Origin of the sequence: Pseudohaliea sp. (assembly GCF_040217025.1) — a bacterium.
Lineage (GTDB): Bacteria > Pseudomonadota > Gammaproteobacteria > Pseudomonadales > Halieaceae > Pseudohaliea.
In genome coordinates, this window is the sequence record NZ_JAVJOA010000008.1 from 1,197,155 (window position 1) to 1,312,497 (window position 115,343).

The 115,343-nt window shown below is 62.5% G+C and carries 96 protein-coding genes and 2 pseudogenes (2 of these 98 running past the window's edge); 38 read left to right on the forward strand and 60 right to left on the reverse strand.

Features of this window, described 5'->3' with window-relative positions; all coding sequences use genetic code 11:
- On the forward strand, positions 1 to 128 hold the final stretch of the coding sequence (locus RKE50_RS09635; protein ID WP_350036175.1) for an endonuclease/exonuclease/phosphatase family protein. 1,069 nt of this gene lie to the left of the window's left edge; the window shows 128 of its 1,197 coding nt (coding positions 1,070–1,197); its start codon lies beyond the left edge, outside the window; its stop codon occupies positions 126 to 128.
- 9 nt (positions 129 to 137) lie between these two features.
- On the opposite strand, the gene RKE50_RS09640 is transcribed toward RKE50_RS09635, so the two are convergent.
- Positions 138 to 1,223: a GGDEF domain-containing protein gene (locus RKE50_RS09640; protein ID WP_350036176.1), complete on the reverse strand. Its 1,086-nt coding sequence runs from the start codon at positions 1,221 to 1,223 to the stop codon at positions 138 to 140.
- 191 nt (positions 1,224 to 1,414) lie between these two features.
- Here RKE50_RS09640 and RKE50_RS09645 point away from each other — a divergent pair, with 191 nt between their 5' ends.
- From RKE50_RS09645 to RKE50_RS09670, 6 genes are all read left to right on the forward strand, one after another.
- A complete protein-coding gene (locus RKE50_RS09645; protein WP_350036177.1) occupies positions 1,415 to 4,429 on the forward strand; it encodes a TonB-dependent receptor in 3,015 nt (1,004 codons plus the stop codon).
- A gap of 163 nt (positions 4,430 to 4,592) precedes the next feature.
- A complete protein-coding gene (locus RKE50_RS09650) occupies positions 4,593 to 5,177 on the forward strand; it encodes an NnrU family protein (protein ID WP_350036179.1) in 585 nt (194 codons plus the stop codon).
- 6 nt (positions 5,178 to 5,183) lie between these two features.
- Positions 5,184 to 5,975, forward strand: coding sequence for a crotonase/enoyl-CoA hydratase family protein (locus RKE50_RS09655; protein ID WP_350036180.1), 792 nt, complete (start codon positions 5,184 to 5,186; stop codon positions 5,973 to 5,975).
- Positions 5,962 to 7,944, forward strand: a complete 1,983-nt coding sequence (locus tag RKE50_RS09660; RefSeq protein ID WP_350036181.1) for a putative bifunctional diguanylate cyclase/phosphodiesterase — start codon at positions 5,962 to 5,964, stop codon at positions 7,942 to 7,944. Before RKE50_RS09655 ends, RKE50_RS09660 begins: the two co-directional genes overlap by 14 nt.
- Positions 7,945 to 8,034: 90 nt before the next feature.
- Entirely contained in the window at positions 8,035 to 8,784 is a 750-nt protein-coding gene (locus tag RKE50_RS09665; RefSeq protein WP_350036182.1) for a transporter substrate-binding domain-containing protein, read from the forward strand.
- Complete coding sequence (locus RKE50_RS09670) at positions 8,781 to 10,523, forward strand: diguanylate cyclase domain-containing protein (protein ID WP_350036183.1); 1,743 nt, start codon at positions 8,781 to 8,783, stop codon at positions 10,521 to 10,523. The genes RKE50_RS09665 and RKE50_RS09670 overlap by 4 nt, the downstream gene beginning before the upstream one ends.
- A 19-nt stretch (positions 10,524 to 10,542) precedes the next feature.
- On the opposite strand, the gene folD (RKE50_RS09675) is transcribed toward RKE50_RS09670, so the two are convergent.
- The 6 genes from folD (RKE50_RS09675) to purU (RKE50_RS09700) are packed head-to-tail and all read right to left on the reverse strand — an operon-like array spanning position 10,543 to position 17,349.
- A complete protein-coding gene (folD, locus tag RKE50_RS09675) occupies positions 10,543 to 11,433 on the reverse strand; it encodes a bifunctional methylenetetrahydrofolate dehydrogenase/methenyltetrahydrofolate cyclohydrolase FolD (protein WP_350036185.1) in 891 nt (296 codons plus the stop codon).
- 48 nt (positions 11,434 to 11,481) lie between these two features.
- On the reverse strand, positions 11,482 to 12,033 hold the full coding sequence (locus RKE50_RS09680; RefSeq protein WP_350036186.1) for a sarcosine oxidase subunit gamma: 552 nt from the start codon (positions 12,031 to 12,033) through the stop codon (positions 11,482 to 11,484).
- The gene (locus RKE50_RS09685) at positions 12,026 to 14,893 is read right to left on the reverse strand and encodes a 2Fe-2S iron-sulfur cluster-binding protein (protein ID WP_350036188.1); all 2,868 of its coding nucleotides are present in this window, start codon (positions 14,891 to 14,893) and stop codon (positions 12,026 to 12,028) included. Before RKE50_RS09685 ends, RKE50_RS09680 begins: the two co-directional genes overlap by 8 nt.
- Positions 14,890 to 15,183, reverse strand: coding sequence for a sarcosine oxidase subunit delta (locus RKE50_RS09690; RefSeq protein WP_350036189.1), 294 nt, complete (start codon positions 15,181 to 15,183; stop codon positions 14,890 to 14,892). The genes RKE50_RS09685 and RKE50_RS09690 overlap by 4 nt, the downstream gene beginning before the upstream one ends.
- A 39-nt stretch (positions 15,184 to 15,222) precedes the next feature.
- The gene (locus RKE50_RS09695) at positions 15,223 to 16,473 is read right to left on the reverse strand and encodes a sarcosine oxidase subunit beta family protein (protein ID WP_350036190.1); all 1,251 of its coding nucleotides are present in this window, start codon (positions 16,471 to 16,473) and stop codon (positions 15,223 to 15,225) included.
- Complete coding sequence (purU, locus tag RKE50_RS09700; protein ID WP_350036192.1) at positions 16,474 to 17,349, reverse strand: formyltetrahydrofolate deformylase; 876 nt, start codon at positions 17,347 to 17,349, stop codon at positions 16,474 to 16,476.
- 228 nt (positions 17,350 to 17,577) lie between these two features.
- On the opposite strand from purU (RKE50_RS09700), the gene RKE50_RS09705 reads away from it, so the two are divergent.
- The 3 genes from RKE50_RS09705 (at position 17,578) to RKE50_RS09715 (ending at position 19,893) form a co-directional block, all read left to right on the forward strand.
- Complete coding sequence (locus tag RKE50_RS09705; RefSeq protein WP_350036194.1) at positions 17,578 to 18,357, forward strand: crotonase/enoyl-CoA hydratase family protein; 780 nt, start codon at positions 17,578 to 17,580, stop codon at positions 18,355 to 18,357.
- Positions 18,358 to 18,419: 62 nt separating this feature from the next.
- Complete coding sequence (locus RKE50_RS09710; RefSeq protein WP_350036195.1) at positions 18,420 to 19,415, forward strand: Ldh family oxidoreductase; 996 nt, start codon at positions 18,420 to 18,422, stop codon at positions 19,413 to 19,415.
- A 10-nt stretch (positions 19,416 to 19,425) separates the two neighbouring features.
- Positions 19,426 to 19,893 carry an EVE domain-containing protein gene (locus RKE50_RS09715; protein WP_350036197.1) on the forward strand — a complete coding sequence of 156 codons (468 nt, stop codon included), beginning with the start codon at positions 19,426 to 19,428 and terminating at the stop codon, positions 19,891 to 19,893.
- Here RKE50_RS09715 and RKE50_RS09720 read toward each other — a convergent pair.
- The 7 genes from RKE50_RS09720 to RKE50_RS09750 form a co-directional block, all read right to left on the reverse strand.
- A complete protein-coding gene (locus RKE50_RS09720; protein ID WP_350036198.1) occupies positions 19,890 to 21,062 on the reverse strand; it encodes a dipeptidase in 1,173 nt (390 codons plus the stop codon). The two genes, RKE50_RS09715 and RKE50_RS09720, sit on opposite strands and share 4 nt — an antisense overlap.
- A 60-nt stretch (positions 21,063 to 21,122) precedes the next feature.
- Complete coding sequence (locus tag RKE50_RS09725; RefSeq protein ID WP_350036200.1) at positions 21,123 to 21,896, reverse strand: amidohydrolase; 774 nt, start codon at positions 21,894 to 21,896, stop codon at positions 21,123 to 21,125.
- Positions 21,884 to 23,044, reverse strand: coding sequence for a methionine aminotransferase (locus RKE50_RS09730; protein WP_350036202.1), 1,161 nt, complete (start codon positions 23,042 to 23,044; stop codon positions 21,884 to 21,886). The genes RKE50_RS09725 and RKE50_RS09730 overlap by 13 nt, the downstream gene beginning before the upstream one ends.
- 88 nt (positions 23,045 to 23,132) lie before the next feature.
- Positions 23,133 to 23,786: a transglutaminase-like domain-containing protein gene (locus RKE50_RS09735; protein WP_350036204.1), complete on the reverse strand. Its 654-nt coding sequence runs from the start codon at positions 23,784 to 23,786 to the stop codon at positions 23,133 to 23,135.
- Positions 23,787 to 23,865: 79 nt separating this feature from the next.
- Entirely contained in the window at positions 23,866 to 24,504 is a 639-nt protein-coding gene (maiA, locus tag RKE50_RS09740) for a maleylacetoacetate isomerase (protein WP_350036205.1), read from the reverse strand.
- Positions 24,505 to 24,775: 271 nt separating this feature from the next.
- Positions 24,776 to 25,762, reverse strand: a complete 987-nt coding sequence (locus RKE50_RS09745; RefSeq protein ID WP_350036207.1) for a fumarylacetoacetate hydrolase family protein — start codon at positions 25,760 to 25,762, stop codon at positions 24,776 to 24,778.
- Positions 25,759 to 26,934, reverse strand: a complete 1,176-nt coding sequence (locus RKE50_RS09750) for a homogentisate 1,2-dioxygenase (protein WP_350036209.1) — start codon at positions 26,932 to 26,934, stop codon at positions 25,759 to 25,761. The genes RKE50_RS09745 and RKE50_RS09750 overlap by 4 nt, the downstream gene beginning before the upstream one ends.
- Positions 26,935 to 27,063: 129 nt before the next feature.
- Here RKE50_RS09750 and RKE50_RS09755 point away from each other — a divergent pair, with 129 nt between their 5' ends.
- The 6 genes from RKE50_RS09755 (at position 27,064) to RKE50_RS09780 (ending at position 32,337) form a co-directional block, all read left to right on the forward strand.
- Positions 27,064 to 27,522, forward strand: coding sequence for a MarR family winged helix-turn-helix transcriptional regulator (locus tag RKE50_RS09755; RefSeq protein WP_350036210.1), 459 nt, complete (start codon positions 27,064 to 27,066; stop codon positions 27,520 to 27,522).
- The gene (locus RKE50_RS09760) at positions 27,519 to 27,977 is read left to right on the forward strand and encodes an Lrp/AsnC family transcriptional regulator (protein WP_350036212.1); all 459 of its coding nucleotides are present in this window, start codon (positions 27,519 to 27,521) and stop codon (positions 27,975 to 27,977) included. The genes RKE50_RS09755 and RKE50_RS09760 overlap by 4 nt, the downstream gene beginning before the upstream one ends.
- 147 nt (positions 27,978 to 28,124) lie before the next feature.
- Complete coding sequence (gene hppD / locus RKE50_RS09765; RefSeq protein ID WP_350036213.1) at positions 28,125 to 29,183, forward strand: 4-hydroxyphenylpyruvate dioxygenase; 1,059 nt, start codon at positions 28,125 to 28,127, stop codon at positions 29,181 to 29,183.
- 40 nt (positions 29,184 to 29,223) lie between these two features.
- Complete coding sequence (locus RKE50_RS09770) at positions 29,224 to 30,963, forward strand: aromatic amino acid hydroxylase (protein WP_350036215.1); 1,740 nt, start codon at positions 29,224 to 29,226, stop codon at positions 30,961 to 30,963.
- Between the two features lie 38 nt (positions 30,964 to 31,001).
- Positions 31,002 to 31,559, forward strand: coding sequence for a CDP-alcohol phosphatidyltransferase family protein (locus RKE50_RS09775; RefSeq protein WP_350036216.1), 558 nt, complete (start codon positions 31,002 to 31,004; stop codon positions 31,557 to 31,559).
- Positions 31,560 to 31,563: 4 nt separating this feature from the next.
- Positions 31,564 to 32,337 carry an endonuclease/exonuclease/phosphatase family protein gene (locus RKE50_RS09780; RefSeq protein WP_350036217.1) on the forward strand — a complete coding sequence of 258 codons (774 nt, stop codon included), beginning with the start codon at positions 31,564 to 31,566 and terminating at the stop codon, positions 32,335 to 32,337.
- Positions 32,338 to 32,341: 4 nt separating this feature from the next.
- Here RKE50_RS09780 and putA read toward each other — a convergent pair whose 3' ends face one another.
- Complete coding sequence (gene putA, locus RKE50_RS09785; protein WP_350036218.1) at positions 32,342 to 35,470, reverse strand: bifunctional proline dehydrogenase/L-glutamate gamma-semialdehyde dehydrogenase PutA; 3,129 nt, start codon at positions 35,468 to 35,470, stop codon at positions 32,342 to 32,344.
- Positions 35,471 to 35,617: 147 nt separating this feature from the next.
- On the opposite strand from putA, the gene RKE50_RS09790 reads away from it, so the two are divergent.
- Positions 35,618 to 36,103: an Lrp/AsnC ligand binding domain-containing protein gene (locus tag RKE50_RS09790; RefSeq protein WP_350036219.1), complete on the forward strand. Its 486-nt coding sequence runs from the start codon at positions 35,618 to 35,620 to the stop codon at positions 36,101 to 36,103.
- Here the strand turns inward: RKE50_RS09790 and RKE50_RS09795 are convergent.
- Positions 36,060 to 36,698 (reverse strand): uracil-DNA glycosylase family protein, encoded by a 639-nt coding sequence (locus tag RKE50_RS09795; protein ID WP_350036220.1) that lies wholly within the window; start codon positions 36,696 to 36,698, stop codon positions 36,060 to 36,062. The genes RKE50_RS09790 and RKE50_RS09795 overlap by 44 nt on opposite strands.
- Before the next feature lie 107 nt (positions 36,699 to 36,805).
- On the opposite strand from RKE50_RS09795, the gene RKE50_RS09800 reads away from it, so the two are divergent.
- The 5 genes from RKE50_RS09800 (at position 36,806) to RKE50_RS09820 (ending at position 45,206) form a co-directional block, all read left to right on the forward strand.
- The gene (locus RKE50_RS09800) at positions 36,806 to 37,696 is read left to right on the forward strand and encodes an alpha/beta fold hydrolase (protein ID WP_350036221.1); all 891 of its coding nucleotides are present in this window, start codon (positions 36,806 to 36,808) and stop codon (positions 37,694 to 37,696) included.
- 17 nt (positions 37,697 to 37,713) lie between these two features.
- Positions 37,714 to 40,266: an EAL domain-containing protein gene (locus RKE50_RS09805; protein WP_350036222.1), complete on the forward strand. Its 2,553-nt coding sequence runs from the start codon at positions 37,714 to 37,716 to the stop codon at positions 40,264 to 40,266.
- A 343-nt stretch (positions 40,267 to 40,609) separates the two neighbouring features.
- Positions 40,610 to 42,217: a phosphoenolpyruvate carboxykinase (ATP) gene (gene pckA / locus RKE50_RS09810; RefSeq protein ID WP_350036223.1), complete on the forward strand. Its 1,608-nt coding sequence runs from the start codon at positions 40,610 to 40,612 to the stop codon at positions 42,215 to 42,217.
- Between the two features lie 29 nt (positions 42,218 to 42,246).
- Entirely contained in the window at positions 42,247 to 43,551 is a 1,305-nt protein-coding gene (locus RKE50_RS09815; RefSeq protein WP_350036224.1) for a TAXI family TRAP transporter solute-binding subunit, read from the forward strand.
- A gap of 194 nt (positions 43,552 to 43,745) precedes the next feature.
- Complete coding sequence (locus tag RKE50_RS09820; protein ID WP_350036225.1) at positions 43,746 to 45,206, forward strand: dynamin family protein; 1,461 nt, start codon at positions 43,746 to 43,748, stop codon at positions 45,204 to 45,206.
- Between the two features lie 124 nt (positions 45,207 to 45,330).
- Here the strand turns inward: RKE50_RS09820 and RKE50_RS09825 are convergent, their stop codons facing one another.
- The 5 genes from RKE50_RS09825 to RKE50_RS09845 form a co-directional block, all read right to left on the reverse strand.
- Positions 45,331 to 45,729, reverse strand: a complete 399-nt coding sequence (locus tag RKE50_RS09825) for a DUF4149 domain-containing protein (RefSeq protein WP_350036226.1) — start codon at positions 45,727 to 45,729, stop codon at positions 45,331 to 45,333.
- Positions 45,726 to 46,442, reverse strand: a complete 717-nt coding sequence (locus RKE50_RS09830; RefSeq protein ID WP_350036227.1) for an HAD family hydrolase — start codon at positions 46,440 to 46,442, stop codon at positions 45,726 to 45,728. Before RKE50_RS09830 ends, RKE50_RS09825 begins: the two co-directional genes overlap by 4 nt.
- A gap of 33 nt (positions 46,443 to 46,475) precedes the next feature.
- The gene (locus RKE50_RS09835; RefSeq protein WP_350036228.1) at positions 46,476 to 46,796 is read right to left on the reverse strand and encodes a high-potential iron-sulfur protein; all 321 of its coding nucleotides are present in this window, start codon (positions 46,794 to 46,796) and stop codon (positions 46,476 to 46,478) included.
- A 209-nt stretch (positions 46,797 to 47,005) separates the two neighbouring features.
- Positions 47,006 to 47,746: an ion transporter gene (locus RKE50_RS09840; protein WP_350036229.1), complete on the reverse strand. Its 741-nt coding sequence runs from the start codon at positions 47,744 to 47,746 to the stop codon at positions 47,006 to 47,008.
- Between the two features lie 35 nt (positions 47,747 to 47,781).
- Positions 47,782 to 49,401, reverse strand: coding sequence for a hypothetical protein (locus RKE50_RS09845; protein WP_350036230.1), 1,620 nt, complete (start codon positions 49,399 to 49,401; stop codon positions 47,782 to 47,784).
- A gap of 320 nt (positions 49,402 to 49,721) precedes the next feature.
- Between RKE50_RS09845 and RKE50_RS09850 the strand changes: the two genes are divergently transcribed.
- The 3 genes from RKE50_RS09850 (at position 49,722) to RKE50_RS09860 (ending at position 51,389) form a co-directional block, all read left to right on the forward strand.
- The gene (locus RKE50_RS09850; RefSeq protein WP_350036231.1) at positions 49,722 to 50,111 is read left to right on the forward strand and encodes a hypothetical protein; all 390 of its coding nucleotides are present in this window, start codon (positions 49,722 to 49,724) and stop codon (positions 50,109 to 50,111) included.
- A 118-nt stretch (positions 50,112 to 50,229) separates the two neighbouring features.
- On the forward strand, positions 50,230 to 50,691 hold the full coding sequence (locus RKE50_RS09855) for a helix-turn-helix domain-containing protein (RefSeq protein WP_350036232.1): 462 nt from the start codon (positions 50,230 to 50,232) through the stop codon (positions 50,689 to 50,691).
- Complete coding sequence (locus RKE50_RS09860) at positions 50,628 to 51,389, forward strand: integrase core domain-containing protein (protein WP_350036499.1); 762 nt, start codon at positions 50,628 to 50,630, stop codon at positions 51,387 to 51,389. Before RKE50_RS09855 ends, RKE50_RS09860 begins: the two co-directional genes overlap by 64 nt.
- A gap of 275 nt (positions 51,390 to 51,664) precedes the next feature.
- Here RKE50_RS09860 and RKE50_RS09865 read toward each other — a convergent pair whose 3' ends face one another.
- Positions 51,665 to 51,958, reverse strand: a complete 294-nt coding sequence (locus RKE50_RS09865) for a helix-turn-helix domain-containing protein (RefSeq protein WP_350036233.1) — start codon at positions 51,956 to 51,958, stop codon at positions 51,665 to 51,667.
- Between the two features lie 2 nt (positions 51,959 to 51,960).
- Positions 51,961 to 52,137 (reverse strand): hypothetical protein, encoded by a 177-nt coding sequence (locus tag RKE50_RS09870; protein WP_350036234.1) that lies wholly within the window; start codon positions 52,135 to 52,137, stop codon positions 51,961 to 51,963.
- A gap of 258 nt (positions 52,138 to 52,395) precedes the next feature.
- Between RKE50_RS09870 and RKE50_RS09875 the strand changes: the two genes are divergently transcribed.
- Together RKE50_RS09875 and RKE50_RS09880 are read left to right on the forward strand one after the other, a co-directional pair.
- Positions 52,396 to 52,881, forward strand: a complete 486-nt coding sequence (locus RKE50_RS09875; protein ID WP_350036235.1) for an NUDIX domain-containing protein — start codon at positions 52,396 to 52,398, stop codon at positions 52,879 to 52,881.
- Between the two features lie 8 nt (positions 52,882 to 52,889).
- Positions 52,890 to 55,544, forward strand: a complete 2,655-nt coding sequence (locus RKE50_RS09880) for a DEAD/DEAH box helicase family protein (RefSeq protein ID WP_350036236.1) — start codon at positions 52,890 to 52,892, stop codon at positions 55,542 to 55,544.
- A 172-nt stretch (positions 55,545 to 55,716) separates the two neighbouring features.
- Here the strand turns inward: RKE50_RS09880 and RKE50_RS09885 are convergent, their stop codons facing one another.
- Positions 55,717 to 57,105: a GntP family permease gene (locus tag RKE50_RS09885; protein ID WP_350036237.1), complete on the reverse strand. Its 1,389-nt coding sequence runs from the start codon at positions 57,103 to 57,105 to the stop codon at positions 55,717 to 55,719.
- 219 nt (positions 57,106 to 57,324) lie between these two features.
- Between RKE50_RS09885 and RKE50_RS09890 the strand changes: the two genes are divergently transcribed.
- Entirely contained in the window at positions 57,325 to 58,521 is a 1,197-nt protein-coding gene (locus tag RKE50_RS09890) for an alpha-hydroxy acid oxidase (protein ID WP_350036238.1), read from the forward strand.
- Between the two features lie 170 nt (positions 58,522 to 58,691).
- On the opposite strand, the gene RKE50_RS09895 is transcribed toward RKE50_RS09890, so the two are convergent.
- From RKE50_RS09895 to RKE50_RS09940, 10 genes are all read right to left on the reverse strand, one after another.
- Positions 58,692 to 59,450, reverse strand: coding sequence for an enoyl-CoA hydratase/isomerase family protein (locus RKE50_RS09895; protein ID WP_350036239.1), 759 nt, complete (start codon positions 59,448 to 59,450; stop codon positions 58,692 to 58,694).
- 316 nt (positions 59,451 to 59,766) lie between these two features.
- Entirely contained in the window at positions 59,767 to 61,629 is a 1,863-nt protein-coding gene (gene ilvB / locus RKE50_RS09900; RefSeq protein ID WP_350036240.1) for a biosynthetic-type acetolactate synthase large subunit, read from the reverse strand.
- 185 nt (positions 61,630 to 61,814) lie between these two features.
- The gene (locus RKE50_RS09905) at positions 61,815 to 63,578 is read right to left on the reverse strand and encodes a DUF885 domain-containing protein (protein ID WP_350036241.1); all 1,764 of its coding nucleotides are present in this window, start codon (positions 63,576 to 63,578) and stop codon (positions 61,815 to 61,817) included.
- Entirely contained in the window at positions 63,575 to 64,486 is a 912-nt protein-coding gene (locus tag RKE50_RS09910) for an alpha/beta fold hydrolase (protein WP_350036242.1), read from the reverse strand. Before RKE50_RS09910 ends, RKE50_RS09905 begins: the two co-directional genes overlap by 4 nt.
- Positions 64,487 to 64,494: 8 nt before the next feature.
- Positions 64,495 to 66,216, reverse strand: coding sequence for a gamma-glutamyltransferase (locus RKE50_RS09915; RefSeq protein WP_350036243.1), 1,722 nt, complete (start codon positions 66,214 to 66,216; stop codon positions 64,495 to 64,497).
- A gap of 15 nt (positions 66,217 to 66,231) precedes the next feature.
- Positions 66,232 to 68,664 (reverse strand): S9 family peptidase, encoded by a 2,433-nt coding sequence (locus RKE50_RS09920; RefSeq protein ID WP_350036244.1) that lies wholly within the window; start codon positions 68,662 to 68,664, stop codon positions 66,232 to 66,234.
- A gap of 17 nt (positions 68,665 to 68,681) precedes the next feature.
- Positions 68,682 to 70,550 carry a gamma-glutamyltransferase gene (locus tag RKE50_RS09925; RefSeq protein ID WP_350036245.1) on the reverse strand — a complete coding sequence of 623 codons (1,869 nt, stop codon included), beginning with the start codon at positions 70,548 to 70,550 and terminating at the stop codon, positions 68,682 to 68,684.
- Positions 70,551 to 70,632: 82 nt separating this feature from the next.
- Positions 70,633 to 72,933, reverse strand: coding sequence for a TonB-dependent receptor (locus RKE50_RS09930; RefSeq protein ID WP_350036246.1), 2,301 nt, complete (start codon positions 72,931 to 72,933; stop codon positions 70,633 to 70,635).
- Positions 72,934 to 73,093: 160 nt separating this feature from the next.
- Entirely contained in the window at positions 73,094 to 74,155 is a 1,062-nt protein-coding gene (locus RKE50_RS09935) for a helix-turn-helix domain-containing protein (RefSeq protein ID WP_350036247.1), read from the reverse strand.
- A gap of 199 nt (positions 74,156 to 74,354) precedes the next feature.
- Positions 74,355 to 74,822 (reverse strand): Lrp/AsnC family transcriptional regulator, encoded by a 468-nt coding sequence (locus RKE50_RS09940; protein WP_350036248.1) that lies wholly within the window; start codon positions 74,820 to 74,822, stop codon positions 74,355 to 74,357.
- Positions 74,823 to 74,956: 134 nt separating this feature from the next.
- Here RKE50_RS09940 and RKE50_RS09945 point away from each other — a divergent pair, with 134 nt between their 5' ends.
- Complete coding sequence (locus RKE50_RS09945; RefSeq protein ID WP_350036249.1) at positions 74,957 to 76,150, forward strand: cytochrome P450; 1,194 nt, start codon at positions 74,957 to 74,959, stop codon at positions 76,148 to 76,150.
- Positions 76,151 to 76,322: 172 nt separating this feature from the next.
- Here RKE50_RS09945 and RKE50_RS09950 read toward each other — a convergent pair whose 3' ends face one another.
- The 9 genes and pseudogenes from RKE50_RS09950 to RKE50_RS09990 form a co-directional block, all read right to left on the reverse strand.
- Positions 76,323 to 77,129, reverse strand: coding sequence for a DUF2817 domain-containing protein (locus tag RKE50_RS09950; RefSeq protein ID WP_350036250.1), 807 nt, complete (start codon positions 77,127 to 77,129; stop codon positions 76,323 to 76,325).
- Between the two features lie 70 nt (positions 77,130 to 77,199).
- Positions 77,200 to 77,403: a gamma-glutamyltransferase gene (locus tag RKE50_RS09955; RefSeq protein WP_350036251.1), complete on the reverse strand. Its 204-nt coding sequence runs from the start codon at positions 77,401 to 77,403 to the stop codon at positions 77,200 to 77,202.
- An 8-nt stretch (positions 77,404 to 77,411) separates the two neighbouring features.
- On the reverse strand, positions 77,412 to 79,763 hold the full coding sequence (locus RKE50_RS09960; RefSeq protein WP_350036252.1) for a TonB-dependent receptor: 2,352 nt from the start codon (positions 79,761 to 79,763) through the stop codon (positions 77,412 to 77,414).
- A 151-nt stretch (positions 79,764 to 79,914) separates the two neighbouring features.
- The gene (locus RKE50_RS09965) at positions 79,915 to 80,043 is read right to left on the reverse strand and encodes an AraC family transcriptional regulator (protein WP_350036500.1); all 129 of its coding nucleotides are present in this window, start codon (positions 80,041 to 80,043) and stop codon (positions 79,915 to 79,917) included.
- A 599-nt stretch (positions 80,044 to 80,642) separates the two neighbouring features.
- Entirely contained in the window at positions 80,643 to 80,807 is a 165-nt protein-coding gene (locus tag RKE50_RS09970; RefSeq protein WP_350036253.1) for an FAD-linked oxidase C-terminal domain-containing protein, read from the reverse strand.
- A 516-nt stretch (positions 80,808 to 81,323) separates the two neighbouring features.
- Complete coding sequence (locus RKE50_RS09975) at positions 81,324 to 83,582, reverse strand: TonB-dependent receptor (RefSeq protein ID WP_350036254.1); 2,259 nt, start codon at positions 83,580 to 83,582, stop codon at positions 81,324 to 81,326.
- A gap of 232 nt (positions 83,583 to 83,814) precedes the next feature.
- On the reverse strand, positions 83,815 to 84,915 hold the full coding sequence (locus tag RKE50_RS09980) for a helix-turn-helix domain-containing protein (protein WP_350036255.1): 1,101 nt from the start codon (positions 84,913 to 84,915) through the stop codon (positions 83,815 to 83,817).
- A gap of 228 nt (positions 84,916 to 85,143) precedes the next feature.
- Positions 85,144 to 85,227, reverse strand: coding sequence for a hypothetical protein (locus RKE50_RS09985; RefSeq protein WP_350036501.1), 84 nt, complete (start codon positions 85,225 to 85,227; stop codon positions 85,144 to 85,146).
- Positions 85,228 to 85,298: 71 nt separating this feature from the next.
- A pseudogene (locus tag RKE50_RS09990) lies at positions 85,299 to 86,207 on the reverse strand (IS481 family transposase); the annotation flags it as partial.
- 74 nt (positions 86,208 to 86,281) lie between these two features.
- Between RKE50_RS09990 and RKE50_RS09995 the strand changes: the two are divergent.
- Both RKE50_RS09995 and RKE50_RS10000 read left to right on the forward strand, forming a co-directional pair.
- Positions 86,282 to 87,040: pseudogene (locus tag RKE50_RS09995) on the forward strand (alpha-hydroxy acid oxidase); the annotation flags it as partial.
- Between the two features lie 226 nt (positions 87,041 to 87,266).
- Positions 87,267 to 88,826 carry an AMP-binding protein gene (locus RKE50_RS10000; protein WP_350036256.1) on the forward strand — a complete coding sequence of 520 codons (1,560 nt, stop codon included), beginning with the start codon at positions 87,267 to 87,269 and terminating at the stop codon, positions 88,824 to 88,826.
- Positions 88,827 to 88,901: 75 nt separating this feature from the next.
- Here the strand turns inward: RKE50_RS10000 and RKE50_RS10005 are convergent, their stop codons facing one another.
- The 9 genes from RKE50_RS10005 to RKE50_RS10045 all read right to left on the reverse strand — a co-directional run bounded on the left by RKE50_RS10005 (position 88,902) and on the right by RKE50_RS10045 (position 99,278).
- Positions 88,902 to 90,263: a sodium-dependent transporter gene (locus tag RKE50_RS10005; RefSeq protein WP_350036257.1), complete on the reverse strand. Its 1,362-nt coding sequence runs from the start codon at positions 90,261 to 90,263 to the stop codon at positions 88,902 to 88,904.
- 130 nt (positions 90,264 to 90,393) lie between these two features.
- The gene (locus tag RKE50_RS10010) at positions 90,394 to 91,674 is read right to left on the reverse strand and encodes a metal-dependent hydrolase family protein (RefSeq protein ID WP_350036258.1); all 1,281 of its coding nucleotides are present in this window, start codon (positions 91,672 to 91,674) and stop codon (positions 90,394 to 90,396) included.
- Between the two features lie 133 nt (positions 91,675 to 91,807).
- Positions 91,808 to 92,698, reverse strand: coding sequence for a bifunctional methylenetetrahydrofolate dehydrogenase/methenyltetrahydrofolate cyclohydrolase FolD (gene folD / locus RKE50_RS10015; RefSeq protein ID WP_350036259.1), 891 nt, complete (start codon positions 92,696 to 92,698; stop codon positions 91,808 to 91,810).
- Positions 92,688 to 93,245 (reverse strand): sarcosine oxidase subunit gamma, encoded by a 558-nt coding sequence (locus tag RKE50_RS10020; protein ID WP_350036260.1) that lies wholly within the window; start codon positions 93,243 to 93,245, stop codon positions 92,688 to 92,690. The genes folD (RKE50_RS10015) and RKE50_RS10020 overlap by 11 nt, the downstream gene beginning before the upstream one ends.
- Positions 93,238 to 96,105 carry a 2Fe-2S iron-sulfur cluster-binding protein gene (locus RKE50_RS10025; RefSeq protein ID WP_350036261.1) on the reverse strand — a complete coding sequence of 956 codons (2,868 nt, stop codon included), beginning with the start codon at positions 96,103 to 96,105 and terminating at the stop codon, positions 93,238 to 93,240. Before RKE50_RS10025 ends, RKE50_RS10020 begins: the two co-directional genes overlap by 8 nt.
- Positions 96,102 to 96,392 (reverse strand): sarcosine oxidase subunit delta, encoded by a 291-nt coding sequence (locus RKE50_RS10030; protein ID WP_350036262.1) that lies wholly within the window; start codon positions 96,390 to 96,392, stop codon positions 96,102 to 96,104. Before RKE50_RS10030 ends, RKE50_RS10025 begins: the two co-directional genes overlap by 4 nt.
- A gap of 11 nt (positions 96,393 to 96,403) precedes the next feature.
- Entirely contained in the window at positions 96,404 to 97,678 is a 1,275-nt protein-coding gene (locus tag RKE50_RS10035) for a sarcosine oxidase subunit beta family protein (protein WP_502937881.1), read from the reverse strand.
- 4 nt (positions 97,679 to 97,682) lie between these two features.
- On the reverse strand, positions 97,683 to 98,549 hold the full coding sequence (gene purU, locus RKE50_RS10040; RefSeq protein WP_350036263.1) for a formyltetrahydrofolate deformylase: 867 nt from the start codon (positions 98,547 to 98,549) through the stop codon (positions 97,683 to 97,685).
- Positions 98,550 to 98,630: 81 nt separating this feature from the next.
- Positions 98,631 to 99,278 carry a TetR/AcrR family transcriptional regulator gene (locus RKE50_RS10045; RefSeq protein WP_350036264.1) on the reverse strand — a complete coding sequence of 216 codons (648 nt, stop codon included), beginning with the start codon at positions 99,276 to 99,278 and terminating at the stop codon, positions 98,631 to 98,633.
- A 1,037-nt stretch (positions 99,279 to 100,315) separates the two neighbouring features.
- On the opposite strand from RKE50_RS10045, the gene RKE50_RS10050 reads away from it, so the two are divergent.
- The 5 genes from RKE50_RS10050 (at position 100,316) to RKE50_RS10070 (ending at position 102,528) form a co-directional block, all read left to right on the forward strand.
- Positions 100,316 to 100,519 (forward strand): helix-turn-helix domain-containing protein, encoded by a 204-nt coding sequence (locus tag RKE50_RS10050; RefSeq protein WP_350036265.1) that lies wholly within the window; start codon positions 100,316 to 100,318, stop codon positions 100,517 to 100,519.
- 350 nt (positions 100,520 to 100,869) lie between these two features.
- A complete protein-coding gene (locus RKE50_RS10055) occupies positions 100,870 to 101,070 on the forward strand; it encodes a hypothetical protein (RefSeq protein WP_350036266.1) in 201 nt (66 codons plus the stop codon).
- Between the two features lie 9 nt (positions 101,071 to 101,079).
- Complete coding sequence (locus RKE50_RS10060) at positions 101,080 to 101,355, forward strand: DUF5334 family protein (RefSeq protein ID WP_350036267.1); 276 nt, start codon at positions 101,080 to 101,082, stop codon at positions 101,353 to 101,355.
- Positions 101,356 to 101,508: 153 nt separating this feature from the next.
- Positions 101,509 to 101,823: a transposase family protein gene (locus RKE50_RS10065; protein WP_350036268.1), complete on the forward strand. Its 315-nt coding sequence runs from the start codon at positions 101,509 to 101,511 to the stop codon at positions 101,821 to 101,823.
- 132 nt (positions 101,824 to 101,955) lie between these two features.
- Entirely contained in the window at positions 101,956 to 102,528 is a 573-nt protein-coding gene (locus RKE50_RS10070) for a transposase (protein WP_350036269.1), read from the forward strand.
- On the opposite strand, the gene RKE50_RS10075 is transcribed toward RKE50_RS10070, so the two are convergent.
- The 8 genes from RKE50_RS10075 to RKE50_RS10110 all read right to left on the reverse strand — a co-directional run bounded on the left by RKE50_RS10075 (position 102,480) and on the right by RKE50_RS10110 (position 113,591).
- The gene (locus RKE50_RS10075; protein ID WP_350036270.1) at positions 102,480 to 104,093 is read right to left on the reverse strand and encodes an AMP-binding protein; all 1,614 of its coding nucleotides are present in this window, start codon (positions 104,091 to 104,093) and stop codon (positions 102,480 to 102,482) included. The genes RKE50_RS10070 and RKE50_RS10075 overlap by 49 nt on opposite strands.
- On the reverse strand, positions 104,090 to 105,568 hold the full coding sequence (locus RKE50_RS10080) for a TLP1 C-terminal extension domain-containing protein (RefSeq protein WP_350036271.1): 1,479 nt from the start codon (positions 105,566 to 105,568) through the stop codon (positions 104,090 to 104,092). The genes RKE50_RS10075 and RKE50_RS10080 overlap by 4 nt, the downstream gene beginning before the upstream one ends.
- A gap of 74 nt (positions 105,569 to 105,642) precedes the next feature.
- On the reverse strand, positions 105,643 to 106,980 hold the full coding sequence (locus tag RKE50_RS10085; RefSeq protein WP_350036272.1) for an aldehyde dehydrogenase family protein: 1,338 nt from the start codon (positions 106,978 to 106,980) through the stop codon (positions 105,643 to 105,645).
- Between the two features lie 15 nt (positions 106,981 to 106,995).
- Positions 106,996 to 109,104, reverse strand: coding sequence for a TonB-dependent receptor (locus RKE50_RS10090; RefSeq protein ID WP_350036273.1), 2,109 nt, complete (start codon positions 109,102 to 109,104; stop codon positions 106,996 to 106,998).
- Positions 109,105 to 109,336: 232 nt separating this feature from the next.
- Positions 109,337 to 110,278 carry an Lrp/AsnC family transcriptional regulator gene (locus tag RKE50_RS10095; RefSeq protein WP_350036274.1) on the reverse strand — a complete coding sequence of 314 codons (942 nt, stop codon included), beginning with the start codon at positions 110,276 to 110,278 and terminating at the stop codon, positions 109,337 to 109,339.
- An 82-nt stretch (positions 110,279 to 110,360) separates the two neighbouring features.
- Positions 110,361 to 111,935 carry an AMP-binding protein gene (locus tag RKE50_RS10100; protein WP_350036275.1) on the reverse strand — a complete coding sequence of 525 codons (1,575 nt, stop codon included), beginning with the start codon at positions 111,933 to 111,935 and terminating at the stop codon, positions 110,361 to 110,363.
- Positions 111,936 to 111,940: 5 nt separating this feature from the next.
- Complete coding sequence (locus RKE50_RS10105) at positions 111,941 to 112,786, reverse strand: enoyl-CoA hydratase (RefSeq protein ID WP_350036276.1); 846 nt, start codon at positions 112,784 to 112,786, stop codon at positions 111,941 to 111,943.
- Positions 112,787 to 112,799: 13 nt separating this feature from the next.
- Positions 112,800 to 113,591, reverse strand: coding sequence for an enoyl-CoA hydratase/isomerase family protein (locus tag RKE50_RS10110; protein ID WP_350036277.1), 792 nt, complete (start codon positions 113,589 to 113,591; stop codon positions 112,800 to 112,802).
- A 206-nt stretch (positions 113,592 to 113,797) separates the two neighbouring features.
- On the opposite strand from RKE50_RS10110, the gene RKE50_RS10115 reads away from it, so the two are divergent.
- Together RKE50_RS10115 and RKE50_RS10120 are read left to right on the forward strand one after the other, a co-directional pair.
- Positions 113,798 to 115,336: a class I adenylate-forming enzyme family protein gene (locus tag RKE50_RS10115; protein WP_350036278.1), complete on the forward strand. Its 1,539-nt coding sequence runs from the start codon at positions 113,798 to 113,800 to the stop codon at positions 115,334 to 115,336.
- Positions 115,333 to 115,343 carry the start of a molybdopterin-containing oxidoreductase family protein gene (locus RKE50_RS10120; protein ID WP_350036279.1) on the forward strand. It continues 2,113 nt past the right edge of the window, so 11 of the gene's 2,124 nt are visible here — the first part of the coding sequence; its start codon is at positions 115,333 to 115,335; its stop codon lies off the right edge, out of view. The genes RKE50_RS10115 and RKE50_RS10120 overlap by 4 nt, the downstream gene beginning before the upstream one ends.

Genomic DNA, 115,343 nt, shown 5'->3' on the forward strand with positions numbered 1-115,343 from the left:
GGAAGGTGATAGGCGGCGGGGTATTCTGGCCTGCGCCGGGCGAGCCCGGCGCCGCGCTGGTCGCGGACCGGGCCGCATCGTCGGATCATCGCCTGGTCTGGCTGGATCTGGAACTGCAAGACCGGTAGCGGCATCGCTCAGGGGTCCTGGACCTGCGGCGCGAGCTGCACCCGGTTCCTCCCCGCCGCCTTTGCCGCGTAGAGCGCCCTGTCGGCGCGGGAAACCAATGCCTCCGGCGTCGCAATGCCGCACCCGGTCACGGCGATACCGATGCTTGCCGTCACCGCGAGACCGCCCGGATAGGCCCCGGCCTCGATAGCGGCCCTGATTTTCTCCCCGACAGCCTGTGCCCCCGCTTCTGCCGTATCCGGCAGCATGACCAGGAACTCTTCGCCGCCCCAGCGGCCGGCGCGGTCCGTGCCGCGCACGACCTCACCCAGGATGCGGGCCACGATGACCAGCACCTCGTCACCGGTCGGGTGGCCATGCAGGTCGTTGACCGCCTTGAAATGGTCGAGGTCGAGCAGGGCAATCGCCAGCGGCCGGCCGCTGCGCCCCGCGAGCCCGAACCCCTGGCGCAGATCCGCATCGAGCTGCTCCCGGTTGAGCAGGCCGGTGAGCCCGTCGACCCGGGCATAGGCACCGAGCTGAGCGTACGCCGCCTCACGGCAGCGCTCGGTGAAGCGGAAGATCAGCCAGTGCGCAAGGAGGACCTCGGTGAGGTTGAGAAACGCGGGGAGGTCGAAAGGCCGCATTTCCAGGTCCGGGTAGGCAAACACGAGGTAGACGACTACCACGAGGGAAAACGCCGCGGAAACCAGGCCACCGGCCCGGCTGCCCAGGAGGAAGAATGCCAGCGGCGGCAGCACCGTCACCCATACCAGGGAATAGGCGGCGCCCCGGGCGAGGACGGTATAGGAAAGCAGCAGTGCGGCAAGGACGCCGATGGCGAGCCAGCTGGCTCGCCGGAGCTGGCGGGTCAGGCGAAGGTAGATCCAGCCCGCGCCGGACAGCCCCATGGCCGCGAGGTCCAGCACCGCCAGCCCCGGGGAAGACAGCAGAAACAGGTTCAGCAGGCCGATCGCGGCGCCGTAGACCGCCATGAGGGCCAGCGCGACGCGCAGCAGGCGGGTCTGCTGGTCGCGGCGGATTTTCGCTGCGACCGCATTGTCTTCGGGTACGGAGCGCTGCAGGGACGAAGGCATGGCGGCGGAGTCTAGCATCGGCGCGTGCCGGCGACTGCGATCCCGGTCACAAGTCCGGCTTCATGGCAGCGCATGACTGCCGGAAAGGTTCCCGCGGGATTTGGGTGATATTACCCAAAATCCCGTGAGCAGCAGGCCGAGTAATGAAACTGACACAAAGCTCGCCTAGCCTTCTGCGGGTCCCCAACCCCACCAGGAGAAGGCATCTCATGCATCCGTCCATCTCGAAAATCTTTGCCCGCAAGGCGCTCGTCCGCGCCATTGCCGGCGCGTCCGTCGTCGGCAGTTTCGGCCTGACCGCGCCGGTCTACGCCCAGGAAACCACTGCCGCGGTCCGCGGTGTCGTCACCTCGGGCGGCCAGCCCGTGGCCGGCGCGACGGTCACCGCCAGGAGCCTCGCCACCGGCCTGTCCCGCTCCGCGACCACCGACGCCGCCGGTAACTACTTCATCCGCCAGCTGCCCGCCGGCGTGGATTACAGCGTCCGCGTGACCTCGCCCCAGGGCAGCGCCAGCACCGAGCGCCTGAACCTCGCGGTGGGGCAGCAGGCGCAGATGGACTACGCGCTCTCTGCCATCGAGGAAGTCGTGGTCATGGGCTCGGCGGTGGAAGTCGCCGACACGGCGATCGGTCCCACTGCCGTCTTCAGTATCAGCGACCTGCAGGACTCCCCGGCCATCAACCGGAACATCAACGACGTGATCGGCCAGGACCCGCGGATCTACATCGACCAGTCCTCGCCCGAGGACTCGATCCAGTGCAACGGCGCCAATCCGCGTTTTAATAGCCTGACCGTGGACGGCATCCGCCTGAACGACGGTTTTGGCCTGAACTCCAACGGCTACCCGACGCAGCGCATGCCCTTCCCCTTCGACGCGGTATCCAGCGTCGCGGTCGAGATGGCGCCGATGAGTGTCATCTACGGCGGCTTCTCCGCCTGTAACATCAACGCCGTCACCAAGTCCGGCAGCAACGAGCTGTTCGGCTCCGTCTTCATGGACTACACCGACGACAACCTGCAGGGCGACAAGCTCGAGGGCGACGACATCCTGGTCACCGACTACGACGAGACGCGCTACGGCTTCGAACTCGGTGGCGCCCTGATCAAGGACAAGCTGTTCTTCTACGGCGCCTACGAGAAATATGAAGGCGTCGACTTCAACGACCGCGGCGCCATCGGCAGCGGCGCCGTCAACGAGGTGCTGGTCACCCAGGCAGAACTGGACGAGATTGCCCAGATCGCCCGCGACGTTTACCAGTTCGACCCGGGCACCAGCACGCCGGGCACCATCGATTTCGAGGACGAGAAGTACATCGGCAAGCTGGACTGGTACGTCACCGACCGGCAGCGTCTCGCGCTGACCTACATGTACAACGACTCCACCAACGCCACGCCCTCCGACGGCGAGAACATCGAGTTCGAGTTCTCGGACCACTTCTACGATCGCGGCGCCGAACTGAACTCCTATATCGCCAGCCTCTACTCCGACTGGACGGACAACTTCTCCACGGAGGTGCGTATCGCCCGCACCGAGGTTGACTTCGTGCAGGTTCCCCGCGCGGGCGACGCCTTCGGCGAGATCCGCGTTGAGCTCGACGACGTGGACGTCTACCTCGGCGGCGACGACAGCCGGCACGCCAACGAGCTCGAGTACACCATCGACCAGTTCGTGGCCCGCGGCCGCTACCAGCTAGGTTCGCACACGATCACCGGCGGCTACGAGCGCGAGGCCTACGACATCTTCAACCTGTTCTACCAGCACGTGGATACGGAGATCCGCTTCGACGGCATCGACAACTTCCGCGCCGGCCTGGCGGACCGCGTCTACTATGGCAACGCGATCAGCAACAACGAGGCTGACATTGCCGAGGCCTTCGAATACGCGATCAACTACGTCTACCTGCAGGACGAGTGGCAGGTGAACGACCGGCTGACCGTGACCTACGGCCTGCGCTACGACTACTACGAGACCGACGACGAGCCGAACCTGAACCCGGCCTTCCTGGCCAGCTACGGCTTCGGCAATAACGACACCCTGGACGGGCGCGACCTGCTCCAGCCCCGCTTCGGCGCCACCTACGACTTCTCTGACGAGCTGTCCTTCCGCGGCGGCATCGGCCTGTTCTCCGGTGGCAACCCGAACGTCTGGCTGTCCAACACCTACAGCAACACCAACACGACTGCGGTGCAGGCCCGGATCGACGGCATGGACCTGTTTGCGCAGAACTACGTGAACTGTGAAGACGGTGTTCCGGTCTGCGGCCCGGGCTACGGCGTCCCGCAGGACATCGCCGACGTGGTTGCCGCCGGTGACGGCTCCAACTTCGAGATCGTCTACCTCGACCCGAACTTCGACATCCCGAGCGAGTGGAAGTACACGGCGGGCCTGACTTGGTACGCCCCCATGGACGTCACGGTCACGGCCGACCTGCAGGTCAGCCGCGGCGAGGATACGGCGGTGTACAAGCGCGGCGACCTCGAGCGCGTGGGTACCAACGACCTCGGCTACCCGATCTACGAGAGCGTGCGCGAGCCCTCCTTCGTGCTCACCAACTCGAGCAAGGGCACCGAGTCCGAGTCCATTGCCTTCAGCGCCTTCAAGAGTTGGGACAACGGCTTCGATCTGCGCCTGGGCTACGCCTACACCGAGGCCGAAGACCCGAACCCCATGACATCCTCCGTCGCCTTCTCCAACTACATCAACAGAGCCTTCGTTGATCCGCAGGCGGACGTGCTCGCACCGTCCAACTGGGCGATCGAGCATCGCTTCACGGCCGTGCTCAACTACGGCGTGGACTTTTTCGGCGGTTACGAAACCCGCATCTCGCTGTTCGGCCAGTACAACTCCGGTATCCCCTACAGCATCACGCTCAGCGGCAGCGAGGGCACGGCCGACGCCTACGGGTTCCAGCCGTTCCTCGACTTCGAGCAGAACGTGCTGCCGATCGGCGGCAGCCGCAACAGCCAGGAAGGTGACTCCTTCAGCAAGATCGACATGCGCATCTCTCAGGAGATTCCGGGGTTCGCGCCGGGCCACCGCGGCAGCGCGTTCATCATCATCGACAACCTGACCAACCTGCTGAACGACGACTGGGGCGTGATGAACCAGCCGTCCTTCCCCTACGGCGTGACTGCCGAGCAGGAAGCCAACGGCCAGGCACAGCAGCGGATCGGCGAAACCTCCCTGTGGAGCATGCGCGTCGGCCTCAACTACCGCTTCTGACCGAACGGGCCGCCCCGGCGGCCCGGGCGCTCTCCTCTGGCGACCATGGGCAAGTTCCATGGTCGCTTTTTTTTGCGCAATGCCCTGGTCCGGATTCCCCCGCGTTCCTGTCCCAGGGGGGCTGCGTTACACTCTCACCCACCAAACACTTCGGAAACCTGCTATGACCTCAATGATTCTCGGCCTGGTGCTCTTCCTCGGCACCCACTCGCTGCGCATCTACGCCAACGACTGGCGCAGCGCCCGCGTCGCGGCCATGGGCGAGAAGCCCTTCAAGGCGGTCTACGGCCTGGTCTCCATCGCCGGCCTAGCCCTGGCGATCTGGGGCTACGGGGCCATGCGCCAGGACCCGACCATGCTCTGGAACCCGCCCGTCGGGCTCTATCACGCCGTATCCCTGTTCACGCTGCCCGCCTTCATCCTGCTGGTGGCGGCCTACGTGCCCGGCAACCACCTGAAGGCACGGCTCGGCCACCCGATGGTCATGGCCGTCAAGTTCTGGGCCTTCGGCCACCTGCTGGCGAACGGACGCGTCGGCGACGTGGTCTTCTTCGGGGCCTTCTTTGTCTGGGCGGTCGTGCTGTACATCCGCTCCCGGAAGCTGGACCGCGCGGCCGGCGTCACCTACCCGCCCGGGCGCATGCCCGCCACCGTGGCCACCGTGCTCATCGGCGCCGTGGCCTGGTTCCTCTTCGCCCGCTACGGCCACATGGCCGTCGCCGGCGTGCCCGCTCTGCCGGGAGGCTAAGCGGCCATGGGCAGCGAGGGGTGCGTCCTCACGCGCACCGAGGGGCCCGTCCGGACCATTACCCTCAACCGGCCGGCGGCACGCAACGCCGTCGACCGCCCGACTGCCGAAGCGCTGCTTGCGGCCTTTCGCGACGTCGAGGCCGATGACGGCGTCGCAGTCGCAGTGCTCACCGGCGCCGGGGGGAACTTCTGCGCCGGGGCGGACCTGAAGGCCCTGGGCGACCCGGAGCGGCGCAACCAGGTGGAGCCGAGCGGCCGCGGCGAGGGCCCCATGGGCCCGTCACGCATGGCGCTCGGCAAACCCGTGATCGCCGCCGTACCCGGCTATGCCGTCGCCGGCGGTCTCGAGCTCGCGCTGCTCTGTGACCTTCGTATCGCCGAGGCGTCGACGGTCTTCGGCGTGTTCTGCCGGCGCTGGGGCGTTCCGCTCATCGATGGCGGCACCGTGCGCCTGCCCCGCATCGTCGGGCACGGCCGCGCCATGGACATGATCCTCACCGGCCGGCCGGTACACGCGGAGGAGGCGCTCGCCATGGGCCTCGCCAACCGGGTTGTCGCAGACGGCGAGAGCCTCGCCGCCGCCCGGGCCCTGGCCGAGGAAATCGCCGCGTTCCCGCAGCAGTGCCTGCGCGCCGACCGGGCTTCCGCGATCGCACAGTGGGACTATCCCCTCGCCGAAGCGCTGAGCCGCGAAGGGGCCGGCGGCTACCCGGTGCTGGAAGCCGAAGCCGTCGGCGGCGCCGAACGCTTTGCCGCCGGCGCGGGGCGCCATGGCCGCTTCCATGAGCCGGGCTGAGCCGGCGCTCTCCATAGACGACGAGTCCGCGCCGCGGGCCGAGGCGACGCGCCTGGCGGCCTATGTCTACGACGAACGCCTGGCCCTCTACTATCGTTTTCTGCGCCAGTCCCTCCTTGCCGTACTGCTCAACAGCCTGGTGCTCTGGTGGCTGCTGCGCGAGAGCATTGCGCCGCTGGCTCTCCACGGCTGGCTGGCCGCGACCCTCGCCGTTTCCGCCTATCGTCTGTGGACGGCCGGGGGGTTTGCCAGGGCGACGCCCCCAGAACGCCGGGAGGCCCGCTGGTACCGCCACGCGATCACCGGGGCCCTGCTGTCGGGGCTGACCTGGGGTTCGGCGGGATTCGTCCTGTTCACGGCGGAGAGCAGTTACGGCCTGTCGCTGCTGGCCTTCATCATTGCCGGGATGTGCGCGGGCGCCGTGGTGAGCCTGGCGGCATTCATCGAGGCCAGCCTGCCCTTCCTCGCGCTGTGCATCCTTCCCTTCGCCGTGCGGCTCTTCACCGAGGGCAGCCTGCCGGCGATCCAGCTCGGGACCATCGCGCTGCTCTACCTGGGCTTCATGGCGCTGGTCACCCGCCGCGTGCACGAGACGCTGACCCGTGGCTTCGAGATGACCCACCTGCGCCAGCGCGCCGAGGAAACCGTTGAGCGACAGGCGCTGTATGACGACCTCACCGGCCTGCCCAACCGCCGGCTGCTCACGGACCGGCTGCGGCAGGCCCGCGCCCAGGCCCTCCGCCACGGCAACCGGGCAGCCCTGCTCTTCCTCGACCTTGACCACTTCAAGCGCATCAACGATTCCCTGGGCCACGGCGCCGGCGACGCGGTGCTGCAGGCCGTCGCCGCGCGCCTGCGCGATGAACTGCGCGAGACCGACACGGCCTCGCGCCTGGGCGGCGACGAGTTCGTGGTCCTGCTCACCGAGCTCGACGGCACGATGGAGCACGTTATCCAGCACACGCACAACACGGCGGAGCGGATTCGCGCCGCGATCGCGGAACCGGTCACGATCGAGGGTACCCAGCTCCACCTGAGCGCCAGCATTGGCGTCAGCCTGCTGCCCTCGGACAGCGATGACATCGAGGACCTGCTGCGCCACGCGGACACGGCCATGTACCAGGCCAAGGACGAGGGCCGCAACGCGGTGCGCTTCTTCGTGCGCGAGATGCAGCAGACCATCGAGGCGCGACTCTCCCTCGAGCAGCAGCTGCGCGAGGCGCTGGCGCGCGATGAGCTCGAGCTGCACCTGCAGCCCCAGTGCGATGCACGCGGTGCCATCTTCGGCGCCGAGGCCCTGCTGCGCTGGCAGCGGGACGGGAAGTGGATCCCGCCCTCTGCGTTCATTCCGGTCGCCGAGGAGACAGGGCTTATCTATAACCTGGGGGACTGGGTCGTAAACGAGGCCTGCCGCCTGCTCGCCGGCTTCCGCGAGCTGCCGGGCTGCGGAGACCTGGTCATGGCCGTCAACGTGAGCACGCGCCAGTTCACTCGCATGGGGTTCTCGGACGCCGTGCTCGCGGCCCTCGAGCAGCACCGGGTCCCCGCCGGGCAGCTGGAGCTGGAGGTGACCGAGAGCCTGTTCATCGACGAGCTGGGAACGACCCAGGACTGCATGGCAAAGCTGCACGAAGCGGGGCTGCGCTTCGCCATCGACGACTTCGGCACGGGCTACTCGTCCCTGCGCTACCTGCAGACGCTCGCCGTGGACTCGCTGAAGATCGACCAGTCCTTCGTACGCGGCGTCATCGATAACCACGGCGACGCGAGTATCGTGCGCGCCACCCTCTCCATGGCCCAGGCTTTGAAACTCACGGTGCTGGCCGAGGGCGTGGAAAGCGAGAACATCCGCGAGTTCCTCGTCCTGCTCGGCTGCCAGCGCTTCCAGGGCTACCTGTTCGGCCGCCCGGTCCCCGCGCAGGCCTTCCGCCAGCAGCTGCTCTCCGGCGAGGTCGCGCCACCGCCCTAGCCCGAAGGCGGGCCGTATTGGTCTTGCCGGGGAAGGGTGTTAGTGTCCTGTCCGGCTAATGTCCGCCTGTCGCGTCCCCGGGGAACCGCCATGATACTCCGCCATGCACTTGCCGCGCTCCTTCTAGTTCTCTGCCCCCTGCTCGCCGCGGAGCCCCTGCGTGTAGGGCTGTCGCCGGACTACCCGCCCATCGCCTGGCGCAGCGAGGACCGCATCGTCGGCCTCGAGGCGGACAACGCCCGCGCCGTGGGGGAGATTCTCTCCCGCGAAGTGACCCTGGTGCCCCTGCCCTTCGAGGAGTTGATCCCCGCACTGCTCGCCGGTGACATCGACGTGATCATGTCCGGCCTCAGCGTGACCGCGGAGCGCAGCCGCATCGTTCGCTTCGCCGATCCCTACCTTCGCGTCGGCCAGATGGCAATCCTGCACCGGGACAAGGTGCTGCGCTTCGGACAGCCCTGGGCGATCTACCAGCCGGGGGTGCGCATCGGCGTGGAGCCCGGCACCACCGGCGCCGCCTTTGCGGAGCGCGAGCTCCCGGACGCAGCAGTCGCCTTCTTCCCGAACCCGGACAGCGCCTTCGACGCGCTTCGCAACGATCGCATCGACCTCTACATCCACGACGCGCCGACCAGCTGGGGCCTCGCCACCAGCAGCGACAACGGCGACATGATCAGCCTGTACCGCCCGCTCACGGAGGAGCAGCTGGCCTGGGCCGTGGCGCCGGGCAACGGCGAGCTCCTCGAGGACCTCGACCGCGCGCTGTCCCTGATGCGCGGCGCCGGGACCCTGGGCTACATCATCAACCGCTGGATTCCCGTCGAGGTCACGGTGCAGTGAAGCGTGAGTGCCGGTGGCACACGGGCCGGGCCAGGGGCCTGCTCGCGCTGCTGACGCTGCTGCCACTGCTGGCCTTCGCAGACAGGCCACCGGTCTTCCTGGACCCCGGCCCCTCCGGCCAGCCGCTCACGGGCGCCGTTGCCGTCACCGGTGATGCAGCCCTCGCCGCCGTGCTCGGCGGCTCGGTCAGCTGGACCTACCCGGACCGGGCGCCGCGCACCGGGCGCGGCGAGCCGCTCTGGCTCCGCGTGCAGTTCCGGGTCACGGAGCCGGGGCGTTTCCTGCTCCTGGAACTGCCCACCACTGCGCTGCGGACGGTGGACTTCTACGGCCCCTTCACGGCGGGCGGCGAGGCGCTGCAGGCGCCGGTGCACAGCGGCCTGCGCGCGCCCTACGCGAGCCGCCCCCTCGGCAGCGAGCGCGCCGTGATGCCCCTCGGCGATCTCGACCCCGGGGACTACCGAGCCTATGCGCGCCTGCAGGCAGACCTCACGCACACGGTAACGCCGATCGCCTGGGACCTGCGCGACTACCAGCATGAGCGAGCACACAAGCGGCTCTTCGACGGCATCTGCTACGGCGTGCTGCTGACCCTGCTCGTCTACAACCTCGCCCTCACCGCCGTCTTCCGCGACCGCTCCTACGGCTACTACGTGTTCGCCTGCGCCTTCGCCCTGCTGACGCTGGCCACCTTCAACGGGCACGCGGCGCACTACCTCTGGCCCGGGAACCCCTGGCTCATAGAGCACAGCTACCAGGTTGCCCCGGCGCTTTGGCTGGCCTTCAGCGGCCTGTTCGCGCGCGCCTTCCTCGCCATCCCCGGGCGGCTCCCCAGGGTCGACGCGATCCTCAAGCTCGCCATCGCCGCCGCCATCGTCAATGCACTGCTGGGTGCGGCGGGCTTTACCAGCCTCTCCCACCGCAGCACGGAGCTGGTCGCCCTCACCGGGTCGCTGCTGATGATCGGGGTCAGCTTCCGTCGCTGGCGTGAAGGCTACGCGCCGGCGTTGTGGTACATGCTCGCCATCTGTGCGCTCTTCATTACCATCGGCCTCACGGTGATCGTCTCCTGGGGCCTGGGCAACTCGGCATTCCTGCTCGGTAACGCCCTGCAGATGGGTATCCTCGCGGAAATGGTCGGGTTGGCCATGGCCCTGTCGGCGCGCATCCGGGTCATGCAGGCCGAGAAGCTCGCGCTGACCCTGCGTTCGAGGGTCCTGGCCGAGGCGGCAGCAACGGACCCGCTCACCGGTGTCGCCAATCGCAACGGTCTCGAGGAAGGTGCCCGGGAAATCCTCGGGCAGTCGGGCGAGCACGCGCTCATGCTCCTGGATCTCGACCGCTTCAAGCGCATCAACGACAGCTGGGGACACGCCGCCGGGGATGCGCTGCTGACCACCGTGGCCGAGCGGTTGCGAGAGGAGCTGCGGGCGTCGGACCTCATCGCCCGCTCCGGCGGTGACGAGTTCGTGGTACTGCTGGGGGCAAGCCCCGGCCGCGAGCAGCTCGAGGCCATGGCCCGGCGCCTGGGCGAGCGGCTCTCGGCGCCGGTGCCCTGGGAGGGGGAGGAGCTCACCATCTCGGCGAGTATCGGCGTGGCGCTCTGGCCAAAGGACGGCCACAGCCTCGAGGCCCTGATGCTCGCCGCCGACCGCGCGATGTACCACAGCAAGCGCCGGCGGGGGACCTACGCGTTCTTCGATTCCCTCGCCGGCGGAGCCTCGGGCGAGGCTTCCTAGTGCCGCGGCAGCCTGGCTCCTAGCCCAGCTGGCAGGCTACGCCGGCCTGGCGGCAGGCGGCCACCACCGTATTGCGCAGCAGGCAGGCGATCGTCATCGGCCCCACACCGCCGGGCACCGGGGTGATCGCCCCCGCCACCTCCCGCGCCTCGGCGAAGGCCACGTCGCCGACCAGGCGGGCCTTCTCTCCTTCCCCGGGAAGCCGGTTGATGCCGACATCGATGACCACGGCCCCCGGCTTCAGCCAGTCACCGCGCACCATCTCGGGCCGGCCCACGGCGGCAATGACGATGTCCGCATGGCGGCACAGCGCCGGCAGGTCGCGCGTGCGGGAATGGGCGATCGTCACCGTGCAGCTTTCCTGCAGCAGCAGCTGCGCCACCGGCTTGCCGACGATGTTGCTGCGCCCGATGACCAGCGCATCCTGCCCGGCGAGATCGTTGTCGAACTGCTCGCGGAGCAGGAGCAGGCAACCGACGGGGGTACAGGGCACGAGCGCATCGGGGTCGCCATTGGCCAGGGCACCCGTGTTCAGCGGGTGGAAGCCGTCCACATCCTTCGCCGGATCGATGGCGCGGATCACGCGCTGCTCATCGATCTGCGGCGGCAGCGGCAGCTGCACCAGGATGCCGTGCACCGTCGGGTCGTCGTTGAGCTCAGCGACCAGCGCCAGGAGGTCCGCCTCGCTCGTATCCACGGCCAGCCGGTGCGCGTGGCTGAGCATCCCGGCTTCGACGGTCTGCCGGCCCTTGTTGCGCACGTAGACCTGGCTGGCCGGGTCCTCTCCCACCAGCACCACCGCGAGGCCGGGCTGGAGGTCGTGGGCCTCGCGCAGCCGGGCCACTTCCGTGGCGACCTGCTCGCGAAGGGCGGCGGCGGCCGCCTTGCCGTCAATGATTGCCGCGGTCATGGCTGCTCCCTGTAGACCTGTGCCGGTGTAGGTGAAGGGCTGCGTATGCTAGCAGCAGTCGGCGCTCGCCGCATCGCACCAGTCGCGGAGGTAGACCGCCAGCGAGCGGCACGCCAGCAGCAGCATGGCCTCGGCCTCGGGCACCAGGAGCACGGGCACGCCGGCAAAGCGGGTGGCCGCGCACTGCCCCGGCGCCAGCCGACCGAGGTCGAGCGTGGTTCCCCGCGCGAGCACCCGCTCGCGCGCCGGCCCGGTCAGCCGCAGGGCGACCTGGCCATCGGTTGCGGGGGTCACGGCGGCGGTACAGCCAGCGAGGGCGCTCTTTAGCGTCTGCACGAGGGAAGCGGTTTCGCCGCCTCCTGCGATGAGCAGCCAGTCCCCCGGTGCGCGGCCGGCGACCCGGCAGCCGCTCCCCTCGACAACGCCGCCGGTTGCCGGCAGCGCGGCGCCCAGGGCGGCTTCGGCCCGGCTCGCGGCACCCGGGTCCGCGGCCGACAGTTGCAGGCGGACGAGCGTGAGGTCCTCCGCCGCCGCGAGGCGAAAGCCGTCACGGGCGACGGCGCCGCCGCGCAATGGATCCTGCCAGGCCAGCTCAGTCATCCAGGCGCGCTCCTTCCGGGTCATAGAATGCCGGGGCTACCAGCCTGACCGGAACGGTCTCCCCGGCGAACCAGGCCTTGACCACCTCGCCCCGGCGCGACCGGGCACCGGCGACCAGGCCGAGGGCCACCGTGCGTCCCAGGGTCGGGCTGTAGCAGGCCGAGGTGACGTAACCCGCGGAGGCACTCCCGTCCGGCGTGAGGACATGGGCCCCGTCCGACAGGCGGGCGGCCGGGTCCAGCGGCTCGAGGCCGGTGAACTGGCGTCGCTCCGGGTCCCTGCCGACGGCGAGGTCCAGGGAGCGGCGCCCGATGAAGTCGGCCTCCTGGCGCTCGATGGCACGCCCCCAGCCGAGGTCTTGGGGCATGGTGGTTCCGTCGGTATCCGTACCCACGTGCAGGTAGCCCTTTTCCGTGCGCAGCACCATGAGCGCCTCCAGGCCGAAGGGCAGCAGGCCGTGGCCGCGCCCCGCGGCCAGCAGCGCTTCCCAGGCGGCCCGCCCGTAGCCCGCGGGCACGCTGAGCTCGAAGGAAACTTCCCCGGTGAAGCTCGCCCGCAGTACCCGGCAGGGCACGCCGGCGAAGTGGCCGGTCCGGAACTGCATGTGCGGAAACGCCTCGCGATCGAGGTCGAGATCCGTCGGCACGGCGCTCAGCACGGACCGGGCCGCGGGACCGCTGAGCATGACGGTCGCCCAGGCGGTGGTGACGTCGGTGACGATGACGTCGAGGCCGGTCCACTCGCACTGCAGGCACTCTTCCAGGTGTTCCCGCACCGCGGTGGCGCCGCCGGACGTCGTGTGCAGGAGGAAGTGATCCTCGGCGAGGCAGACGACGACGCCGTCGTCCATGACGATACCGGCCTCGTTGAGGACCAGGCCGTAGCGGGCAAAGCCGGGCCGCAGGGTCAGCAGGTTGTTCACGTAGATGCGGTTCAGGAATCCGCGCGCATCCCGGCCGCGCACCTCCAGCTTGCCCAGGGGCGAATAGTCGAGGAGTCCCGCGGCCTCGCGCACGGCGCGCACTTCCCGGGTGACGGCCTCCGCCTCGCGCTCGCCGTGGCGGGGGTAGTACGCCGGACGCTGCCAGGCGCCGTAGTCCTCGAGCGCCGCCCCCAGGGCGAGGTGCGACTCGTGGGCCGGCAGGCGCTGGAAGGGCTGGTACAGGGACCCCGTCTCCAGGCCTCCGAAGGCGCCGAGCGTCGCCGGATGGTAGGGCGGGCGGAAGCGGGTCGTCCCGACCTCGGGCACCGGTCGGCCCGACAATCCGGCGAGGAGCCCGAGCGCATTGACGTTGCTGGTCTTGCCCTGGTCGATGGACATACCCGCCGTGGTGTAGCGCTTGAGATGCTCCACGGAGCGGTAGTTCTCGCGCACGGCCAGCTCGATATCCGCCGCGGTCACATCGTACTGGAAGTCCACCCACTGGCGGTTGCTCGCCACGCCGGGCGTGACCCAGAGGGGCTCGGTGTTGAGCCTCTCGCCGAAGTCGCCGACCGCGCGGCCGACGACGGTCACGGCCTGCGCGCAGCCGGCCGGCACGAAACAGCTGTCCGCCTCGCGCCAGTGCAGCCGCCCGCCGGCCTGGGAGTAGAGGTGCACCGTGGGGGTCCAGCCGCCGGCCAGGGCCAGCACATCGCAGGACAGGTTCTTGCGGGACGCCAGCAGGCCGCTGCCGTCCGGCGCCAGCGCCTGCAGCGTGATGCCGTGCAGGGCCGGGTCGCCGCGGGTCTCCACCACCGCGTGGCCGAGGTGCTGGACGATGCCGGCCCGGGCCGCCGCCTGGCGCAGGGCGTCGTCCACCTCGCGGCGCACGTCGACGATATGGGCAACCGGCACACCGTGGGCCGTGAGCGCCAGGGCGCGGCGCCAGGCGCTGTCATTGTTGCTGTAGAGGGCGAGTTCGGCGCCCGGCACGATCCCGTAGCGCAGCGCATACTCACACAGGGCCGAGGCGAGCATGATGCCCGGCCGGTCGTTGTCCGGGAAGACGAGCGGACGCTCCAGCGCGCCGGTGGCGAGGACCACCCGCCCGGCAAAAAGACGCCACAACCGCTGCCGGGGCTGTGTGGCAGGTGCCGCCGGGCCGAGATGATCCGTGCAGCGCTCGAGGGCCGCGAGCACGTTGTGGTCGTAGTAGCCGTTGACGGTCGTGCGCGTGAGCAGGGTGACGTTGTCGCGGGCGGCGAGCGTTGCCAGGGTCTCGTCGAGCCAGGCCCGGTCCGCCGGATCCGGGCTGGCGAGGAGGCTGCCGCCCGGGAATTCCTGCTCGTCGATGAGCAGCACCCGGTCCCTGCCGCCGGCGCTCGCCTCCAGGGCCGCGCGCAGGCCCGAGCGGCCCGCACCGACGACGACCACCTCGGCGTGCGCGTTTTCCTTCACGTACCACTGCGGGTCCGGCGCTGTCGGCGCCCGGCCGAGGCCCGCCGCGCGACGCACCAGCGGCTCCCAAAAGTGCCAGCTCGGCCACTGGAAGGTCTTGTAGTAGAAGGCCGCCGGCAGCAGGGCGCGGAACCGGTCGAGAACGCCCCACAGGTCGCGGCGCACGCTGGGCCAGGCATTCTGGCCGCAGGCCGACAGGCCGGGATACAGGGGCACCAGCGTCGCGCGGGCATTCGGCTCGCCGCGGGCGCCGGCGCCCAGCTGGACAAAGGCACCGGTCTCCTCCGGGCCCGCGGCGAAAATGCCCCGCGGCCGGTGGAACTTGAAGCTGCGGCCGACCACGTCCACGCCGTTGGCGAGCAGCGCGGAAGCGAGGGTGTCACCGGCGTAGCCCGTGTAGCGCCGCCCGTCGAAGGAGAACTCGATCGGCGTCGACAGGTCGACGCGCGCGTGGGGGAGACGCTGGATCGTCGGCTTCACGCGCGCTCCCCCCGGTCGAGCTGCGGTTTCCCGGCCCCCATGGGATAGACGGCGACAAGCTCGTGGCTGACGAGGTCCCGGGCCACGTTGAACCACTGGCCGCAGCCGTAGCGGTGGTGCCAGCGTTCGAAGTGGACGCCCTTCGGGTTTTCGCGCAGGTACAGGTACGCGGCCCAGGTCTCGTCGTCTACCGAGGCCGGCTCCGCGGGACGCGCGATGTGCGACTCACCGCCGCAGCGGAACTCGTCTTCGCTGCGCAGGCCGCAGCAGGGACACTCGATACGCATCATGCCGTTTGCTTCCTCAAAGCCCGCCTCGCTCCCGTCCCCTCAGTGTGCGACGCCGGAGGCGGCGCCCTCGTCGATGAGCCGGCCGCTCGCAAAGCGATCCAGGCCGAAAGGCTCGATCAGCTCATGGGGCCGGTCCTCGGCCATGGTCCAGGCCAGGGTCTCGCCCCCGGCGGGAATGGCCTTGTAGCCACCGGTGCCCCAGCCCGTGCTCAGGTACAGGCCCGTGACCGGCGTCTTGCCGATGATGGGGCTGGTGTCCGGCGAGATATCCACGATGCCGGCCCACTGGCGCATGAGCCTGAGGCGCGACAGGGCCGGGTACAGCTCCACCACCGCGCCGAGCACCGCTTCCGTGCCGCGCAGGGACCCGCGCTGGCCATAGGACGGGTACATGTCCGTGCCGCCGCCGATGACGAACTCCCCGCGATCCGATTGCGAGAGGTAGCAATGCACCGCGGGCGAGATGACGATGTGGTCGAAACAGGGCTTGACCGGCTCCGTGACCATGGCCTGCAGCGCCTGGCTCTCGATCGGCAGGCGCAGGCCGGCCATGGCTGCGAGCACGGAGCTGTGCCCGGCCACGGCCAGGGCGACCTTGTCGCTGCGCACCGTGCCCTGCGTGGTCCTGAGCCCGCAAACGGCACCGCCGGCGATGTCGATACCGGTGACCTCGCAGTGCTGGATAATGTCGACACCGAGCGCGTCTGCCGCGCGCGCATAGCCCCAGGCGACGGCGTCGTGACGGGAGATCGCCCCGCGCTTTTGCATGAAGGCGCCGTAGACCGGGTAGCGGGCCCGGCGGCTCATGTTGAGCAGCGGCACCCGCGCGGCGACCTGGTCCCGGGTGAGCAGCTCGGCATCCACCGGCTGCAGCTGCATGGCGGTGACCCAGCGCCGGTAGGTCTCGAGCTCGTGGCGGCTGGAGGCGAGGCCGATGATGCCCTGCTGGCTGAGCATGATGTTGAAGTTGAGCTCGCGGCCGAGACCCTCGTAGAGGCGCAGCGAATGATCGAAAAAGCGGGTGCTCTCCGGGTAGAAATAGTTCGAGCGGCTCACGGCGGTATTGCGCCCGGTGTTGCCACCGCCGAGCCAGCCCTTCTCGAGGACGGCGATGTTGCGCATCCCGTGCTGCCTGGCCAGGTAGTAGGCGGTCGCGAGGCCGTGCCCGCCGCCGCCGACAATCACCGCATCGTAGCTGCCCTTCAGCGCCGGGTTGCGCCAGGCCTGGGGCCAGTCCCGGTGGCCGTTGAGGGCCCCCCGGAGCAATGAGAGTGCCGAGTACCGCGTCATCTAGAGGATTACCGTGCGCTGGCCGTTGAGGATCACCCGCTGCTCGCAGTGCAGCCGCACCGCCTGCGCGAGCGCCGTGGCCTCGATATCGTGGCCGTAATGCACCATTTGCTGCACCGACACCTGGTGGTCTATGGGCCGCACCTCCTGCGCAATGATCGGTCCCTCATCCAGGTCCGAGGTGACGTAGTGAGCGGTCGCGCCGATCACCTTCACCCCGCGCTCATAGGCCTGGTGGTAGGGCCGCGCGCCCTTGAAACCGGGAAGGAACGAGTGATGGATGTTGATCGCCCTCCCCTCGATGCGGCGGCACAGGTCGTCTGAAAGGATTTGCATATAGCGCGCCAGGACCAGCAGGTCGACCCGCTCCGCCTCCATGAGCGCGTACAGCGCAGCCTCCTGCTCGGGCTTGTTGTCCGCCGTGACCGGCAGGTGATGGTAAGGCAGGCCGTGGAACTCGGCCAGCCGGCGGCAATCCTCGTGGTTGCTGACCACGGCGACGATCTCCGCCGGGAGCGCACCGGCCTGCCACTTGGTGAGCAGCGCGCTCAGGCAGTGGTCGTAGCGCGATACCGCCACCAGCACCCGCGGCCGCTCGCAGGCCGGGCGCAGCGTGTAGTCCATGGCCATGTCTGCCGCGAGGGTTTCCAGGCGGCCGGCCAGCTCGGCGTAGGGCACGGTCATGGCCCGGTCATCGAACACGCAGCGCAGGAAGAACATCTCCGTGACCGGGTCGCTGTAGTTCGACACCTCGGTGATGTAGGCGCCGCACTCGTACATGAGGCCGGAGTAGCGGGCCACGACCCCCAGCCGGTCCGGGCAGCGGAAGGACAGGACGTAGGCCTGGGGCGGGCTTTCCGTTTGGGTGTCGGCCATGGCGGGCGTGTTCCGGGTCGGGGGCGACCATGATCGCCAAGGGTCCCCGCCAGTTCAATAGCAACCGGGGGGATGACCGGCATTAATGGCAGCCGGGGCCGCAGCATTGCACCGCCGGGCCGGAGCGGTGACTATTGTGCCCCCGGAGACCGGCAGCAACAGGCCAGCGGCAGTACGGTCCGAAGCACCCGGCAATGACAACCCAGCGGCAGCCACAAGGAAAGCAGCATGTCCCAGGTAGAAACCCGCGTCGACGGCCACATCCTTCACATCCACCTCACCCGCCCGGAAAAGTACAACGCCCTGAGCCTCGAGATGTACCACGCGCTGGCAGAAGCGTATTACCGGCTGGACAACGACCCGGAACTGCGCGTGGCCGTGCTCTCGGCGGAGGGCAGGCACTTCACCGCCGGCGTTGAGCTGGACCAGTGGGCCGGCATTTTCTCCTCCGGCGAGGGCTTCCCGGTACGCGAGGGCGAGGTGGACCCGCTCGGCACCGTGGGGGACCTGCACCGCAAGCCCGTGGTGATCGCCGTACAGGGCTACTGCTTCACCTGGGGGGTGGAGGCGCTGCTGAACACGGAGATCCGCGTCGCCGCCAGCGATACCCAGTTCCAGATGCTCGAGGTGCAACGGGGCCTCTACCCCTGCGGCGGGGCGACCATGCGCCTGCCCCGGGAGATCGGCTGGGGCAATGCCCAGCGGGTGCTGCTTACCGGAGACCGCTGGAGCGCGGAAGACGCGCTGCGCTGGGGCATGGTGCAGGAACTCACCGAGCCCGGCGAACAGATCGACCGGGCCCTGGCCCTTGCCCGCAGCGTCGCCGATGCCGCACCGCTGGCGGTACAGGCCTGCCTGCGGGCCACACGCTTCAGCGAGGAGAACGACCGCGAGAGCTCCGTCGCCCAGTTCCTGCGCGACCTCGTGCCGGTCATGGCCAGCGAAGATGCCGCCGAGGGCGTGCAGTCCTTCGTCGAGCGGCGCAAGGCGGTGTTCAAGGGCCGCTGATCGGAGCCCCGGGCGGGGTGCTGCTAGAATCCGCGGCGACGGACCCAGGAACCCGGACGCCGATGGACTCCACCCCGCTTTCCCTCGAAGCTATTCACGACCTCGCCTATACGGTGCTGGCGGCCAACGGCTGCGACGCAGCCAACGCCGACGCCGTGGCCCGCACCGTGACCGCCGCGGAGCGCGATGGGGCCGCCTCCCACGGCCTTTTCCGCCTGCCCGGCTACGTCGCATCCCTGCGCAACGGTCGCGTGCGAGGGAACGCGGACCCGACCGTCTCGACAATCACCCCCGCGTTCCTCCGCGTGGATGGCGACGGCGGCTTTGCGCCGCTGGCGCTCGAACGGGGCCTGCCGGCCCTCGCCGACGCCGCCCGGGCACTCGGCGTGGCGGCCCTGGCCATCAACGACTGCTACCACTTTGCCGCCCTGTGGCCGGAGACGGAGGCGCTGGCCGACGAGGCCCTGGCGGGCATTGCCTGCGTCAACTACGCGGCGGTCGTGGCGCCCCACGGCGGCAGCGAGCCGCTCTTCGGCACCAACCCGCTCGCCTTCGCCTGGCCGCGCCCCGGGGCGGACCCGGTCGTTGCCGACATGGCCACGGCGGCCATGGCCCAGGGTGAAATCCAGCTTGCTGCGCGGGCCGGGCGGCCCGTGCCCGAGGGCACCGGCGTGGATGCGGACGGCGCGCCGACCACGGACCCGGCTGCCATCCTCGAAGGCACGCAGCTGCCCTTCGGTGGGCACAAGGGTTCGGCCATCGCCCTGCTGGTGGAACTGCTCGCCGCCGCAGCGACCGGGGACGCCTTCAGCTACGAGGTCGCCGGGGACTCGGCCGACGGCGGACCGACCCGGGGCGGCGAGTTCATCCTCGCCCTCGATCCGGCGGTCCTCGCCGGCGCCGATGCGGGCGCGCGCAGCGAGGCCTTCTTCCGGCGCTTCGAGGCGATTCCCGGCGCGCGGCTGCCCGGCGCGCGGCGCCACAGCCTGCGCCGGGAAGCCGGGCCGCGCGCGGTCGACAGCGCGCTGCTGGCGCGCATCCGATCCCTGGCGGCATAAGGCTCGCGCCATGGCCTGCTGGCTGCTGAAGACCGAGCCCGACAGCTTCAGCCTCGACGACCTCGCGGCACGGCCGGGCGGGGTGGAGCCCTGGGACGGGGTGCGCAACTACCAGGCGCGCAATTTTCTTCGCGATACCCTGCGCGAGGGCGACGAGGTGCTCATCTACCACTCGAGCTGCGCGGTGCCGGCCGTGGTCGGCGTGGCCCGCGTGGCCTCGGCGGCGCGTCCCGACCCGACGCAGTTCGAGCCCGGGGCACCGGGCTTCGATCCGAAAAGCGACCCGACCGCGCCGCGCTGGTACCTCGTGGATATCCGCTACGAGCGTCACCTGCCGCGCCCGGTGACGCTGGCGGCGCTCAAGGCACGGCGCGAAGAACTCGCGGGCTTTGCGCTGCTCGAGCGGCCGCGACTGTCGGTGATGCCGGTGAGCGCAGCGCAGCGGAAACTGATACTCGCCCTGGCCGGTGACCCCTAGCGGGGTCCCTGCGGCAGGTTCTCCGCGAGGAAGCGCGCCACGTTGCCGCCCATGACCTTGCGGATCGTGGCCTCGTCCAGGCCCTCGCGCAGCATGGTGTCGGTCAGCACCGCGAGCTCGGCCGTGTCGAAGGGCACCGTGGTCGCACCGTCGAAGTCGGAACCCAGCGCCACGTGATCCGCGCCGACGAGGTCGATGCCGTAGCGGATGGCGGCCACGATTCCCGCCGGCGACACGTTGCAGACCGCCGCATCCCAGAAGCCCACGCCGATGAGCCCGCCCCGGCGGGCGATGTCGCGCATCAGGCCGTCGTCGATATTGCGCGGCGTGTCGCAGGCGCCGCGGAACCCGGTGTGGCTGACCACCACCGGCCGCGCCGTCAGCGCGAGCACGTCGCGCACGCTCTCCGGGGACGAGTGCGCCACGTCGATGATCATGCCCCGCTCATCGAGCCGCTCCACGACCCGTCGGCCGAAGTCCGTGAGACCGTGGCTGCCGGTGCCGTGGAGTGAGCCACCGAGGGCGTTGTCGAAGAAGTGGTGCAGGCCGACCATGCGGTAGCCGGCATCGTAGAGCCGGTCGACGTTGGCGAGATCACCGTCGAGGGCATGCGCGCCCTCGATGCCGAGCACGGCACCCACGGTCTGTGCCCCCGCTGCGCGCGCAGCGAGCAAACGGGGCACATCGCCACCGTGACGCAGCAGCAGCAGGCTTTCCGGCTCCTCCTCGGCAAAGCCGCGCAGCTTTGCGGCCTGGTATAGAGCCCGCTCGGCGAGGCTGTCCCAGGTGGCCGACGGCCAGCGCTGTGCTACCGCCAGCAGGGTGATGTTGTCGCGGGCGTCGCTCGCATTCTCCTCGTAGTTCATCCCGGCGGGCGTCTTCGTCACCGCGGTGAACACCTGGAGGGCAACATTGCCCTCGCGCAGCCGCGGCAGGTCGACATGTCCGCGGTCAGCGCGCCTAAGGAGGTCGCGCCGCCAGAGCAGGCTGTCAGCGTGCAGGTCACCGACGACGAGGTCCGCGTGCAGGGCCGCCGCCTCCGGCGACACGGCTGCCCGCTCGTGGGGCAGGACGCGGTTCATGCGCTCCTCGGCCATGCGCGGGGCCAGGGCGAAGAACAGGCCGACCGCAACGACGACGAGAACCAGCAGGACGCGGGATGCTTTCATCGGTGATTCCCCGGGAACGGAATGGTCGTTGGCGCGGCCGGCAAGGCCGCGCCCCGGCGCTTACAGGTGGAGGGTGAATGCATCGGCATCGAGATGCCCGGGAAAGCGTTCGCGATAGGCCTCGAGGGCGCCGCCGTCGAAGGTGACGGTCTCGCAGCCCGGCCGGTCCCGCAGGTCTGCCAGGTAATCGCCGCGCGCGTCGATGGCGACGCTGTCGCCGGCGTAGTCCAGACCGTTGGCGTCGCTGCCGATGCGGTTCACCCCGACCACGCAGGCGAGGTTCTCGATGGCCCGGGCGGGCAGCAGCGCGCGCCAGTGGGCAGCGCGCACCGCCGGCCAGTTGGCCACGTAGAGGAGAAGGTCGTAATCGCCGCGGTTGCGGCTGAATACCGGGAAGCGGAGGTCGTAGCAGACCTCCAGCTTGATGCGCCAGCCGCGCCAGTCGACGATGACCCGCTCCGCGCCCGGCGCGTAGCGCTTGTGCTCCCCGCCCATGCGGAACAGGTGGCGCTTGTCGTAGTGAACGACGCCCTCGGGCGTGGCAAAGAGCATGCGGTTGTAGACCGCCTCGCCCGCCCGTACGGCGATGCTGCCGGTGAGCGCGCAGTCGCGCAGCCGCGCCAGGTCGAGCAGCCATTGCTCCGTGGGACCGCCGGGCTCCTCGGCATTGCCCACCGCGTTCATGGAGAAGCCGGTGGTGAACATCTCCGGCAGGACGATGAGATCGCTGTCCCCGGGGACCGTCTCGAGCAGTTCGCTGAACTGGCGCCGGTTGTCCGCCGGCGCCTCCCAGGCGAGCTCACACTGCACCAGGGTGACCTTCAGATCGCGCATAGTCGTCTCGCAGCCTCCTCCAGCACGTCGTCGGACTTGGCGAAGCAGAAGCGCAGCAGCGTCTGCCCCGCCGGCGGCGCCTGCTGGAACACGGACACGGGCACCGAGGCCACGCCGTGCTCCCGCGTCCAGCGCTCGCAGAGCACAGTGTCAGGCTCGTCGCTCAACGCGCCGTAGTCAAGGAGCTGGAAATACGCCCCCGCCGCTGGCCGGAAGCGGAAGCGCGAGTCGGCCAGCAGGCCGAGGAAGCGGTCCCGGCGCGCCTGGTAGGCCGCGGCCAGCGTGCCGGGGTACTCCGGGTGTGCCTCGAGAAACGCGGCAATCGCATGCTGCACGGGGCTCACGGCCACGAAAGCGACGAACTGGTGCACCTTGCGCAGCTCCGCCGTGAGCGCCGGCGGCGCCACGCAGTAGCCGGTCTTCCAGCCGGTGACGCTGAAGGTCTTGCCGAAGGAATAGTGCGCAAAGCTCCGCTCGCGCAGCGCCGGGTGCTGCAGCACGCTGTGGTGGGCCGCCCCGTCGAAGACGAGGTGCTCGTAGACCTCGTCGCTGCAGACGAGAAAGCCGTGCCGCTCCGCAAGGGATGCCAGCGTGTCGAGATCTTCACGGCTCACGGTGCTGCCACAGGGGTTGTGCGGCGTATTCAGCATCAGCAGGCGCGTGCGCGGCGTGATCGCCGCCGCGACGCGCTCCCAGTCGATGGCGAAGTCCCCCGGTGTCAGCGGCACGTGCACGGTGCGACCGCCGGCGAGGGTCACGGCGGGCTCGTAGCTGTCGTAGACCGGGTCGAGCACGATCACCTCGTCGCCCGGGCGCACGACGGCGGTGATAGCGCAGTAGAGCCCTTCGGTAGCGCCGGGCACGACCGTGAGCTCCTGCTCCGGGTCGACCGTGACGCCGCGGTAGCGCTGCAGCTGGTCCGCCAGCAGCGCCCGCAGCCGGGGCAGGCCCGCGAGCGGCGGGTACTGGTTGTGCCCTGCGCGGGCCGCCTCACCGAGAGCGCTCACCAGCGCAGCCGGCGGATCGAAGTCGGGAAAGCCCTGGGACAGGTTGATGGCACCGCACTCCTGCGCCAGCGCCGTCATGGTGCTGAAGATCGTGGTGCCCACGCCCGGCAGCTTGCTGTCGATACGCTCCGTTCCCGCCATGGCTCCCCCGCCCTGCGACTGGCCCGGCAGTATACAGGCCCGCAGCATGGCAGTGTCTTCTCCGGACGGCGAACCCGGGAGCGACCGTTCAGCCGTGAAAAGCGGCGTCGCGCTCCGCGTCCGCCGCTGCCATCGCCGGGTAGATTTCGTCGAAGGTGGCGAAGATGGCATCCAGCGGCAGGTCATCGAAGCTGCCGCGCTCGCGCACGTACTCCATGTGCCGACGACCCTGCTGGTCATAGGGATGCATGAGCGCGCCGGCCTCGGGGTCGAAGGCCAGTGCGCGGACCCCGAAACGCTCACAGAGCTCGATGTTGAAGGCCGTGGACAGCTTGACCCAGCGCTCGCCGAGCCAGAGCTCGGCGTAGCCGTGCCAGGCGAACAGGTCCGTGCCCATGCGCTCGCTCAGCTTGTCACTGCTCAGGTGGTTGCGCACGTCGGCAAAGCCGAGGCGCGCCGGAATGCCCTGCGCGCGGGCGCAGGCGGCGAGGAGCACGGATTTCGGCACGCACCAGTTGGCGTCGCACGCGGCCACGGCGCTGGCGCGGTAGGCGGCGGGATCGCGGGAGACCCGGTACGGGTCGTAGCGGATGCCGTCGCGCACGGCGTAGAACAGCCGCTCGGCGATGGCGACTGGGTCGTTCGCCGCCCCGGCAACCGCCCGCGACGCCCAGGCACGCACGGCGTCGCTGTCGCTGTCGATGAACCAGGTGGGCGCGAGGGTCTCGGGGCCGGGGGCCATGGCAGTCTCCGTCGGGGGCTACCGCCAAGGGTACCGCGCCGCGATCGCGGTCGCGACGCCCCCGGCACCTGCCCGGTGCCTACCCTTGGGCCGGCGGCGCGTCCGGCTGCCGGTCCGGGTGGGCGCGGGCGAAGGCATCGAGCTTCGCGCAGCGCGCGTCGATGGCCGCCAGCCGCGGGAACGGCGCCAGGTCCACCGCGAAGCGCCGGGCGTTGTAGAACTGTGGCACCAGGAATACCTCGGCCATGCCGGGCGCGGTACCACCCAAGAACCCGTCCGCGGGCGCCGCGGCCTCCAGGCTCTCGAAGCCGCGGCTAACCCAGTGGGCGTACCAGCCCGTCACCGTGTCCTCGTCCTGTCCCAGGGTCTCGCGCAGGTAGCCCAGGACCCCGAGGTTGTTCAGTGGCTGTATCTCGCAGGCGATGTGCTGGCAGAGGCCGCGGACCCGGGCGCGCGCCAGCGCATCCGCGGGGTACAGCGGCGGTTCCGGGTACTGCTCCTCCAGCCACTCGAGGATCGCCGTGGACTGCACGAGCCGCGCGTCACCGGTATCGAGCGTGGGCACCAGGCCCTGCGGATTGACCGCGCGGTAGGCCTCGCCCCGCTGTTCCCCGGCAACGAGGTTCACCGGCACGATCTCGTGGGCGAGACCCTTCAGGTTGAGGGCGATGCGCAAGCGGTAGGATGACGACGAGCGGAAGTAGCTGTAGAGCTTCACGAATAGTGTCCTGTCCGGCTGATTCGTTGGATTTCAGAGCCTACAGAAATCGCTGCAGCAAGGCGCGATCCGCAGGGAATACCGGGTGTATTGGCAAGGATCGCAACGCGGCGGCGGCGATTTCTGTAGGCTCCCTTCGGGCTTGCCAGCCCGGCCCCCTGGCCGCGTTGCGCCTTTTGCCAAGGGCGACGGCCATTGGCGGCAAGACGCGCCTTGCCAGGAGACCGGGCTGGCAAGCTGAAATGCAACGAATCAGCCGGACAGGACACTACTAGCGCGGCGGCAGGTAGCGCTCGACCCGCTGGTCGATGTTGCCGAAGATCGAGTTGCCATCCCCGTCGAGCATGAAGATCTCGATGCGGTCGCCGAACTGCATGAACGGCGTTTTCGGCTCGCCCTCGGCGATGGTCTCCAGGCAGCGCACCTCGGCCAGGCAGCAGGAGCCGTCCTTGCTGCCGACATTGGAAACGGTGCCGGAGCCGATCACCGTGCCGGCGACCAGGGCGCGGCTCTTCGCACAGTGCGCGATCAGCGTCGGGAAATCGAAGGTCATGTCGACACCGGCGTTCGGCGCGCCCACCCGCCGGCCATTGAGCACGGCGTGCAACGGCAGGTGCAGCTTGCGACCGTCCCAGGCGCTGCCCAGTTCTTCGGGCGTTGCGAGCACCGGTGTAAAGCTCGTCCAGGGCTTGGACTGGTAGAAGCCGAACTGCTTCGCGAGCTCTCCGGGGATCAGGTTGCGCAGGGAGACGTCGTTGACCAGGCCGATGAGCTTGATATGGCCCACCGCCTGCTCCGCGGTCACACCTGCCGGCACGTCGTCGGTCACCACGACCACCTCGGCCTCGAAGTCGATACCCCAGGCCTCGTCCTCCACGGGGATCGGGTCGCGGGGGCCGATGAAGGCATCGGAAGCGCCCATGTAGACCAGCGGGTCCTCCCAGAAGGACTGTGGCAGCTCCGCGCCCCGGGCCTTGCGCACCAGTTCCACGTGGGTCACGTAGGCGCTGCCGTCGGCCCAGTGGTAGGCGCGCGGCAGGGGGGCGTCGCAGGCGGCCGGATCGAAGTCGCGGCTGGCGACCAGCCCGGCTTCCAGCGCCGCGGCGCGGTCCGCGAGCGCGGGCTCGAGGCGCGCCCAGTCGTCCAGGGCCGCCTGCAGGGTCGGGGCGATGTCGCCCGCATCGCAGCAGCGGCTGAGGTCCCGCGAAACGAGGACCAGCTGGCCGTCGCGGCCGTGCTTCAGGGAGGCGAGTTTCATGAGCTGACTCCATCATCGGTTGCGGCGCCGGTGGCCGGCAGTGCGTCGCCGCCGCGCCAGGAATTCACGTAGCCGGGATTCTCCACGGACAGCGCCGGATCGTACGCGGTGAGCGCCCGGCGCGTGTCGATCATCACCGCCACCTCGTCAGTGGCGGTGGCCGGGTCGGCCAGGGACTTCGCGAGCGCCTTCGGGTGTGGCCCGTGGGCGAAGCCGCAGGGATGGAAGGTGACCATGCCCTCCTCGATGTTGTCGCGGCTGAAGAAGTTCCCGCGATGGTAGAACAGGACCTCATCGTAGTCGTCGTTGTTGTGATAGAAGGGCACTTTCAGCGCGCCCGGGTCCGATTCGATCGGCCGCGGGCAGAAGGTACAGACCACGAAGCCGCCGCCCACGAACGTCGTGTGCGCCGAGGGCGGCAGGTGGTAGCGGTGGCTCATGAGCGGGCGGATATCCCGCCAGTTCAGGCGCCATACGGTGTTGGTGCCGTGCCAGCCGACGGCGTCGAGCGGGTTGAAGGGGAAGGTGACCCGGCTCAGCTGCTCGTGGCGCTTGATATGAACGACCCAGCGTTCCTCGTCCTGCTGCGCCAGGAAGGCCTCGTCGATGTGCGGGTGATCGAGCACCGCCGGGTCGAAGACCGCGTGCGGGCCGACCATGCCCCGGTCCGGCAGCCGGTAGGCGCCGTCGCGGTTCTCGATAACCAGCAGCTGCAGCGGGCTGTCGACCGCCAGCCGCCACTGCGTGCCGCGGGGGATCAGCACGTAGTCGCCGTCGCGCAAGGTCAGGTGGCCGTAGTCGCAGAACAGGGCACCGGCGCCCCGGTGCACGAAGAGCAGGTCGTCGCCATCGCTGTTGCGCACGAGGTGGTCCATGCTCGCATCGAGGCGCCAGAAACGCAGACTGACATCCCCGTTGCCCAGAAACGGCGGCACCGCGAAGGGCGACGGCGCCGCCGCATCGAGACGGTTGAGGTCGAAGGCGTAGGGGCGCAGCGGGCCTTCCCAGTCGACCCAGCCGGTCGGCGGGTGACGGTGGTGCAGGTGACTCGCGGGGCCGAAGAAGCCCTCGCGGCCCAGCTCACGCTCGTAGGTACCCTCGGGCAGGTCGCAATGGGCCTGCCGGGAGTGCACACCCTCGCGGATCGGCACCGGTATCCATTGGCTGCTCATGGCGCGGCTCCTCGTTCCTGGCCTCGGGATCGGACTTTCAGTCTAGGTCATATAGTTTCATTTGCAACTTTTATCGTTGCATATGCAACGGCCTGGCGGCTCCGTATACTGCCGGCAGGAGGACACGCCGTGGCCAATGCCCTGCAGCTCAGACAGTTCCTGCCCTACCGGCTCAACGACCTCGCGGAGCGGGTATCCCGGGGGCTCGCGCAAAGCTACAGCCGCGATTTTGACCTCACGGTTGCGGAGTGGCGCGTCCTCGCCACGCTCGCCGAGCACGGCGCCGGGCAGGCGCGGCAGGTCGCCCGCTGGACCAACCTCGACAAGGTGCGCGTCTCCCGCGCCGTCAGCCGCCTGGCGGAGCGCGGGCTGGTCCGTCGACGCCGCAACGCCGAGGACCTGCGCACCGCCGACCTCTCCCTCACCGGCGCCGGCGACGACCTGGTGGCGACCATCGCCCCGCGCGCCCTCGCCTGGGAAGCGCGGCTCCTCGACGGCCTGCCACCGACGGAGCAGCGGGCGCTGCAGCGTGGCCTCGCGCTCCTCGAGGCGCGCCTCGACGCGCTGGAAGCCGAGGGTCCACCATGAAGCTGGACCGCATCGACCGCGCCATCCTCAAGCTGCTGCAGGCCGACAGCCAGCTCACGCACCAGGCCATCGCGGAACGCGTGGGCAGTTCCAGTTCGTCGATCTGGCGGCGCATCCAGGCCCTGGAGGCCGGCGGCGTGATCATCGGCCGCGTGGCGCTGGTCGATGCCGAGAAGGTCGGGCTCACGGTGAGCGTGATCTGCAACGTCAAGCTCGCCCACCACAACGACGAGTCCCGCGTGGAGTTCGAGGCGCTGGTGCAGGCCGCACCGGAAGTGGTCGGCTGTTATGCCGTCTCCGGCAACCACGACTACACGCTGCTGGTGATGGTGCGGGACGTAAAGGACTACGAGCGCTTCCTGACCCAGACCCTCCTCAACAGCCCCTGGGTGGATGCAGCCTCCTCGAGCTTCACGTTGCGCACCGTCAAGCGCACAACCGCTGTCGATATCTGAGCCGCCAGCGGGCTGATCTCCCGCGAAAGCATCAGTAATTGAATTTTTGTCCCAAATTGCACGGGCCCTGGCCCCGAATTCGGGCGCACTTCCCGCGCGCGACCGCCTAGCATGGAACAACTGATAATCAATCGCGGGAGAGCGACCATGAGCGACACCTTTGACAATCCCATGGGCACCGACGGCTTCGAATTCGTCGAGTATGCGGCACCGGACCCGGAGCTGCTGCGGGACCTGTTCGCGCGCATGGGATTCCCGGCGGTCGCCCACCACCGCACGAAGGACGTGACCCTGCACCGCCAAGGCGATATCAACTTCATCATCAATGCCGAGCCGGACAGCTTCGCCCAGCGCTTCGCGGCGGAGCACGGACCCTGCGCGTGCGCGATGGCCTTCCGCGTAAAGGACGCGCGCGCCGCCCTGGAACGGGCCCGGGAGCTGGGTGCAACGATCATCAATGAGCCGGTCGGGCCCATGGAGCTCAACATCCCGGCCATCGAAGGCATCGGCGGCAGCCGCCTCTACCTCGTCGACCGCTATGGTGACCGCACCATCTACGATGTCGACTTCGCGCCCCTGCCGCAGGCGGAGACGCCGGCGCAGAGCGGCACCGGCCTGACCTACATCGACCATCTCACGCACAACGTGCACCGCGGCAACATGGACAAGTGGGCCGGCTTCTACGAGACGCTGTTCAACTTCCGCGAGATCCGCTTCTTCGACATCGAGGGCAAGAAAACGGGCCTCAAGAGCCGCGCGCTCACCAGCCCCTGCGGCAAGATCCGCATCCCGATCAACGAATCCTCCGACGACAAGTCGCAGATTGCCGAATACCTCTCCGAGTACAACGGCGAGGGCATCCAGCACATCGCTCTCGGCACCGACGACATCTACCGCACCGTGGACCAGCTCCGGGCCCGTGGACTGACGCTGCAGGACACGCCGGAGACCTACTACGAGCTCATTGACGAACGCCTGCCCGGCCACGGCGAGGACGTCGAGGCGCTGCGCGAGCGCCGCATCCTCATCGACGGCGGCGAGGACCAGGGCGGCGGTTTCCTGCTGCAGATCTTCTCCGCCAACGTGATCGGGCCGATCTTCTTCGAGTTTATCCAGCGCAAGGGCAACGACGGCTTCGGCGAAGGCAACTTCCAGGCGCTGTTCGAGTCCATCGAGCTGGACCAGGAACGCCGCGGGGTGATCTGAGGCAGCACGTCGACCCCCGGCGGACCGTGAGAGGCACTCCATGACGACCGACGCAGCCACCAGCCAGGAAGCCATTATCGCCAGCCTGCCGTCGCATCTGCGGCCCTTCGTGCAGCGGCAGGACTATGCGCAGCAGTACACGCCCCGCGACCAGGCCGTCTGGCGTTTTCTCCTCCGCCGGCTTACCCGGCAGCTGGCAGACAGCGCCCACCCGGTCTACCTCGAGGGCCTGGAGCGCACGGGCATCGCCCCGGACCATATCCCGTCCATCGACGAGATGAACGCCTGCCTGGCCCGCCTCGGCTGGCGCGCGGTGGTCGTCGACGGCTTCATCCCGCCGGCGATCTTCATGGAGTTCCAGGCGCTTAAGGTACTGGTGATCGCCCTGGACATGCGCAGCGTGGAGCACACGCTGTACACGCCGGCGCCGGATATCGTGCACGAATCCGCCGGCCACGCTCCCTTCATCGTCGACGTGGACTACGCGGAGTTCCTGCAGCGCTTCGGGGAAGTTGGGATGCGGGCGATTACCACGAGGCACGACTTCGACCTCTACGAGGCCATCCGCCGGCTGTCCATCCTCAAGGAATCCCCGCACAGCACCGCGGCCCAGATCGACGAGGCCACGGCGGAACTCGAGCGGCTCGCGAACGCCGACGTGGCGCCGTCGGAAGCCGCGCTCCTGGCCCGCCTCCACTGGTGGACCGTGGAGTACGGCCTCGTCGGCGAGCTCGACGACTACCGCATTTTCGGTGCCGGCCTCCTCTCTTCCCTCGGCGAGAGCCGGCACTGCCTCGACGACGCGCGGGTGAAGAAGCTTCCGTTGACGGTGGACGCCGTGGCCTACCCCTACGACATCACCGCCGAGCAGCCGCAGCTCTTCGTCACCCGCAGCTGCAAGCACCTGAGCCAGGTGCTCGAGGAGTTCGCGGCGAGCATGGCCTTCCGCCGCGGCGGTGCCGAGTCCCTGCGCAAGGCCATCGCGGCCGAGTCCGTCTGCACGGCGGAACTCGACTCGGGTGTGCAGGTCAGCGGCCAGTTCGTGGAGGCCCTGACCGACGCCGTGGGCAACGCCATCTACTACCGTACCGATGGCCCCACGCAACTGGCCTTCCGCGGCCGGGAACTCTACGGCCACGGCACCGGCAGCCACGCGGACGGGTTCGGCTCGCCGGTGGGCATGCTCAAGGACTTCAGCCGCTGCCTGTCCGATTACACCGTGGATGAACTCAAGGCCCACGCCATCGCCGAGGGCGAAGTCGTCACGCTGGAATACCTCTCCGGCATCACCGTGCGCGGCCGCCTCCAGGGGGTCGTCCGCCAGGAGCACCGCAACCTGCTGCTGAGCTTCGAGGAGTGCACGGTGACGGCCCTCGACGGCCGCGTGCTCTTCGACCCGGCCTGGGGGACCTTCGATCTCGCCGTGGGCGCCGCGGTCACCTCAGTCTTTGGCGGCACGGCCGACCGGGACCGCTACCGTCTCTACAAGCCCCTGCCGGCGACGCAGACGCAGCGGCCCGACGTCGACGAGGCCCTGATGGACCTCTATCGCAAGATCGACGCTCTGCCGCCGGGCGCCGTGGACCCGGCAGCCGCCGCGGCCATCGAGGCGGGCCTGGACCTCTACCCGGGTGAGTGGCTGCTGCGCGTGGAACTGCTGCGCCGCAGCGAGGACTGCCAGCTGCCGGCGCCCCTGGCCGAGCGGGCGAGAGCCGAGCTCGGCGAACTGGGGGAAGACCCGGCGCTGGCCGAGGTGGTCGAGGTCGCCCTCGCCGCCTGAGCGCGTCACGGCGTGCGTAAACCGGGTAGAATCGCGGCATGCGCCTGCTGCATGCCCTGCCCAACCTGCTCACCGGTAGCCGGCTCCTGCTGGCACTGCCGCTCGCCCTCGCCATTCTCGACGGGCACTTCTACACGGCCCTGCTCATCGCGGCGATCGCCGGCCTGACCGACGCTCTGGACGGGCTCCTTGCCCGGCGCCTGGACGCGCGCTCGCGCCTGGGTGCCGCCCTGGACCCGCTGGCGGACAAGACGCTGATCTTCGCAGTCTTCGCCAGCCTCGCGGCCGTGGGAATGATGCCGGCCTGGGTCGCGGCGGTGGTCATCCTCCGCGACGTGGTCATCGTGTCCGGGGCGCTCGCCTACCAGCTGCTGATCGGGAACCTGGAGTTCTCGCCGACGGCCCTGTCCAAGGCCAACATGGCCGTGCAGGTGCTTTTCCTGGTCACGGTCCTCGGCAACGCGGTGGGCGGCTGGCTGCCGGCGCCGGCCCTGGTCGCCTTCACCACCGTGGTCCTGGTGGTCGCCATCGCCAGCGGCCTGCAGTACGTGGTGCTCTGGTCGCGCAAGGCCATCGCGGCCCGGCACGAGGCCTGACGCCATGGCCCGGGAAACGTCGATCAATGTCCTGACCTACAACATCCACAAGGGGTATTGCAGCGGCAACCGCCGTTTCGTGCTCGACGCCATTCGCGAGCGCATCACGGAAACCGGTGCGGACATCGTGTTCCTGCAGGAGGTACACGGGCGGGCAGAGAAGAGCGAGGCGCGCCGGCGGCGGTTCTCCTACCCGGACCAGCCGCACTTCGAATACCTCGCCGAGCAGGTCTGGCCCCACTATGCCTACGCGCGCAACGCCATCTACCGAAAGGGCGACCACGGCAACGCGATTCTCAGCAACTACCCGATCCTGGACTGGGAGAACATCGACGTCTCCATCTTCCCGCGCTCCAGCCGCAGCATTCTCCACGGCGTGATCCACCTGCCGCAGGTCGACGTCCGGCTGCACACGCTCTGCGTGCACCTGGGCCTGCTGGAGCAGGAGCGCAGGGAACAGCTGCAGGCGCTGGCGCAGCGCATCGAGGACCACGTGCCGCACGACGAGCCGATGATCCTCGCCGGCGACTTCAACGACTGGCGCCGCCGCGCCGAACGCCACCTGCAGCTCAGCCTCGAGATGGAGGAGCTGTTCGTCGCGCTGCAGGGCCGCCACGCCCGCACCTTCCCGGTCTGGGCCCCGCTGTTCCCGGTGGACCGCATCTACTTCCGCGGCCTCACCCCCATCGCCTGCGAGCGCCTCGGCGAGGGGCACTGGCGGGATCTCTCCGATCACGCCGCCCTGCTCGGGCGCTTCAGCATCGGCGCTCGCCGCTGAGCGATCACTCCTCCTCGAGGTTGAACAGCTGCGTGTTGCCGCCCTTGGCGACCACGTTGTCGGTGCGTGTCTTTTCCGTGGCAAAGCGCGGCAGGTAGTGGGGGCCACCGGCCTTGGGACCGGTGCCTGACAGGCCCTGGCCGCCGAAGGGGTTCACGCCGACGATGGCGCCGACCATGTTTCGGTTGATGTAGGTGTTGCCGACCCGCGTGGCCTCGAAGACCTCCCGCGCAAAACCGTCGATGCGGCTGTGCACGCCGAGCGTGAGGCCATAGCCGCTGGCATTGATGGCTTCGTAGACCTGCGGCAGTTCCTCCACCCGGTAGCGGATCACGTGCAGGATGGGCCCGAAGACCTCGCGCTCGAGCTGGTCCAGGCGGTCGATCTCGTAGACCCGGGGCGGAAAGAAGTAGCCGCCACGGCCTTCGGCCGGCGGCTCGCAGGCGGCGACCAGCCGGCCCTCCCGGTCCATGCGCTCGGCGTGGCGCTCGAGGTTCTGCCGGGCGTCGAGATCGATGACCGGGCCGATGTCCGTGGCGAACACCGCCGGGTCGCCGAGGCGCAGCTCGACCATGGCACCGGCGAGCATCTCGAGCACGCTGTCGGCAATGTCCGCCTGCAGGTACATGACCCGCAGCGCGCTGCAGCGCTGCCCCGCGCTCTGGAAGGCGGAGATGATCACGTCGTCGACGACCTGCTCCGGCAGCGCCGTGGCGTCGACAAGCATGCAGTTGAGGCCGCCGGTCTCTGCAATGAGCGGTACGATGGGCCCGTCGCGCTCGGCGAGGCTCTGCTGGATGCGCCGCGCCGTGTCCGTGCCGCCGGTGAACGCCACGCCGCAGACCCGGGGGTCGGCGACGAGCTGCGCGCCCACGGCGCCGTCGCCGGGCAGCAGGTGGAGCACATCGCCGGGGACGCCGGCGGCGTGGGCCAGGCGGACGACCTGGGCGGCCACCAGCGGCGTCTGCTCCGCGGGCTTGGCCACCACCGCATTGCCGGCCACCAGCGCGGCCGCCACCTGCCCGGTGAAGATGGCCACCGGGAAATTCCAGGGGCTGATGCAGGCGAACACGCCGCGGCCGTGCAGGGACAGCTCGTTCACCTCGCCGGTGGGACCCGGCAGCCGCTTGACGGCAAAGCCGGCACGGGCCTGCTGGGCGTAGTAGCGGCAGAAATCCACGGCCTCGCGCACCTCGGAGAGGCCGTCGTCGATCGTGCGTCCGGCCTCCGCGGCGACCAGGCCCATGAGTTCGCCGCAGTTCGCCTCGAGGGCCTCGGCGAGGCGTTCGAGGCAGGTGGCGCGCGCCTCGACACCGGCCGCATCCCAGTCCGCTTGCGCCGCGCTGGCGGCGGCGAGGGCGGCATCCACCGCCCCGGCATCCGCCGCCAGCACCTCGCCTACCACGACCTCCGGCGCCGCCGGGTTGTGGACGGCGCGGCCCGCGCCGGGCAGCTCCCGGCCGCCGACGATGGGGCTGGCGCGATGCGGCTGCGCGACCCCGGCGGCCATGGCGGCCTGCAGCATGGACAGCTCGCCGGGGTCGGCGAGGTCGATGCCGCGGGCATTCGCCCAGGGCAGCGCCTCGCCGTTGTAGAGCCGGCGCGGCACGGGAATGCGCGTGTGGCGCCAGCCGGGCAGCTGCTGGGCCTCGGCGAGCGGGTCGCGGAGCAGTTCCTCCGGCGGCACGCGGGCATCGAGGAAGCGGTTGACGAAGGAGCTGTTGGCGCCGTTCTCCAGCAGCCGGCGCACGAGGTAGGGCAGCAGGTCCCGGTGGTTGCCCACGGGCGCGTAAACGCGCACCGGCAGTTCCGGGTTCTCATCCTGCAGCTCGTCGTAGAGGAGCTGGCCCATACCGTGCAGGCGCTGGAACTCGAAAGCCTTGTCGCCCGCGAGCGCGCGCACCGCCGCGACGGTGTGCGCATTGTGGGTGGCGAACTGGGGGTAGATCGCATCCGGGGCATCGAGGAGCCGCGCCGCGCACTGCTCGTAGGCGAGGTCCGAGTGAGACTTGCGCGTAAACACCGGGTAGTCCGCCAGCCCCTGTTCCTGCGCGTGCTTGATCTCGCTGTCCCAGTAGGCGCCCTTCACCAGGCGCACCGGCAGCCGGTGCCCCGTCTCCCGGCCCAGGGCCACCAGCCAGTCCGCCACCGCCAGCGCGCGCTTCTGGTAGCCCTGGAGCACGAAGCCGAGCCCGTCCCAGCCGGCGAGTTCCGGATCCCGGGCCAGCGCCTCGAAGAGCGACAGGGACAGGTCCAGCCGGTCGCATTCCTCGGCATCCACAGACAGGCCGATACCGCCGCTCGCCGCCATGAGGCAGAGCTCGCGGATCCGCGGCAGCAGTTCCTCGACGACCCGGGCCTCCTGGCGGAACGCGTAGCGCGGGTGCAGCGCCGAGAGCTTCACGGAGATACCGTTCGCGGCGATTACCGAGCGCCCGCGCGAACCGGTGCTGATGGCGCGGATGGCGTCGGCGTAGGCACGGAAGTAGCGCCGCGCATCGGCGTCCGTGCGGGCGCCCTCGCCGAGCATGTCGAAGGAGAAGCGGGTGCCGCGGCGGTTCTCGGTCACGCCGCGCTGCAGCGCCTCGCTGATCGTGCGGCCGAGCACGTACTGCCCCCCCATGATGCGCATGGCCTGGAGCACGGCCTGGCGCACCACTGGCTCGCCCAGGTTGTTCACCAGCCGGCGCATCCAGGAACCCGTATCGCTTACCGCTTCGTCGTCGAGGCGGACGATGCGTCCCGTGAGCATCAGGCCCCAGACCGAGGCGTTGACGAAGCGCGACGCCGACTTGCCGCGGTGCGCCCCCCAGTCCCCGGACTGGATCTTCTCGGCGATGAGCCGGTCCGCGGTCTCTTCGTCGGGAACGCGCAGCAGGGCCTCAGCGAGGCACATGAGCGCGATGCCCTCCTTGTTGGAGAGGCCGAATTCCTGCAGGAAGGCATCGAGCGTACCGGCCTTGCGACGCTGGCTGCGGCAGCGCCGCACCAGGTCGATGGCCGCTGCGCGCGCCGCCTCGCGCTGCTCACCGGCGAGGGCCGGCGCGGCGACGAAGGCCTCGAGCAGTTGTTCCTCGGGCGCATGGGTCGCGGCGCGGATGGCGCCGCGCAGCGCGTCGAGCGATTCAGTCATGGAGCTGTCCTGTGCAGTAGGCATCACCGCCATTCTGCACATTTACCACGATATTTGACGCTATTTTCAGGTGATCTGCAGGAGAATATTCTGCCTATGGGGTTATCATGGGATTTTATCGGGGCCGCCACCCCGGGAGGCAAAGCGATGGGCAAAGCCCGCCACCTAGATCGGATCGACCGCGCCATCCTGCGGGAACTGCAGCGTGAGGGACGCCTCAGCAACGTCGCTCTCGCCCGCCGCGTGGACCTGAGCCCCACGCCCTGCCTGGAGCGCGTGCGCCGCCTCGAGCGCGACGGCTTCATCACCGGTTACGTCGCCCTGGCGGACCCGGCCCTGCTCAACGCGAACACGGTGGCCTTCATCCAGGTGCTGCTGACCAATACCAGCACGGAGAACCTGCGCGCCTTCAATCGCGAGATGCGCACCCTGCCGGAGGTGGAGACCTGCCACATGGTCGCCGGCGGCTTCGACTACCTGATCAAGATCCGCTGCGCCGACATGCAGCACTACCAGCGTTTCCTCGGCGAGAAGCTCGCCGCCATACCGCTGGTGGCGCAGACGCATACCTACGTGGTGATCGAGGAGGTCAAGTCCGAGACCGCGATTCCCCTGCACAACCTGCCGGGCTGACCGCGCCGCGCGCAGCCAGCGCTGCCGCGACCCGCCGCTTGAGTTCGGGCACCACCTCCTCCTCGAACCAGGGGTTGCGCCGCAGCCAGCGGTTGTTACGCGGACTGGGATGGGGCAGGGGTAACAGGCCGGGGCCGAGCTGACGCCAGCCGCGCACCGTGTCGGTGAGACTGCCGCGCGCTTCCGGGAGGTGCCAGCGCCGGGCGTACTGGCCGATGACGAGAGTGAGGCGGATACCGCGGAGCTTTGCCAGCAGCGCCTCCCGCCAGGCCTCGGCGCACTCGGGAAGCGGCGGCAGGTCGCCGCCCGGGCCCGTACCCGGGTAGCAGAAGCCCATGGGCACGGCCGCGACCAGGAGCTCATTGTAGAAGACCGCGCGATCGATGCCCATCCAGTCACGCAGCCGGTCGCCGCTCGGGTCATCGAAGGGCAGGCCCGAGGCGTGGACCCGGCGGCCCGGGGCCTGGCCGACGACGAGGATGCGCGCGCTGGCACTCGCCTGCACCACCGGGCGCGGGCCGAGGGGCAGCGATGCCTCGCAGAGGCGACAGGCGCGCACGCGGGCCAGCAGGTGGTCCAGGGGTTCCTCGCTCATGGCCCATCATTGCGCGGCACCCGGTTCCGCCGCAAGGCGTTCCCCCGGGACTTGCCGGCACCGCTATACTGCGCCGTGCTACCGGGCCGACAGCACAGGGGGAAGCCATGCCGCGCGCATCCGCGAACGGTATCGAGATCGAGTACGAGAGCTTCGGCGACGAGGCCGGCGAGCCCCTGCTCCTCATCATGGGGCTCGGCACGCAGCTCACGGGCTGGCCCGACAGCTTCTGTGAGCAGCTGGCGGGGCTTGGCTACCGCGTCATCCGCTACGACAACCGCGACATCGGTCTTTCCACGCACCTGGTGGGCGTGCGTCCGCCGAACATCCCCCTGCTCGCCAGCCTCCACCTGCTGCGCCTGCGGCTGCCCGTCCCCTACACGCTCGAGGACATGGCCGGGGATGCCGTCGCGTTGCTGGATGCCCTCGGCATCGAGCGGGCCCATCTCGTCGGCGCCTCCATGGGCGGCATGATCGCCCAGCTCGTGGCGGCGCTCTACCCGGGGCGCACGCTGAGCCTCACCTCGATCATGTCTACCACCGGGCATCCGTCCCTGCCCCGGGCCGAGCGCTATGCCACCCGGGCGCTGCTCAGCAAGCCGGCGGACCCTACGGACCCGGAAGCGGTGATCGAGCGCAACACCCGCGTTCGCAAGGCCGTTCAGAGCAAGCTCTACCCGAAGAGCGACGAGGAGCTTCGTGCGGCGGCGGCCCGGGCCTTCTACCGCGGAGGCTACGATCCCGCGGGCGTGACCCGGCAGCTCGGCGCGGTCATCGTCGCACCCCACCGGAGGCAACTGCTCGGCACCGTGCGGGCGCCGTCACTGGTCATCCATGGTGAGGCGGACCCGCTGGTGAAGGCCGAGTGCGGCATCGACACGGCGCGGCACCTGCCGGACGCGACGCTGAAGCTCTTTCCCGGCATGGGGCACGACTTCCCCGAGCCGCTGCTGGAACCGATGGCGGAGGCTATCCACCAGCTCGCCCGCCGGGGTTGAGCCGGGGACACGGGTCAATGATGAAGCTGCTGCGACCGACTATTGCCCTGCTTCCCCTGGGCTGTCTCCTCGGCGCCCTGGTCCTCTACAGCACCCTGGTCCTCGAAGTCAGGGAGGCCTACCGAGCAGGACCGGGGACGGTCTCTGTAGCCTATGGATACCGGCCTGGCAGCGCCCCGATGACGCCCGAACAGGCACTGGCTACAGGGTTTACGCCGGTGAATGCAACCGGGCAGCGCACTCGCCCCGATCAGCGGCAGCAATGGTACCGCGTGGCCCTCGAGAACCGCAGCGCAAAGCCTGCCGACCTGGTCCTTGCCGCGGACAATCCCCTTGCCGACCGGATCACGGTGCATGTGCTGGCGCCGGAGGGCGGGACACGACAGCTCAAGTCCCTTGGCGAGGACGCGCTGGGTCTGGGTGCCGTCGAGCGGGCGCTGCCGCAATGGGGCTTCAGCCTGGCACCCGGGGAGCGGCAAACGCTGCTGGTGCACTTCGAAACGAGCGGCAGCACACTGTTTCCGCTGGCCATCATGAGCGCAGAGCAGTTTCAACGCTTCACTCAGCTGCGGAACATGAGCCACGGGGCCTTTGCGGGCATTCTGCTCCTGGTCGCCTGCTGCAGCGGACTGCTCAGCCTCTGGATCCGGGATCCCGCATACCTGAGCTTTGCGGGCTACGGGGTCCTGGTGCTTGCCTCCTTCGGCGTAACTACCGGCTTCCTTCACTTCGCGCTGCCGACGCCGCTGGCACTGTTCCTGAGCCGGGAAATCGTTTTCCTCAATGGGCTCCTGATCGTCGCCGCCCTGGAATTTGCGCTCTTTTTTTTGCGCTTTGACATAGAGAATCGCAAAGTCTACCGACGCGCCCAGTGTTATGCGCTGTTCGTGCTGGCCGGCGCCCTGGCCTCGATTCCGGCACCGGAATACCTCTCGGGCGTTGCCTTCACGGCAGTGCACCTGGTCTCTTACAGCTGGATCTTCGTCCTTCTTGCGTTCCGCTTTCGGGAACGCTTTCGCTGGACCCGCTACTACCTGCTGAGCTGGATACCCTTCTTCACCAGCACCGCCCTGGTCAGCGCCATGTTCCAGGGGTTGATCGCCTACGATGTGCTGCTGCGCTTTGCGCCCATGGCCGCGGTGACTCTTGAGCTTGTTTTCATGGCCGCAGCGCTGGGGGAGCGCCTGGCAATGCTTGAACGGAAGCGGCTCCATGCCGCCACCCACGATGAACAGCTCGGCCTGCCCACCGCCCGGCGGGTGGAGCAGCGGCTGGCATCCATCCTGGCCAGTAGCGGGGCCGGCCCAATTCACCTGCTGGCCGTGGAGGTCAGTAACTATCACGCGGTAACGCCCTTCCTCACTGGCACGCAGTTGCGTGCTGTGATGCTCGGTCTCGCCGACTGGCTGCGCCGTTCACTGCAGGAGGCGGTGGAGCTTGTCCCCCTGGAGCGGGTGGACGGTACCACCCTTTACGCCGGCCTGCCCCAGCGAGAGATCCTCACCCTGGTGCTCCGGAGCAGTAGTGCTACGGCGGCAAGAGCGGCGGTGGAGGCCCTCAGCCGGGAGGGAAATTTCAACACCGTGCAGCACAGCGTGCCCTACCGGGTGGAATGCCGCTTCGGCCTCGCAGCCGCCCCGCCCGCCGGCGAGGCCGGCGGCAACCTACTGAGCGAAAGCCGTATCGCCCTGGCCCGGGCGGCGGAGCTCGGCCTGAACTGCTGGGTCTTCAGCACAGAGGACGTTGCCCGCGGGCAGCGAAAGGTGCGCCTGGCGCAGGACCTGGACCAGGCACTCACAGCCAACGCGCTCATGCTCTACCATCAGCCACAGTTCAGTATCGACAGCCCCGCAAGCATCCAATCCGAGGTTCTCCTGCGCTGGGAGCATCCGAACCTTGGCTTCATCGACCCGGCGGAGTTGATAGCCATCGCCGAGCAGACGGGACTGATCACCCGGCTCACCCGCTGGGTCATCGGCGAAAGCATGCGTCACTGCGGGCTAATCAGGGAGCGTCACGGTGATCGCTGCCGCATCGCGCTGAACCTGTCGGCCCACGACTTCATCGGAGAAGAGCTGCTGACATCACTTCAGGCGGGCCTCAAGAAGTACGACCTCACCCCGGAGCTGTTCACCCTTGAAATGACCGAATCGGTGCGCCTGGCCATATCGCCGGCCACGCGCGAAACAATCAGGGCGCTGCGCGCGCTGGGCTTCCGCATCGCGATCGACGACTTCGGCACCGGCTATGCGGCGATGAGCTATGCACTGAATCATCCGGTCGATGAAATCAAGATCGACCAGACCTTCATGCGCGAATTTCCCGATAATGCCCGGGTTGTCACGGTTGTGGGATCTATCCTGACCATGGCCTCGGAACTGCAGATCGCCGTCACCGTGGAAGGCGTCGAAGAAAGCCGGCAGGCCCGGCGCCTCGCGTCCATGGGTTGCAACCACCTGCAGGGCTACGGCTATGCGCGGCCCATGACCTTCAGTGCCTACCTGGAATGGCTGGAGCAGGAGGCGCCTCAGGCGGCGGCCCTGCTCCTCGGCGAAAACCGCACAGCCTGACGGCTCGCAGCCCTGCCCTGCTGTTTGCCGGGCGGGCCACGCTGCTCAACGGACCATAACAGCCTCCGCCACCGCCACGAAGCTGTAGCGGGGTTTGGCGTTCGGCCCGCCGAGGCGCACCGAATAACCCGGGGAGCTATAAACGGCTCGGGAAGCTTTCACCATGGCGAGATGGCGAGCCGGGGTAAAGCGCGCGCGGCGCTCGCACCGCGCCGGTGATCGGGGCGGACGCTGATGCAGATCAACCCAGGCGGTAGGCGTTCGTCGAATCATATCCTATGCTGTGGGGCGATTGAGATTCGCTTCGCCGATCACCTTCCCAGCACCAGCCGGAGACCCCACCGTGACCCAGAACATCGACCTGTCGCCCTATGGCATCACCGACATCAAGGAAATCGTGCACAACCCGTCCTACGAGCTGCTTTACCAGGAAGAGCTGCGGGAAGACCTGGAGGGCTATGAGCGGGGAGTGCTGACCGAATCGGGCGCCGTCGCAGTGCGGACCGGCGAGTTCACCGGGCGTTCGCCGAAGGATAAATTCATCGTCTACGACGACGTCAGCAGGGACAACCTGTGGTGGACATCCACGCAGGCACCGAACGACAACAAGCCGATCACGCCCGCCGTCTGGGCCGAACTGAAAGCCCTGGTCGCCAGGCAGCTCACGGGCAAGCGCCTGTTCGTGGTCGACACCTTCTGCGGCGCCAACCCGAAGGTCCGGATGAAAGTGCGCTTCGTGATGGAGGTCGCCTGGCAGGCCCACTTCGTCAAGAACATGTTCATCCGCCCGACCGCCGAAGAACTCGCGAGCTACGGTGAACCGGACTTCGTCGTCCTGAACGGCTCCAAGACGAGCGACCCGGACTGGCAGGCGCACGGCCTGAACTCCGAGGTGTTCACCGTCTTCAACATGACCGAACGCATGCAGGTGATCGGCGGTACCTGGTACGGCGGCGAAATGAAGAAAGGCATGTTCGCCATGATGAACTACTACCTGCCTCTCGATCACATGCCCTCGATGCACTGCAGCGCGAACATGGGCGAGGACGATGACGTGGCGATCTTCTTCGGCCTTTCCGGTACCGGGAAGACGACGCTCTCCACCGACCCCAAGCGCCGGCTCATCGGCGATGACGAGCACGGCTGGGACGACGAGGGTATCTTCAACTTCGAGGGCGGCTGCTACGCCAAGACCATCGACCTCGACCCGGAGAGCGAACCGGACATCTACCGGGCGATCCGCCGCGACGCACTGCTCGAGAACGTCGTCGTCGACGAGCAGGGCCGGGTGGACTACTTCAATCACTCCATCACGGAGAACGGCCGCGTCTCCTACCCCATCTACCATATCGACAATATCGTGAAGCCGATCTCCCGGGGCGGCCACGCAGAAAAGGTGATCTTCCTCACCGCCGATGCCTTCGGTGTCCTGCCCCCCGTGGCAAAACTCAGCCACGACCAGACCAAGTACCATTTCCTGTCGGGCTTCACGGCAAAACTCGCCGGCACGGAGCGCGGCATCACCGAGCCGGTCCCGACGTTCTCCGCCTGTTTTGGCAAGGCCTTCCTGACGCTGCACCCCGTGCGCTACGCCGAGGAACTGGTTGCCCGCATGGACGCCGTGGGCGCCCGGGCCTACCTCGTGAACACCGGCTGGAACGGCACCGGGAAACGCATATCGATCAAGGATACGCGCCGGATCATCGATGCAATCCTCGACGGCTCCATCGAAGCCGTGGAGACAAAGACCCTGCCGATCTTCAACCTCGAGGTACCGACGGCCCTGCCCGGGGTCGACAGCGGCATCCTCGATCCGCGCGACACCTACGACGCCCCCGGGGAGTGGACGGCCAAGGCGCGGGACCTGGGCGAGCGGTTCATCCGCAATTTCGAGCAGTACACGGATACGGAGAGCGGTGCTGCGCTGGTCGCCGCCGGGCCGCAGCTGTAGCCGGCCCGGCGCGCTAACGGTGTGAGACCTTGAAAGCGCTGCTGCGAAGCCTGCCCTTCTTCGTCCTCGGCCTGCTGCTCCTGGGCCTGCTGGCCGGCGCCACGGGCTACGTGCTCCGCCAGCTGGACCTGCTGCCACCGACGTCGCTGAGCATCGCGGCCGGCGCACCCGGGTCTGCCTACCATGACGCCGCCCTTGCCTACGGCCGGGTCCTGGACCGCGACGGCATCAACCTTCAGATCATGGAGACCGATGGCTCCGTGGAGAATGCGGCGCGCATCGGGGAGGACGCTGGCGCGGACATCGCCCTGGTCCAGGGAGGCATCCCCCTCGGCCCGGACATCGAGGGGCTCGCCGCGGTGCAGGTGGAGCCCCTTTGGGTTTTCGCCCGGGGCAGCGTACCCGACGACCCCCACCTCTGGGGCCCCAGGCGAGTCGCCGCGGGCGGCGAGGGTAGCGGCACCCGCCTCGTCGCCGACCGGATTGCCGCTATCACCGGCGCCGACAGCCTCGCCCGTGGCGCCACGGCGCCCCTCGGCGGGGCCCGCGCCGCTGAGGCCCTGCTCGCAGGCGACGTGGCCCTCGCCCTCTTCGTTGCGCCCGCAGATGCCGGCTACCTCGACGCGTTGCTGGCTTCAGCGGAACTGCAGCTGATGTCGCTCGCACACAGCGAGGCGCTCTCCCTCAAGCTCCCCGGCGCGCGCCTGCTGACCCTGCCCTCGGGCATCCTGGACTACGCGCACTCGCGACCGCCCGAGGATGTCGAGCTACTGGCCCTGGTGACGCGCCTCGTCGCCCGGGACGACCTGCACCCCGCCCTGGTCAACCGACTGGTCCACGCCGTGCTCGAAGTACACGGCGGCCGCGGTATCCTGCCGGCGGACCGCGACTATCCCGCTTCCACGGACCTCGGGGTGCCGACGAACGGCTACGCCGCCAAGCTGCTGGCGGACGGTTTCAGCCCTCTCGAGGCCTACCTGCCCTACTGGATCGTGGCGCAGTTCAACCGCGTGCTCCTGGTCGTCCTGCCCGCGCTGCTGCTGCTCCTGCCGCTGCTGCGGGTGCTGCCGGCGCTGTACGGTGCCATCCTGAGCCGTCGCGTGTACCGCCACTATGCCCGGGTGCACGAGATCGATGCAGAGCTGATGGAGCACGCTCAGACTCTCCGGGTGCCCCGGCTTCAAAGCCTTCGCGCCGAACTGGACGCTATCGAGAGAAAGCTGCTCCGCGCCAACCTGCCCAACAGCTACCGGAAGCAGGCCTACACGCTCCTGCACCACCTCGATTACGTGCGCAAGCGGGGGGACGAACTGCTGCGCGAAACCGACGCCTGATCTGCCGCCGCCATGGCCGCTAGGCTGCGGGCACCGGCTGGCCGCAAGGCCGGGTGCCGATTGCCCCCGGCGGATGCGGAAAACGGAAATTGCAGAAGCGCAAGGCTGCGGCAGTGCAAGCGATCATGTAGTCTTCTAAGCGAGGGACACTGTGACGGCGCCGCCGCGGGCTCAGGGGCGGAAAGGAGTATGCGATGGCGGAGAATACCCGGGCCAGCCTGAAGGGGCACATCGACAAGCTCGTCAGGCATCTCGAGCACGAGAATCCCGAGCTTCTGGCGGTAGTCAAGACTTTTCGGCGCCTCGACAAGGTCTCCTATAAGCTCGGGCTGCTCGACCAGACCGAGTCCTATGCCGAGGACGTGACCTGGTGGCCGCTGATCTCGGTACTCGGCACCTTCTCGTCGGGCAAATCGACGTTCATCAACGACCTGCTGGGCGCGAAGCTGCAGACCACGGGCAACCAGGCCGTGGACGACAAGTTCACGGTCATCTGCTATGGCGGGAAGGACAAGCCCCAGACCCTGCCCGGTCTCGCGCTCGACAGCGACCCGCGCTTTCCGTTCTACAAGATCAGCCGGGACATCGAGGAAGCCCTAGAGGGCGAGGGGTCGCGCCTCGACACCTACCTGCAGCTGAAGACCTGCCCGAGCCAGGAACTGCGCGGGAAGATCGTCATAGATTCGCCCGGCTTCGATGCCGACGACCAGCGCAATGCCACGCTGCGCATCACCAATCACATCATCAACCTGTCGGACCTGGTACTGGTGTTCTTCGACGCGCGCCACCCCGAGCCGGGCGCCATGACCGACACGCTCGAGTACCTGGTCGCGGGTCCCCTGCACCGCCCTGACTTCAACAAGTTCATGTATATCCTCAACCAGATCGACAACGCTGCCCGCGAGGACAACCCGGAGGAGGTGTTCGCGGCCTGGCAGCGGGCCCTCGGGCAGAAGGGACACACCACGGGCCGTTTCTACCGGATCTATAACCGTTCCGCCGCGATCCCCATCGAGGACGAGGGCCTGCGGGCCCGCTTCGAGGCCAAGCGCGACGAGGACATGGCTGAGATCGAGAAGCGCATCAGCGAGCTGGACGTGCAGCGTTCCTACCGCGTCGCCGGGAAGCTCGAGCAGACGGCCAAGGAGGTCCGGGACGAGCTAGTCCCGAAGCTCACGGCGGCGCGGCGCGCCTGGCGCAAACGCCTGCTATGGCTCGATGGTATCGTCTTCGGCGCAGGCCTGCTTGCCCTGCTGGTGCTGAGCGCTGCGCTGGGTTACTGGCAGGGTCTCAGTTTTGAGGCACCCTGGTTCGCCTACCTCTCAGCCCGCCCGCTGCTTCTCTGGGCCGTAGTGATCGTAATCGCCGCCGGGCTGTTCCAGCTGCACCGGGAGCTGCGGCGCCTCGCCGGGCGCTCGGTGCTGAAAAATCTGCAGAAGGCGAGTACACCCGGCGCGACTTCCGAGCGGCTGGCCAATGCCTTCGAGCGCAACATCTGCTCCTGGCGCCCGGTACTCATGGATCGGCCGGTGGGCTGGGGGCCGCTCAGCGCGCGGCGTCTCGATGCGATCCTGAGTGACGCGGACCGTTCTATCCAGGCGCTGAACGACCGCTACGCCGACCCCTCGGGCAACCGGTCCGCGCAGGGTGGGTAGACCGGGGCGCCGGCGGCGCTCCCGGCACAACCATGGGGCGGTTTCATCCATGAAGCCGACCATCCAGACGTTCTGCAAGGCCTCACTTGAGGTCACCGCAACGGTTTCACGGGCTGACCGGTGCTCAGAGCACACGCAGCAGGACGTAGGCTGCAGCAACGAGCTGCAGAATTCCAACCGCTACGGACGCGCCGTGCAGCCAATGGAAGCGCCGCTTGTTACCTCGGTCCGAGGCAGCGTTGATGGCAGGCATGAGGTACTGCCTCACCGGCAGCGTGGACACGGCGATCGCCAGTAGCAGCAGGCTGCTCGTCCCGTCCACGCCAAGGTACAGCAACGCGGCCAGTGCAGAGGTCGCGACGAGCCAGAGGTAATAGCCGGCAAAGGCCCGCCGCAGCACACTGCCAGCCTCCCCGGCCGGCAGCGCCCGGAAAAGAAAGGCCGCAAAGGCCGACGAATACAGCAGCGCGCCGCCGAACAGGAAGGCGGTGGCGAGAAGCGCCGCCGAGGCCTGAAGCTTCATTGCTCCTGCCCTCGCCGATCGCCGAGATCAACGGGCCCTCTCGGCAAAGCTGGAGCATCTTCACGGAACAATTCGATCGCCCGCTCCAGGGTGCCAGGCACATCACGGGTGACCAGCAGGTTGTGCTCTACGGCGGCGTATTCCCCCGGGTATAGATAGCACTGCAGGTCCGCCTGCAGTGCGGCGCTCTGGTTGACCGGCCTGTCCTCAACGGCGATGACATCGGCTGCCTCCAGGCCCAGGGTACTCAGGGCGTGATAGTAAACGCCCGGGTCCGGTTTCAGGGTCGACACGTCTTCTGCCGTCGTGATGAGGTCAAAGGCTTCGACGTCGAGGCCCACGGTGTGTGTGAGCAGCGCGCCGACCATGTCCGGCGTCGCCGTGGTGACCCACGCAAGGGCGATCCCTTCCCGCCGGCACAGGCTGATCGCGTTCGCGATGCCGGGGCGCAGCCAAAGACCCCCTTCGACGAGCTTGAGGAAATGCCGGTGCTGCAGGGCCTGGACCTCTTCCGCAAGGCCCTCCGGCCACTCGTCCCCGAGCACGTGCTCGAGCCAGCGCTGTCCGCCGGGGACTTCCAGCAGCTTGCAGTAGGTCGCGACGTTCCAGTAGAGCTCGAGACCCATGTCCTTGAACGCCGCGTTGTAGGCGAGGCGCTGCAGGCGGGCGCTTTCTACGACGACGCCGCTAGAGCCGAGAAAACATGCTTTCATGAGACAACTCCTGTCGTTGCTCTCTCCCTACCCTCAAGCTACCCAGCCATTGCACCAGCCGTTCGCGTGCACGCGCTTGCCGGCGAAGATGGGGCAGAGACCGTAGTCTTCATCGAGTTTCTGGTAGAGGGTGCAATTCGTACACTTCTGCTCAGCACCCCCCGGGCCGGCCTTCTTCGGCCACGCGGCGGTGTCCACGGTGGTGTGGTCGGCTTTGTAGCCCATTGCGACGGCGGTGGAGTCTTCCTCGCTGAGCACTGGCGGCTGCGCATGAGACACCCGGGCGATGATCAGCGACGATGCCGTTACGGCAGCTGCCTGCATGAGCTTTCGACGGGACAGATGATTTGCCATGGCGAGTTACCTCTGTGTTGGATTCACAGGGGTTACGCCGGCTTGCGTGGAGCCGTTCGCCACTGTCGAACAAATGTCTTGTTATTCGTGGGGTTATTCGAGAATGGGAATCGCTTGCACTCGCAAGCAGGCCACCCCGCGGACGGCCGGGCATTCAACCTGAGCCGGGGGGCGTCGCCGGCCGCGGCTGGCTGCAGCGGGACGCAGCCTCATGGCTCTTCGTCGCCGGACTCTGCCGGTGAGCGCGCCGCGGACTCACCCAGGTCGGCCTTGCGCGTATTCACCAGGGCCATGGTAATCAACCCGGTGGGCACCGCGAAGACGCCAAGCCCCACCATCAATATGAAGAACGTGAACAGGCGCCCGCCGAGGGTGATCGGGTAGACATCCCCGTAACCCACCGTGGTCAGCGTGGCCAGGGCCCACCAGAATGCGTGGATGACCGAAGCGAACGCCTCCGGCTGCGCCTCGCGCTCGAAGTAATAGATACCCACGGCCGCCAGGTACAGCACGAACACTGCGCCAACGCCGAAGACCGCCAGGTCGACCCGCACCAGCCGGAAAGCGGCGGCCATACGGCGTGCCGCGTCACCGTAGCGTGCGAGCTTGAACAGGCGGAAGATACGAAACAACCAGAACACGCGCAGGGAACGGAGGTCGAGTCCCAGCTGCAGGTAGAACGGCAGGATGACCAGCAAGTCGATAACGCCGTAGAAGCTGGTCGCGAAGCGCAGCCTGTTTTCGGCGGCCCAGAGCCGCAGCAGGTATTCGACGGTGAACACGGCGATAGCGAAAACCTCGAACTGCCGCAGCATCCGGTGCCAGCGCTCATCGAGGGTGGGCAGCGTATCGATGGTAAAGCCTGCGACCGACAGGACGATAAGCGCCTGGATGAACAGCTGGATCGCCTCGCCAACGCGCGTCTCGTCGGTGAGCAGGGTTCTGCGCACCCAGGCTTTGGGGCTCCTGTCTTTCTCACCGGTGGTCATCGATCGAAACGCTGTACCGCAGATTCATCGCCGTTGTTGTAGGTGAGCTGTACCGTCACATAGCGGGTGCTTTTCGGCACCTTGATGTAGAGCGGCGTGTCGGCGTCGATCGGCGCCAGCCCTGCCTTGCGCCACGGCGGAAAGCGATAGATCTTGTCCGGACGCGCTTTGTTGAGCCCGTAACGGATGGTCTTGATGCTGCCGCGATAGGTCATCAGGTGCGAGAAATAAAGCAGTCGTTGCCCGTCGTAGTCACGGAAGCTTACCCAGCTGTTGCTTGTCGACTCGAGGATGCGTCGATTGGCGTCAGCACTCTCCCGCTTGCCCTCGAACGCGAAGGCGAAGGGACCGCGCAGTTCACCGCGCAGGTCGCGATAGCGGATTTCCACAGTCGTATCGCGCTGGTTTCGCGGCAGGCTGAAGAACAGCCGCGGTGCCGGCTGCCCCGTGCGCGGATCGATGCTGCCGCGGTCGCCAGTGGCCACCGGCTCGCCACCCTCTATGTTCCAGAAAACTTCCTGCGCGGGTTCGGCGATGGTGACGGTTCCCGTGTAGCCGGCGTTGTTCACCATCCAGCTCACCGACACCGGGTTATCCAGCAACGACTGTTTGGCCTCCAGCGCCGCGAGCCGGGCCGAGGCATCCTCGCGCCACCTCTGCGCCAGGGACTGGTCGATGAGGTGGCGCAGCAGCCCCCCGGCCTCGTCCGCTGCAAGGAAAGCCTGCAGCTGCTCGCGCTCGGCACGCATATCGGCGAGAGACTGCGTACCCAGGCGCAGTTCCGAGTATTCCAGGCTCAGGTGGTAGTAGACCGGCGCGAACGCCGGATGCTCCTCTGCGTACAGCTCCAGGCCGGCGAGTCGCTGCGCCGGCGGCAGCAGCAACAGGCGCACGTAGGCGGGAACGCCTTCCTCGCGACCATCCATGACCATGGCATAGGTCTCACGTGCCCCGGCAGTTCCCTCCTGCACCTTGAGGAAGTCGACGAAACGCAGGTGAGGGTCCAGCAGCGGGAGCTCGAAGTTGAAGTACGCCAGGTAGGACTGCCGCGCTGCGCTGTAGTTGCCCGCCAGCTCCTGCAGCCGCGCATTGCGATAGAACTCCTCCGGCGAACTCGGCTCGGCAACCAAGCCATCACCGGCGAAGCGCTCGCGCATCTCCTCGAGCGAGCGCAGCACCTGCTCGGAATTGGATTCCAGCCGCCGGGCACTCTCCTTCAGGCTCTGCGTGTCGGAGGAGATACTGTCCAGCCTGGCGTCGATGATGCCGAGGCGCTTCTGCAGGCCTGCCACCGCGGGCACTGCCGCGGCGACGACGCCCACATCGCGGGAATCCTCAGACGACTGCAACAGCACGATCAGCCCGAAAACCCCCGCCGCCACCGCCGCGAAAGCCACCGCGCCCAGCAGATCCTCCTTGCCCCGGCGGTATACGATGAACAGAAAGATCAGCGCCGCCAGCGACAGGTAGAAGAGGTAGCTGGCGAAGGGAGCGATCGGCTGAAGTACGTCGGCCACCAGACCGCCCACGGTGCAGAGCGCACCGGTAACGGTCAGCGCCGTGTTGCGCAGGCTCTGGAAAACCGCCGCGTTACCCAGTGCCTGCAGGTACTTCATCGCGACGCCTCGAGCGACACCACCCGGCCTTGGCATCCGGGTATGGATCGCAGTGTTACTCGCTCGAATGGATCGAAGTCCCAACCGTGCACGGCGGTCTCCCAGGCCAGGTGCGTAGAGGCAGTACGCACTGCCCGCAGGCTGCTGATCGTAGCTCTCCGGTTGAGGCCAAGGCAACCACAGTAACGGCGGCGCGCAACGATGCAGGGCGCCTCAAGGGATGAAAGGCGGTAAAGGCCGAGCTTTTTGCCGGTAGCAGCCTACAATGAATGCTATCGATACATCCCGGTTTGTCCTGTGAACCCAGGAGTGCTCATCCCATGCTGAGACGTCGGTTATCCGTCATCCTCTTTCTCTGCGCCACCCTCTGCGCCACCGCTATGGCACGCGCCGAACCGCTGACACTGATCGAGGAGTTGCGGGACGGCGACCTGTCCCTCAGTGCCCTTGGCACCCTGATCGCCCTGGATGCAAAGCCCGGCCTGAAGGGTGGCTACGGGCTTTGCATGGCTGCGGGTGAACAGCTTTGCGATGAGAAAGGAACCGTGGGCTACGGATTGTGCAAGGTCGCCGGTGGGCAGCTGTGCAAGGTCGATGGATCGCTCGGCTATGGCCTGTGCAAGCTGGCCGGGGAGTTCAGCTGCAAGACAAAGGCCAGCCTGGGCCACGGTCTGTGCCGCCTGTCCGGGGGCATGAATTGCAGGGCGTGATGCTGGTGGAAATTTTTTGAGCTTTCGGACACATAGGTTACACAGTATTCCGGGCACATAGGTTACACATTTCGGCATTTGGAGGGCTCTCCAGATGCCATGGAATGAGAGTAACCGTATGGACGAGAGACTTCGCTTCGTCGCCCGTATCCTCGAAGGTGAGAAAATGAGCGTCGCCTGTCGCGAGTTCGGCATCAGCCGGAAGACGGGCTACAAGATCTACAACAGATACCGTGAAGCCGGCATCAAAGGGCTCGAGGATCGCGATCGCAGCCCCTATCGGCATCCCAATAGAACACCCTTCCAGATCGAGAAATCGATCTTGCGGCTCAAGAAGGAGCACAGCTCCTGGGGCGCGCCGAAGATCCAGGAGAAGCTCGAGAAGGAGTTCCCCATGCTGGCGCCACCCGCGGTGAGTACGATCCACAGCATTCTGGATCGTCACGGCCTGGTGAAGCGGCGCAGGCGCCGACGCCACAAGGCACTCCCCTCAGCGACGCCCAGTCGCCGAACGAGCTGTGGTGTGCCGACTTCAAAGGTGAGTTCCGCCTCGGCAACAAGCAATACTGCTACCCGCTGACCATCACCGACTACCGGTCGCGTTACCTGCTGGCCTGCGAGGGGCTGGAATCCGTCAAGGAACGGGGAGCGTTTCCCGTGTTTGAGCGCACCTTCAAAGAGTTTGGGTTACCTGCGGCCATTCGCACCGACAACGGCGTCCCCTTCTCCTCTCCCCATGCCCTGTTCGGGCTGAGCAAGCTCTCCGTCTGGTGGCTACGCCTGGGGATCAGCATTGAGCGCATCAAGCCCGGGTGCCCGCAGCAGAATGGCCGCCATGAGCGGATGCATCTGACCTTGAAGAACGAGGCCACGAAGCCGCCCAGATTCAACATCCTGCAGCAGCAGGAGCGCTTCGATGACTTCGTAGAGGGTTACAACAACGACCGACCGCACCAAAGCCTTGGAGGCCTTTATCCCGCCGAGGTGTATACGCCCTCAGCTCGCGCCTTCTTCTACCCGGATCGGCCGGAGTACCCCTGCCATGAGCGCGTCATTCAGGTGACGCAGTGCGGACGCATCTGTATGGGCCATCGCAAGATCAGTTTGAGCACCGTGTTTGCGGGCCAGTACGTGGGGGTTCGAGAAATCGCTGACGAGGTCTGGCTCGTCAGCTTCATGGAGTATTATTTGGGGTTCTTTGATCGAACAGTTAACCGAGTAGAGCCCGTGGGGGTGAACCCCTTCGCTCAGAAAGTGTTACCCATGTCCTCGGAATAAACTGTTACCCATGTGCCAAGAAAGCACCTTTGAGGGATGGCGCGCCCGGGAGGATTCGAACCTCCGACCGCCTGGTTCGTAGACGATCTAAGAACCCTATCCTATTGATTTTATTGGCCTAAAAACGACGCCCGTTGTCGTATTTGCAGGACAAAGCATCACTTTGCAGCACTGATGTCGGAAGTTTGTCGGAAACAAAAGCGGTCGAATGCCCAAGGTGGTTGGGCACCTGACGGTCTACGCTTTTTGTCGGACTACTATACTGCTCAATAGCATCACCCGGCTTTCAGCGCTTTTATTACCGCCTGCGGGTCATGCCGGATAACCCGCATCAACGCCTGTGCGGGGCCTGTCGGCTCGCGGCGCCCCTGCTCCCAGTTCCTTAAGGTGCCAATCTTGACGTCTACTAGTTGAGCGAACTTGGCTTGAGACAAACCGGTTAACTTCCGAATCTCTCTGACCTGTACTGCATCGATCGTCGTTTCACGGGCCGGCGCTCGTTCGCCACGAACGATTTCGCCCATCTGTTCCGCGCTGACGACCAGTTTGCGAAAGAGTGCATCTTCCATCGTTATTCCTCCCAGGTCTCGACGATACGACGCAGCAATTTGAGCTGTGCCTGCGTCAGATCGTCTTGTACGCCTTTCTTGTATGCCAACAACAATCGAATCTGGAAAACGGCCGTGACATGGTAGTAAATCACGCGTATGCCGCCGCGCTTTCCGGCGCCCTGCATCGACCAGCGCACCTTGCGAAGGCCACCGGACCCTTTGATCTAGTCACCAGCCTCGGGATTACTGGCCAGCATCCTCTGAAACGCCAAATACTCATCATGGCTCAGCAGACCATTTATCTGCTCTTCAAAGACAGGCGTCTCAACAAAAATCATGGGTGCAAAATACGCCAATGGCGTATGTGCGTCAATGGCGTATATCGATTGTTACCCGGAGGTGGGCCCTGGTCGGTATCATTGTGAAAACCGACAAGAAGCAAACGCAATTCTTGCGTGAATATCGTTTCTATCTGGAGTTCGTACACAATCGCTGATGTACACCACCTCACCACCTCACCACCTCACTATAGCCCGAACCAACCCAAGACCGTCTCCGTTGCGTGTCTTGTGCTGCTGGACCAGCAGGGCGCTGTGCTGACTACGCGCCGCCCAAAAGGCAAACAGCTTGGTGGTCTCTGGGAGTTTCCGGGCGGAAAGGTGGAAGCGGCGGAGAGTCCCGAGGAAGCGCTGCGAAGAGAAATTTTGGAGGAACTGGAACTACGTCTCGGGGACCTTGAAGCGATGTCCCCGGTGATGCACCAGTACCCCTTCGGCGTGATTCGGCTCCTGCCCTTTCTTTCCGAAATCGAAAGTCATCCCTTGATTCGCCTCGTCGAACATTCCGAACACCGGTGGGTTACTCCACAAACCTGGGTCAACCTCGAGTGGGCGCCCGCAGATTTGCCGATACTCGATCAAATCACCGCCCGTTTGGGTTAGGCAAGCGAATGAGTAAACAGACACCAGAAGACAATTCATTACCGGACGGAGTTTACGAACGCCTTATCGACGAGGACCTTGTGGAGCTGCTGCGAGGTCATCCCGAGGTAATTTCCTCTCTTAGCAAGCTGGATAACGAAGCCCAACCACATTTTTTCAGCCAGTTTGTCGGACAAATCCTGTTAGAGATCCTCCCCGCATGCAAGCCGAAGAAAAGGTGGGCACTAATCAATCGCCTTATCGAAGTCCTCGCCGCCACAGACGGACTCGACTACACCCTTAAACGGCGGCTACTGGAGCGTCCAGACTTCCTGCGGGAAATCCGCCGAGGAGAAATGGCAAGGTCCCTGCCTATCCCTCAGACTTCACTTAGCGTGAGTAGCCTACTCACCGGTGCGGGAGATGACCCGCAGTTGGAGCGCGAACTGCGGATCGAAATGATGAGCGCGGATCGGGTCGACATCCTCGTTTCTTTCATCAAATGGTCAGGATTGACCTTACTAATGCCCGCCTTCGAGGATCTCGAATCAAGGGGCGTTCCCGTACGAATCCTCACCACGTCTTACATGGGTGCATCCGACCCCGAAGCGATTGAGTGGTTGGCAGCGAGAAAAGGTTTCCAAATGCGGGTTTCCTATGACACCGAGCGAACACGCCTGCACGCGAAAGCCTATCACTTCATCCGCGAGACCGGCTTCTCGACTGCCTATATCGGCTCGGCAAATATGAGCCGTCCAGCGATGACTAGTGGCCTTGAGTGGACCGTCAAAGCCACTGGGCAGGATATGCCACACATTCTTGACCGCTTCGAGGCTGAGTTTGAAACCTACTGGGGACGGGATGAGTTTGCGCCTTACGATATTGGATCCCCGCAGCGATTCCGCGACGCGATATCACGCGCCAGAACGCACCAAAACCAAGCGATGCCGCGTTACTTTGTAGACCTAACACCCTACCCTTTTCAGGAACGAATCCTTCAGGCTCTGGCAGCCGAGCGAGAGGCCGGCTCGAGTAGAAATCTCGTTGTTGCCGCCACCGGCACAGGAAAAACCATGATCGCGGCCTTCGACTTTGCGCGCTTTCGCCGCACACATCCGGATACATCACGCCTGCTTTTTGTGGCGCACCGAAAGGAGATTCTTCAACAGGCAAGAGACTGCTTCCGCTCGGTGCTTCGTGATTTCAATTTCGGAGAACTGCTGGTTGACGGACAGGTACCCGCTAGCTGGCAGCATGTTTTCGCATCGGTGCAAAGCCTTTCGGGCCACAAGCCCTGGCAACAACTCGGGGATGATCACTTCACATTTCTGATCGTCGACGAGGTGCATCATGGCACGGCAGCGAGCTATCGAGCTTTGTTTGAGGCCATAAATCCGCAGATCATGCTCGGCTTAACGGCGACGCCAGAGCGGATGGATGGCTCCTCCGTGTTGCCGGATTTCAACAACCGCTTCGCGGCGGAAATTCGCCTGCCAGAGGCACTCGAGGAGAAACTGCTCTGTCCGTTCCACTATTTCGGCGTTACTGATCCGGTCTCAGTTGCTGACGAGCGCTTCTGGCGCAACGGGAAGTATGAAACCAGCGCTCTTGAGGATGTTTACACGGGTGACGATATACGAGCGCGTGATCGCCTCAACGCTGTGATGCAGGCGATTGGCCGCTACTATCCTCACACTGATCGAGTGCGTGCAGTAGGTTTCTGTGCTGGTGTTCGGCACGCAGAGTTTATGGCGCGACGCTTCCGAGAGGTCGGTTATACCGCTGAAGCGGTGCTTGGCGAGACTCCCGCAGCGACCAGAGCGCAGCACATTGCAGACTTTCGGGCTGGAACTCTGCAGTTCCTGTTTGTCGTTGATATCTTCAGCGAGGGGATTGATATTCCCGAAATCGATTTAGTCCTCTTTCTCAGGCCCACCGAGAGCCTCACAGTTTTTCTCCAGCAGCTTGGGCGGGGACTACGACACTCGCCCGAGAAAGACTGCCTGACGGTACTCGACTTCGTCGGCCAGGCACATCGAAAATATCGCGTTGACCGGAAGTATTCATCTCTCCTTCGCACTACTCGCCGGCGGATTGATCTAGAAATTGAGCTCGATTTCCCGAACCTGCCACCGGGATGCAACATCCATCTGGAACGGGTGGCAAAGGCGCATGTGCTTGAAAATATCCGCAATTCCCTCGGCAGCCTTAAAACCTTCGTTCCCGAGGCAATTCGCAGCTTTGAGGCCGAAACGGGCAAGCCGCTCGATTTTGGCAGCTTTGTCGAAGAGACGGAGCTTTCTCCCAGAGACCTGCTGCGGAACCGGACCTGGTCCGAATGGAAGGACCTCGCTGCTGGGACCCAAACGGTTACTGATCCAGACCTCGCGGATACACGAAAACTGATGCGACGCCTATCGCTGCGCACGGACACGACATTTCTTGAAAAGGCAAAAGCTGCCGTTACTTCAGGCGTTGCGGAGGATGCAGCTGCTTACGGACTCAGCGATGCGGAAGGCGCCGCTTTGCACTATCTGGGGCCTATCGGCAGTCCGGTTTATCGCGATGATCGAGTTCGAGGAAAATCCGGCGGCTCGGCGGGCGCTGGTGGACTCGACATCGACGACGGCCAACCGGGTTCTGCAGTTGGTCGAGGCCGTGACGCCTCAATTCTCCGATACTGAACGACGAAAGCGCCTGGAATTCTTTCTGGATTCGGCAATCTGCGGATTCTCGTCCCACCGTAATCTGGGTATTTCGTTTTTCCTGGACAAGGGCGGCGACCCCCGAGAGCTCGAGGAGCTGTACATCGATTGCGGCGTCAGGATTCTTTCCTGACCTCCGACGTGCGGGAGATCAAAGCATCAGGCTGACAACAACCGTCGCGCCAAACACAACCGAAAAGGGGATCACCAGCGACACCATCCCAATATCCGGGTAGGCTTGCCGGTGCGTCAGCCCGCAAATGGTAAGTATCGTGATGATTGCACCATTGTGCGGCAGGCTGTCGAAACCCCCGGCAGACATCGAAATGACGCGGTGCATGAGTTCGAGGCTGACCCCGGCCTCCCTCGCCATGTTGGCAAAGGTATCCCCGAGCGCGGCCAGCGCGATACTCATGCCACCGGAGGCGGAACCGGTAATCCCGGCCAGCGTATTGACCGCCAGCGAAGCGGAAATCAGCGGATAACCCGGGGCGATATCCACCACCCCCGCCTTGATCAGAGCAAAGCCCGCGAGGGACGCGATCGTCGTACCGTAGCCGACCTCAGAACCGGTGTTGAATGTCGGCAGCATGCAGCTTATTGCACCTGCGCCAAGGCTCTCGTTGACGTTGTGCAGGCGGCGTAGGTTGACGGCGATCACCACCATGTTCCCCGCGAACAGACCCGCGATAATCGCCCACAGGCTGGCCAGTGTATCCACCGACGTATTGCCGAACTTGGCCGACGCCAGGTACGACGTATCCCACGCCGGGATCAACACCTCAAAAAACACGAAGTTGGTGCCTACGACCACAATCACTGGCAACAACGCCACAGTCAGCGCCGGGAGGTGGCCATCATCGATCCTCGCTGGTTCATTCCGCAGATCGTTCCCGTAGCCTTCGTGAGCGATGGCCGCGGCTCGGCGCTTCAGCCATGTGAGACCAAGCACCATGATCAGCAGACCGCAGACCGTGCCCAATACGGGAGCTGCGTAGATCGAGGTTCCGAAATACGCCGTGGGGATAATGTTCTGGATCTGGACCGTGCCGGGCAGGCATGTCATTGAAAACGTCGCACTGCCAAGGACCACCGTTGCTGGTATGAGGCGCTTGGGGATATGTGCCTCGCGAAACACCGACGCAGCAATCGGATACACGGCGAAGACAACCACGAACACGGACACGCCCCCGTAGGTGAGCAAGGCACAGGCAAGTACGATCGCAGGAATCGTGCGCGTCGGTCCGAGCGAACGCATAATCTCCAGGGCAATGCAGCGCGCCGACCCTGAGTCTTCCATCAACTTGCCGAAGATCGCACCCAGCAGGAAAACCGGGAAGTACTTGACGACAAATCCCAACACGCCGTACATGAAAACCTGCGTGTAGATGGCCAACAACTGATCGCGGTCTGCGGACAACAGCACCGCCAGCATGGCCAACACAGGGGCCAGGATAATCACACTGATGCCGCGGTAGGCCAGTACCATCAGCAGCACCAGCGAGAGCAGGATGCCCGGTATTTCCAGAACTGGAGCCATTCCTGTTCACCCTCTCCAATGTTCACCCGCGTCGGCAACTCCACGCAAACCGCTGCCACAGCGTGAGCAATTCTTATTGGAAATCATGTAAGCTACTAGGCTTAAACACATGGTTAGTAAAGTCAACAAATTTTTTTAAGAACGCTACTCGCTGACCGAGCACTCGTTTTCGTGCGGCGGGCAACGAGCAACATCATTGCTGAGCCGAGGGGAAATCGAATGCCACGCATAGCCAATTGCCACAACATCGCCGACCTTCGGCGGCGCGCCAAAGCGAAGCTGCCTCGCCCGATGTTCGACTACATAGACGGTGGCGCCGACGACGAATGGACGATGCGTCGCAACTCCAGTGCCTTTGATGACTGGGAGTTGCTGCCGAACTACCTGAGAAACATCGCAACTATCGATCTGAGAACAGAGGTGCTGGGCTGCACGCTGGATTTACCTTTTTTCCTGGCACCCACCGGCATGTCGCGCCTGTTTCATCACCACAAAGAACTCGGCGCTTGCCGCGCTGCTGAGAAATTCGGGACGCTGTACACGCTGTCCACCATGGGCACCACCAGCCTTGAAGACATTGCGACCACAACGCAAACGCCGAAAATGTTCCAGATCTATATTCTCAAGGACCGGGAGCTGACCCGGGAGTTCGTGCAGCGTTGCAAAGCCGCTCATTACCGGGCGCTTTGCCTCACCGTCGATACTCCGCTGGCGGGAAACCGCGAGCGCGATCTGTACAACGGCATGACCATGCCGCCAAAAATTACTCTAAAGAACCTGTTCAGCTACGGCTTCAGCTTCGACTGGCTGTTCCACCTGGCGTTAAGCCCGGATTTCAAGCTGGCCAACGTGGCGCACCGGGTCGATGCGCTTGGTGGCGGCGCGATGGGGCTCATCGACTACGTGAACAGCCAGTTTGACCGCAGCGTGACCTGGGATGACGCGGCCTGGCTTGCGGATCAGTGGGACGGCCCCTTTGTGATCAAGGGGCTGCAGTCCGTTGAGGACGTGAAGCGTGCCCGGGAAATCGGCGCCAGCGCGGTCATGGTGTCGAATCATGGGGGCCGGCAACTCGAGGGGGCTCCCGCACCCATCGACTGTATACCCGCGCTCCGCGACGCAATCGGCAATGACCTGGAACTGATTCTGGATGGCGGGGTCCGTCGAGGCACGCACGTGATCAAGGCACTCGCCCTCGGTGCGGATGCGTGCTCCATCGGACGCCCCTATCTCTATGGCCTCGCCGCAGGTGGCCAGGCCGGCGTCGAGCGGACACTGAAACTCCTGAGGGCTGAAGTCGAGCGGTCCATGGCCCTACTCGGCGTTTCAGCTACCGCTGAACTGGGAACAGAGCATGTTCGGAAAGTGGGGTCGAGCTCTCGCTGCGACTTATCCTCAACGGACAAGGTGCTATGACCTGATGGCTCGGGGCAGGCCCAGCGAGATAAATTCGCGTACCGCTTCCTCAAGTGCTACTCGACTTCGGAGATTACACCCAACGGCGATGCGCGGGAGCCGGCTGATGACAACGCAGCAAGTGAGGTCGCCCCAATGGCTTTGCCACCGCAGGCTGGAAATGACCAACCCTAGTGACGAAGTAGTGAACGAAGTATCGTTTGCGCGTCTTCGGACTGTAGGCGCTGCCCTAGCGCGCGAAACTCAACTGCTATGCGCGCTTCGAGTGGCTCCACACACCGATTCAGCAATCGTTTGGTCTCCACTAATCCTTGGCGAGGATTGCTCGCAATCTGCTTCGCAAGCGCCAATGCTCGGGCTGCACCATCACCATCCGCAACGCTCTCAAGCGCCAGACCTAGCTCGCATGCCTGGGTGGAATTGACGGCAGCACCTGTCATCAACAAGTAGCGTGCCTGCAAGGATCCTACACGCTCAGCAAGTAGCAGCGTACTACCGGCCTCGGGAACGAGCCCCAGAGTGACAAAGGGAAATCGCATCGACGCTGACGCCTCGACGATCACCAGGTCGCAATGCAACAAGGCTGTGGCGCCAAAGCCGATTGCTCTTCCCTGTACAGCAGCGATGAGGGGCTTTTCGATTTCCGCCAGGCGGTGCGCCGCCTCAGTAGAGCGAAACCGACTCCTGTCATCCAGGTGGCTCCATTCCTCAGAATCGCGATGCAAAAATCCTTCGATATCGTTGCCGGAGCTGAAGTCCTTTCCGGCAGCCAGTAATACGATGACCGACACGCTGTCGTCCTGGTCAAGCATGACCAATGCTTCGCTCAGCGAGCCATACATGTCGTCATTGAACGCGTTTAGTGTCTCAGGACGGTTCAGCGTAACAACACCAACCCCGTCTGCTCGCTCCAAAGCGATGTGTTTCATTGTTTTCCTCCGAAGTCCTGATAGTTGACATACAGGGAGCGGCGGTCTGAGCAGCGCTTGAAGAAAGCACCTCGGCCCTCCCTTTGGTTAGGCTTCAAAGGGCCTGTGTCAAACAGCCTCACAAGCCAGCCCTCAATCCGCAGGAGGCTCGCGTATCACGATGCGCTGTATTTCTCGCATGTCCTGAAGAAAGTGGTGGGATTTGCTCCCTCGCAATCCAGTAAGTCGTCGTAGCGGTTATCTCTTACTCAACTTAAGAGATCGCAAAAGCGCAAGCGGGCAACATCTCCTCGCGATTTGCGTAAAAAAATTCAATTCAAACGTTTGCGCCCTGAGTACCTTTCAAAACGCTTTCCATACCTTCGCTGTCCATAATGATGTCCTTGTAGCTGCCACCCGCCGGGATCATCGGGTATACGTTTTCCTCCGCCTCCACAATCACATCGAGCAGGTAAGGTTCTGACGGGTCGGCGAGCATTCGTTCATAGGCAGCCGGTAGCTCTTGTGGATCAGTCACTCTCTCGGCCTTTACCCGATAGCCCGCTGCAATCGTGGGAAAATCAGGATAGATGTCCAGCTCATCGGCTGATTTTACCGCCATGGGATCGGCCATGCCGGACCCGGCGCGATGGCCGTCGTAAATCATGTCCTGCCACTGGCGCACCATGCCAAGCCACTGGTTGTTGATCACGACAATTTTCACGCCAATGCCATAACGACCACAGGTCGCCAGCTCCTGGATGGTCATGTTCAGGGATCCATCACCATCAACATCGATGACCTGTCGCTCCGGCTCCGCGACCTTTGCGCCGATGGCGGCGGGCAAACCGTATCCCATGGTTCCGAACCCCGAGCTGGACAGAAACGAATGGCTACGACGGCTTCGGTAGTGCTGCATGGCCCACATCTGATGCTGGCCTACACCAAGACTGATAATGGCATCGCCGTTGGTAACATCGCTCAAAAGACTGATTGCGAACTGTGGGCTGATCGCAGCAGTCTCCGGCACCTCGAATGGATACTCGGCCTTAAGCGTATTCAGGTAGCTCACCCAGGGCATGTGGTCGGATGTTTCAATACAGTCCGTCAACTGCGATAGCGCAATTGCAAGATCCGCGCAGGCCGCCAGAGTGACCGGCTTGTTCTTATTGAGTTCGTTGCGATCAATGTCGATATGAATGATCTGCCCGTGCTCGATGAAGGTCTCGGGCTTACCGGTTACGCGATCGTCAAAGCGAACACCTATAGCCAGCACCACATCCGCCTCGTTGATAGCAACATTCGCGTACTTGGAGCCGTGCATACTCAGGCAGTGCAAGGCCAGCGAATGGTCCGGCGGGAAGGCCCCGTGGCCCATGACGGTGGTTGTGACCGGGCAATCCAGCTTTTCTGCTAGCGTCAGTAGCTGCTTCGCGCAGTCGGCCGACACGATGCCACCGCCGGCATAGATAACCGGGCGTTCTGCCTGCCCGAGAAGACGACAGGCTTCCGACAACTGCAGGGAAGTCAATCCACCAATCCCAGGCTCCGGACACTCGACCACTGCCGGAATCTGCGGCGGTATGTAGTTGCCGCCTGCATCTTTCGGATAGTGCTGCTGTATGTCTTTTGGAATATCGATCAGAACGGGGCCAGGTCGGTTACCACCGGCCAGGGCAAAGCCTTCCCTCACCACTTCGGGTATTTCGGTGACCCGCTTTATCAGGTAGCTTCTCTTGGTGATCGGCTGAGTTATCGCGACGATATCAACTTCCTGAAAGGCATTCTTGCCGAGCAGGTGAGAAGGTACGTTCCCGGTGATGCAGACTATCGGCGTGGAATCGCTGTTTGCGTCGGCGATGCCTGTGACCAGGTTCGTCGCACCCGGACCTGAGGTCGCGAGACACACACCTACTTTGCCCGTGGCCCTGGCGAAGCCCTGAGCCGCATGTACCGCACCCTGCTCGTGTTCGGTGCGCACACATCGGATGCCGAACCCGGGAAGTGCATCAAAGATTTCGAGGTTTGCTCCGCCGGGATAACCGAACAGCACATCAACGCCTTCAGCTTTCAGGGCCTTTGCCAGAATCTGCGCACCGCGCAGCGCATTAGCCCGCTGCTCGGGCTGTAGATCAAGCAGCGACCCGCCAGTTACAGTCGTTGTGCTTTTATACGTAACGCGGTCTTCTGTGGTATTCATGTTTGTGCCCGGGTCGTGAACCTACTCATGTTGCGGGCGAGGGGCTCAAACGATTGCTGGATCGGAAAGTAATTCTCAACCCCCAGCGTGTGATCGGCCAGGTGTCCCAGCTCAGCTGAAGTGCCCTCGCCAAAGTGCTAGCCTTCAGGAGGTGTGTGCAGGGCCGATGCAACCCTGTATCGCCATCAGTGGGACAGGTACCAATCCACATGCTGTTCCAAGAGAGGCATGGGCATGGCGCCGCTATCAAGCACGGCAGCATGGAACTTGCGAATGTCAAACGCGTCGCCGAGTCGCTGCTCCTGCGCACGCCGGATCTCCCAGATCCTCTCGAAGCCCAGTTTGTAGGCCAGCGCCTGCGCTGGCATGTCGGTGGAGTAGCGAAGCGTCTCTGAGACCACTTCCGCCTCGCCGGAAAAGGTGTTCTCCCGCATGAAAGCGCGGGCTTTACTCAGCGACCAGCCAAAGTGGTTCATCCCAGTATCCAGCACCAGACGAGCACTAAGGAAACTATCGAAGAGCAGCCAGCCGTACTCTTCGTAGGGATCGGCAAGAAGATCCATTTCACTGGCAAGGCTGGCTGCATAGTTAGCCCAGCCCTCGGTATAGGCCGGGTACAGCAGCGCGGTCTTCTTGCGAAACTCGTCGAGGTCAGTATTTTCATTCTGCAGGGCGATATGAAAGTGGTGCCCGGGAATGAGTTCGTGATAGATCAGCGCCGCAGTCCACACCATCGGACGCTCGTCGAGATTGGAGCCGTTGAAGCGGTAGTTACCTACTGTGCCGGGCCCTTTGGGCGCCTCGTACATACCAAACGTCATACCGGCCTCGGCGGCCGGGTCCAGGCGTTTGACGCCGTAGGGGGCTGCCGGCAGCACCGAGAAATACTGAGGGATGAGCGGTTCGATACGGCGTATGTACGCCATGTAGCGATCGGCAACCTCCTCCGGTGTTTTTGCGAAGAACCGCGGGTCACTACGCATCTGCTCATGAAAATCCTGAGCGGTCCCCTCAAAGCCCAGCCGATCGCGAATCGCCTGCATGCGTTGCTGGGTATCAGCAAGATAGTCGAGTCCGCGCTGGTGGATGACCTCCGGATCGAGGTCCATGGTGGTCTGCTTACGGATTGCGAAGCGATAGGCTGCCTTGCCATCAGGATACTGACCCATGCCCACACTTTCTGGGGCTTTGCTTTCATATTCTGCGCCCATGGCGTCGAGGAGACGATCGACGGCATTGAGCGTGGTTTGCGCCAGCACGGCGTCTATGCCGCGTTGCAATCGCTCCACCTCAACAGCAGGCAGCCCGGCGGTGCGGCCGTCGGCCACCGCAGCCAGCGCCGGCAGTCCCGCCCGAAGGGAATCAAAGGTTTTTCGCGCCCCGGGCAGCGCTTCTTTGGGTAAGCGAATATCGCGCCTGGCCTGCTCCTCCAGACGGGCACGGGCGTCGTCCAACCAGCGCCCGACATCCGCCAGCAGAGCGAGGTAGAGGTCCACATCTTCGGCCGTATCCAGCGGCGCCGTTGTCAGCGCGGTGGGTAAAAGGAACGAGAGCGTAACGCCGGCGTTGTAGGGCGTGAGGCCAAAACTGAGCCAGAAGTAGTCCAGCCCTTCAATCGTCAACTGGAACTCCCGACTGAGCATTGCCAGCGTGAGTCGCTCCTGATGATCGAGCTTACTCGTGTCCAACTGCTCGAGTAACTCAAGCTGTGTTCTGGCGTGATCGGCGTTGCGTTCTGCCTGCTCAAAGGTCTCCACTGGCAGGCCCGTGACCCGACGGCCTGCCATCATCTGCAGATAGGGCGTCTGCTCCACCAGGCGTTCTGCGTAGTCGTCTGCTATCGTCGCAAGCTGTCGCGAAGCGCTTTCAGCCTGCGCCATACTGGCAAGGAGCGCAGACATCAGCACGAGGGAATGCAATAGGATGGAGGGTCTTAGCACGGTAGTCATGGTGATGGGTTCCAGCTCTTCAGAATAAAGTCAGTCAGCAGACGGTTGAACTCATCGGGCCGGTCCAGCATCAGGAAGTGGCTGACGCCGGGCATGATCAACACCTCAGCGCGATCGTTGAAGGCCCGCACCTCCGCCTGCACTTCGTCGGTCCACAACGGATTTTCCGCATACACAGCCAGCAGAGGAACGTCGATGCGGTCGTTGTAGGCGGTCTCCGGGTCGCTCATTTCCGGCAGAAAACTGCGCACGACGTGGGGCGGCGCGTTCTTCATGGCGTCATTGACTTTCTCGACACCCCAGTCGGGCGTCTGCTCGCCGGTGAAGCTGTCGACTATGGGCGGCCAGACGTAGTCGTACAGCCAGGTGTCCATCAACCATGCGATAGCGGCCGAGGACCAGCCCGGGTCTTCGTAGATCAGTATGCCGTCGACGGCAATAAAACCCGCTACCTTTTCAGGCCAGCCCCGGTAGAACTCACGCAGGGCGGGAACGCCCAGGCTGTGACCGACCACGATGGCACGGTCGACCTTTGCGTCCTCTACCACCGCGTTGATCGCCCGTGCGTGGAGCTTCATGGAGTAGCGCAGATCTTCCGGCTTATCGGAAAGGCCATGCCCGGGCAGGTCCAGCAGCAGCACGCGCCCGATATTCAGTAACGCCGGAAGCTGCAGTTCCCAGAATGTGAGATCGCAGCCGCCGCCGTGAACCAGCACAGTGGTGCGGGTACCCTCTCCGATCAGCTTGTAGTGGACCCGCACATCGTCGACGGTGGCATATCGGCTTTCCACGCCATCAAGGATAGCTTCCCCAGCCCCCTCTTCCACAGCCGTGGCAGATCCACTGACGAGGCAGAGCCAAAGAGCAAGCAGCAAAGACCACCCGCGACATGAGCGGAAATCGTTCATCGTGCCGGCTACACCGCCATCGCCACCGCGGTGCGACGCGGATCGCCACAGGCGTGAGTCATGCCGTCTTGGATGTGTATGCCTTCGAAGGAACCATGCAGCCATTGACGTGGATTGACGATATCGAGCGCAACGTCGTCTTTCTCCATCAGGGCTGAAATTACGGGCGCGCCCATATCCTGCTCGATCAAGCGAGCTGGCATGCCCCAACTCCCACCAAAGCGCGGGCGGTTCACCGACTCCTCAATACTCATGCCGCAGTCGATGATATTGGTGACGTTCTGCACCAGGTTCTCGTATAGCGAAACGCTGGGCGAGCCACAGGCGATCACAGGCTTGCCATCTTTCAGGACCATCAGCGGGACAATACGGGAATGGAAGTGGGCGCCCCGCTCAGGCATACCCGAGGAATAGTGCACACCGGAGCCGCAGATACTGGTGCCGTCGATGAACAGGCCGTTCGCCCAGGGCAACGCCATACATGAATGGAGTACGGTAGCGACATTACCCTCACCATCCACGACAGATAGATGATTACTCCCCGTCGTCACCCCCTCGATGTTCTGCTGCGAGATATTTGCCGCAACCTTGAGCACGTCACTGGGACTGCGAGCCGGGCCCTTCGAAAGCTTCTCGTAACGACGCGCCGCCAGATCCGGGTCAAGGCGCTGCTGCCAGTGTTGCGGCTCCCCCGAATGGTTGGCCTGCAATGTGTCGGCCCATACTTCGTCCAGCGCCTTGAACATCAGATGGCATGTTTCGGGACTTTCCGACGCGGCCCCCATTTTGCCGATATCGGCGTGCTGCAGTATCTGCAACACCGCCGCCACGTCTGTGGCTCCGAAATCGGGCGGCGGCGAAGCCAGTAGCTGGTAATCGCGGTAAGCGCCTTTCGCCGGCTCGTCCCAGAATGCCTCGTATTGCGCGAAGTCTTCGGGCGTGATGCTGCCGCCCGCTGCCTGAATCACCTTCGAGAATTTCTCTGCAAATCCGCCATGGTAAAAGTAGCCCGAGCCCTCTTCCGATAACTGCTCCAGCAGATCCGCGTAGCGCTTCTGATAGAGCCTGTCGCCAGGCTGCACGATGGTCTTGTTGGGCATGAAGACCTCACGCCCTTCAGCATGAGAGGCGATCTTGCCGATCTCGACAAACACCTCGCCGAACAGGAACGGGTGTATCTCAAAGCCCTCCCTAGCGTAGTGAATGGACGGCGCCATCACCCGCTTGCGGGACAGCTTGCCGAAGCGGTCGTGAGCGCCCTGCCACCCGGCCCAGTACCCAGGCACACAGACATAATCGGCGGTGCCCATTTCCTGCGCCATCTTTGACAGGTCAAGGTCCGGGCAATTGAGGGGCCGCGCATTGGTACCGTTGATGTAGTAGCTCTTCCCGGTGGCGGCTTCGTAGTACAGCATGGAAAACACACCGGTAATGGTGGTCATGTGGGGCTCCACCACTGTCTGCATCAGCGCTGCTGCGCAGATGGCGTCTACGGCATTGCCGCCCGCCTTAATGGCGTCGATGGCGGCCTTGGTCGCCAACGGATGGGTGGATACGGCGACGCCCTTGTTGCCCGACACTCCCTGCTTGTAACCCTGGAAGCGGGCCTGCTCGAGGAGCGCCTCGCGAATACGATTCGGCGCCGGCTGCCAGGCTTTCTCGGCGGCCCGAGCCAGCCACGGGGACGCCGCGGCCATCGCAGCAGCGCCAAGGAATGCACGTCTGTCCATTACTTACCTCATGATTCAAAAAGATGCGCCATTCCCAACATCGAAGGGATCGACATCGGGTGGCTCTATTCCGAGTAGATGCTCAACAAAATAGTCAAAACGACGCTGTAGGAAGTATTTGTCCCCCGATAAGCCATGCGTACGGTTTGGCAAATAGAGAAGGTCGTACGGTTTGTTCGCCTTGATCAGCGCATCCACCAGCCGAAACGCCTGGTTCTGGGGCACGTTTTCGTCCATATCGCCGTAGGCAATCATCAACTTACCCTCAAGACGATCGGCCAGAGCAGTGATATCCAATGGCGCCCAGTTCATCGGCTTCTCCGCCGCGCTACCACGGTAGATACTGCCGTCAGCGTACTCGGGCACTCCCGTAAATGGCTCGAATCCGGGATACAGTGCCGCATAGTCGTACACACCGGCGCTAGAGACCGCCACGTCGTAGAATTCAGGACGGGAAAGGATGGCCTGCGCCGAGAACGTGCCGCCCCAGGAATGGCCAAAGACGCCGACGCGCTCCAGATCCATCTCGTCGTGCGCTGATGCCAGCTGTTCGATGGCCGCGATGTGGTCGTCGATCCCCAACTGGGTAAATTCGGGGTAGCCAGCATCGTCAAAGGCCTTGCTGCGCAGCGGCGTTCCTCGGCCGTCGGTTGTTACAACTGCGAACCCAAGGCGAGCAAGAGCTGCCTGGTTTGAAGCTACTCGAGAGCGCACTACATCAACGAAGTTGCGGGGCGCCACACTGACCTGGGGCCCTCCATACACCGCGTCAATCACGGGATGCTTGCCGTCCGGCAGCACTTTCTGGGGCGCCCAGTAAACTGTGTAGATATCGGTTTTACCATCCGCCGCCTTTACAGCCCGGCGGACAGGCGGCTTCCAGCCAACAGCTAAAAGCGCATCAACGTTCGCTGTTTCCAACTCAGCAATCAGGGCACCATCCTTGAGCGAACGCAATACCGTCACTGGTGGCTCACTAACGGTAGACCAGGTGTCAATGAACACGTCCTGCTCAGTGTTGATCAGCGCCGGTGCATCGGGGAGACCAAACAGTACTGTGAAGCTCGGGCTCTTCTGCGCAGGGAAATCATGGTCTGCGTTTATTCCCGTCAGCAGCACAGGCTCCCCACCGTCCAGGGACGCCCGGTACAGGTGACGATAATAGGGATCCCGCGCAGGCTCCCTGCCACCACCGGTGAAGTAGATCTCCCGGGCGGCTTCATCGACGAGGTGAATATCCTGCACCAGCCAGTCCCCGCCGGTGATCGCATTCCTCAGATCGCCAGTCTGTGCGTCGTAGAGATACAGATGTCCCCAGCCACTCCGCTCCGAGAACCAAATGACCTCAGCGCCGTCACCCAGCACACGAATATTCGGAACGTTGTACTCCACGGAGTTTGCTTTCAATTTGGTGTCGCTGGCCTCCTCAATGAGAATCTCCACCTCGCCGGAACTGAGCTCCGCTCGCAAGAGGGCCTGATTTCGACTACCGAGGGTTCTTGCGATCAGGTAGGCCTGTCCGCGATCCAGGCTCCACCCGCTTATGTGGCTGAAGAAGCCGCCCGTTGCGTATCCCGCGGGAACTTCGAGCTCGACATGCTTACCCGTCTGCAGGTCCCACACGTGGAGTTCCTGAATGGGGGACTTATCCTTCGAATCACCCGTAAGTTGGGTGCGCACCTCGTGGACAATTGGCCGCAGGCTGCCGTCGGTCGGCACCCATTCCACGAACGGTGTGACAGACACCTGACGCTCATCAACCCGTGGCACCAACAAATAACGACCATCGGGGGAAAACTGTGCGCCAAAGGGCGGAAAGGTCAGGCCGTGCTTCTTGATCTGCACTGCGAGCAGGCCCGCATCCGGGAACTTGCCGTAAGCGTAGTAGGCTTCGCCGTCACTGGTCAGCGCGCGCTCTTTACCAGTCTCAAGATCTAGCAGGTAAAGGTTGTGATCCCGGGTGAGGGCCGCAACACGTCCGTCGGGGGAGAGCAACCGCCCCCCCGGCGGCAGATCCATAGCCTGGACAGTACAGCTGGGAGATGCGGACAGATCGCAGCTGACCGCTTTCCCCTCATGCGTCGCCGACAATAGCTTCAGCGTAGCGTCGGGTGATGGAGACTGCAGCTCGGACAAGCCGACACCTTCCCCCAACGCTGCTGCGAGTGCTTGATTCAACGCCACATGATCAAACGCCGGACGCTTGTCGCCCTCTGGCAACGTGACCCGAACAAACTCTGGCCCACTGTCGCCGCTTCGCTGATACCAAAACCCAGATCCGTCAGGCAGCCACTTGGGGCGAATACTGGCGTTCTTAATAAGTTCACCAGCATTACCCTCCAGCAGTGGCTCTGCAGCGATGTAGTCCGCTGCCGTTATGTCACCGGCTGCCAGCGCGGCAAACGGCAGGGCCGCAGCCAAGGTTCCAGCGATCAGTGCAAGGTTCAAAAGACTCTCCTCAGAAATCACTCCAGGGCGAGTGCCTGACCATTGGTGTAGTAGTGACTCGCGGCGTTGAGTTCGCCAGTCTCTGGGTCCCGGGTGATACCCACCCATAGCCCCTGGGAGTAGCGGCGATCTGCCGGCTGCATCCATTTGTAGGGAAGGCCAGTCGCTTCCATCAACTCCTCGCTGAACTCGCCCTCCATTACCCGCACGGTTTGCGACAGGCTGCTCATATCGCTGATGCTCTCGATCTGCGGAGAGAGGATAGACGGCGCGTCCAGTGCCTGCTTCGGCGTCATGCCAAATCCCAGCACGTTGGTCAGCGACTGAAAGGTCTCCAGATGAAGGCCCATGGACATGGAAGCGAAGGCCAGCACTGGCTCGTCGTCCTTGAAGGCCAGACCGATTTCTATAGCGCCTGGCAGTCTGTTACCCGGGCCGGCCTTGGCAATAATTGCCTTTTGACTGACCGCGGGGTCGCCGATAGAAACGCCGTCGACGATGATGCCGGTCTTGCCCCACACCACACAGTTGATGGAGTGCGTGACCGCAGTCATATTGCCCCATCGATCGATCGCTACCACGGTGTCGGAGTGCTTGGTGCCCCCATCCGCCCATTGGCTGAGGCCATTACCGGCGGCGATCTGCGCCCACAATTTATCGGCATGCTCTTGACTCAGGCGCGCCTGCGGCGAGAAGTCGAATTCCGGGTACTGCTCGGTCAGCAATTGGGGTGCGAAGGCGCGGATGAACGGAATATTGCCGGCATTGAGCAACTCGGAGACGCGGCGGAAGCTTTCAGGATTCTCGGACCAATGCCCCAGTTCCAGAATGCCAGCGGCCTCTCCGAGATTCAGCGCCTCGAGCATGTTCACACCACCATAAGCTGGCAGGCCGTTCCCGTAGACCGTATAGCCCCGGTAATCGGTTGAAACCGGATCGCCCCAAATCACCTCGTAGTTGGCAAGATCCTCTAGCGTAAATTTGCCGCCGTCGGCCTGCACCGCAGCCACCGCTTTCTGCGCCCATGGCCCCGTGTACATATAGTCAACGCCCCCGGCCTGAATGGCACGCAGGGTCTTCGCCAGTGCCGGCTGCCGCAGGGTATCGCCCGGCTGCAGCCACTCGCCGTCGGGGCGAGAGAACACGGCCTTGCTTGCAGGTAGGCGCGCGAGATCATTCTTGCGCGGCTCAAGATAGCCGTTCAGTTGCTTGCCGAAAGGAATCCCTTGCTCTGCCAGATAGATCGATGGTTCAAGCAGTACTTCGAAGGGCAGCTTGCCAAAGCGCTGACTGGCAGCCTCGACCCCGCGCATAAACCCGCCGACAAGGGCGGTACGACCACTGGGTTCGCCGGTGCCATAGAGGGCATCGCCGTAGCCACCAATTTCCCCGGGGATGCTCATAGGGTCGTCTTCACCGGCAATGGTGTTCCAGCCCGCATCGAGGTGGGAAATCTGGCCGCTCGCGGCGTCATAGTGCACCATACTCATAATGCCGAAAAAGCTGACCACCGCACCGCCCCCGAGGGTCACCTGGGCCATGGCCGCGGTCATTGCGGCATCCACCGAGCTGCCACCCTGCTTCAACGCTTCCAGGCCGGCGCGCTGAGCCAGGGGATGGAAGCTACCGGAAATGGCACCGCCATAGCCGCGCGCCTCAGGATTGCCGGGAAAGGCAACGTCTTCCATGTCGAGGAATTTATCCAGCTCTCCCGCGGGCCACCGCGCTGGAGAGAGGTCTGATGCCGCCGCCGTATCAGGTTGTGATGCGGCAGCGCTGCCGGCCTGAACCGAGCCTTCCCGGTCACCGGATTGGCTACTGGCGTCACAGCCGCCAAGTGCAGCACCCAGCGCTGCTACAGCCAGCAACTTTCTGGTCAATGCCATAGCTATCTCCCTGGTGAACTGGGGGAGCTGAGCAAGAAGTCCGCGCCGCTGCCACGGGCAACAGCGCAGACCGTATCAGCTGTCAGAATGAGTAGCGCAGTGCGAGGCGCGCGGTGCGCGGCTGCAACAGGAAGATTTCGTTGAACGTGTCACCTGCAGGAATCGGCAGGCCTGCGTCCACGAGAACCCGGTCGAAGTTGTTTTCAGCAACGATTTCCGACTCGTCTGTCAGGTTGGTGATCAGCAGATCAACAGACCAACGGTCACTGCGCAGGCCAACACCGGCGTTGAAAACGGAGAACTCTCCAAGCGTCACACCTCTGGGGCCCAACGCCGTGTCATAAGCACCGGTATACGCCCAGCTGCCATTAACGTACCAGTTGGTGGCGTCAAAGGCCGGCGCTGAATACTCGAAGCCTGCGTTCGCGGCCCACTCCGGCACGTTCGGTAACGCTGTGCCAGCCTCAGTGATTTCCCCCGTAATTTGGTTCGACAGGAGATCTTCATCCAACTCCGACTCTGTGTAGTTTCCGCCGGCAAAGACCGTAAGGTTGTCGGTCAATGCGGCGGAAAACTCGGCTTCAAAACCGGTGGAACTGGCTTCACTGGCGTTCAAAATCACGGCAAAACCCAGCGGTGGCGTGGACACCAACACCTGCAAATCCTTGTAGTCGGTGTAGAAAACCGCAGCGTTAAACGTTGCTTTGCCGTTCAACAGAGTGGCCTTGAGTCCCAGCTCGTAGGCATCCGTGCTGTCTTCATCGTAGGACTCAAGACCCGCGCTGCCGCCCGGCGCGAAAAGCTCAATGGCAGCGAGCGTGGTTGATGAGTTGATGTTGCCGTTCCGGGCACCGGTTGCATACTGCGCGTAAATAAGCAGGTCATCGGAAGGAGTGTACTCAAGCGCAAATTTTGGCAGCACAACCTCAATGCTGACCTCCTCGGAGATCGCTGGAAGCAATACTGGCTGCAAGTTTAATAGTGACCCGGATTCGTTAGATACAACGTCGAGGTCCTCCCTGTGCCAGCGCAAACCACCGATCACCGTCCACTGTTCTGACAGCGCATACTCCACCTCGGCGAAAGCAGAAATTTGCTGACCGTCGTTAGTAGCAAGCAGCGCGGGAACAGGGAGCCCCAAAACTGGGAGAAAGTCTAAGGTACACTCTGACGGGTAGCCGACCAGCACATGCGTCGGGCTGCAGACGTCGACGTTATTTAGTTCAAACGACAGATCTCGGTAAAAAAGCCCCGCGGTATACTGCAAAGGCCCGTCAAGACTGCTCACCCAACGGAACTCCTGTGTGAACTGTTCATAGGCGATGGCATCCGTGGTGAAGGCGCGATCCGAAAAGCCCCCCACAGGAATCGTCACAAAAGAATTGATCAGCGAGTAGATCTGATCGTAGGTGTTGCGGTCGCGCTCGCGATCAAAATACCCGGTAATAGACGACAGCGTGCCGGCATCGAAGCGGTAGTCGAGCTTCAGGCTCGCGACCAGTGACTCGTCATCGATTTGGCCATCGCTAACCGGCAGGTTGGTCACCCGATCACCGGTGGCCAGACCCAGGCCACCGAGTTCGGAGTCGTCATGACTGACCATCAAGCGACCGGAGAAGTTATCGCTGAAATCGGCAGCCAACACCGCGCGAAAGTTCAGCGCCTCGAAGTCGTTGTGGTCATCCTCGCCGCCTATTTCATCGATGAACCCTGGCATGACATAGCGTCCGCCACTCAGGCGCAGACCCGCCTTTCCGTCAGCGAGGGGGATATTCAGGAAACCTCGCGCGCCAACGTCGTTGCCGCCACCATCAACGGATACGCCCTCGACTTCAAACCCTGCCCCGAAGGCGGTCTTGTCGGGATCTTTTGAGTAGTAGCGCACCGCGCCGCCGCTAGAGCCTTCTCCATACAGCGTTCCCTGCGGACCGCGAAGAATCTCAACCCGTGCCAAATCGTAATTACGGATATCAACCTGCGAGCCGCCCAGTGTGTTGACCGGCACCTCATCCAGATAAATACCCACTGGCCGTGCGGAGGGCACCAGGTCCTGAGTATTCAGGAAGTTCGACACACCGCGGATGTTCATTTCGTTCCGGTTGGGCCCGCGCTCCTGCACATTCAGGCTCGGCGTCAGGCGGGACAGGTCGCCTACACTGTTGATCCCAAGCGTCGCCAGGTCGTCGCCGGAGAAGGCTCGGATAGAGGCGGGAACGTCCTGCAGATTTTCTTCGCGGTAGCGCGCCGAAACGATGACCTCTTCGAGAGCCGAAGCACTGGATTGCTGGGCATGCCCGGGCACGGAAAATGCCGCGGTCGACGCCGCCAAAGTGCCGATGACCGTCTTGACTACTGAATGGAGCGTTGTTCGGGGAAGATTCATACTGTGGCGCCTCTAGTTATGGTTTGTCCAGGATTTGCAAAGCTATAGACTACCGACAGGCCGGCTCCTGCTAGATGCCAAGCAGCACGATTATGTTGCAGTAAGGCACTTTTTAAATCGTGCGACTCATTTAGAGCAACTAATCTTGTCCGAAGGGAATTTACCGTCTTCGCGAATTCGTCGGGCTATGCCCGAACACCCGGCGAAAGGCGCGACTGAAGCTGGTCCGGTCCTGGTAGCCGACGGCCTCGGCAACGGCCAGCACAGACTCGCCCTGATGTAGCAGGCGCCGCGCTTCCTGCATACGCCGAATCAACAGGTACTTAGCCACGGTGGTGCCGAAAAGGATCTTGAAGCCCTCCGACAGCTTGCGCCGATTGAGCCCTCCCCAACGTCCGAGTTCCTTAATCGTGTGCGGCGCGCTCAATGTCGAATCCATCCGCTCTCGAATGGCGTTGAGCCGCTCGATATCGCGCTGGCGCAGGCGTACGAACTCCCGCGGCACCGCAATTTGTCGCTGAAGCTGCAGCACTGCCTCGCCGATAAGCTGCAGCATCATGCCCCGGCCCAGCATGCGCGCCGTGGGGGACGCCAGGTCCAGCGCCAGCAGTTTTTCCCCCAACTCCAGCGCGTTGCCCGATACCGGAACCTGGAAAAACTGTGATTCACCGGAGGGAACTCCTCCTCGATAAAGCTTCAGGACCTCCAGTTGCTCGGCAGGGATAAATTCTGCGAGCAGTTCTGGCCGGAAACTGACGACGACGCTGTGCACCGGCTCGTCTCTGGATGTCGAAAAACCGTAGCGAATCCCCTGCCCCGCGAAGATCAACGAGCTGCTGCTCCCGGTGCGGAACAGATGGTCATCACCGATATCCTCCTCCAGACGGCCGCGAAGCTGCAGCCGGTACAGGCAATAGCTGCGCAGGGAGTACTCTATTGCCATGGCGACCTTGCCAGTCTTCACAGCATGGTTGGTGATCAGGGCACTACCGTCGAGGAAGGCACACCAGAAAGATTCGCCACCGGCTCCGTAGTCCAGATGATAGGCAGCGGGGCGTCCAAGCTGTTCAGCGGCAGCCACCATGTGACTGACAATCTGGTCGAGCCCGGAGCAAGTCTTCAACGCCGGCAGGGATTCAAAACCCGGGCCTAAGCCGTCATCGAGGCCACGCACGTGCACCTCGCCCGAAAGCTGAAGCTGGGTTGTCAGATTGTCAGGCATGCAAGATCAATCCTGTTCAACTGGCGGGCAGTCTATCTACTGAGAGGCATGCTGTAACACCTTACGCGGTACAAACGTCTGAATCCTCCCGGTGATTGTCTGAGGTAACTTGCCGAGACGCGCCTTTTTCTGGGTACTCTCTGAGCGCGCGCTTTGGCGAAGAGCCACGCGCTTGAGATGCCAATAATCCCTGATATCTTCACGCGGAGCGCGGCAACAGCGGGGCTCCGGCCTTGATGTTCTTGAGTACGACGCAGGAGGCGATGTCCTTCACCGTCGCGTAGGAAAGGATGCCACCCATAGTCAGGTCTGCCAGATCATCGATGTCGCTGGCCACGACCTTCAGCATCAGGTCGTGCTGCCCGGTCAACGCCACGCACTCAACGATCCTGGGCTCGGCCGCCACTGCCTCAAAGAACTCGCGGGTCACGGTTTCCGAGCGCTGATCCAGGTTCACCAGGATATAGGCGGAAACCTTGAGGCCCAGGGATTTGGGGTCCACGTCTGCCCGGTAGCCGGCAATGACCCCTGCCTCTTCCAGTGCTCGGGTCTTGCGCAGGCAGGAAGATTCCGACATCGCGACTTTTTCCGCCAACTGGGCATTGCTAATGCGCCCGTCGAGCTGCAGTTCGACCAGTATTCGTTCCTGCTGTCGATCAACCTTCATGACTCGTTCCACCGGAATCAAAAACTTTATGAAAGTATGTGCCAATTTTTTCAATTTGTATGCTGCATTTGAAGCATAAAGTCAGTTATTTCGGCCTACACTGCCACACCAAATGTCGCGCAGTTAGATTATCGATGAACCTCAGCGAACGCTTCCCTCTGGGCAGTCAGATCACCCTGGACGAACTCGACCATGACCCTTATCCGGCCTACCGCCTGCTGCGGGCGGACGAGCCCGTCAGTTGGTGCGCTGTTACCGGGATGTACCTGATTACCCGCCACCAGGACGTGCGTGCAGTGCTGCTGGACACGGAGAACTACATCGCCGGCACCGATCACTCACTGATTCTGGACACCTTCGGGGAGCATATGTTGACCACCGAAGGCGCGCAGCACGACAGCTACAAGAAACCCCTTATGCCTCTGTTCCGCCCGCTGGCCGTGAAGGAACGCCTGGAGGCAGCCATCGGTCTACATGTCGACAGCCTGATCGCCGGCTTCAGGGACCAGGGGGAAGCGGACCTGCGGGCAGCTTTCGCCAGCCGCCTGCCCATTCTGAGCATGCTCAGCCTTTTCGGGCTACCGACGAGTGAAGAGCACCTGCTGCGAGACTGGTACAACGCGTTCGAGAAGGCGCTGTCGAACTTTACCTGGGACGAGTCGGTGCGTGCCGAAGCGAGAGAGAAGGTCAGCGAATTCCACGACTACCTGCAGGTGCAGCTCGATGCCAAACGGGCCGCGCCCGACGACTCACTGTTCAGCCAGATGCTGGCCTGCGAAGAACCCGCGCCCCTGAGTGATGAGGAAATCCGGCGCAATGCGTCAATCATCTTCTTTGGCGGTATCTCCACGGTGGAGGCACTCATTCTGAACAGCCTCTACGTGCTCACCGAGCGAGAGAATCTGGTAGATCGATTGAAGGAACAGCCCAGTGATTTGATACGCTTCCTCGACGAGGTAGTCCGCTGGTCAGGGCCCGTGCAGTCAGCCACCCGGCATGTGACTAAGCCCGTAGAGCTGGACGGCGTCGAATTTCAGCCCGGGGATACGGTGAACTGCATGTTGGCCGCCGCCAATCACGACCCGGAAGTGTTCCCGGATCCGGAACGCTTCGATATGGACCGCCCCAATCTACGCACTCACGTGGGGTTCGCCGTCGGTCCCCACCACTGCCTGGGCTCGCATCTTGCCAAGCTTGAAGCGAGCATCGCGCTCAACGGTTTATTGGCCTCGCTACCCCACCTTCGGCGTTCTGCTGACAGCGAGCCAAAAATCGTAGGCTACGAGTTCAGGCAGCCGAAGGCACTTCACCTTTGCTGGGATGCCTAGCAAGCCGGTAATTGGGTAACAGGGTATTCCTCGAAGCGCTGGAACGCCGATAGCCACCCCAAATGGCAATTCTTGCGGGCGACGGCTCAGCGCTATAGAGCAAGAGGCATGACCAAATGACCGAGCTACCGACCGACAAACGGAGGTAGTCCGCAAACGTGTGACGCAATCATTAGATCACCCGCTCGGGATTAAGAATCCCTTTCGGGTCCAGCGATTGCTTGAGCAGTCGCATCATGTCGATCTCCTGAGGCGTACGGCTCAGGGAAAGCCACGGCATTTTCTCGGTACCGATGCCGTGCTCGGCGGATACTGAGCCGCCGATATCAGCGAGCGGTCGGTAGACCATCGCATCGCATTCGGCGTCACAATAAAATGTGTCTCGAACCTGCCGCTTTATCAGTTGCCCTTGATCGTTTGCAACGTCTCCCTTGGGAGACAACCAGTTGTCTGCCCGCAGTGCGTCTTGACCATGATCAGTAGCAAACCTTTTCAGAACCTCATCCGGATGGGATTTTGTCCGACCATCCCACTCCTCAGGGAGAATCGCGCTATGTAGCACCGCGTAGTGCTCGTTCTCCGGAACAAGCTGCGAGAAGTCATGAAGGTTTCGGTTGAAGTCGATATTGTCTTCGTTGGCCCGGCGGTTATGCGAGAAGCCTGGTGGGTTAACGGCATGAATCATCAATACGGCGATGTCGTCGCCTAAGTCTGCAAACCAACCCTGTTCCAGAAGTCCGACTTGAATGCCTGATCCGCAATACCCCTCAACCCCGTGCGTGCCACTCGTGAACACGAGCAAGTTTCGAGCGCTTGGTTTCCCAATGCGAACAACGTCGGTATACGATGATTCCCCTTGTACACCATGGAATTGTGGTGGTGAGCAACTGTCAGACCTCGCCTCTTGCAGGCCTACAACCCCAGGGTGACTCATGCTCTCCTCCGGTATCAGCTCAATCGATAGCCAGCGCCTGGCCATTGGTATACGGGTGACTGGCAGCGCTGAGCTCGCCGGGCTTCGGGTCTCGAGCGATGCCGACCCAAAGGCCCTAGGAGTAGCGGCGATCTTCCGGCTGCATCCACATGTAGGGCAGCCCGTCCCCGTAGACCATATAGCCTTGGTAATCGGTTGAGACGGGATCGCCCCAGGTCACCTGGTAGCTGGCAAGGTCCTCCAGAGTCATCTTGCCGCCGTCCACCTGTACCGCAGGCACCGCTTTCTGCGCCCATCGGCCGCTGTACATGTAGTCCACGCCCTCGACTATTCGAAGCTAAGGTTAAACTCGATACCGATAGTCCGCGGTCTATAGCGATTCTGTGGCAGACCAAACTGCGCTCCCGCCGCGAGCTGGCCAAGGCTGCCGTCCTCGTCAAGCAGGTTTTCCCCCGTAAGGAAGAGCCCCCATGAGTTGCGCTCAATACCAATGCGCCCATTGACCAAGGTCGTCTCGTCCGACGTGTTGCTAAAACCGATCGAATAGTCAGTGCGCTCATCCAGATAGGATGCGTTCAAAAGCACAACGCCCTGATAGCGACCAACAGGAATTCGATATGCGGCCGTCGCTGTCCATGTAACATCAGGAGCAAGAACAAAGGGATCGCCGTCGACGATACCGGCCTCCGGCAGATCTTCTAAATACTCGTTCTCCCCAAAGTTACCAGAGAAAGAGAGCGTGAGTCCTTCAATACCGGCATAGGTAATGCCTACGTCTATACCCTGGCCACGTGCTTCCGCAGCATTCGCCGTGTAGCCCTGGAATGTCCCGGCGTTAGTGACGTAGGACAATAGGGTCAGAATGTCCTCCCAGTCCCAGCGGTATAGGGCCGCTTCCAGCAGAAGGTCACCATCCAGAAGCGTCATCTTCGCCCCCAGCTCATAGGAAACCATTTCATCAGGCGCGGCTATCACGGGTATATCGAACCCGTCCGCGGTCGACTGTAGAATCGCAGCTCCAGAGTTTGGGGGTCCCGCGCGGAACCCCTGCGAGATCTGCGCATAGAACATAGAAAAATCGCTTGGCCTGTAGGCCAAATTCACTTTCCCCGTGAATTGGTCAAAGGACTCTGACCGCGTAACTGGTATGCCAGCCGCTTCTAGACCCGCAACAACCGCCGGTGCGAGGTCCGTTATCTCGCGATCATCTGTCACGAAGCGGCCACCGAGTGTTAGCTCCCAGGTATCACTCAAGGCGTAAGCACCCTCACCGTAAACCGCCCACTGCTCCGACGTTTGACGAGCTCGATCGGTTTCGATGGGGAACTCAGTCCCTGCTGGAGATAAGAAGAACGTGGTCGTGCCTCCGCGGGTCATCTCCATATCCAGATAGATAACCCCAGCGTTCCAGCTGAATGGGCCGCTACCCAACGAAGCCAATCTGAACTCGTGCGCAGTCGTCTCATTCTCGAAATCGAGAGAGAGCCCAGCTACAGGAATAAAATCGTAAGTCTGGAAGGAGGTGTTTTCGAGAAACGAGGATGAGAAGCTGAATAGTACACTGTCCCCCGTTCGCTCCAGATAAACGTTATAGATGTCCGTCTCGTTAAGCGCAATTGCCCATTCTGGAGGCGCTGGAATAGGCGGGACCGTAAAGTCCGGAGTGAAGGTTGCAGGGTCAGTTTGCAACCAAGCCGTGTTCATCTCGAAGTCTTCGGTTGCCGCCACGTTGTAGCTGTCGTTTTCCGTGTGCCACGCAGACGCTTTCAGCGTCCAGGCATCATTGGGGCGAAACAGAAGCTTCGCCCGATACTGCGTGTCTTCGTCTTCGTTGTAGTCTTTGATTCCCAGCAACGGCCGATCTATGTAGCCAGGTGCGTTTGTTTGAGACGCCACCAGCCGGACCGCCAATGTGTCGTCAACCAAGGGTATATTGACCGCGCCCGCGAATCTGTTGCCATTGCTACCACTGGAAGTCTCGGAATAGGCGGCGGTCCCTTTACCAGACAGCTCGTTCAGCACTGGGTCCTTGGTAAGAATGCGCACAGTGCCGCCGACGGAGCCAGCCCCGAAGATCGTCCCCTGCGGGCCGCGCAAAACCTCGATCCGATCAAGATCATAGGGATTCAAGTCGGGCGAGACGTTCTGTCCGACACGAGTGAACGGCAGATCATCGAGGTAGTATCCAATCGTCGCATCTCCTACTGTGCCTGAGACTCCTCTGATCGCCACAGCGGAACCCTGAGCACCAACATCCAGGGCGCTGACGCCCGGGGAAAAGCGCAGGGCGTCCATCACAGAGGTAATTCCCTCCGCTTCAAGTTGGACACCCGACATCGAACTCACTGCAAGCGGCGTGTCCATCAGAGCAGTCGCTTCCCCTCGTCTTAACGCGCTGACAACGACTTCTTCCAGGATCGGTGTACCAGTTGAACTCGGGCTGCCTGCAGACGCCTCAGCGCCTTGTGCATGACCGAACGGGCTAGCGCTCGAGCAGGCAAGAGCTGCTATTGCGGCAAAACACTTGTTTTTCCCAGATTGCATTGATCGTCTCCTCACCGAGGCCGCGTCGTCCCCGGTCTGCGCGGAGACCGGTGTGCTGGCAGCAGCGATCGCAAAGGCGAGCGACCCGGACGCTGCTGAAAACCGCAATTGCCTACCACTATTGTTGTTTTCCATCTGGGATCCTCGCTGTGCAGGGGAGTCTGTAGAACTGGGACAAAACCGATGCTAAAGCAGCCCCCTCCGCAGTAGGTCGCCACGCGTCACAAAAATGTCGCAGATCGGCACTTATTAAGCCAGTTGTCTCAACCGGGTCGCTTAAATAACACTAACGCCCGCTTCGCTGAGTTTCTGATGGCCCAATCTCAAAGACACGGGTATACGCCCGACTGAAATTTGTCCGGCTCTGATACCCGACTGCCTCAGCGACGTGGCTTACGGCTTCTCCCTCTTGCAGTCACCGACTGGCCTCGAGCATGCGGCTGCGCAGCAGATAGTTTCCTATCGTGCAGCCAAAGAGGAGTTTACAATTCTCTGTCAGCTTGCGCCGGTTGAGACCTCCCCAGCGACTCAACGCATCGATGGTGTGGGGCGCACCCAGGGATGCATCCATATGCTGGCGAATATCCGTGAGCCGTTCGATGTCCCGCGCAGATCAGCGAGCTGTCGCAACCCCTGTGGGAGAGGTGCTCCTCACCGATATCCTCTTCCAGGCGGCCTCGAAGCTGCAGTCGGTACAGGCAATAGTGGCGCAAGCGGTATTCTACGGTTTGGGCAACCTGGCCTGCCTTCACAGCGTGGTTGGTAGTCAGAACTACCATCGGGGAAAACACAGAAGATGGACTCTCCGCCCGTACCAAAGCTCATATGATAGGCAACAGGGCGACCGAGCTGTTCCGCGGCGGTCGCCATGCCACTCATCATCCTATCGAGTGCGGAGTCTCACTCGAACTCTGCCAACGATTCCAAATCCAGGCGTGCGCCATCGTCAAGGGAGCGGATTTCCAACTCGTCGATAAACTGAAGCGGGGTTTTGAAGTTATCCGACATTTGGCGTCACTGGATCACACACCGGGCGTTGAGAATACCTCTGGGGTCCAGCGACTGCTTCAGCAGGCGCATCATCTCGATCTCCTGGGCCGTGCGGCTAAGCGACAGCCAGGACATTTTCTCGGTACCGATACCGTGCTCGGCGGGCACGGAACCGCCAATGTCACCCAAAGACTCGTAGACAAGGGCGTCGCCACCCGCACCTAGTAGTTGGTATCCGTATTACGTGAATAAATATGGAAAGTCTTAGTGTCAGCCAGAAAAATATTCTGCAGAATCTCTCGAACATCGCCGGTTGACTCCTCGGCCAGGCAAGGCGGTGTCGTTATCGCCAGAAACAGACCGGTAGCCAGCTGTGTAAACCTCATATCGATTTCCTCACGCGTTCGGACTGAGTCCTAGTGCTCTCGCGGATCGGAGCTGCCGGAGCAGAGCGAATGCGACTGGGGGGCAAGCCAAAACGGCCGTTGAATACCATGACAAAACTGCTGCGGCTGGTTTATCCAACCCGTTCGGCAACCAGATCGACCGGGTAGTTTCTCGACAGCATCGCCGTGCTATGTTCAAACAGGAACTGGTAGAGCACCAGCGAAGCAGATTCCCGAGAGTCTGACGGAGGCATTCACTCTGTAGCATGACCTATGGTCGGTGAGCCACGGAGAAAAAAATTGCGAAAGATTGTTTTCGCTACCGGAAGTTATAACGGAGTACGGCGCCAACAGTTCGAGGCCTGTTGACGTAAGAATCACTCAGCAATGGATTGACGAACACTTCAGTCAGTTCGTTAAACAGGTTGTTGGCATAAAACATCACAGACCAGTTCTCCAGTTCAATTCCCGCCCTCAGGTTGACAATTTCGTAATCATCGATTGGCACCTGAACATTACTGCCGAAAACAGCGTCGCCAACGTATTGATAGGTCGCGTTAGCTACAAAGTCGGCCGAGCCCAGGATATCTAATTGTCTAAATTCGACGCCTGCATTAAAGGTTTTGTCTGGCACGTTCGGAATACGACAGGACTCTCCCAGAACTGTTGCGCAAGTGCCATCTGGGGCGGGCGCAATCAGGGTATCACCCGTGAAAGCCGCGTCGGTGCGGTTAAACGCAAGAAACAGAGAAAAGTTGTCATTCAGCAAGTAATTGGCATCTAGCTCATACCCCTTAGACTCAGCCTTACCTAAATTATCGGTTACGGCCGTGAAGCCTAACTGCAAGGTATTCTGAATATCTTCCCATTCGTTCAAGAACGCTGCAGCATTGAGCTGTAAGCGTCCATCAAGAAATGAGCTCTTAAAACCTACTTCATAGGCATCTACAAAATCTGGCCCATAAGTCGCAAACCTGGATTGGTCGAGGCCAAACAAGGCGATGACCGCCGGACTATTGATCAATCCGTTCCGAGCGCCCTCGGAAAAGGACGCGTAGAGCAATGAGTCTTCGTTCAAATTGAACTCTAACGATGCGCGCAGCAAAACCTCTTTAATGTCGTTTTTGAACTGCTCTGCTCCAGCCAAAGCCTCAACTGCAAGGAAAGGGAAAAAACCGGGAGCGACTGGAAACTTGATGCCGCCAGAAAAAGGCGTAACGTAACTCTGATCAAAGTGCCGTGCACCCCCTTTCAATCGCAAGCGATCTTCCATCAAAGACAATTGCAGTTCCCCGTACACGGAGAGCTGCTCACCATCTATTTCAACATCGGCCTGGAAATAAACATCATCAAATCCGGGTGCTAGAGATAAAAAGCCCGTGGAGCGCTGATCCTGGATCACGCGGTTACGGGTATTTTCGTAGTAAATACCACCAAGGAAGTTCAAGGGCGAATCGAAGTTGGTGATAATTCGGAATTCCTGTGAGTAGTTTTCATCCTCTGCATTGTTGATTGCCATGGCGGGATTGGCTACTGCATCAAAAGGATAAAGAAAGGGAAAAACACGAAACGTTTGGTCTCGATCAGTGAATGTTTGGTCAAATTTGCGGCCAAAATACCCGGTGACACTTTCAAGTGCAAACGAATCGAAGGTGTAACTTACCGTACCCGAAAACATCGACATCTCATCGTCTACTACATCTGCCCCGGGAAAGAACGGGATTGGCCCTCCGCCCTGCGTCAAATCAGCGGGATCGCCATTTACTATTCGAGTACCTTGTATGGTGCCCCGTTGATGAACGCCGCTTAACCGAACTCTCAGCGCATCATTAGGCTCATAAAGCAGAACAGCAGTACCACCCGACATGTCCGACGAATTGATATCATCAATGCCATTATCTATGTTATCGATGAAGCCAGCGTCGTCTTTGTGAAAAGCCGTAAGACGAATACCCAGCTCCCCCTCGATCAGTGGAATGCCGACTGAGCCGTCAGTGATGTAGTTCAAGTCATCGCTGCTGTCGGTTTGCGACATCTCGGCTCGGAGTCGACCTTCGAGTTGCTCCAAAGAGGGATCTTTCAAGTGATAGCGTACAGTTCCTCCGACTGAACCTGCGCCAAAATACGTCGGCTGCGGACCCTTCAGCACTTCGACCCGTTCCAGATCATACAACGGCAGGTCGCTTTGGTTTTGGGTAGGCGACGTCATAGCAATGCCATCAACAAATTGGGTAATCAGCGTATTCTGCTGCAAAACATCCTGAACCCCGGTGGTCAGAGATAAACCCCGAATGGACGGCAGACTGCGACCTGGACCCCGATCGATTAAATCTAGCCCGGGGGTTGCACGCACAAGGTCAGCAATGTCAGCAATACCTCTCTCTGCGATTTTGTCACCAGAGTAGGCTGAAATCGATTGTCCTATACTGGATGCGGACTCTTCCCTGAGTCGAGCAGTGACCACGATTTCTTCCAATTGGAGTGACGCTGATTGGGCTATGCTGGCTGGAGCCAACGGCAACATCAGCCCTCCAACCAAAATGAGATAACTTTTCGATCCAGAGGTAGTGTGAGCCACAGTATTCTTTCCCGTTGTAGTTAAATTTCTTATGAGGTTTGAAAGAATTCAGGAACGCTCCTGTCGTTTGAATCACTGTAACTCTTGATGGGAAACCCGGGGGGGTGGATCGTACTGAAAATGTTACATTTCATCATTACTAAAGCAGCCGGCTTATAATGTGGCGCGGCGGGTGTCAGCGAGAATCTCTTCAGCTCCTGGAACCGGGCAGTATATGTGACCGCAATAGACGTTAGGACTGAGTCCTAATACTGTCGCGGATCGGGTTTGCCGGAGCAGAGCGAATGCGACTGGGGGGAACGCCAAAATACTCTTTGAATACCCTGGTGAAACTGCTGCGGTTGGTATATCCAACCCGTTCGGCAACATGGTCGACCGGGTAGTTTCTCAACAATAAATCTCTGGCTTTGTCCATTCTGACGCCCACACGGTATTGGGCGATGGACTTTCCAAACAAAGCCTTGAACCCCAATGTGAGTTTGTTTCGGTTCAAGCCATATGTTCTCGCGAGTTGCTCCAGCGTATCACCGAAGTGGGGCGACTCCGTCAAATAATCCCTCAGCAGACCAAGCTTAACGACGTCGCTCTCGCGTAAGCGAAGACCTTTCTTGGTAGCAGACTCGTTGCGACTATCGAAGGCGATCAACGCCTCAGCAAGCAGAGAGTTCGCCAAAGCCTCAGCCATTAACTCCTGCGCCGGATTATCAGTCGACAAACTCAACAGCTTCTCTGCGCAGGACAGCATGGCCGCGTTGTGTGCGAAGGGGAACAGGTGCGCATCTGGCTGATCGGATTCCAGAGCAGCCGACAGAGTAGCGACGGCGTCTTTCAGACGACCGCTCACCTTTTCCCTCACTGTCTCGGGGGTGAAGGCGACAGTCACTCCGGAAATCCCCTGTTGCTGATCAACATAGAACTGCGAAATCATGCCACCACCGTAGCCGAGAAAACTGCTTTCAACGCTACTTGAGACACGTGTGGTCTTCATCCAGTGCTCTTGCACGGTACCCTTGAGGCGCATCCGCAGTAATACAAGCCCTTCGCAACTGAAAGAGAGCGGCATCGTGGGGGGTACTACAGATTTATTTACGCCGAGAAACAGTTCGTTGCTGCAGGCATACAATAAATGAACACCGGATTTCGTTTGCATCGAGTAACAGCGAGGCAGGCTCTGACTGCAAGAGAGCGTGTATAGCTGCCTGAACAGCGCAAGTAAATCAAACGGTAATCCCGCAACCTCTGAGTCGGTTTCGGAATTCTTAAACATCAGCCTTGGGATTTCGTCACCAGACAGGAACAACTCAAACTGTCCACTGACTGGAATTACGGACACGGCATTATTCCTATCCAATATCCGTTGCCTGGTCAGTCAGCATGAAATCGAGGGCATAGACCTTCATGCCAGTGTATTGTACTTCGTCAAAACCTTCTGGACAGATTACGGCCTGATTCATGAGACGCTTCAGCTCACCAGGGTCTGTAATTTCATCTGGTTATCATAATGCATCTTGCGGCGCATCGCCAAGGTGTCCAGTTTAATCTGCTCACGACGATCCAAGACCTAGTGTCCGCGCCCGTAGTAAACATCAGCGGGCGTCAGGTTATTAAGTGACTCGTGGTAGCGCTCGTGATTGTAGTAATCCACAAATTCGCCAATGCGCTGCTCCGAGTCACCGGTGTAGGATCGCAAGACCCTGGTGACACTTCAACTCGCGTTTTATCCACCAATCGTTCGTACGGGGCCTGGCCATTTAAGGCCCCGTGTGGCCGATCATAGTTGTAGTAGTCCTCCCATTCACGCAGTTTCTTATTGAACAGATGGACATCGGTTGAGATGCCTCCCTGGTCGATCAGCTGGTAGAACTCTTCGTCATCAATTCGATGAGATCGCTCCACCTTGCCGTTGAGTCGTGGCGTCCGTGGCCTGATGTAAACATACTGAATATCGAGCGATTCGGCATGCCAATGGAACTGCGATTGGAGCTCCGCCCCGTTATCCGTCTGTAGGACGTGTATGCGGAATGGGAGTCGATCGCGTACATCGTTCAGGAACTGAATAGCCGTCTTCTGGTTACAGGCGTCGAAGATCTTCAGGATCCGAATGCGGGTGCAATCGTCGATAGCGGTGAATTGATAGAGGCGCTTTCTGGAGCCCGGGATGCGCTCCAGGAACTTCACATCCATCTGTATACGGTGGCCCGGACGGGCCTTCTCGTAGCGCTTCCAGCGCTTGCTGTGGGCTTTGTGCTTCTGATTCGCTGGCAGTCGGCCCATACCATGTCGCTCAAGGATTCGATGTACCGTGGATACAGCTATCGATATCTCATGGTAGCGGTCCAGGTAGGCAGCAATCCGGCCTGCACCAAAGTGATAGTTCTGGCGCAGGTAAACAATCTTCTCCATAACCGCTGGCTTCGTGGCCTTTGGAGATGTCTGTGGAGCGCGCGAGCGGTCGGCTAAACCCGCTGCCCCATGTTCATCATATCGACGCTTCCAGCGATAGAAGGCGGTTCGAGAGATGCCAAAGTATCGACAGGTTCTTGATATCTGACGTGGCTCATCTTTGGCCCAGTTGAGGATTTTTAGACGCCAGGCGACGATCCTGGCTTGCTCTGCTTTGGTCATCTAGCTTCCTTCTCCAAGTTCCCTTGAGATGAAGGCTGAATGTGTCACGCATGTGATGAGAATTCACAGTTTGTCGCGCTGCCGAGAAATTCGGGACGCTGTACACGCTGTCCACCATGGGCACGACGAGCCTCGAAGAAATCGCAACCGCGATCGCTACGCCGAAGATGTTCCAGATCTACATACTGAAGGACCGGGAACTCACTCGGGAATTTGTACTGCGTTGTAAGGCAGCAAACTACCTTGCGCTGTGTCTGACGGTAGATACGCCACTGGCGGGCAATCGTGAGCGCGATCTGAGAAACGGCATGACCATGCCACGCAAAATTACACTCGGTAACCTTTTGAGCTACGGATTCAGCGTTGACTAGCTGTTCCACCTGGCGTTAAACCCGGACTTCAAACTGGCCAACGTCGCGCACCGGGTGGACGCCCTTGGTGGCGGCGCTATGGGGCTGATCGACTTCGTGAACAGCCAGTTTGACCGCAGCGTGACCTGGGATGACGCGGCATGGCTAGCGGGTCAGTGGGACGGACCCTTCGTCATCAAGGGGCTGCAGTCCGTCGAAGACGTCAAGCGGGCCCGGGAGATCGGCGCCAGCGCGGTCATGGTCTCCAATCATGGGGGCCGGCAACTCAAGGGGGCTCCCGCACCCATTGACTGCATACAAGCGCCCCGCGACGCAATTGGCAATGACCTGGAGCCCATTCTGGATGGCGGCATTCGCCGGGGTACTCATGTGATCAAGGCGCTCGTTCTCGGCGCGAATGCGTGCTCGATCGGGCGCCCCTATCTATACGGACTTGCGGCCGGCGGTCCAGTCATAGCATAATTAAGCCAGTAGACTTATAACAAGACTTGATGCCACGTGCAGACTCGAAAACTGCCACAACATTTCCGACCTACGAAAGCGGGCGCAGGCCTCACAAAGTGCCACGATAGGAAGTCAGCGCAGGTAAGCTCATCGTCTCCCTTTAGACGTAGCCAAACCCTCCGGGAAATCATGGAAGACACGCGCTGCGACATTTCGCAAACCTGATAAATTCACGGAGAATCCTATGTACGTACTCACAGAGTTCCTGAAAAGCAACGCGCTCGCGACGCCTACCTCCCCAGCCACCCGGCACCTGGGCCGGGAGCGCACGTGGGTGGAGTTGCAGGACCGTGTGGCAAGACTGGCATCAGCCATGACCAGTATGGGGATAGCCCCCGGCGACCGCGTGGCAATACTGGCTCTGAACACCGACCGTTATCTCGAGTACTACTTTGCGGTCTGGTGGTGTGGTGCGGCAGTCGTTCCCATGAACACGCGCTGGTCTGCTTCCGAGAATGTCTTTGCTCTCAAAAATTCCGAGGCGACGACGCTCTTTATCGATGCTGCATTTGCAAACCAGCTCCCAGAGCTGCGGCAAGATACATTACTGCAGCGGGTGATTTATATCGGCGACGGTGACGTACCGGCGAACACACTGTGCTACGAAACGCTCATCAAGGACCATGAGCCCATCGAGGCTGCTCCATCTTCCGGAGACACGCTGGCAGGGCTTTACTACACCGGCGGTACGACGGGCTTCCCTAAAGGTGTGATGCTCTCGCATCAGGCGCTCTGGTTTAACAACCTTTGCGTCGGAGGCTTTTCGACCTACCTCAAAGGTGACGCCTATCTGCATGTGGGGCCAATGTTCCACCTCGCCGATGGTGCGTTCTCCGGCGCGGCCTCCACCTGGGGCGTTTGCCACACATTTCTCCCGGCATTCGAACCGAAACAAGTTATGGACCACATCGAGCATGAACAGATTACACACACCTTGATGGTACCGACCATGCTCGGCATGCTCATCGCCCACCCCGATTTCAACCCGGAGCGACTGCGCTCCCTGCGGTACGTTGTTTACGGTGCGTCTCCAATGCCCGAGGGCGTGATGGTCAAGCTGCTTGAACTGATGCCGTGGGTGAATTGGATTCAGGGCTACGGTCAAACCGAAATGGCCCCGGCAATTTCGCTCCTAGAACCTGAGTATCACAGCCTGAAGGGCACCTACGCAGGCAAGCTCAAGTCCGCCGGTCGTGCAGCCCCCGGCGTTGAGCTCCGAATCTGTGATGAAGCGGGGAATGACGTGCCGAACGGGCAGGTGGGCGAGATCGTTGCGCGATCTCCCGGATCGATGATCGGCTATTGGAATCTCCCCGAACAGACTGCGCAAACGCTCGACAATGGCTGGGTGCGGACAGGTGACGGCGCCTACCGTGACGATGACGGCTTTATCTTCATTGTCGACAGGCTGAAAGACATGATCGTAAGCGGCGGAGAGAATGTCTTCTCAGCTGAAGTTGAGAATGCACTGTCTACCCATCCCGCGGTCGCGGGTGTCGCGGTCATCGGTATACCCGACGAGCAGTGGGGCGAGGCGGTGCATGCAATTGTCATTCTTGAAGAAGGGATGGAAGAAGCAGAGGCAGTTCTTATCGCCTACGCCAAAACAAGAATAGCCGGCTACAAGTGCCCGCGGAGCATCAGTTTCCGCAGCGAGCCATTTCCACTCTCCGGCGCCGGAAAGGTCTTGAAGACGGAGCTCCGCAAGCCGTTCTGGGCAGATCAGGCGAAGGGCGTGAGTTGAACTAACGGCGCCAGAGCAGTCCGCCGGGCGCTGGATAGCGTCATCTCCGAATTGCAAGCCGGCATGACCAGCATCTCAATCGCTGACACCCATAACGAAAATGACCAGCACAGCAGCGGGAACTGGCCAGCGAATCAGAAATCGCCAGAGCTCAAAGGCAAAGTTTGAGTTGAGGGCTAATTCATCACGGCTCGACTTTCGGGTGACGAACCAACCAGCAAATATCGCAATAAGCAATCCACCCAGTGGCAGCAATATCTGGTTGGAAACGTAGTCCGCCGCCGTGTTGATCGGCAAACCAAACAACTGCCAGTCAGCGAGTACGGTGTATCCAAGAACACTGAGCAGACTAAACAGAATATTCGCACCGATGATCACCACCGTTGCCCGATGCCGCGGAAATCCGTGCAGTTCTTCAAGCCAGGAAACCAGTGCTTCAAGCAGCGCCACCATCGACGTAATGCCTGCGACTGACAACAACAAAAAAAACAAACAGGCGAAGAAGTAGCCCCCGGGCATTTGTGCGAAGGCGACAGGCAGCGTCTGGAAAATAAGCCCCGGCCCGGCCGCTGGATCGAGGCCGTTGTTAAAAACCGCCGGAAAGATCACCAAGCCAGCCAATATAGCGACCAACGTGTCAGCAATCACAATAATGATGGCGGAGGAAGCGATGCGCGTCTCTTTTGGCAGGTAGGAACCGTAGGCCATCATCGCTGCCATACCCACGCCAACCGAGAAAAATGCCTGGCCCAGGGCGGCGAGAAATACCTGCGCATTGATCTTGCTGAAGTCGGCTTTGAACAACCACACAAGCGCCTCTTCAAAGCCGCCGGCAAACACGTTAAAGCCGACTAACAACAGCAGTAAGCCAAAGAGCGTGGGCATGAGCACATTCACTGCGCGCTCAATTCCGTCTTTGACCCCGGCATAGAGAACGCCACCACAAATCAATATGCCCACAACCGTCCACAGCAACATTCCAATGGTGTCGCTGGTGACCCGAGCAAACTCGGCATCAGCGAAAGTGGCGTCGACACCCACAAACCCGGTGGTAACTGCCTTGAACAAATACCAGAGCACCCAGCCAACGATCACAGCGTAAACAGCCTGAATCAGAAACGCCGCGAGCTGGTTGACATAGCCAACGCCAATCCACAGGGGAGAACGCCCTTCCTGAGCGGCAACCACCTTCATCGAGCCAGCCGTGCCGGCCTGGCCCCTGCGCCCGATCATGATCTCAGCGATGACGATCGGTACCCCAACCCCAAATGCACAGCACAGATAAACCAAGACGAAGGCAGCGCCACCGTTTTCACCGGTTACATAAGGAAAGCGCCAGATGTTGCCCAGACCGACGGCGAAGCCGACCGAGGCCATCAGAAAACTCATGCGCGATGACCAGTGCGCGTGCTCGTGGGTAGAGATAGGTCCGACCATTAACATTCCGCCTGCATATCACATCGCTTGATTTAATCTTTAGGCTTATCGACAGCGCAATTTTCGATAACCAACGACACTCAATGGACGGCCACAGGCACCCCGGCGATTTTAGTGGCCAGCCAAAAGGTCAGGGTTGTTTGACGATAGCTCCACCCTTCATCACGAAGTTCACCCTCTCGATATTGCTCATGTCCTCCAGCGGGCTTTTTGGCATGGCGACGATGTCCGCCTGTTTTCCAGGTTTGAGGCTGCCGATCTCATCCTGAAGCCCAAGCAGTTCGGCGCTGTTGATCGTACCCATCTGCAGCACGAACCAGTTGTCCTCGAGTACTTTATTCATGGCATCAAATTCACGGATGGCCTGATCCATTGGGAAGATGGGGTCTGACCCCAGCGCCATCTTCACACCATGCTTATGAGCAAGCTTTATGGACCGCTTGTGCTGCTCTGAAACCTGCTTAGCCTTGCTTAGATTGCTTTCTGAGATACCAGCCGAGAGGCCCGTATCAAGTATCCAGTCCACTACGTAACGCGTCGGCACATAAACAGTACCTTTTTGGGCCATCAGTTTTACCGTGCTCTCCTCCATGAGGGTCGCGTGTTCTACCGAATCGAATCCGGCCTCCACCACGGCACGAACACCTGCGTCGCCGTGAGCGTGTGCCGTAATCTTCTTGTGATGCCGATGCGCCTCGTCGGCAAAGGCCTGCAATTCTTCCATCGTGTAGGCCGCAACCCGCGGGTCATCGTGCTGAGACATAACACCGCCAGTAGAGTGGACCTTGATCCAGTCGGACCCGTATTTAAATTCCCGGCGCACATAGCGTCGAATTTCATCTACGCCATCAACAATCCACAGTGGCAGCGGCACATGGGAATCGTAGGCGTGAGAGTTGGCGTCCCCGTGTCCGCCGATCGCGCTGGCGGCGTGAGCAGCCACCAGCATGCGCGGTCCCTGGAATTCACCCCGATTGATCGCGTCGCGCAACGCAATCGTGGAGTACTCCTTGTCCAGATCCCCAGGAATGCGGATCGTGGTGAACCCCTGATCAAGCAGGGACCAGAGATTGCGCAACCCAAAAAGGGTCAACTCCGACGCAGACTCAGTGATCCTCAGTGAGTCCAGCGTTCCTTTTGTGCTGTCAATCAGGATATGAACATGTGTATCCATCAGACCGGGCATGCAGACCTGCTCCGACAGGTCGATCTTCACGGCGTCGGCGGGTGCGCTTACATCGCTGCCAATGGCTTCGATCACATCGTTGTTTACCAGGATCTGCTGATCCCTCAACACCTTCTCGCGCTCAACATCGAGAAGACTGCCGCATTCGATCACTTTGTAGCTGTCGGCGGCGTAAGTATTCATCGCCAGCAAGGTGGCGGCGATGCAGATTGATAGTCTGTTCATTGTTGTTCTCCTTTTCTGGTTTTGGTGGTCAGAGCCTGCATTCGACCTCGGCCTGGCGACAGGCTGAGACAACGGTGTTTCTGAGAAGATTGATAGTCTGTTCATTGTTGTTCTCCTTTTCTGGCTTTGGTGGTCAGAGCCTGCATTCGACCTCGGCCTGGCGACAGGCTGAGACAACGGTGTTTCTGAGAAGACAGGCGATGGTCATCGGCCCTACACCCCCGGGAACGGGCGTTAGGGCACCGGCGGTTTCCGCGGCCTCGAAAAAGGCCACATCGCCCACAAGCTTCGGCTTCTGAGTTTCGTCGGATTGAATGCGGTTTATCCCTACATCGATGACGACAGCGCCAGGCTTGATCCAATCACCTCGTACCATCTCGGACCGACCGACCGCCGCGATAACGATGTCAGCCGCCCTGCATACCCCCGGAAGGTCCTGGGTGCGCGAATGCGCAATCGTGACGGTGCAGCTTTCCTTGAGAAGCAACTGAGCCATCGGTTTACCAACGATATTGCTGCGACCGATGACCAGCGCGTTCTTCCCTGCCAAACTGCCGTCGAAGTAATCCTTGAGCATGAGCAGACAGCCGACGGGGGTACAGGGCGCCAACGCACTCGGGTCTCCGATGCAAAGCCCACCGACATTGACGGGATGAAACCCATCGACGTCCTTCAAAGGGTTGATCGCCCTCAAAATGCGCGACTCGTCAATATGAGCAGGGAGCGGAAGTTGGACCAGAATGCCATGCACTGCGTTGTCGTCATTCAATCGCTCAATGAGAGCCAGTAGTTCGTTTTCCGAGACGGAGACATCCAGCATGTGCTCAAAGCTCTGCATCCCCGCTTCGCGTGTTTGTGTGCCTTTGTTCCGAACGTAGACCTGACTGGCGGGATCTTCACCGACCAGTACAACGGCGAGACCTGGCTGCAAGCTGTGCTCATTCTGTAGGCGAGTTACCTCGTTTCCGATCGACTGTCGAAGCCGTGCAGCAAACGCTTTGCCATCAATGATCTCAGCAGTCACGACTCGCAGCCTCCAGCCACTTGAAGAGATAGTCTCCGTAGGAGCTATCGACGTAGAGAAGAAAGTCGCCATCCTCCCCAGGTCGCAGAACCATCACCGGGATGTCGGCGAAGCGCGTGGAAGCGCAGTGACCCACGCAAAAGGAATCCGGGTGGAAATCAACCGTACAGCCACGCGCCAGCAGTTCCCGGACATTCGTACCTGAGAGGTGAAGGCAGACGCGACTGTCGGTGATCACGTTCAGCACTGCAAAGAAATCGCCGCACCGCGACCGCAGTGATTCAATAACAACGGCTTCCGTCCCCACCGGCACTGAAACAACCCATTCGCCCGGTGCCGACCAGCACCACTGCATGCCTTCGGCTTCTATCGCCTGTCTCGGTCCAGGAAGCCGTAGTTGAAGCTGCTCGGAGAAGCGCGCCTCGGCCTCGGTGGCGCGACTGAATATCTGGACGCGAACAAGTCCCACGGTGCGCTCCGCGGCGGTGAAGCCGGCGCGCCGCAATACCCGGCCTTCTTCTGGTGCAATCAAGGCCGCATCAGCCATTGAGCCTTTCTCCTGCCGGGTCATAGGCGCAAGGGGCACACAGCCGCGCCCTTTGCGTCACGCCGTTGTAGAACAATGACACCTCGTCGCCATCACGCTGTTGCGCACCCGAAACAATACCCAGCGCCACCGTACGACCCAGGTTGGGGCTGTAGAACGCAGAGGTGACATAGCCCGCCGTGGATTTGCCGTCAGCCCCGAGAACATGCGCCCCACTGACTACGCGGGCATTCGGGTCAAGTAGTTCAAGGCCGGTAAACTGGAAGCGCGCCGGGTCTCTGCCCGCCTCCTGCGACAGGGTTCGACGACCAATAAAGTCGGCGGGTTTGCGCTCCACCGCCCTGCCCCAGCCGATGTCCTGGGGCATGGTGTTGCCATCGGTATCACTGCCAACGTGCAAGTACCCCTTCTCGGTCCGCAGCAGCATCAGCGACTCGATACCGAACGGGACGATTCCATCCGGTTCACCGGCGCTCAGAAGCTGCCGCCAGAGCGTTTCGGCAAAGCCTGCAGGCACACTGATTTCATAGGACACCTCACCGGTGAAGCTGGCGCGTAGAATGCGACACGGCTGTCCCAGGAGCGCGCCTTCCCGGTATTGCATGTGCCCGAAGGCTTCGCGGCTGAGATCGATGTCGCAGGGCAGCTTCTGCAGGACCTGGCGGGCGCTGGGCCCCGACAGCATGAACGTTGCCCACTGCGTTGTGCTGTTGGTGACGATTACCTCAAGATCTCGCCATTCGCACTGCAGCCATTCCTCGAGGTGCTGATGAATGCTGGACGCCCCACCGCTGGTCGTATGGAGCAGAAAGTGCTCTTCGGAAAGACAGACCATGATGCCGTCATCGATCACAATGCCCGCCTCGTTGAGCATCAGCCCGTAGCGAGCTGCGCCCACCTTGAGCGTCGTGATGTTGTTCAGATATACGCGATTGAGGAACTCCCGCGCATCGGGCCCGTAGACTTCGAGCTTCCCAAGCGGCGAGTAGTCGAGGATACCGACACCCGTTCGCACCGCCATGGCCTCCCGGGCGATGGCGTCTTCCTCACCCTCGCCATCACGCGGGTAGAAGGCGGGCCGCTGCCAGCTCCCGTAATCCTCCATTCGAGCACCGGCCTCAACATGGGCTGTGTGCGCGGGCAGACGCTGGAACGGCGAGTAAAGCTCTCCAAGCTCGGTACCCGCAAAAGCACCGAGGGTGGCCGGGTGGTAGGGGGGGCGGAATCTCGTTGTCCCCACTTCGGGGATCGGACGGCCCAGAGTCTGCGCCAGAAGGCCGAGACCATTGACGTTACTCGTCTTGCCCTGGTCCACGGACATGCCGTTGGTCGTGTAGCGCTTGACGTGTTCCACCGACACAAAGTTTTCGCGTGCTGCCAGCTGGATATCCGAGGCGGTGACGTCGTATTGAAAGTCGATCCACTGGTACTCGGGAGAAACATCCGGCGTCAGCCAAAGTGGCTGCGTGTTCATCGGAGCCGCAAAGTCACCGTTGGCACTACCGACAACCCTTACATTCTGCCGGGCTTCGGCAGGCACGAGGCAGGCGTCACTGTCGCGATAGTCAAGCTGGCCGCCGGACTGCGAGAAGAGGTGCACCGTGGGTGTCCAGCCGCCGGATACAGCCAGCAAGTCACACTCGAGACTTTCGCTTGCTGGCCCAAGATTTTTTCCGTCCGGCGTGATTTCACGCAACAGGATTCGGCGAATTCGCCCTCGACCCTTCGTGTCGACAACCGTCCTCCCAAGGTGGATGGATATATTGGATTCTTTGGCTGCGTCGGTAAGCAACTCGTCCACCGCGGAACGAATATCGACGATGGCGGCAACCGGGACCCCAACCCCCGCAAGCTCAATCGCGGTGCGCCAGGCTGAATCATTATTGGCATAAAAAACGATCTGGCGACCCAGCGTTATTCCGTAGCGGTGGGTGTATTCGCGGACCGCAGAAGCCAGCATGATCCCGGGACGATCGTTGTGCGGAAATACCATGGGACGTTCGATGGCGCCCGTGGCTAGAACCACTCGTCCTGCAAAGACGCGCCAGAAGCGCTCTCTCGGCCCCGGTTCTGCGTGCTCTCCCCCAGCCCGCGGGTCGAAGCGCTCGACCGCCGCAAGGATATTGTTCTCGTAATAACCGTTGACGGTACATCCGGTGGTGAGGGTGACGTTCTCGCGCCGGCGCAACTCCGTCAGGATTTCCTCGAGCCAGGCACGATCCTCAGCTACCGGGCTGGCAAGCAGGCTTCCGCCGGGCTCGAACTGTTCGTCGAGGATCAGCACCCGACTGTCTGGATCGCACGACGCATCCAGCGCGGCCTTAAGGCCGGAACGGCCAGCACCCACCACCACGACATCAGCATGGATGCTCTGCTTGATGTAGTAGTCCGGGTCCGCCGACTGCGGCGCAACACCAAGGCCCGCGATGCGCCTGACCAGCCACTCCCACGTGTGCCAGCTAGGCCACATGAAAGTCTTGTAATAAAAAGAAGCGGGCAGAGCCCGCTTAAAGGCACGCATCACCCCGAACAGATCGAACCGGACCGAAGGCCAGGCATTCTGTCCGCGCGCTTCGAGGCCCTCGAACAGGGGAACGAGGGTCGCTCGCGCATTGGGTTCAGTGCTGGCACTGCTACCAAGCTGCACCAGGGCATTGGGCTCTTCCTTGCCCCGACCCAGCACTCCACGCGGCCTATGCAGCTTGAAGCTCCTGCCGACGACCGTTACACCGTTGGCGAGGAGCGCCGAAGCCAGGGTGTCCCCGGCAAGCCCCTGGTAGCGGCGACCGTCGAAGTAAAAGGTCAGCGGTGCACGGGTATCTACCCGCGCGTGGGCAAACCGGGTTGAATTGACTTTCACTTGCAAGCCCCCTTCACGTCTGGCGGCGGCTCGTCCATGTGATAGATCGCGTGGATCTCATGCGTGACGGTGTCGCGGGCGACGTTAAACCACTGGCGACAGCCAAAAGTATGCCGCCATCGCTCAAAGTGCAGACCTTTAGGGTTATCGCGCATATACAGATAGCTCGCCCACCCCTCGTCAGACGTCCGAGCTGGATCCCCTGGGCGGGCGATGTGCGACTGTCCACCGCAAGTGAATTCTTCCTCGCTGCGCCTTCCACACCAGGGACATTCGATTAGATGCACAGTCTCCGCTCCTAGTGCGCCACACCAGCCGCGGCACCCTCGTCGATAAGCCGGCCCCGCGCAAAACGGTCGAGGGAAAACGGCTCTACGAGAGGGTGTGGACGGTCGTTAGCGATGGTGTAGGCGAGGGTCTCGCCCCCGGCGGGGATCGCCTTGTAGCCACCGGTGCCCCAACCGGTGCTGATGTAAAACCCGGTCACTGGTGTCTTGGAAACAATGGGGCTGGAATCTGGCGCGATATCCACGATTCCTCCCCATTGCCGCATCAGCTTGAGACGACTAAAGGCCGGATACAGCTCGACGACAGCACTGAGCACTGCCTCCGTTGACGGCAAGGTCCCGCGCTGGCCGTAGGAGGGATGCGTGTCGGCACCGCCGCCAATAACAAGTTCACCGCGATCGGACTGGGACAGGTAACAGTGAACGGCGGGACAGATGACCACATGGTCGAAGCAGGGTTTGACAGGTTCCGTCACCATCGCCTGCAGACACTGGCTGACGATAGGGAGCTTCAGCCCCGCCATGTTTGCGACAAGCGTGCTGTGCCCTGCTACGGCTGAGGCAACCTTGTCCGTGCGGATATTACCGTTGTTCGTCTGCACGCCGCGGATGCGGCCATCACTCAGTTCCAGCCCGGTAACTTCGCAGTTCTGTATCACATCCACGCCAAGTGCACTGGCGGCGCGGGCGTAAGCCCAGGCCACCGCATCGTGACGCGATATGCCGGCCCGGCTCTGCATAAACCCGCCGTAGATGGGGTAGCGGGCACTGGCACTCATGTTCAGCAGCGGAATTTTTGCAGCAATCGCGTCTGGCGACAGGACTTCGCAGTCTACGCCCTGGAGTTGAATGGATGTCACCCAGCGCCGGTAGATCTCCATATCGTGTCGGCTGGTCGCGAGGCTGATGATGCCGTTCTGGCTGAACATGATGTTGAAGTTCAGGTCACGGCCCATGGTCTCGTAGCGCTTCAATGAGTGCTCGTAGAACCGCGTGCTCTCAGGGTAGAAGTAGTTGGATCGTGAGACAGCCGTATTGCGGCCCGTGTTGCCGCCACCGATCCACCCCTTCTCGAGAACGGCGACATTCGTTATGCCGTGCTCCTTCGCAAGATAGTAGGCCGTCGCCAGACCATGACCGCCACCACCGATGATGACGACATCATAGGCCGCCTTGGGCTCCGGCGAGCGCCACGCTTTGGGCCAGCCTTGGTGCCCGCCCAGGGCATGCTTCAGGAGACTGAAGCCTGAATAACGCGCCATACCAGCTGATACTGCACCGTTCATCAGGCTAGAGAATCACCGTGCGATTGCCGTTGAGTTGCACACGCTCTTCGCAATGCAGGCGCACGGCTCGGGAAAGGGCTGTCGCCTCCGTGTCGTGCCCGAGGTGAACCATCTGCTCAACATCCACGGCGTGGTCGATAGCACGAACCTCCTGGACAATGATTGGCCCCTCATCGAGATCCGCAGTGACATAGTGCGCCGTCGCCCCGATTACCTTTACACCGCGCTCATAGGCCTGGTGATAGGGCTTCGCACCTTTGAAGCCGGGCAGAAAGGAGTGATGGATGTTAATCGCCCGGCCCGCCAGCTTTCCGCACAGATCGTCGGACAGAATCTGCATATAGCGCGCGAGAACGAGCAGGTCGACACCAAGCTCCTCCATGACTTCGAGAATCCTGACCTCCTGCTGCGGCTTGGTCTCCGGAGATATCGGCAGGTGGTAGTACGGCAGTCCATACCACGCAGTGAGTGACTCGCAATCCTGATGATTACTCACAACACCGACGATGTTTGCGGGTAAGGCGCCGGCCCGCCATTTGTTTAAAAGCACACTCAGGCAATGGTCGTATTTGGACACAGCAACCAGGACGCGGGGGTGCTCCTCGACGGCGCGAAAGCGGCTATCCATGGAGAACTCCGCCGCAAGATCAGCGAACTCGGACAAAAACTCGTCGATCGGCACGATCATCTGGCGGTCATCGAACACGCAGCGAAGATGAAACGTGTTGCTGACCGGATCAGAGAAGTTCGACATATCGGTAATGAAGGCGCCCGCATTGAGAGCAAGGGCCGAAAACCGTGCTACAACGCCGAGCCGGTCAGGGCAGTGAAATGCCAGTATGTAGGAGCGCGGATATTCTGATGCGCCCATAGCGAAATCCCCAAAAAATTCTTAAGCTTTGGGGATTATTCATGTGGACTGCAACTAAGTCAAGGGGCTCAGGCTAACGCATCAGATGTCATGACATAGAACGGCAACGGCCATATCCACCTGAAAGCGCGCAAGATCCTTGAGGCTACGGACGGAAAGATCCCCAAGGTAGCTTTTATTAAGGTTCTGGTAGTCCGCAAACGCGTGGATCGTTGAGTTGACAACGAAATTGAAGCGCCGCTTGTATTCCTTGGGCTTCAGATCCGTGAGCAGCGGACGCGTCAAACGGGCGAAACGCTGGACGGTAAGTCCCGCTGATTGACTCAGCAGATCGTGCACCTGCGTGTTGTTGTCGAATTCCATGCGGGCGATTGTCCGAACCGCATCGTAACCCCAGTCGTGATGCTCAATGATGTCAACGTAGGCTTGAACAAATACATCGATCACATCCCTGACCGTGATATCTCCCTCAGCGGCCCGATTTTCGAGCGCCTCGAGAGCCGGCTGCCGAACTTCGCCGAAATGCTGCTGAATAAACTCATCGACAGCGCCGATCAAGCCCAGCTTGCTCCCAAAGTGATAATGAAGGGCCGAGTTATTCTTATGCCCTGCTTTGCGATTGATCATTCGCAAGGACACAGAGTCGACGCCGCATTCTGAAAACAGGCGTATAGATGCCAGGATAGTCTTGCGTTTGGCTAGTTCGGAGGCGGTCAAATGGGCAGCCATTAAAGTAAACTCCTGGGCGATGGCCTCGTATTCTAGTGCAACACGCGGTGATGCGGGCAAGGGTTCACCCTCGTATCTTCAACGTCCCACATTCAGCCCGGCACTAATGCAGCGGACCGCTCAATGGGGCCAAAATGCAATTACGCACTCGCGCGATGGGCGGTGAGAGCAGCCCTGTCGATGCAAAGTTAAACGCATTCCAAAAGAGCGATAATCGTTGCAATTTCTCAAGACGATTTGGATGCGAGATGGATGCTTCGACGAAAGCCGCACATTCCAGCCACGGAGTCTCGGCGCTGCAATCCAACGCCGCGGCTATGGAACGCTTGGTTGAGTCACTGGGTCTAGACGAACTCGGCGATCCGGACTCTCCGAAACTCATCGCAAGTTGGTCTGCGATTGTTGGCCTGCTCCGCTGGTTTGATGCCGTCCGCGGAGCAGAGATCGGCAGGCCGGCTCGCACTGGACGACCGCCAGCGGCCTTGCGCAAGGAGTTCATCAGACGCGCATTGCGATTGTTTCATCGCTTCCGCTATCGCCCAGCTGATGCGGGACTCCCGAATGGTCGCGATAGGCTGTCAACCACCAGCCCGGCCCGCTCTAGCCGCCCCGTGCGTGAAGCGAGGAGCGTCTCTGGAGCAGTTGCCTTGAGAGATCGCTGGCATCGTCCGGCAGATCAAGCCATCAATCGACCTGAAGAGACAGCACGGTTCCGCAAGGGCGCCATGACAGCCCTTTCCGACCTGGAGGCTCGGGAACGCGAGTTTGTTTCTGTACTCCTCCATGAAGCGGGCATGCGCCTTAATTCAGAGGCGCTACGCAAGGCGCTCGGGCAGATCGAGCGCCACCCAGATGATTGGAATAGGCGACGTGCAGCGATAACCGTAAAGAGACAGCGCTACACAAAGAAGAGCCCGCGGTCGTGGGTTTTTCCTGGCGAGCTTCCGACCCGCTAGCGCCTTTCCCCAGACTTTTTTCCGTCGTGAATTAGAAGGTCCTCTGAAAATGGTCGCATACGCCGACATGAGGACCACGCGATGCGACCTGACATTGATCACTTCACGCAACTGGCAGGGCAACTCCACACCCTGCACCAGATCGCCCGCAAGGGGCACATCTCGGTAAAGACCATCCGCCGCCTGATCCAGCGCGGCGAACTCAAATCCCACCGAATCGGCACCCAGATCCGGGTGTCGGAAGCCGACTGGCAGGCCTACCTTGACTGGGCGAGGCAGCCGTGAAGCGCTCTTCATTCCGTCATTTTTATTCTCTATTTCTCAATGGCTTACGTGATATCGGGAAAGCTATATCCCCGAATTTCGTCCAGTTAAATACGTCTACAATTCCTCAAATAGGCCGATTGGACACCCTTGTCTTCCCGAGGCCACTGCTGACCACCAAAGGGGGTTCCCGATGACTGCAAGAAGCCTAACTACGCTTGCCGATCTGCTACAAAAACTCCGCGATGACGATGAGCTATCGCCAACACGCCGACAGGGGCTGACATACGATATCGGCCGACTCGCAAAGCTTCTGGAACGGCCGCCGATCGAAATACCGGCCGATCTACGTGCCCTGAAGTCCGCGATCAATGACTTACACTGTTGCCCGCTACGACAGCGTGAGCATCACGCCCAAGCGTGTCTCGAACAACACGCTGGCCTTGACCATCGAGTTCAATTACCGGGGACGCGGTGTGCTTGTTATGGACACCGACGCGCTTTACTTCGACGACAGGCTAGAGCTCGTCGGCTTTAGCGGTGAAGCAAACACGGCATTCAACTTCGCATAAGGAGAAACCATGAATATCAAGCACTTACCAGCAGTAGCCAGCATCGCCCTGCTTCCCCTCACCGGCCACGCCTGGGAAGGCGAAGAGCTCGAGAGCGGCGACATCGTTGAGATCGAGCGCGGCAACCTGGTTCGACCCGGGCAAGAGATCGAGGTCTACAACTACGACGACGGCGAGTACGAATACCTCGAGGTCGAGAGCGTGCGTCGCTACGGCAACGAGGTCGAAGTCGAGACCTACGACTACCAGGAGGGGGAGTACAAGACGCTCCGCATGCGGGACTGAACCCCATTTGAATGGGGTACCCCCTCAGTTATGGGGGAGGTACCAGTTTGGTAACTGACCCCGGGAGTCTGTAAGTCGGGCTCTACATCATTAACGGGGGACACCGGGGCTCATTAAACTGAATTTGCGGAAACGGTTTAATGGAGACCCCCGATGTCCCTCGCAAGCGTAATCTTAGGCCTTCCGGAACTGGAGGTCGAACGGGTCGATCGCAATAACGCGATCGCCGTCTATGCAAAGCCGAGGCAGCGGCCTTGCTGCCTGCACTGCCAGCATCCTCGGATCCGGATCAAGGCCACCTACCAGCGGACCCTGAAGCACACGCGCCAGGGCAATCAGCTGGTGACCTTGTATCTGAGGACGCCCAAGTACCACTGCCCGCGCTGCGGTCGCTACTTCCGTCACCGCTTCAAGGGGATCAGGCCCCGCTTCCGGGCCTCCGAGGCCTTCCGCCTCGAGGTATTCTAAAGCCACGATGGCGGCGTCACCCAGGCCAAGATCCGGCCCACGCACTGCATCAGCGAGGCCACCACCGAGCGCTGGTACCAGGGCCAGTGCCGGCAGCGACTCTCCGAGATGTCGAACCGCCCCTGACCCACGGTGCTCGGCCTCGATGAGCACTTCTTCACCCGCAAACGGGGTTATGCCACCACCCTGGTGGACCTCCGGCGCAACAAGGTCTTCGACGCGCGCCTCGGGCGCTCAGAGGCCAGCCTGGACGGTTACCTGCGGCAATTACCGGGCAAGGACAACGTCCGCCTCATCGTCATGGACCTGTCCGAGACCTACCGCAACATCGCCAGGCAGTACTTCCCGAGAGCCACCATCGTCGCCGACCGCTTCCACGTCGTTCGCCTGGTGAACCAGCACTTCCTCAAGGCCTGGCAGGCAGTCCATCCTGAGGGCCGCAAGAACCGGGGGCTGCTGAGCCTGATGCGGCGCCACGAGTGGCGCCTGCGGCCCGAGCAGCGGGATAACCTGCAGCGCTACCTCGCCGACTACACGGGGCTGGGCGTCGGCCAGGTCGCGGCGACCCCACTGAGTCCAGTTTTTGCAAGGCGAGATCGTGGTCCGGGCCGCCCAATTCAGCAGTCGAAGCCTGCGAATCTCATTGCGACTGTCGGTTATGGGCCGACATCGGCGCTGTCGAACAGGGCGCGCATCGCGGCGTAGTCCGGTTTGCCGTTCGGCGCGCGCGCGATGGCGTCCACGGTCAGCATGACGCGCGGCGCCTTGTAATCCGCGAGGCGCTCCCGGGACAGACGGGCCAGCTCTTCGATCAGGGTACCGGGCTTCTGGCCATCGGCGGGCACCACGGCGGCGGCGACTTTGCTGCCGAACCTGGCATCTTCGATACCCAGGACCAGGGCATCCAGCACCCCGGGGTGATCTGTCAACACGCGCTCGACCTCGGCGGTGAATACCTTCTCACCCCCGGTGTTGATCACGGTGCTGTCCCTGCCGAGAAACTCGATGCAGCCGTCTTCCCTCACGGTGCACCGATCACCGGTATTGACGTAGCGCCGGCCGTCGATTTCCACGAAGGTCTGCGCCGACTTCTCAGGCTCGTTGTAATAACCGATGGGGACATATCCGCCGGAATAGACCATGCCGGGTACACCGCTACCAGGTACCACGTCCCGGTCAGCCTCATCGAGAATCCTGGTAGTGGGGTTCGGCTGGAATACACCGGGTTCGCCGGTTGCCCGAGCGTAGCCGACGGCTTCCGAGGAGCCGAGGTTGTCGACGATCAGCAGTCCAGGTCGGTGCGCGCGAAAGCGCTGCTTGTTTTCCGCGCTGAGCGCCACACCCGAGGTGATCAGGAACTTCAGGCTGGCCAACGTATCCTCGGCTGGTCGCTGATCCTGGGCTTCCAGCAACGGCAGGGCGAAGGCGTCGCCGACAATGACCACGCCCGTGACCCCAAGCCGCTGGATGGCATCCAGGGTCCGGTCGGCATCAAAGCGGGGCTGCGTCAGCGTCGCGATGGGCGTCCCCTGTGCCAGGTACAGCAGCGCCACCAGCAGGCCAGTGCCGTGCATCAGCGGGCACAAGGGCATGATGGGGCCGGTTTGTGGAACCCGGCAGACATTCTCGATGTGTTCCGCCAGGGAAGCGGGGTTATCCTTCAGCTTCAGCGGGTAGAGGGATGCGGTCCGACAAACATCCTGTTTCCACCACAGGTCGCTCTGACGCCATTGGGTGCCCTTGGGCAGGCCGGTGGTGCCGCCCGTTGCAATGATCACGACATCATCGCTGCTGGCGGTGATTTCGATCTGGCGGCCGGAAAACTCATATAGCGCGCACAGCGGATACGCGAACGAATTGACCGGATCGCCCTCGCCGATTTCAATGAACAGCGCATGTGCGCCAAGCTGTGATCGAAGTTTTTCGACCTGCCCGGCGAATTCGCGCTCGTAGAACCAGATAGTGATATCCAGCTTCTCGGCAAGATAGCCGAGTTCCTCGTCCCGGTATCGATAGTTGACGTTGACGTGGGTGCAGCCGACGAGCCCGCTTCCCGCGAAGACCTCAAGGTAAGCGTTTGAATTTCGCATGTAGTGGCCGACATGGCTACCAGGCGCGACGTTCATGGCCTGCAGCCAGGCGCCAATTGCCCTGATGCGTTCACCCAGGACCCGATAGGATATTGCACTGTCATCGTGAATCAGCGCTGGACGGTCTGCGATGCGGCTGCGCGACAATTCCTCCATGGCGCTACAGAAATTCCAGCTCATGCCGGTACCCATCCGCCGATGAGGTTCTTTCCCGCTGTGGCGTCGCGTTCGATCATGACGCGCTGCCCCGCCGGATTCGAATTGAGCATGTAGTTGATCGTTCGCGCGTCGCCACGGGGGGTGGTCGCGAGGAAGCGCCGGCGATCCGCGGTTTCGGCGAGCACCGTGGCCTGCACGGGCTTGCCCTGCTTGAACCGGACCGTATGAGCCAGCACCACGCCGCCCTCGGATTGTTCTACCAACGGGACCGCGGAACCCGGACTGATTTCCGCGAACTCCGGTGTTGCGGAAGCGGCGGCCCTGGCGGGGTCCCCGGTGAGCACCACCGCGGCATGTTTCGACATGACGCCGCCATTGGCGTACACCAGGCCGACGCGACCGCTGCGCCCTCTCAAGCGACTGGTCATGGATGCAATCGCGTGCATGCTGTAGTTATTGCCCGGTCCGCCGAAAAATGGGAGACCACCGGTGACAGTGGGAACAACTGCTGCGGGACTTGGCTGCGCGAACTGGTCGGTTATGGCAGACACGGCGCAGGGGAAGCAGCTGTAGATATCCATGAGATCAATATCCCCGCTACCCAAAGACGCGCGCGCGAGGGACGTGGACACCACCTCACTCGCGACCTGCGAGCGGGCAGGCTCAGGTCGTTGACTGAGGCATACATCAACTCCCCGGGCTCCCGACAGGGGAAATACCATATCGGCCTGGTCAACGCCCAGCTCCAGGGCCTTCTGGCAGGTCGTCAGCAGAACTGCCGCGCCCTGGTTGACAGCGTCTCTCGCCACCATTCGCTTGCTATACAGGTGGGTTAACGGCTCCGCAGCCAGTATCTGTTCGGAAGTGAGACGCTCCGGGAACTGGGAATACGGATTCTCGCTGGCCACCGAGCTGAAGCCTGCGCACAGTTCGGCCATCGTTGTGCGGTATTCCTCGAGCGCGTCCGGTGTGGCTCTGTTACAGCGCGCCTGCTCGATAAGGCTGTAGAAGTGTACCGGGGCGATAAGCCCGTGTCTTTGCTCGGTCTCCTTGGCAACGTCCTTGCCGATACCTCGATCATGCAGGGATATCTCACCGCCCTCAAAGATCTCGTTCCAGTCGAAATGGTCACCATTGCGCAGCGCGTCGCGGTAATTCCTGATCGCCTCGGCCCCGACCAGGAGCACGAGTTCACTCTCGCCCCGCGAAACTTTTTCGGCCCACTCAAGCAGCAGGGATACCGGCTGGTCGCCGCCGCTCTCGCTGTAGTAGCGGGCACCAGGCGGTGCGCCGATACGCCGGGCTACGGATTCCGGCGGGTTGTTGCTGCTGCCAAACTCACAGGGCCACAGGGGGGAGGAGTCCGCAAACAACCGGACGTGTGCAATGGTGTCGATGGCTTTGGCGAGAACGCTTGAGCCTGCGTCTGCCAACGCTGCCCTGGCGGCTTCGGCAGCCAGGTCCGACGGCGCCGCATGGCTGGATTCACGCGCCACGCACTGGCCCACACCGACAATGACCGGTTGGTTGGCAGGGACCTGGCAACGTTTTCCCATGGTCTGGAGACCGCTTACTGGACGAAGACCGCTCTCTCGTGAGACAGCTCCCTGAACCCGCGTTCGCCATGATAGGCACCGAGGCCGCTATTATTTTTTCCGCCGAAGGGAAGGTGCTGCTCCAGAAAATGCGCAAGGCAGCTGTTCACCGTGACGCCGCCGGAACTGGTGTTGGCCAGTACCGCTTCCACGAAAGCCGTTTCTTCGCTGAATACGTAGAGCGAGAGAGGGTCGGGCTGGGCCTGCAGTGAAGAGAAAACGGTAGCGATGTCCTGGTAGCCAAAGACGCAAACTACAGGGCCGAATATCTCCTCGCGCAGGACCTTCGCCGATGCCGGGATGTCGGCCAGTATCGTAGGTTCCAGTACGAAACGGTCGACAAAGACAGTGCCGCCGCAGACCACACGGGCCCCTTTCGCCGTGGCGTCGTCAATATAGCCGGTTACCCGCCGAAGATTGCCTTCATTGACGATACGACCACAGACATCCACATCCAGCTTGCCGTCCGTGTACACGAGTGACTTCAATGCCGACTCCAGCAGGCCGAGAAATTCCTCCAACCGCTCTTCCGGAACCCAGACATTTTCCGGTGCCAGGCAGATTTGCCCGTGATTCATCAGCCGAACCCGGGCGATGTGCTCTGCCGCCAGGGACAGGTCCGCAGAGCCGTCAATGATCACCGGGTTTTTGCCGCCCAGTTCAAGGGTGACCGACGCCAGGTGATTCGCCGCCGCTTTCATCACCAGCTTGCCGACCGCGGGACTTCCGGTGAGAAAGATATGGTCGAAGGGCAACTCGAGCAGGGCGTTGGCCGTTTCCACGTCGCCTTCGACCACCGCCACTTCCTCCTCGGGAAATACCCCGGCAAGAAGTCCTGCCACCAGTTCACTGGTGGCGGGTGTCAACTCGTTAGGCTTGACCACAACACAGTTGCCGGCGGCAATGATGGGGACCAGTGGCTGGATAACAAGACTGAAAGGAAAGTTCCAGGGGCCGAACAGCAGTACCTGTCCCCGGGCTTCATAGCGAATTTCCGCGTGACCGGTAGGCAGGACGGTTCTGTCAACAGGGCGCGGCTTCAGCCAGTCCTCGAGATGGCTAACGGCGAAATCGATGTCCGAGTAGCTGCAGTTCAGTTCGACCTGGGTGTGCTCGGACGTCTTTCGAAGGTCCTGCCACAGGGCGGTCCGGATATCATCTTCCGCTGCTTCGATCGCGGCCTTCAGCGAAGTCAGCCGGTCGATTCTTGCCTGCGCTGAAGTACTGCGCTGCACCCACTTGTGCCGATGCTGCCTGGCGAATACTTCCTGCAGGTCCGCTCTGTAAGCCGGCTGTTGCTGCGATTCCATCATCGCCCCCGTTGCTACCTACTCTCCGAGTCGATAGCGGACTGTTACGCCGTACTCTCGTGGCGCCATTCTGAGAAAATTACCCGCGGATACCACTGAGATGGGATCCTCGTGGTCCAGAGCGTTGTTGACGAACAGGAAGGCCTCCCAGGTCTTCATTCTTGCCCCCACCCTGAAGCGCAGATCGTGCAGTTCGTCCGAGGACTGGCCGGTGAAATTGTCGGTTTCCGAGCGATAGGTGTAGCCCAGCTGTGTGTAGAGATTCCAGCCGCCAAACGGGCGTGAGTACTGGGCATTGACGTTGCTGGTCCATTCCGGGGTAAAGGGCATGTCGTCGCCTTCGCCGATCGAGCCCAGGCCGCCGTCGGCAAGGCGTGGATCAATGGAATCAAAGGTACTGTCCGTGTACGCGCCGTTCCACTGCAGCAACAGGCCGTCGATACCCGGCACCCAGGAGAGATCCCACTCCACGCCCTTGATTTCCACATCCCCCACCTGCAGGACCCCGGATAGGCCAAGGGTAGCGGTGTACAGACCCTGCAGGTCCTCCCACTCGCTGATGTAGGCCGCCAGCTGTGCACTGAAGCTGCCGTCCGGGGAGGTAAACTTGCCACCGACCTCGTAAGTCCAGACTTCATCCGGCTCGACCAGGGTCGCGGCGGGTAGTCCGTCCAGCTCCAGCGCCAGCCGCGCGGTACCGCTTTGCACAGTGCCGCTTCGGAATCCATTCGCTACGTTGACGTACAGGTTTGCTCTGTCGCTGAGCTGGTAGGCGAGGTTGAAGCGAGGGCTGAAGTGTTCGAATGTCTCCGAATCGGCATTTACGGAGCCCAGGCCGACAAGTACTTCATCTGAGGAACGATCGTCCTCGAAATACCGGAAGCCCAGTAGCGGGGTGAGCTTGCCGTCCATCAGTTCATAGGACAGTTCACCGTAGATCGCATAGGACTCGCTTTCTATGCTCAGCACGGTAGTCGCGTTCAGGAAATCCAGTGGCGGTGCGAAGCCGGAGAACTCCTGTGTATTGTCCGTGGCGCTGTCGAGGTAGAAGGCGCCGACCACCCAGTTGAAGGGGCCCTCACCTGCCGAAGACAGGCGGATGTCCTGCGAAAACGCGTCGGTATCCCACTTGAATTGGCCGAGCCCACCCAGCGTTGCAGAGCCAAAGCCCGGTGTACTTTCCATGTAGTTACTAGCGCTATACAGGTTGAAACCGGCAAGTGCCCACTCCAGCGTGAAGGAGAAGATGTCCGTGTCAGTATCGTTATCGGGCACCTGGCCAAAAGCCGGCTGTATCAGGGCGGGGTCGGCCTGGAGCAGCGAGTTGGCGAAATCCTGTTCGCTGTCAAAAGTCCAGTAGGAGGCTTTCAGTGTGAGATCGTCCGTGGCCTGGTACAGGCCCTTTATCCGGAGATTGGTGCTCTCCACGCTATTGGCGATCTCACCGGGTCGGTCTGAAACGACAGCATAGCCGCCGTAGTCTTCGAAGCCACCTGAGATACGCAAAGCAAACTTGTCTTCAATCACCGGAATGTTCACCACGGCGTCCAGGCTGTAGTTGATATCCGGTTCCTTGGCGAGGGAGTTGTCATCGGTTTGCGACACGCTCCCGAGAACATCCAGGGAAAACTTGTCGAGCGCAGGATCCTTAGTGATGAATTTCACCGTTCCCGCCATCGATCCCTGCCCGTACAGCGTTCCCTGGGGGCCTCTCAGCACTTCCACGCGCTGGAGGTCGAACATGCCGGACGGCGGCGACACCTGCAGGTTGGGAATGCTGAAGGGCGTGTCATCGACATAGACCCCGATCGTGGAATCCCCGGTCGTACTGGTGGCCCCGCTGCCGCGGAAATGTATGACGTTGAACCCAGGACCGTTGTTGGTCAGCTCGAACCCCCCGGGCACGATATTGACCAGGGATGAAATGTCCGAAATGCCGCGCAGTTCCAGTTCCTCTCCGCTGACTGCTTGCAGGGAAAGCGGGACTGACATCAGGGACTGCTCACGCTTCTGCGCGGTCACCAGCACTTCTTCCAGGACACCAGCCTGCTGTCCCTGTGCCAAAGCAGGTGTTGCCAGCGCGGCCGTAGAGACAGCCAGGGCGAGTAAGTTGATCTTCCGGCGCATTGCAAACCTCCGAAAATTTCTTCTTATGGGAGTTAAGCGTTATTTATAGCACACAGAAGCGCTTTACAAAACTAAAAATACAGACTTTATGATTTATATCGATAAATTCGTATTTGCTCATTCGGGCGTTTGACGATTACCCGCGAGCATAGCGAGGCGCCCACGGGCATGGGCGTCGCCATTCGGCGAATGGCGACGCCCTGGTGGGAAACACGAAATCTTGCGGATTTGCCTAGAGTGGCTCTTCCGGGGGGAAGAAGTCCGTGCGGGCCTTCACCCCCTTGACGAGAATGCTGACATCGGCATCCACGACCTCCGGCAGGCACTGGATGTGATCAGTGCAGAAGCGAGTGAGTTCGTCGCGATCCGTGCAGTTGAGTATGCAGCAGAGATTGAACTCGCCGGTGGTCAGGCTCAGGTGTGCGACCTTGCTGCTTTCCAGCAATAGCGCCGCGGTTTTCTTCAGCTTTGCCGGCAGCACGGCCATTCTGACAAAACCGATTTCGCTGCTGCCGGTCCCGTGGGATACCACGCTGAGCCTGATGGCCCCGGATTCCAGCAGCCTGGCGATTCTTTGCCGCACGTTCGACTCGGAGATGTGCAGCGCCCGGGCGATCCGGGTGTTGGTACTGCGCCCGTCGTGACAGAGCAGGGCGGTAATCTGCTCATCCGTGCTCCCCATGGCCATTATGGCTTTCATGTCGGGCTTCTCGGGTATTTCGGCGAAGCTCGCCTGTCCCCGCAGGAAACGAAGATTGATATCCAGCGTAATCCGCTTCACCCCGGGCACACGGTCGATCTCCTCATGGATGAATTGGGACAAAGCGGCATAATCTCTGGCGGCAACCACCGCCAGTATCTGGAAGTTTCCCCACACGAGGCCGATGCCGGTCACGTTCTCAAAGGTTGCTAGTTTCTCAGCCACTGCAGACGTATCGTCTCCTGACACCTCCACCAGGATCCACGCGGCAATACCGTAGCCCGTTGTGAAAAAGTTCCGCTGTGCCACGACCCGCATGATCCTGTTCTCAGACATTGTCTTGATGCGCGTGGCGATCGTCGACTCGGCAACGCCAATCTGCGCCGCGATGGCCTTGTTCGTCAGCCGGGGGTTCTCGCTGAGCAGTGCGGTTACCTGGGGGTCGATCTCGTGTGGGCGGTAGCGCTTTGCCATTACTCAGGCCATTGTCGTTCGATGCCGGGAATCATAGCACCGCGGGGCCGATCTATGGGTCGTGGTCGGTGCGGACTGGCAGTCAGCCTGCGTCGGCGCTATCCCATGTATCCGCGGTCACGCCTGCATCGCGTATCCTGGCTTTCTGAATCCGCAGTGTCGCCTGGGTTTTGGGAAGCTCAGGAAGAAATTCGATGTAGCGTGGCAGGGCGAAGTCAGGCATTCGTGTGCGCAGGAACTCGAGCAGCGCGTGCGGCTCCAGGGAACTGTCCGGGGTGAGCACGACGGCGATTTTCACCTCATCCTCATTGATCTCGGAGGCCACGGCGACAGCGCAGCTCTCGATCACCTCCGGGTGCTGGTTGACGCAGGCCTCGACTTCAAAACTGGAGATATTGTTTCCGCGGCGGCGAATATAGTCTTTTTTACGATCGGCGAAGTAGAACCTGCCTTCCTCATCCCTGATGAAGGTATCCCCGGTGTGGAACCAGCCATTCCGCCAGGCCTTGAAAGACTCTTCCGGCATGCGCCAGTAGCCCTGGTTCATTTCCCAGGGTTCCGTGCGCAGTATCAGCTCGCCGGGGGTATTGGGTGGCACTTCGAGGTCATTCTCGTCCACCAGCCTCGCCTCGACGCCGGGCCGCGCTTTACCGCAGCTCGTTATGCCTTCGCCGAAGAGCGCTTCCCTGCCGGAAACCAGCGGCATGGACGTCTCTGTCATGTTGTAGCAGGTGAAGACATTGACATCGAATCTCTTGACGAAGGCTTCGATGTCCTTGATCACCGGTGCCATCAGCACCCGCTTGAGTGGATTAGCGGCATCATCATCTCGCGGAGGCTGTGACATCAGGAACTCTGCCATGGGGCCCAGCATGACCGCCTGGGTACAGCCGTAGTCATTGATGTGGGGCCAGTATTCCGAGGCCGACATCCGGGGCGCGAGGATTGCACGCGACCCCGGATGCCTGGCTGCCATGTAGACCGGCCCTTTGCCGGAGATATGGTAGGGAGGGAATGGTGAATAGATGACTTCAGACTCCACCGGAACGCCCCAGTCGATATTGGATCCTGCTGCCAGCTGACCCCAGGGGATCACCACGGCCTTGGAGGGCCCCGTGGTGCCCGACGTCATAATTAGGGCCGCTGTGTCCCAGAGTCCGGGCACCGGTCGCTCCCTTGGGCTCGCCTGGCTGAGAAATTCCTCGGCAGTCATTATCCGCAGTCCTGTCTGCGGCAGCGTGTCAGGCATTCCGCCGAAGACGACAATCATTTCGAGGTGTTCAAGCCTGCGCTCGATTTCCCAGACGGCCGGGAGGAACTCCCGGTGAGCCAGCAGCATGCGAGCCCCGTTCAGGTTGAACGCATGGGCCAGCCAGTCCAGTCGAAACGACGTGTTGATAGGCGCCTCTATGGCGCCCAGCCAGCCACAACCCGCCCAGGCTATGGCGGCATCAATGGAGTTCGGAAACATCGAAGCCACAGTCTCGCTCTCTCGCACGCCGGCCATCTGCAGCGCGTCCGCCATCGCCAGGCTGCCCTCCAGGAATGATTGCCAATTCAGGCTCGACCCCTCGGTGTGCCGGAGAGCGACTCCATCCGGCATTTCCCTGGCCCGTGTGGCTATCAGGGCTTGCAAGCTCAGTTCGAAGTCGCTCATGTCGCTCAGTCCTCCTCAGGATCGATGTGGTCGCCGGTGATTCCCCGGAATCTCGCCTGCCGCTTTTCCCGGAAGTGCGCCACGCCCTCGCGAAAGTCCTCGCTGGCAAGGCTTTCCGCCATGGCTGTATCCGCATCGTCGATCGCCTCGCGCAGTTCCTGTTCCAGTCCGCTCCATAGCTGACGCTTGATTTCCCGCATGGCGCGGGGCGATACATTGGCGGCGATATCAGAGGCATAGCTCATGACCTCGCCCATCAGATCTCCTGGCGACACAGCACGGTTCACCAGCCCCAGGCGAGCCGCCTCGTCGCCGTCGAACTTGCGCCCTGACAGCAACAGGTCCGCGGCATTTGACGGACCGGCAATGCGCGGCAGGAGCCAGCCCACGCCGTGCTCCGCGACCAGCCCCCGACGGGAAAACGCGGTGGAAAATCTCGCGTCACTCGCGGCAAAGCGGATGTCGCAGTACAGCGCCAGCACCAGTCCCAGCCCGGCGCAGGCGCCGTTGATTGCCGCGATGACGGGTTTTTGTACCCGGGGGAAATAGGAGAATTTCGTGGAGAAGCCAGCTGACATGCGTCCGCTGAAGGCTTCGGCATCGTTGTCGCTGGTGGCGGGCTGCGTGGCCGCGCCGGCGGCGGCCGCCGCCATGTCGGCGCCGACACAGAAGCTTTCGCCCGCGCCGGTCAGCACGATTACCCGCACCTCCTGGTCGCGCACCGCCCTGGCCATGAGTTGCCTGACCTCAGTGTTCATATCGGCGTTCCAGGCGTTGCGCTGATCAGGGCGAGACAGGGTCAGCACAGCCACCCGGTCCTCTACGCGATAGGTGGTGGTTTTTAGCTCCATAGACGCCGCCTGCTCAGTTGCCGGTGAACCGGGGCTCGCGCCGCTCGAAGAATGCCTTCAATCCCTCCTGGCAGTCTTCCGTAGCGGCGGCAAGCAGCCATTGATCGGACTGCATATGCATGACGGCGGCGTCCGAGGCGCCGCTGACGGCGTTGATACTCCGCTTGATCATGCGCAGCGCAATCGGCGGCAGGCCACTGAACTCTTCCACCAGTGATTGCACGCCGGCGTCAATGTCGCCCTCGTCGACTGTGTAGTCGACCATGCCCCACTCACTCAGGGTTTCAGCCGGGAACTGCTTGCCCGACATGATCATGCGCTTGGCTCTCGCCGGGCCGATCAAGCGGGTGCATAGTGGCAGTCCGCCCCACATCAGGTTCATGCCCACGGTGACCTCACCGAAGCCCATCGAGGCGCCGCGCTCGGCAACCCTGAAGTCACAGGCGACGGCGATACAGGCACCGCCGCCGTTGGCGATGCCCTGGGTGGCACAGATAGTGGGTTGGGGCAGTGCCTGGATGGCATTGAGCAACTTCGCCCCCTGCTCGGCTATGCTGTGCTTGTCGCGTAGCGTCAGGTCACCCGAATTCTGGAGCTCCAGCCACTCCTTGAGATCGGCGCCCACGCAGAAGTGATTCCCCCGACCGCGTATCACAACCACGGCGACATCCTGCTGGTCGGCCAGTTCCTCCATGACCTCGGTCAGGCGCGTGATCATGCCCGTGGACAGAGCATTTCCCTTATCCGCCCGGTCCAGGAATACCGTTGCAGTGGCCGCGGCCTTTTGCAGATCAATCTGTGACATCTCGCTGCTCCGCGCTGCCGGGTAAGTGCCGTGTCAGCGCACCGTATAGGTGTGAGTCTGCGCCGGAAGCATAGATCATTTGTCGGCAAACGGCTATTTGTCGTTGATATTTCGGGCTATAAAAACGATTAATTTGTAATAGAGGTCTTGCAAAACTATTATCGTCGATACCGATCCTGCCCATCAGCTGTCGGAGCCTTCGCTGCATGCAAGACATTCTTACCGAGGTAGCCGGGCGGCGCGGCGACGCGCCGGCGCTGGTCACCGATGATCTCGAGGCGCATTACTGCGAGTGGAGCTTCAGGGAACTGGAGGACAACGCCAACCGTATTGCCCGGGTTCTTTGCAATCTCGGAATCCGGGGGGGAGAGAACATCCTCTGGTCCGGGCCCAATTCGGTATGGGCGGTGGCGATCATCAATGCCGCGAGGAAGCTCGGTGGGGTCTCCGTCGCCCTGAACTATCAACTTGCGCCGGAAGAGGCGCTCTACATCGCGAATCACTCGGACGCGCGCTGCATACTGTTCGACCAGGAAGCGGCGCCGCTGCTAGCGCGCATCCAGGATCGCTTTGAAAATATCCAGCACCGGCTCTACTACGGGGCGGGGGACGCTGGTCCGGGTGAACGCCTGCAGGCTCTGATCCGGGGTGTTCACGCAGCGCCCCTGCCGCCGCCGGAAGACCATGGAGGCGGGACATTGACCTATACCTCGGGCACCACGGGTCGCCCAAAAGGCGTCATTCGCCCACCTTTCGATCCTGCAGCCAACCCCTGGCTGGATGACATCGCCTATGAGCCCGGTGATGTTTACATCACAAGCGGGCCGGTTTATCACTCGGGACCACGCACATTCCTCGAGGCGGCGACGAAGAGCGGCTGCCTCGCTGTCATCCAGCGCAAGTTCAACGCCGAAAACTGGTTGCGCCTGGTGTCAAAGTACGGGGTCACCCACAGTTTTGCGGCGCCGACACCGATCCGTCGGATCTGCCAACTGCCGCCCGAAGTGCTGGCCCGCTACTCGACCGAGTCGGTGCGCGTCCTGATAGCCAACGCCGCGCCCTGGTCCCAGGCACTCAAGCTCAGCTACCTGGAGCATTTTCCCAAGCATTCTCTGTACGAAAGCTACGGCTCCACCGAGCTGGGAACGACGACGTTGCTGTATCCCGAAGAGCAACTCGTGAAGGTCGGTTCCTGCGGGCGCGCGGTAAAGGGCATCGAACTCAGGCTGTATGACGAAGCCGGGCAGCAGATCCTTGCGCCGAATACGCCCGGAGAGCTCTACGCCCGCGGGCACGGTGTTTTTGAAAGCTATTACAAGGACAGCGACAGCTACCTGCGCTGCCATCGCGATGGTTTCCAGACGGTTGGAGACGTGGCGTACCTCGATGAGGAGGGCTATGTCTACATCTGCGATCGCAAGCAGGACATGATCATTTCCGGCGGCGTAAATCTGTATCCCGCAGAGATCGAGAGCGCCATCGAGCAACACCCCGACGTGCTCGATGTTGCAGTGGTCGCAAGGCCCAATGAAGAGTGGGGCGAGTCGCCGCACGCGGTAGTGGTGATTCGGGAGGGCGGCTCGATGGACGCCGAGGAACTCGACCAGTTCCTGCGCGATCGCCTCGCTGCCTTCAAGATTCCGCGCTCGATGACCGTGGTGGATGCGATTCCGCGAAACGCTTCAGGGAAAATCCTGAAAAAGCAGATCCGCGATGAACTCGAACAGCAGGTGGCACCATCGTGAACAAAAC

Bases quoted from the DNA above. Each gene is read 5' to 3' on its own strand.
- RKE50_RS09640 (WP_350036176.1), bottom strand. From the start codon at position 1,223: ATGCTAGACTCCGCCGCCATGCCTTCGTCCCTGCAGCGCTCCGTACCC.
- RKE50_RS09645 (WP_350036177.1), top strand. From the start codon at position 1,415: ATGCATCCGTCCATCTCGAAAATCTTTGCCCGCAAGGCGCTCGTCCGC.
- RKE50_RS09650 (WP_350036179.1), top strand. From the start codon at position 4,593: ATGACCTCAATGATTCTCGGCCTGGTGCTCTTCCTCGGCACCCACTCG.
- RKE50_RS09655 (WP_350036180.1), top strand. From the start codon at position 5,184: ATGGGCAGCGAGGGGTGCGTCCTCACGCGCACCGAGGGGCCCGTCCGG.
- RKE50_RS09660 (WP_350036181.1), top strand. From the start codon at position 5,962: ATGAGCCGGGCTGAGCCGGCGCTCTCCATAGACGACGAGTCCGCGCCG.
- RKE50_RS09665 (WP_350036182.1), top strand. From the start codon at position 8,035: ATGATACTCCGCCATGCACTTGCCGCGCTCCTTCTAGTTCTCTGCCCC.
- folD (WP_350036185.1), bottom strand. From the start codon at position 11,433: ATGACCGCGGCAATCATTGACGGCAAGGCGGCCGCCGCCGCCCTTCGC.
- RKE50_RS09680 (WP_350036186.1), bottom strand. From the start codon at position 12,033: ATGACTGAGCTGGCCTGGCAGGATCCATTGCGCGGCGGCGCCGTCGCC.
- RKE50_RS09690 (WP_350036189.1), bottom strand. From the start codon at position 15,183: ATGATGCGTATCGAGTGTCCCTGCTGCGGCCTGCGCAGCGAAGACGAG.
- RKE50_RS09695 (WP_350036190.1), bottom strand. From the start codon at position 16,473: ATGACGCGGTACTCGGCACTCTCATTGCTCCGGGGGGCCCTCAACGGC.
- purU (WP_350036192.1), bottom strand. From the start codon at position 17,349: ATGGCCGACACCCAAACGGAAAGCCCGCCCCAGGCCTACGTCCTGTCC.
- RKE50_RS09705 (WP_350036194.1), top strand. From the start codon at position 17,578: ATGTCCCAGGTAGAAACCCGCGTCGACGGCCACATCCTTCACATCCAC.
- RKE50_RS09710 (WP_350036195.1), top strand. From the start codon at position 18,420: ATGGACTCCACCCCGCTTTCCCTCGAAGCTATTCACGACCTCGCCTAT.
- RKE50_RS09715 (WP_350036197.1), top strand. From the start codon at position 19,426: ATGGCCTGCTGGCTGCTGAAGACCGAGCCCGACAGCTTCAGCCTCGAC.
- RKE50_RS09720 (WP_350036198.1), bottom strand. From the start codon at position 21,062: ATGAAAGCATCCCGCGTCCTGCTGGTTCTCGTCGTCGTTGCGGTCGGC.
- RKE50_RS09725 (WP_350036200.1), bottom strand. From the start codon at position 21,896: ATGCGCGATCTGAAGGTCACCCTGGTGCAGTGTGAGCTCGCCTGGGAG.
- RKE50_RS09730 (WP_350036202.1), bottom strand. From the start codon at position 23,044: ATGGCGGGAACGGAGCGTATCGACAGCAAGCTGCCGGGCGTGGGCACC.
- RKE50_RS09735 (WP_350036204.1), bottom strand. From the start codon at position 23,786: ATGGCCCCCGGCCCCGAGACCCTCGCGCCCACCTGGTTCATCGACAGC.
- RKE50_RS09745 (WP_350036207.1), bottom strand. From the start codon at position 25,762: ATGAAACTCGCCTCCCTGAAGCACGGCCGCGACGGCCAGCTGGTCCTC.
- RKE50_RS09750 (WP_350036209.1), bottom strand. From the start codon at position 26,934: ATGAGCAGCCAATGGATACCGGTGCCGATCCGCGAGGGTGTGCACTCC.
- RKE50_RS09760 (WP_350036212.1), top strand. From the start codon at position 27,519: ATGAAGCTGGACCGCATCGACCGCGCCATCCTCAAGCTGCTGCAGGCC.
- hppD (WP_350036213.1), top strand. From the start codon at position 28,125: ATGAGCGACACCTTTGACAATCCCATGGGCACCGACGGCTTCGAATTC.
- RKE50_RS09770 (WP_350036215.1), top strand. From the start codon at position 29,224: ATGACGACCGACGCAGCCACCAGCCAGGAAGCCATTATCGCCAGCCTG.
- RKE50_RS09775 (WP_350036216.1), top strand. From the start codon at position 31,002: ATGCGCCTGCTGCATGCCCTGCCCAACCTGCTCACCGGTAGCCGGCTC.
- RKE50_RS09780 (WP_350036217.1), top strand. From the start codon at position 31,564: ATGGCCCGGGAAACGTCGATCAATGTCCTGACCTACAACATCCACAAG.
- putA (WP_350036218.1), bottom strand. From the start codon at position 35,470: ATGACTGAATCGCTCGACGCGCTGCGCGGCGCCATCCGCGCCGCGACC.
- RKE50_RS09790 (WP_350036219.1), top strand. From the start codon at position 35,618: ATGGGCAAAGCCCGCCACCTAGATCGGATCGACCGCGCCATCCTGCGG.
- RKE50_RS09795 (WP_350036220.1), bottom strand. From the start codon at position 36,698: ATGAGCGAGGAACCCCTGGACCACCTGCTGGCCCGCGTGCGCGCCTGT.
- RKE50_RS09800 (WP_350036221.1), top strand. From the start codon at position 36,806: ATGCCGCGCGCATCCGCGAACGGTATCGAGATCGAGTACGAGAGCTTC.
- RKE50_RS09805 (WP_350036222.1), top strand. From the start codon at position 37,714: ATGATGAAGCTGCTGCGACCGACTATTGCCCTGCTTCCCCTGGGCTGT.
- RKE50_RS09820 (WP_350036225.1), top strand. From the start codon at position 43,746: ATGGCGGAGAATACCCGGGCCAGCCTGAAGGGGCACATCGACAAGCTC.
- RKE50_RS09825 (WP_350036226.1), bottom strand. From the start codon at position 45,729: ATGAAGCTTCAGGCCTCGGCGGCGCTTCTCGCCACCGCCTTCCTGTTC.
- RKE50_RS09830 (WP_350036227.1), bottom strand. From the start codon at position 46,442: ATGAAAGCATGTTTTCTCGGCTCTAGCGGCGTCGTCGTAGAAAGCGCC.
- RKE50_RS09835 (WP_350036228.1), bottom strand. From the start codon at position 46,796: ATGGCAAATCATCTGTCCCGTCGAAAGCTCATGCAGGCAGCTGCCGTA.
- RKE50_RS09845 (WP_350036230.1), bottom strand. From the start codon at position 49,401: ATGAAGTACCTGCAGGCACTGGGTAACGCGGCGGTTTTCCAGAGCCTG.
- RKE50_RS09850 (WP_350036231.1), top strand. From the start codon at position 49,722: ATGCTGAGACGTCGGTTATCCGTCATCCTCTTTCTCTGCGCCACCCTC.
- RKE50_RS09855 (WP_350036232.1), top strand. From the start codon at position 50,230: ATGGACGAGAGACTTCGCTTCGTCGCCCGTATCCTCGAAGGTGAGAAA.
- RKE50_RS09865 (WP_350036233.1), bottom strand. From the start codon at position 51,958: ATGGAAGATGCACTCTTTCGCAAACTGGTCGTCAGCGCGGAACAGATG.
- RKE50_RS09880 (WP_350036236.1), top strand. From the start codon at position 52,890: ATGAGTAAACAGACACCAGAAGACAATTCATTACCGGACGGAGTTTAC.
- RKE50_RS09885 (WP_350036237.1), bottom strand. From the start codon at position 57,105: ATGGCTCCAGTTCTGGAAATACCGGGCATCCTGCTCTCGCTGGTGCTG.
- RKE50_RS09890 (WP_350036238.1), top strand. From the start codon at position 57,325: ATGCCACGCATAGCCAATTGCCACAACATCGCCGACCTTCGGCGGCGC.
- RKE50_RS09895 (WP_350036239.1), bottom strand. From the start codon at position 59,450: ATGAAACACATCGCTTTGGAGCGAGCAGACGGGGTTGGTGTTGTTACG.
- ilvB (WP_350036240.1), bottom strand. From the start codon at position 61,629: ATGAATACCACAGAAGACCGCGTTACGTATAAAAGCACAACGACTGTA.
- RKE50_RS09905 (WP_350036241.1), bottom strand. From the start codon at position 63,578: ATGACTACCGTGCTAAGACCCTCCATCCTATTGCATTCCCTCGTGCTG.
- RKE50_RS09910 (WP_350036242.1), bottom strand. From the start codon at position 64,486: ATGAACGATTTCCGCTCATGTCGCGGGTGGTCTTTGCTGCTTGCTCTT.
- RKE50_RS09915 (WP_350036243.1), bottom strand. From the start codon at position 66,216: ATGGACAGACGTGCATTCCTTGGCGCTGCTGCGATGGCCGCGGCGTCC.
- RKE50_RS09925 (WP_350036245.1), bottom strand. From the start codon at position 70,550: ATGGCATTGACCAGAAAGTTGCTGGCTGTAGCAGCGCTGGGTGCTGCA.
- RKE50_RS09930 (WP_350036246.1), bottom strand. From the start codon at position 72,933: ATGAATCTTCCCCGAACAACGCTCCATTCAGTAGTCAAGACGGTCATC.
- RKE50_RS09935 (WP_350036247.1), bottom strand. From the start codon at position 74,155: ATGCCTGACAATCTGACAACCCAGCTTCAGCTTTCGGGCGAGGTGCAC.
- RKE50_RS09940 (WP_350036248.1), bottom strand. From the start codon at position 74,822: ATGAAGGTTGATCGACAGCAGGAACGAATACTGGTCGAACTGCAGCTC.
- RKE50_RS09945 (WP_350036249.1), top strand. From the start codon at position 74,957: ATGAACCTCAGCGAACGCTTCCCTCTGGGCAGTCAGATCACCCTGGAC.
- RKE50_RS09950 (WP_350036250.1), bottom strand. From the start codon at position 77,129: ATGGCCAGGCGCTGGCTATCGATTGAGCTGATACCGGAGGAGAGCATG.
- RKE50_RS09960 (WP_350036252.1), bottom strand. From the start codon at position 79,763: ATGGAAAACAACAATAGTGGTAGGCAATTGCGGTTTTCAGCAGCGTCC.
- RKE50_RS10000 (WP_350036256.1), top strand. From the start codon at position 87,267: ATGTACGTACTCACAGAGTTCCTGAAAAGCAACGCGCTCGCGACGCCT.
- RKE50_RS10005 (WP_350036257.1), bottom strand. From the start codon at position 90,263: ATGGTCGGACCTATCTCTACCCACGAGCACGCGCACTGGTCATCGCGC.
- RKE50_RS10010 (WP_350036258.1), bottom strand. From the start codon at position 91,674: ATGAACAGACTATCAATCTGCATCGCCGCCACCTTGCTGGCGATGAAT.
- RKE50_RS10020 (WP_350036260.1), bottom strand. From the start codon at position 93,245: ATGGCTGATGCGGCCTTGATTGCACCAGAAGAAGGCCGGGTATTGCGG.
- RKE50_RS10035 (WP_502937881.1), bottom strand. From the start codon at position 97,678: ATGAACGGTGCAGTATCAGCTGGTATGGCGCGTTATTCAGGCTTCAGT.
- purU (WP_350036263.1), bottom strand. From the start codon at position 98,549: ATGGGCGCATCAGAATATCCGCGCTCCTACATACTGGCATTTCACTGC.
- RKE50_RS10045 (WP_350036264.1), bottom strand. From the start codon at position 99,278: ATGGCTGCCCATTTGACCGCCTCCGAACTAGCCAAACGCAAGACTATC.
- RKE50_RS10050 (WP_350036265.1), top strand. From the start codon at position 100,316: ATGCGACCTGACATTGATCACTTCACGCAACTGGCAGGGCAACTCCAC.
- RKE50_RS10055 (WP_350036266.1), top strand. From the start codon at position 100,870: ATGACTTACACTGTTGCCCGCTACGACAGCGTGAGCATCACGCCCAAG.
- RKE50_RS10060 (WP_350036267.1), top strand. From the start codon at position 101,080: ATGAATATCAAGCACTTACCAGCAGTAGCCAGCATCGCCCTGCTTCCC.
- RKE50_RS10065 (WP_350036268.1), top strand. From the start codon at position 101,509: ATGTCCCTCGCAAGCGTAATCTTAGGCCTTCCGGAACTGGAGGTCGAA.
- RKE50_RS10075 (WP_350036270.1), bottom strand. From the start codon at position 104,093: ATGAGCTGGAATTTCTGTAGCGCCATGGAGGAATTGTCGCGCAGCCGC.
- RKE50_RS10085 (WP_350036272.1), bottom strand. From the start codon at position 106,980: ATGATGGAATCGCAGCAACAGCCGGCTTACAGAGCGGACCTGCAGGAA.
- RKE50_RS10090 (WP_350036273.1), bottom strand. From the start codon at position 109,104: ATGCGCCGGAAGATCAACTTACTCGCCCTGGCTGTCTCTACGGCCGCG.
- RKE50_RS10095 (WP_350036274.1), bottom strand. From the start codon at position 110,278: ATGGCAAAGCGCTACCGCCCACACGAGATCGACCCCCAGGTAACCGCA.
- RKE50_RS10100 (WP_350036275.1), bottom strand. From the start codon at position 111,935: ATGAGCGACTTCGAACTGAGCTTGCAAGCCCTGATAGCCACACGGGCC.
- RKE50_RS10105 (WP_350036276.1), bottom strand. From the start codon at position 112,786: ATGGAGCTAAAAACCACCACCTATCGCGTAGAGGACCGGGTGGCTGTG.
- RKE50_RS10110 (WP_350036277.1), bottom strand. From the start codon at position 113,591: ATGTCACAGATTGATCTGCAAAAGGCCGCGGCCACTGCAACGGTATTC.
- RKE50_RS10115 (WP_350036278.1), top strand. From the start codon at position 113,798: ATGCAAGACATTCTTACCGAGGTAGCCGGGCGGCGCGGCGACGCGCCG.